General features: G+C 63.8%; 86 protein-coding genes and 8 pseudogenes (1 of these 94 running past the window's edge). 38 read left to right on the forward strand and 56 right to left on the reverse strand.

All coding sequences use genetic code 11. From position 1 onward, the window contains the following. Window positions 1-118: 118 nt before the first annotated feature. The 4 genes and pseudogenes from W823_RS46890 to W823_RS46905 form a co-directional block, all read right to left on the reverse strand. Window positions 119-1,176: pseudogene (locus W823_RS46890) on the reverse strand (ABC transporter substrate-binding protein). A 146-nt stretch (window positions 1,177-1,322) separates the two neighbouring features. Continuing rightward, the gene (locus tag W823_RS46895) at window positions 1,323-2,198 is read right to left on the reverse strand and encodes an ABC transporter permease (protein ID WP_023959791.1); all 876 of its coding nucleotides are present in this window, start codon (window positions 2,196-2,198) and stop codon (window positions 1,323-1,325) included. After that, a complete protein-coding gene (locus W823_RS46900; protein WP_051406585.1) occupies window positions 2,195-2,992 on the reverse strand; it encodes an ABC transporter permease in 798 nt (265 codons plus the stop codon). The genes W823_RS46895 and W823_RS46900 overlap by 4 nt, the downstream gene beginning before the upstream one ends. Before the next feature lie 23 nt (window positions 2,993-3,015). After that, window positions 3,016-3,855, reverse strand: a complete 840-nt coding sequence (locus W823_RS46905; RefSeq protein ID WP_031332642.1) for an ABC transporter ATP-binding protein — start codon at window positions 3,853-3,855, stop codon at window positions 3,016-3,018. A gap of 147 nt (window positions 3,856-4,002) precedes the next feature. Between W823_RS46905 and W823_RS46910 the strand changes: the two genes are divergently transcribed. Further along, window positions 4,003-5,256 (forward strand): glycosyltransferase, encoded by a 1,254-nt coding sequence (locus tag W823_RS46910; protein WP_051406581.1) that lies wholly within the window; start codon window positions 4,003-4,005, stop codon window positions 5,254-5,256. Between the two features lie 59 nt (window positions 5,257-5,315). Here W823_RS46910 and W823_RS46915 read toward each other — a convergent pair whose 3' ends face one another. The 6 genes from W823_RS46915 to W823_RS46940 all read right to left on the reverse strand — a co-directional run bounded on the left by W823_RS46915 (window position 5,316) and on the right by W823_RS46940 (window position 10,751). After that, window positions 5,316-6,548, reverse strand: a complete 1,233-nt coding sequence (locus W823_RS46915; protein ID WP_023959797.1) for an ABC transporter permease — start codon at window positions 6,546-6,548, stop codon at window positions 5,316-5,318. Then, complete coding sequence (locus tag W823_RS46920; RefSeq protein ID WP_023959799.1) at window positions 6,545-7,441, reverse strand: ABC transporter ATP-binding protein; 897 nt, start codon at window positions 7,439-7,441, stop codon at window positions 6,545-6,547. The genes W823_RS46915 and W823_RS46920 overlap by 4 nt, the downstream gene beginning before the upstream one ends. Beyond that, entirely contained in the window at window positions 7,438-8,067 is a 630-nt protein-coding gene (locus W823_RS46925) for a hypothetical protein (RefSeq protein ID WP_023959802.1), read from the reverse strand. Before W823_RS46925 ends, W823_RS46920 begins: the two co-directional genes overlap by 4 nt. Then, the gene (locus tag W823_RS46930; RefSeq protein ID WP_023959804.1) at window positions 8,064-8,339 is read right to left on the reverse strand and encodes a helix-turn-helix transcriptional regulator; all 276 of its coding nucleotides are present in this window, start codon (window positions 8,337-8,339) and stop codon (window positions 8,064-8,066) included. The genes W823_RS46925 and W823_RS46930 overlap by 4 nt, the downstream gene beginning before the upstream one ends. Before the next feature lie 75 nt (window positions 8,340-8,414). Further along, window positions 8,415-9,482 (reverse strand): triacylglycerol lipase, encoded by a 1,068-nt coding sequence (locus W823_RS46935; protein ID WP_031332643.1) that lies wholly within the window; start codon window positions 9,480-9,482, stop codon window positions 8,415-8,417. A 144-nt stretch (window positions 9,483-9,626) separates the two neighbouring features. Beyond that, window positions 9,627-10,751, reverse strand: a complete 1,125-nt coding sequence (locus W823_RS46940; protein ID WP_023959807.1) for an NAD(P)-binding domain-containing protein — start codon at window positions 10,749-10,751, stop codon at window positions 9,627-9,629. A gap of 30 nt (window positions 10,752-10,781) precedes the next feature. On the opposite strand from W823_RS46940, the gene W823_RS46945 reads away from it, so the two are divergent. The 3 genes from W823_RS46945 to W823_RS46955 all read left to right on the forward strand — a co-directional run bounded on the left by W823_RS46945 (window position 10,782) and on the right by W823_RS46955 (window position 14,329). Continuing rightward, window positions 10,782-11,513, forward strand: coding sequence for an enoyl-CoA hydratase (locus W823_RS46945; protein WP_023959810.1), 732 nt, complete (start codon window positions 10,782-10,784; stop codon window positions 11,511-11,513). Between the two features lie 183 nt (window positions 11,514-11,696). Next, window positions 11,697-13,376: a cytosine permease gene (locus tag W823_RS46950; protein WP_023959812.1), complete on the forward strand. Its 1,680-nt coding sequence runs from the start codon at window positions 11,697-11,699 to the stop codon at window positions 13,374-13,376. A gap of 296 nt (window positions 13,377-13,672) precedes the next feature. After that, window positions 13,673-14,329: an SDR family oxidoreductase gene (locus tag W823_RS46955; RefSeq protein WP_023959814.1), complete on the forward strand. Its 657-nt coding sequence runs from the start codon at window positions 13,673-13,675 to the stop codon at window positions 14,327-14,329. A 20-nt stretch (window positions 14,330-14,349) separates the two neighbouring features. Here W823_RS46955 and W823_RS46960 read toward each other — a convergent pair whose 3' ends face one another. The 3 genes from W823_RS46960 to W823_RS46970 all read right to left on the reverse strand — a co-directional run bounded on the left by W823_RS46960 (window position 14,350) and on the right by W823_RS46970 (window position 17,361). Beyond that, window positions 14,350-15,264 (reverse strand): carbohydrate kinase family protein, encoded by a 915-nt coding sequence (locus W823_RS46960; RefSeq protein WP_023959816.1) that lies wholly within the window; start codon window positions 15,262-15,264, stop codon window positions 14,350-14,352. 59 nt (window positions 15,265-15,323) lie between these two features. Next, window positions 15,324-15,917, reverse strand: coding sequence for a class II aldolase/adducin family protein (locus W823_RS46965; RefSeq protein WP_235189586.1), 594 nt, complete (start codon window positions 15,915-15,917; stop codon window positions 15,324-15,326). Between the two features lie 70 nt (window positions 15,918-15,987). Further along, complete coding sequence (locus W823_RS46970) at window positions 15,988-17,361, reverse strand: styrene monooxygenase/indole monooxygenase family protein (RefSeq protein WP_023959818.1); 1,374 nt, start codon at window positions 17,359-17,361, stop codon at window positions 15,988-15,990. 343 nt (window positions 17,362-17,704) lie between these two features. On the opposite strand from W823_RS46970, the gene W823_RS46975 reads away from it, so the two are divergent. Together W823_RS46975 and W823_RS46980 are read left to right on the forward strand one after the other, a co-directional pair. Further along, window positions 17,705-18,517 (forward strand): mycofactocin-coupled SDR family oxidoreductase, encoded by an 813-nt coding sequence (locus tag W823_RS46975; protein ID WP_031332646.1) that lies wholly within the window; start codon window positions 17,705-17,707, stop codon window positions 18,515-18,517. Between the two features lie 63 nt (window positions 18,518-18,580). Beyond that, window positions 18,581-20,113, forward strand: a complete 1,533-nt coding sequence (locus W823_RS46980; RefSeq protein WP_023959821.1) for a carboxyl transferase domain-containing protein — start codon at window positions 18,581-18,583, stop codon at window positions 20,111-20,113. A 28-nt stretch (window positions 20,114-20,141) separates the two neighbouring features. Here W823_RS46980 and W823_RS0129780 read toward each other — a convergent pair whose 3' ends face one another. The 3 genes from W823_RS0129780 to W823_RS46990 form a co-directional block, all read right to left on the reverse strand. After that, entirely contained in the window at window positions 20,142-21,755 is a 1,614-nt protein-coding gene (locus tag W823_RS0129780) for an HNH endonuclease signature motif containing protein (protein WP_023959823.1), read from the reverse strand. 97 nt (window positions 21,756-21,852) lie between these two features. Then, window positions 21,853-22,821, reverse strand: coding sequence for a hypothetical protein (locus W823_RS46985; protein WP_023959825.1), 969 nt, complete (start codon window positions 22,819-22,821; stop codon window positions 21,853-21,855). 90 nt (window positions 22,822-22,911) lie between these two features. Further along, window positions 22,912-23,508, reverse strand: a complete 597-nt coding sequence (locus W823_RS46990) for a pyridoxamine 5'-phosphate oxidase family protein (RefSeq protein ID WP_023959827.1) — start codon at window positions 23,506-23,508, stop codon at window positions 22,912-22,914. Window positions 23,509-23,632: 124 nt separating this feature from the next. Between W823_RS46990 and W823_RS46995 the strand changes: the two genes are divergently transcribed. Both W823_RS46995 and W823_RS47000 read left to right on the forward strand, forming a co-directional pair. Continuing rightward, window positions 23,633-26,968: an SNF2-related protein gene (locus W823_RS46995; RefSeq protein WP_023959829.1), complete on the forward strand. Its 3,336-nt coding sequence runs from the start codon at window positions 23,633-23,635 to the stop codon at window positions 26,966-26,968. Window positions 26,969-26,995: 27 nt separating this feature from the next. Then, entirely contained in the window at window positions 26,996-27,415 is a 420-nt protein-coding gene (locus W823_RS47000; protein WP_023959831.1) for a nitroreductase family deazaflavin-dependent oxidoreductase, read from the forward strand. Window positions 27,416-27,439: 24 nt separating this feature from the next. Here W823_RS47000 and W823_RS47005 read toward each other — a convergent pair whose 3' ends face one another. The 7 genes from W823_RS47005 to W823_RS47035 form a co-directional block, all read right to left on the reverse strand. After that, window positions 27,440-28,186 carry a DUF1684 domain-containing protein gene (locus tag W823_RS47005; RefSeq protein ID WP_023959833.1) on the reverse strand — a complete coding sequence of 249 codons (747 nt, stop codon included), beginning with the start codon at window positions 28,184-28,186 and terminating at the stop codon, window positions 27,440-27,442. Window positions 28,187-28,237: 51 nt separating this feature from the next. Then, on the reverse strand, window positions 28,238-29,911 hold the full coding sequence (locus W823_RS47010; RefSeq protein ID WP_023959835.1) for an ABC transporter ATP-binding protein: 1,674 nt from the start codon (window positions 29,909-29,911) through the stop codon (window positions 28,238-28,240). Then, window positions 29,908-30,873 (reverse strand): ABC transporter permease, encoded by a 966-nt coding sequence (locus W823_RS47015; RefSeq protein ID WP_023959837.1) that lies wholly within the window; start codon window positions 30,871-30,873, stop codon window positions 29,908-29,910. The genes W823_RS47010 and W823_RS47015 overlap by 4 nt, the downstream gene beginning before the upstream one ends. Before the next feature lies 1 nt (window position 30,874). Continuing rightward, window positions 30,875-31,843: an ABC transporter permease gene (locus W823_RS47020; protein ID WP_023959839.1), complete on the reverse strand. Its 969-nt coding sequence runs from the start codon at window positions 31,841-31,843 to the stop codon at window positions 30,875-30,877. An 83-nt stretch (window positions 31,844-31,926) separates the two neighbouring features. Continuing rightward, entirely contained in the window at window positions 31,927-33,609 is a 1,683-nt protein-coding gene (locus W823_RS47025) for an ABC transporter substrate-binding protein (RefSeq protein WP_023959841.1), read from the reverse strand. A 47-nt stretch (window positions 33,610-33,656) separates the two neighbouring features. After that, a complete protein-coding gene (locus W823_RS47030; protein ID WP_235189587.1) occupies window positions 33,657-34,805 on the reverse strand; it encodes an acyl-CoA dehydrogenase family protein in 1,149 nt (382 codons plus the stop codon). A gap of 20 nt (window positions 34,806-34,825) precedes the next feature. Next, entirely contained in the window at window positions 34,826-36,022 is a 1,197-nt protein-coding gene (locus tag W823_RS47035) for an LLM class flavin-dependent oxidoreductase (protein ID WP_023959845.1), read from the reverse strand. A gap of 332 nt (window positions 36,023-36,354) precedes the next feature. On the opposite strand from W823_RS47035, the gene W823_RS47040 reads away from it, so the two are divergent. Then, on the forward strand, window positions 36,355-37,251 hold the full coding sequence (locus W823_RS47040) for a LysR family transcriptional regulator (RefSeq protein WP_023959847.1): 897 nt from the start codon (window positions 36,355-36,357) through the stop codon (window positions 37,249-37,251). Then, complete coding sequence (locus W823_RS47045) at window positions 37,251-38,111, forward strand: sulfurtransferase (RefSeq protein WP_023959849.1); 861 nt, start codon at window positions 37,251-37,253, stop codon at window positions 38,109-38,111. Before W823_RS47040 ends, W823_RS47045 begins: the two co-directional genes overlap by 1 nt. Window positions 38,112-38,194: 83 nt before the next feature. Here W823_RS47045 and W823_RS47050 read toward each other — a convergent pair whose 3' ends face one another. Both W823_RS47050 and W823_RS47055 read right to left on the reverse strand, forming a co-directional pair. Beyond that, the gene (locus W823_RS47050; protein ID WP_081729826.1) at window positions 38,195-39,517 is read right to left on the reverse strand and encodes an HNH endonuclease signature motif containing protein; all 1,323 of its coding nucleotides are present in this window, start codon (window positions 39,515-39,517) and stop codon (window positions 38,195-38,197) included. Between the two features lie 270 nt (window positions 39,518-39,787). Next, window positions 39,788-41,139: pseudogene (locus tag W823_RS47055) on the reverse strand (FAD-binding oxidoreductase). Window positions 41,140-41,279: 140 nt separating this feature from the next. Between W823_RS47055 and W823_RS47060 the strand changes: the two are divergent. The 4 genes from W823_RS47060 (at window position 41,280) to W823_RS47075 (ending at window position 45,357) form a co-directional block, all read left to right on the forward strand. Beyond that, a complete protein-coding gene (locus tag W823_RS47060; protein ID WP_023959853.1) occupies window positions 41,280-42,299 on the forward strand; it encodes a ketopantoate reductase family protein in 1,020 nt (339 codons plus the stop codon). 33 nt (window positions 42,300-42,332) lie between these two features. Continuing rightward, on the forward strand, window positions 42,333-43,430 hold the full coding sequence (locus W823_RS47065; protein ID WP_031332656.1) for an FAD-binding oxidoreductase: 1,098 nt from the start codon (window positions 42,333-42,335) through the stop codon (window positions 43,428-43,430). A 39-nt stretch (window positions 43,431-43,469) separates the two neighbouring features. After that, a complete protein-coding gene (locus W823_RS47070) occupies window positions 43,470-44,870 on the forward strand; it encodes an acyl-CoA synthetase (RefSeq protein WP_023959857.1) in 1,401 nt (466 codons plus the stop codon). A gap of 106 nt (window positions 44,871-44,976) precedes the next feature. Then, the gene (locus W823_RS47075; RefSeq protein ID WP_023959858.1) at window positions 44,977-45,357 is read left to right on the forward strand and encodes a nuclear transport factor 2 family protein; all 381 of its coding nucleotides are present in this window, start codon (window positions 44,977-44,979) and stop codon (window positions 45,355-45,357) included. Here the strand turns inward: W823_RS47075 and W823_RS47080 are convergent, their stop codons facing one another. The 7 genes and pseudogenes from W823_RS47080 to W823_RS47105 all read right to left on the reverse strand — a co-directional run bounded on the left by W823_RS47080 (window position 45,358) and on the right by W823_RS47105 (window position 52,142). Beyond that, the gene (locus W823_RS47080) at window positions 45,358-46,449 is read right to left on the reverse strand and encodes an NADH:flavin oxidoreductase/NADH oxidase (RefSeq protein WP_023959861.1); all 1,092 of its coding nucleotides are present in this window, start codon (window positions 46,447-46,449) and stop codon (window positions 45,358-45,360) included. It abuts the gene before it with no gap. A gap of 13 nt (window positions 46,450-46,462) precedes the next feature. Continuing rightward, on the reverse strand, window positions 46,463-46,888 hold the full coding sequence (locus tag W823_RS59325) for an amidohydrolase family protein (RefSeq protein WP_369792638.1): 426 nt from the start codon (window positions 46,886-46,888) through the stop codon (window positions 46,463-46,465). Further along, a pseudogene (locus W823_RS59330) lies at window positions 46,849-47,433 on the reverse strand (amidohydrolase family protein); the annotation flags it as partial. The pseudogene W823_RS59330 and the gene W823_RS59325, both read right to left, overlap by 40 nt. A gap of 4 nt (window positions 47,434-47,437) precedes the next feature. Next, complete coding sequence (locus tag W823_RS47090; protein WP_023959863.1) at window positions 47,438-47,890, reverse strand: hypothetical protein; 453 nt, start codon at window positions 47,888-47,890, stop codon at window positions 47,438-47,440. 44 nt (window positions 47,891-47,934) lie between these two features. Further along, a complete protein-coding gene (locus tag W823_RS47095; RefSeq protein ID WP_023959865.1) occupies window positions 47,935-49,125 on the reverse strand; it encodes an FAD-dependent monooxygenase in 1,191 nt (396 codons plus the stop codon). Then, a complete protein-coding gene (locus W823_RS47100; protein ID WP_081729827.1) occupies window positions 49,122-50,531 on the reverse strand; it encodes an MFS transporter in 1,410 nt (469 codons plus the stop codon). The genes W823_RS47095 and W823_RS47100 overlap by 4 nt, the downstream gene beginning before the upstream one ends. A gap of 111 nt (window positions 50,532-50,642) precedes the next feature. Further along, on the reverse strand, window positions 50,643-52,142 hold the full coding sequence (locus W823_RS47105) for an aldehyde dehydrogenase (RefSeq protein WP_023959869.1): 1,500 nt from the start codon (window positions 52,140-52,142) through the stop codon (window positions 50,643-50,645). Window positions 52,143-52,322: 180 nt separating this feature from the next. On the opposite strand from W823_RS47105, the gene W823_RS47110 reads away from it, so the two are divergent. From W823_RS47110 to W823_RS47135, 6 genes are all read left to right on the forward strand, one after another. Next, on the forward strand, window positions 52,323-54,164 hold the full coding sequence (locus tag W823_RS47110) for a GAF domain-containing protein (RefSeq protein ID WP_031332659.1): 1,842 nt from the start codon (window positions 52,323-52,325) through the stop codon (window positions 54,162-54,164). A 59-nt stretch (window positions 54,165-54,223) separates the two neighbouring features. Continuing rightward, a complete protein-coding gene (locus W823_RS47115) occupies window positions 54,224-55,207 on the forward strand; it encodes an NAD-dependent epimerase/dehydratase family protein (protein WP_023959873.1) in 984 nt (327 codons plus the stop codon). A gap of 87 nt (window positions 55,208-55,294) precedes the next feature. After that, window positions 55,295-56,134, forward strand: a complete 840-nt coding sequence (locus W823_RS47120; RefSeq protein WP_023959875.1) for an enoyl-CoA hydratase-related protein — start codon at window positions 55,295-55,297, stop codon at window positions 56,132-56,134. Window positions 56,135-56,398: 264 nt separating this feature from the next. Next, window positions 56,399-57,388 carry a hypothetical protein gene (locus tag W823_RS47125; protein WP_023959877.1) on the forward strand — a complete coding sequence of 330 codons (990 nt, stop codon included), beginning with the start codon at window positions 56,399-56,401 and terminating at the stop codon, window positions 57,386-57,388. 566 nt (window positions 57,389-57,954) lie between these two features. Further along, a complete protein-coding gene (locus W823_RS47130) occupies window positions 57,955-60,276 on the forward strand; it encodes a PQQ-binding-like beta-propeller repeat protein (RefSeq protein ID WP_161634026.1) in 2,322 nt (773 codons plus the stop codon). Between the two features lie 320 nt (window positions 60,277-60,596). Beyond that, the gene (locus tag W823_RS47135; protein ID WP_152538099.1) at window positions 60,597-60,854 is read left to right on the forward strand and encodes a hypothetical protein; all 258 of its coding nucleotides are present in this window, start codon (window positions 60,597-60,599) and stop codon (window positions 60,852-60,854) included. 455 nt (window positions 60,855-61,309) lie between these two features. Here the strand turns inward: W823_RS47135 and W823_RS59665 are convergent, their stop codons facing one another. Further along, the gene (locus W823_RS59665; RefSeq protein WP_081729820.1) at window positions 61,310-61,645 is read right to left on the reverse strand and encodes a hypothetical protein; all 336 of its coding nucleotides are present in this window, start codon (window positions 61,643-61,645) and stop codon (window positions 61,310-61,312) included. Window positions 61,646-62,109: 464 nt separating this feature from the next. Between W823_RS59665 and W823_RS59670 the strand changes: the two genes are divergently transcribed. Together W823_RS59670 and W823_RS47140 are read left to right on the forward strand one after the other, a co-directional pair. After that, entirely contained in the window at window positions 62,110-62,628 is a 519-nt protein-coding gene (locus W823_RS59670) for an alpha/beta hydrolase (RefSeq protein WP_081729821.1), read from the forward strand. A 103-nt stretch (window positions 62,629-62,731) separates the two neighbouring features. Further along, complete coding sequence (locus W823_RS47140; RefSeq protein WP_031332664.1) at window positions 62,732-63,262, forward strand: hypothetical protein; 531 nt, start codon at window positions 62,732-62,734, stop codon at window positions 63,260-63,262. Between the two features lie 9 nt (window positions 63,263-63,271). Here the strand turns inward: W823_RS47140 and W823_RS47145 are convergent, their stop codons facing one another. From W823_RS47145 to W823_RS47165, 5 genes and pseudogenes are all read right to left on the reverse strand, one after another. Further along, complete coding sequence (locus tag W823_RS47145; protein WP_023959885.1) at window positions 63,272-64,009, reverse strand: TetR/AcrR family transcriptional regulator; 738 nt, start codon at window positions 64,007-64,009, stop codon at window positions 63,272-63,274. Between the two features lie 19 nt (window positions 64,010-64,028). Further along, window positions 64,029-65,606 (reverse strand): FAD-dependent monooxygenase, encoded by a 1,578-nt coding sequence (locus W823_RS47150; protein WP_023959887.1) that lies wholly within the window; start codon window positions 65,604-65,606, stop codon window positions 64,029-64,031. A gap of 18 nt (window positions 65,607-65,624) precedes the next feature. Then, window positions 65,625-67,317, reverse strand: a pseudogene (locus tag W823_RS47155) ((2,3-dihydroxybenzoyl)adenylate synthase). Beyond that, window positions 67,314-69,634: pseudogene (locus W823_RS47160) on the reverse strand (hydantoinase B/oxoprolinase family protein). The pseudogenes W823_RS47155 and W823_RS47160 overlap by 4 nt, the downstream one beginning before the upstream one ends. A gap of 18 nt (window positions 69,635-69,652) precedes the next feature. Beyond that, window positions 69,653-71,760 (reverse strand): annotated as a pseudogene (locus tag W823_RS47165) (hydantoinase/oxoprolinase family protein). Between the two features lie 255 nt (window positions 71,761-72,015). Here W823_RS47165 and W823_RS47170 point away from each other — a divergent pair. Genes W823_RS47170 through W823_RS47185 form a run of 4 tightly spaced genes read left to right on the forward strand, consistent with a single transcriptional unit; the run spans window position 72,016 to window position 74,944 of the window. Continuing rightward, on the forward strand, window positions 72,016-72,771 hold the full coding sequence (locus tag W823_RS47170) for a maleate cis-trans isomerase (protein WP_023959889.1): 756 nt from the start codon (window positions 72,016-72,018) through the stop codon (window positions 72,769-72,771). Between the two features lie 30 nt (window positions 72,772-72,801). Then, entirely contained in the window at window positions 72,802-73,461 is a 660-nt protein-coding gene (locus W823_RS47175) for a VOC family protein (RefSeq protein ID WP_023959891.1), read from the forward strand. Continuing rightward, a complete protein-coding gene (locus tag W823_RS47180) occupies window positions 73,458-73,703 on the forward strand; it encodes a hypothetical protein (RefSeq protein WP_023959893.1) in 246 nt (81 codons plus the stop codon). The genes W823_RS47175 and W823_RS47180 overlap by 4 nt, the downstream gene beginning before the upstream one ends. Then, entirely contained in the window at window positions 73,700-74,944 is a 1,245-nt protein-coding gene (locus W823_RS47185; protein ID WP_023959895.1) for a hypothetical protein, read from the forward strand. The genes W823_RS47180 and W823_RS47185 overlap by 4 nt, the downstream gene beginning before the upstream one ends. A 33-nt stretch (window positions 74,945-74,977) precedes the next feature. Here the strand turns inward: W823_RS47185 and W823_RS47190 are convergent, their stop codons facing one another. From W823_RS47190 to W823_RS57365, 3 genes are all read right to left on the reverse strand, one after another. Then, window positions 74,978-75,496 carry an SRPBCC family protein gene (locus W823_RS47190; RefSeq protein ID WP_023959897.1) on the reverse strand — a complete coding sequence of 173 codons (519 nt, stop codon included), beginning with the start codon at window positions 75,494-75,496 and terminating at the stop codon, window positions 74,978-74,980. Further along, window positions 75,493-75,915: a helix-turn-helix transcriptional regulator gene (locus tag W823_RS47195; protein ID WP_023959899.1), complete on the reverse strand. Its 423-nt coding sequence runs from the start codon at window positions 75,913-75,915 to the stop codon at window positions 75,493-75,495. Before W823_RS47195 ends, W823_RS47190 begins: the two co-directional genes overlap by 4 nt. Before the next feature lie 386 nt (window positions 75,916-76,301). Further along, window positions 76,302-77,276: a GTP pyrophosphokinase family protein gene (locus W823_RS57365; RefSeq protein WP_031332669.1), complete on the reverse strand. Its 975-nt coding sequence runs from the start codon at window positions 77,274-77,276 to the stop codon at window positions 76,302-76,304. Window positions 77,277-78,542: 1,266 nt separating this feature from the next. Between W823_RS57365 and W823_RS59675 the strand changes: the two are divergent. The 5 genes and pseudogenes from W823_RS59675 to W823_RS47225 form a co-directional block, all read left to right on the forward strand. Then, window positions 78,543-78,959: pseudogene (locus W823_RS59675) on the forward strand (exonuclease domain-containing protein); the annotation flags it as partial. A 316-nt stretch (window positions 78,960-79,275) separates the two neighbouring features. Next, the gene (locus tag W823_RS59680) at window positions 79,276-80,253 is read left to right on the forward strand and encodes a TerD family protein (RefSeq protein WP_369792636.1); all 978 of its coding nucleotides are present in this window, start codon (window positions 79,276-79,278) and stop codon (window positions 80,251-80,253) included. Between the two features lie 238 nt (window positions 80,254-80,491). Continuing rightward, on the forward strand, window positions 80,492-80,809 hold the full coding sequence (locus W823_RS47215; protein ID WP_152538100.1) for a WXG100 family type VII secretion target: 318 nt from the start codon (window positions 80,492-80,494) through the stop codon (window positions 80,807-80,809). Between the two features lie 6 nt (window positions 80,810-80,815). Beyond that, window positions 80,816-82,240 carry a hypothetical protein gene (locus tag W823_RS56700; protein ID WP_023959911.1) on the forward strand — a complete coding sequence of 475 codons (1,425 nt, stop codon included), beginning with the start codon at window positions 80,816-80,818 and terminating at the stop codon, window positions 82,238-82,240. Beyond that, a complete protein-coding gene (locus tag W823_RS47225; RefSeq protein WP_023959912.1) occupies window positions 82,237-82,551 on the forward strand; it encodes a hypothetical protein in 315 nt (104 codons plus the stop codon). The genes W823_RS56700 and W823_RS47225 overlap by 4 nt, the downstream gene beginning before the upstream one ends. Window positions 82,552-82,652: 101 nt before the next feature. On the opposite strand, the gene W823_RS47230 is transcribed toward W823_RS47225, so the two are convergent. Then, complete coding sequence (locus W823_RS47230) at window positions 82,653-83,357, reverse strand: SIMPL domain-containing protein (RefSeq protein WP_023959914.1); 705 nt, start codon at window positions 83,355-83,357, stop codon at window positions 82,653-82,655. A gap of 181 nt (window positions 83,358-83,538) precedes the next feature. Between W823_RS47230 and W823_RS47235 the strand changes: the two genes are divergently transcribed. From W823_RS47235 to W823_RS47250, 4 genes are all read left to right on the forward strand, one after another. Beyond that, window positions 83,539-83,988: a hypothetical protein gene (locus W823_RS47235; protein ID WP_023959916.1), complete on the forward strand. Its 450-nt coding sequence runs from the start codon at window positions 83,539-83,541 to the stop codon at window positions 83,986-83,988. A gap of 91 nt (window positions 83,989-84,079) precedes the next feature. Further along, window positions 84,080-84,532 (forward strand): hypothetical protein, encoded by a 453-nt coding sequence (locus W823_RS47240; protein ID WP_023959919.1) that lies wholly within the window; start codon window positions 84,080-84,082, stop codon window positions 84,530-84,532. After that, window positions 84,508-85,146 carry a hypothetical protein gene (locus W823_RS47245; RefSeq protein ID WP_023959921.1) on the forward strand — a complete coding sequence of 213 codons (639 nt, stop codon included), beginning with the start codon at window positions 84,508-84,510 and terminating at the stop codon, window positions 85,144-85,146. Before W823_RS47240 ends, W823_RS47245 begins: the two co-directional genes overlap by 25 nt. Beyond that, window positions 85,130-85,624: an HD domain-containing protein gene (locus tag W823_RS47250; protein ID WP_023959923.1), complete on the forward strand. Its 495-nt coding sequence runs from the start codon at window positions 85,130-85,132 to the stop codon at window positions 85,622-85,624. The genes W823_RS47245 and W823_RS47250 overlap by 17 nt, the downstream gene beginning before the upstream one ends. Before the next feature lie 31 nt (window positions 85,625-85,655). Here the strand turns inward: W823_RS47250 and W823_RS47255 are convergent, their stop codons facing one another. The 4 genes from W823_RS47255 to W823_RS58940 form a co-directional block, all read right to left on the reverse strand. Continuing rightward, the gene (locus tag W823_RS47255) at window positions 85,656-86,726 is read right to left on the reverse strand and encodes an HNH endonuclease (RefSeq protein WP_023959925.1); all 1,071 of its coding nucleotides are present in this window, start codon (window positions 86,724-86,726) and stop codon (window positions 85,656-85,658) included. Between the two features lie 94 nt (window positions 86,727-86,820). Beyond that, complete coding sequence (locus W823_RS56705; RefSeq protein ID WP_031332673.1) at window positions 86,821-87,696, reverse strand: hypothetical protein; 876 nt, start codon at window positions 87,694-87,696, stop codon at window positions 86,821-86,823. Between the two features lie 65 nt (window positions 87,697-87,761). Next, window positions 87,762-88,106, reverse strand: coding sequence for a hypothetical protein (locus W823_RS57820; RefSeq protein ID WP_152538101.1), 345 nt, complete (start codon window positions 88,104-88,106; stop codon window positions 87,762-87,764). Between the two features lie 766 nt (window positions 88,107-88,872). After that, window positions 88,873-89,040 (reverse strand): hypothetical protein, encoded by a 168-nt coding sequence (locus W823_RS58940; RefSeq protein WP_235189588.1) that lies wholly within the window; start codon window positions 89,038-89,040, stop codon window positions 88,873-88,875. Between the two features lie 564 nt (window positions 89,041-89,604). Between W823_RS58940 and W823_RS47275 the strand changes: the two genes are divergently transcribed. Further along, window positions 89,605-90,516 (forward strand): helicase-related protein, encoded by a 912-nt coding sequence (locus W823_RS47275; protein WP_235189589.1) that lies wholly within the window; start codon window positions 89,605-89,607, stop codon window positions 90,514-90,516. Window positions 90,517-90,577: 61 nt separating this feature from the next. Here W823_RS47275 and W823_RS47280 read toward each other — a convergent pair whose 3' ends face one another. The 10 genes and pseudogenes from W823_RS47280 to W823_RS47320 form a co-directional block, all read right to left on the reverse strand. Beyond that, window positions 90,578-91,795: an McrC family protein gene (locus W823_RS47280; protein ID WP_023959933.1), complete on the reverse strand. Its 1,218-nt coding sequence runs from the start codon at window positions 91,793-91,795 to the stop codon at window positions 90,578-90,580. After that, window positions 91,792-94,038 (reverse strand): McrB family protein, encoded by a 2,247-nt coding sequence (locus W823_RS47285; protein ID WP_023959935.1) that lies wholly within the window; start codon window positions 94,036-94,038, stop codon window positions 91,792-91,794. Before W823_RS47285 ends, W823_RS47280 begins: the two co-directional genes overlap by 4 nt. A 139-nt stretch (window positions 94,039-94,177) precedes the next feature. Continuing rightward, window positions 94,178-95,245, reverse strand: a complete 1,068-nt coding sequence (locus W823_RS47290) for a macro domain-containing protein (RefSeq protein ID WP_023959937.1) — start codon at window positions 95,243-95,245, stop codon at window positions 94,178-94,180. A gap of 3 nt (window positions 95,246-95,248) precedes the next feature. After that, window positions 95,249-95,890: a DUF4433 domain-containing protein gene (locus W823_RS58165; protein ID WP_023959939.1), complete on the reverse strand. Its 642-nt coding sequence runs from the start codon at window positions 95,888-95,890 to the stop codon at window positions 95,249-95,251. Window positions 95,891-95,892: 2 nt separating this feature from the next. Then, window positions 95,893-96,765: a hypothetical protein gene (locus W823_RS58170; protein ID WP_023959941.1), complete on the reverse strand. Its 873-nt coding sequence runs from the start codon at window positions 96,763-96,765 to the stop codon at window positions 95,893-95,895. Then, window positions 96,762-97,589, reverse strand: a complete 828-nt coding sequence (locus tag W823_RS58945; protein ID WP_235189590.1) for a hypothetical protein — start codon at window positions 97,587-97,589, stop codon at window positions 96,762-96,764. Before W823_RS58945 ends, W823_RS58170 begins: the two co-directional genes overlap by 4 nt. After that, window positions 97,573-100,773: a DNA methyltransferase gene (locus tag W823_RS47305; RefSeq protein ID WP_235189591.1), complete on the reverse strand. Its 3,201-nt coding sequence runs from the start codon at window positions 100,771-100,773 to the stop codon at window positions 97,573-97,575. Before W823_RS47305 ends, W823_RS58945 begins: the two co-directional genes overlap by 17 nt. Further along, on the reverse strand, window positions 100,770-103,571 hold the full coding sequence (locus W823_RS47310) for a helicase-related protein (RefSeq protein WP_023959943.1): 2,802 nt from the start codon (window positions 103,569-103,571) through the stop codon (window positions 100,770-100,772). Before W823_RS47310 ends, W823_RS47305 begins: the two co-directional genes overlap by 4 nt. Before the next feature lie 67 nt (window positions 103,572-103,638). Further along, entirely contained in the window at window positions 103,639-108,828 is a 5,190-nt protein-coding gene (locus W823_RS47315; protein ID WP_023959945.1) for a DEAD/DEAH box helicase, read from the reverse strand. 221 nt (window positions 108,829-109,049) lie between these two features. Further along, window positions 109,050-112,120: pseudogene (locus W823_RS47320) on the reverse strand (DUF3427 domain-containing protein). 119 nt (window positions 112,121-112,239) lie between these two features. On the opposite strand from W823_RS47320, the gene W823_RS47325 reads away from it, so the two are divergent. Both W823_RS47325 and W823_RS47335 read left to right on the forward strand, forming a co-directional pair. Continuing rightward, window positions 112,240-114,693, forward strand: a complete 2,454-nt coding sequence (locus W823_RS47325; protein ID WP_023959947.1) for an AAA family ATPase — start codon at window positions 112,240-112,242, stop codon at window positions 114,691-114,693. 377 nt (window positions 114,694-115,070) lie between these two features. After that, window positions 115,071-115,343, forward strand: partial view of a restriction endonuclease gene (locus tag W823_RS47335; RefSeq protein WP_023959951.1) — the start only. It continues 762 nt past the right edge of the window; 273 of the gene's 1,035 nt are visible here — the first part of the coding sequence; its start codon is at window positions 115,071-115,073; its stop codon lies off the right edge, out of view.

Here is a 115,343-nt window from a genome sequence, read left to right on the forward strand (position 1 = left end):
GTCGACCGGGCCGTTATCCCGAGACTGGCCCACCATTGGTAACCCAAGGGCACGTTCAGTGCGAACAAGGGCCCGCTCGACGGGGCTAACGGCCCGCTCGACGGGGTGAGTTGGAGGGTCAGATCGGCTTCTTCAGCTCCGGGTTCTCCGCGTAGATCTCGTTGACGATCGACATGTCGAAGATGTCGGCCGGCTTGATGTCGTAACCCGCTTTGGCGAGCGCTTCGATGTTCAAGGCGATGAGCTCATCTGACATCGTCAGCAGGCCATTGGCCTTGGTCTCGTCCGACACCACCAGGGTGTTCTGGGCTTCCGCTTCCTTGATCTGCTCGCCGAGTTCGAGGCCGAGATCCTTGCCGTACTTGGTGACGGCCAGCTCGGCCGACTTGGCCGGGTCGGCCACTGCGTCGTACCAGCCTGGATGTCGGCCTTGATGAAGGCTTTGAGCTTGTCGCGCTCGTTGTCGATGGTCTCCTGCCGGACCACAAGGGTCTCGGCGACGAGGGGGAGATTGAAGTCGGCGAACAGGAAGTTCGCGTTGGGGAAACCGCCCTCTGCCAACGTGATCGGCTCATTGGTGACATACGAGACCCAGCCGTCGACCTCACCTTTGGTCAGTGGGGTCGGGTCGTACTGCACGGTGATCTTCTGAATGTCCGAGTCGGTCATGCCATTTGCGGTGAGCAGTGCCTTGAAGACGTTCTCGTTCGACGCCTGGACGCCGATCTTCTTGCCTTTCATCTCCTCGGGACTCAGGATGGGGCTACCCGCCGACGACACGATGCAGAAGGGGTTCTTCTGGAACGTCGCGGCTACGGTCTTGAGTTTGGCGCCCTGCAGGATCACGGGGGCGGTCAGCTGCGGGGCGGTCATACCGATCCACACCTTGTTCGACGTCAGGCCCGTCTCCACGCCGGTGCCCGGTCCGCCGCCGGTGATCAGTTCAGGGGTGCCGAGTCCGGCGGCTTCGTAGTAGCCGTTCTCGATGGCGAAGTACTCGCCGGCGAACTCGATGTTCTTCTGCCACGACAACTGCACCTTGGGATTGGTGGTGCTGTTCCCACCGCTGTCGCTGCTGCCGGAGCTGCACGCAGCGAGAACGCTGGCGCTTCCGACAGCGCCACCGGCGATCAGGGAGTACCGAAGGAAGGATCGGCGGTCGAACGTGTAAGCCATGTGCAGACTCCTGTTTTCAGTGAACGTCGGCGGTACTTCAGATCGAGATCCGCCTTCGGCAGAACTTAAGGTGGCGCGGTTTCGGCCACATTGCGCATGTGCGTTTGTTTGTAACGAGTTGTGAATCTGCCCCACCGGCAGCTGATCTACGTCGGTGTGGTTCCCACCTGAGCCAGCACGAGCTTCTCGGCGACACCGACAAACGCATAGAGCACGATGGACGCGACCGTGATGACCAGCACCGACGCCCACAGCTCGTTGTAGGCCGCCGCGGGCAACGCCTGCTGAAGGGTGGCGCCCAAACCCTTGTTGGTGCCGAGCCATTCGGCAACGGTGGCCCCGATCATGGCGCCGGGCACCGAGACCTTGGCTGCGGCGAACAGCGCTGGCACGGCCGAGGGCAGCGCAGCCATTCTCATTGCCGTCAGGCGGGTTCCGCCGTAGGCCACGATCACGTCGTTGATCTGCCGCGGCGCATTCGCCAGGCCGGTCATGATCATCACCAACGCGGGGAAGAACACCACGATCCCGCCCATCACCGCGACGACGGCCACACCGCGTCCCACCACAAGCGTGATCAGCGGGGTCATCGCCACCAGCGGTACCGACCGCAGCAACATGGCGATCGGCATGAACGTCTGTGCAACCGGGCGGAACATCACGAACAGCGCGGCGGCGACCACTGCTGCGCCCATGCCGCACACGAACCCGATCCCGGCGTCCTTCAGCGTGATCCACAGATTGTCGAGGATCGCGCTGCGGTCGGCCGAGGCCGTCGGGTCGGTGAACAGGTAGTGGAACACATCCACCGGGGTCTTGCCGATAATCGGGCCGATGTCCGGGTACGCCAGCAGGAACAACCACCAGATGGCCAGGATCAGGAAGAACGAGATCACGAGCGAGCCGATGAACTTGGCGATCTCCCAGGCGATCGCCTTGCCGTTGCCTGCGTTCGCGCGGGCTGCTGCGGCCGCGGGAACCGGTGCGGTCGGTGGAGCTTGGGACGTGGTGGTGGCGGTCATTTACTGCCTGCCATTCCGGTGCTGTAGCGGGTGACAAAGACCGAGAAGAACGCGACGATGCCGTAGCCGATACCGGCGACTGCTCCCGCGACGAGAGCGATCGCCCACACGGCCGGGATGTCGCCGCTTTGCTGGGCGATGATGAGCGCCGGCCCCGCACCCTTTTCCGGCATCGCCAGGAACTCGCCGAGCACGGCGCCGAGAACCGCTGCCGGTGCGGCGATCTTCAACGCCCCGAAGGTACTCGGCAGCGCTGAGATGATGCGTACCCGCACCAGCTGCGAAAAGGTGCCTCCGCCATACACTTTGACGAGGTCGAGGCTGGCCTGATGTGGCGAGCGCAGGCCCGACAACGTTCCGATCATTGTGGTGAAGAACACCGAGATCGCCGCGAGGAACACGATCATGGTCTGTACCTCGGCGAACGCCACCTGCACGATGGGCGCCACCGCGATGATCGGCGTGCAGTAGCTGATGATGGCCAGCTGTGTGGCCACGCCCTCGATCAACGGGATGATCACCACCAGCAGCGCCAGGACGATGGCGAGTACGTTGCCCCACAGAAACCCTCGTAGGGACAGTTCGATGGTGGGTGTGAAGTTGTTGATGTAGTAGTCCCAACCCTTGTCGCCGATGGCGTCGATGACGGCCAGCGGGGTGGGGATGGTGCCTTTGAACCACTCGAAGTACCCGGCCATCGTCCAGATGATGAGGACCGCGACAATGCCGATCGCCCCTGCACCCCAGCGCTTCCCGGCCAGTTGTGCCCGGCCGGTGATCTGCGTACCGCCCATCCCTTTGCCTGCGGTCAGGGTGGTCACGCGACGCCCGCCGATCCCTTGTTGCCGAACAGCAGGCCGCTGAGGTGGTCGTGCAGGGCGTGGAACTCGGGCGTCCGCATCATGTCGGGTACCCGCGGGCGGGGCAGGTCGATGGTGACCGTCTCCAGGACCCGTCCTGGCCGGGGACTCATCACTGCGACGACATCGGAGAGGAACACCGCCTCGGCGATGCCGTGGGTGACCATGAGCGTGGTGGCCGGCTTCTCGGTCCAGATGCGCAGCAGCTCGATGTTCAAGCGCTGGCGGGTCATGTCGTCGAGGGCACCGAACGGTTCGTCGAGCAACAGTGCTGTGGGCTTGACGACCAGTGCGCGGGCGATGGACACGCGCTGACGCATACCTCCGGACAGGGTGGCCGGTTTGGCCTTCTCGAAGCCCTTGAGGCCGACCAGGTCGATCAGCTCGTCGATGAAACCCTTGTCGACGGAGATTCCCGCGACCTGCAACGGCAGCTTGATGTTCGATTCGACACTGCGCCACGGCAGCAGCGCGGAGTCCTGGAAGGCGATGCCCAGCCCGTGTTGCGACTGGAGTTCTTTCGGTGATCGCCCGTTCATCAGCGCCGTGCCGGCGGTGGCATCCTCGAGACCCGCCAGGATGCGCAGGACCGTGGACTTTCCGCATCCGGACGGCCCGAGAAGCGACAGGAACGCGCCTTCCGAGGTCTGCAGGTCGACGTTGTCGAGCGCGGTCACCGACGACCCGCCCCGCAGTCCCGCGGACTTGAACTCCTTGGTCAGCCCGGAGATGTTGATACCGGTGCCCAGCGGCCGGGCAGCCCTGGGCGCGGTGGGCGATTCGTCCGTAACACTCATCGACGGAGAGTCAGCGTGGGTCATATCGGGCGACGCTAGGCGCCTGGAGTTTCTTCGGGGTTACACCCGCGTTACCGCGCTCGTCCGGACCTCACCGTGGCCTCATTCCGCGCAGCGACAACGCTTTTCGTTGTCTATCGTGCGGGCATGAGATTGGTGTTGATGTTCTACGGAAGCCGCGGCGACATCCAGCCCGGTCTGGCCTTCGGGCTCGAACTGCAGCGCCGAGGCCACGACGTCAGGATGGTCGTGCCGCCGAACTACGTCCGCCTCGCCGGGGATCTCGGCCTGATCGCGTATCCGGTGGGCTCGGACACCGCTTCGGTCTGGGACAGCCCGCGAGGGCGGGAGATCCTGCGGACCAAGAACCCGTACACCAAGCTGCGGCTGGCCGGCGCGGCGATCAAGGAGGGTTTCGCGGCGTTCGACGCCGATGCGGTGGATCTGCTCACCGGACCCGACGCCGAAGTCACCGGCGTGGACGGTGTGGTGAGCGGACCCCTGTGTCAGGAACGGATGTACTCGATCGCCGAGAAGCTGGGCGTGCCGTTCTCGGTGCTGCGTTTCGGACCGTTCTCAGAGAACGGGGTGGTCGGCGCCGTTCCCGGAGTCGCGCTGCCAGGTCCGGCTGCGATCAACCGTGCGTCGTGGCGACTGACCGACGCGCTGGGGTTCATAGTCGGGCGAGGTGCGGAGAACTCGTTCCGCGAGAGACTCGGATTACCTGCAGTGCAGCAGTCACTTCACCAGAGGTTGACGGCAGGCGGAGTTCTTCAGATCCAGGCCTACGATCCGGTCTTGTTTCCCGGTCTGGTCGAGGAATGGGGCAATCGAAAGCCGATCGTCGGCTACCTCGATCTGCCCGCCGACGCGCGCGGTGAAGCCGCCGGAGATGCCGCGACAACCCAGGCGGCCACCCGGGCTCTGGATCAATGGCTGGCAGCAGGTGATGCACCTGTCTTCGTGACGGTGGGCAGTGTGCCGGTTCTTGATCCGGACGCACTCACCCGGGTGATCACCGAAGCCTGTGCGGCAGTCGGTGTCCGCGCGCTGATCACGATGAAAGAGCGGGCCACCGGACCCGACCTGTCGGATGAGGGAGTGTTCTTCGCCGAATCCCTCGATCACGCGGCCGTGCTGCCACGGTGCCGCGCCGCGGTGCATCACGGTGGCGCCGGAACCACGGCCGCGGGACTGCGGGCCGGGCTGCCCACCATGATTTGCCACGGTGGCGCCGACCAGGCGTACTGGGGCAGGCAGGTGAAAACCCTTGGCCTCGGGACGTTTTTGCCGATTGAAGGGTTTGACCACCGAGCGTTTGGCGGCCGGGCTCGAGGTGATCCTGGATCCTGCTGTCAGTACACGAGTGGCGGCGGTCGCCGGTGCGCTGATCGCGCCTGACGCCGCCGCCACACATGCTGCCCAACTCGTCGAAGACCGTTTCCGGGCAAGCCGATCCGTCAGCCCTTGATGGCTTCCTTCCACTTCACGCGGGCCCCTGTGCGCAGGATGTTGCGCTGGTAGATGCGGGCTGCGAGCCAGGCGGCCACCGCGCAGGCGATCATCATCAGGACGATGGTGACGATGACCTGAACCACCGTCGCGTCGCCGGTTGCTATCCGCACCGGCATGATCGACGCCGAGAACGGCGGTATCCACGCCAGGGTCTGCATCAACGTGCTGTCGAGGGAGCCGATGCCGAAGTAGGCCGAGTACACCACCGCCATCGCGAGGATGGTGAGCGGGGCCGAACTCGAGCCGAGCTCCTCCTGTCTCGACACCACTGCACCCGTTGCGGCATACAGGGTTGCGAAGAAGACGAATCCCAGCACGAACCAGATGACAACCGCGGCGAACATCGAGCCTGCCGCCGTGGGCACGTCGAGAATGCCGGTGGCAAGGGCGGCTATGAGAGCGGTACCGCCCAACAGGACCACCTGCGCAAAGGCCATCAATCCGATGCCGACGATCTTGCCCCACAACAGATGCAGCGGTTTGATCGTTGCGAGCAACAACTCGACCACCCGGGATGTCTTCTCTTCGACAACTCCGGCCGCAACCATGGAACCGCCTTGCAGTACAGCGAACATCAGCAATGAGACACCCACGAGCGCCACGGCAATACGTTGCCCTTCATTGGGTTTGGCGGGGTCTGTCTCGCTGACGGTGAGTGTGGAGTCGGCGCTGATGGCCGAGAGGTCCACGTTCTCCGCGGCGAGGGCCTTGGTCAACCCGTCCTGACTCACAGCCGTTCGCAACACACCTTCGAGGCTGCCGTCGAGGTCGTCTTTGGTGACGGCTTCGTAGTTGTTGGTTCCGGCGGCGCCGGGGACCAACGCCACCTTCACGTCGCCTTCCTTCGCCTGGTCGCGTGCCTCGTCGGCGTTGCCGATGGGCACGATCTCGATGTTCTCCCCGGATGCGTCGCCGACTGCGACGATCGTCTCGGACAACTGCGAGTTGTCGCCCACCAGACCGACTTTCGTCGGCTTGTCGTCGCCGGTGAAGATGGACAGAACGATGATGCCCGCGACGATGACCACCAGCAGGATCACGTTGGTGATGATGAACGACTTGGTGGCCGCGCGGGTGGTGATCTCGCGCCGAGCAACCAGGTTGATGGCCCGCCACGCGCTCATCCGGCCCGCGCCGGATTTCGTGTGCTTGTTCGGATCGGAAGCGTTCACACTCATGCGGATACAACCTCTCGGAAGAGTTCGGTCAGGTCGGGTCGGGACTGGGCGAAGTGCGTGACCGGCCCCGTGGCGAGGGCAGCGGTCAAAATTGCCTGCTCGTCGGTCCCCGGCGTCATGCTCACCGTGGTGATCGACCCGTTCTGGATGGTGCCGAGCACCCCGGGCAGATGATCGGCCCAGCCGGGCGGGGCCTGCGGTGCGCCGACGTCGAGCCGGATCTCGCCGGCCGACCGTAGTTCGTCCACGGTGCCCAGTGCCCGCATGGTGCCGGAGGAGATGATGCCGACCCGGTCGCACAGGCGCTGCACGAGTTCCAGTTGATGGCTGGAGAAGATGACCGGAACACCCTGCGCGGCCTTTTCTTTCAGCACGTCGCTCATCACGTCGACGGCAACGGGGTCCAGGCCTGAGAACGGCTCGTCGAGCACCAGCACATCGGGACTGTGAACCAGGGCGGCCGCCAACTGCACGCGCTGCTGATTGCCGAGGCTCAGGCTGTTCACGTCGTCGTTGATCCGCTCGAACACACCCAGCCGCCGTACCCAGGTCTCCACCTGATCATCGGCTTCGGCGCGCGACAGGCCGTGCAACTGTGCGAGGAACGAGAGCTGTTTGCCCACCTTCATCTTGGGATACAGGCCGCGTTCTTCGGGCATGTATCCGATGCGACGTCGGGTGTCGAGGTCGATGGGCGAGTCGCCCAGCAGTACTCGACCCGAATCTGCCGACAGCACACCGAGGATGATGCGCATCGTGGTGGATTTTCCGGCGCCGTTGGAACCGACGAATCCGAAGATCTCGCCGGGGGCGACGGTGAAGGACATGTTGTCGAGGGCCTTGAGGGACCCGTATCTCTTACTCAGACCGTCGACGATGAGGGGAGCGGTCACTGTTCGAATCCTCCTGATTGGCTGACGTTTTCATTGGCCACCACCTGGGGATAGGTGGCGAAGTCTTCTGGATCGGGGTCGGGTAACCACCATCCGATCAGGCAGGTGGGAATGCAGGTGGCCCCGGCGACCAGCACGATGAGGAGCACCGCGCTGCCGTAGATCACCTGGCCGCCGACGCTGTTGTCGCCTCCGCCCGACAAGATGATGAGCACGAGGTACGGGATGAACATCGAGACCCACAGCGCGGTGTACGCGATCGATCGGGCTGCGTTGCGGCTGGCCAGTTCGATCTCGTCGAGGGCCGAAGCCGGTGCATCGCTGACATTGCGCGTCACCGCCCGCAGCACGTAGATGAGCGGGAGCATGACAAACGAGATGAGGCCGATGAACGCCGGGGCCGCCCACATGGTGAAGAACATGATGATTGCACTGGCGATCACGAGGATCACCGAAATGACAAGCGCGACCACGAGCTTGCGGGCACTGCGCCGATTCCTCAGACGGGGGAACCGGTGGCCATAACGACGCAGGAACTTCTCGTGCCTACGTACCTGCCACTCTTCGTATCCACGCCACCACGCCGGTTTCGCGGACTCGGGGATCACGCTGTTCGGATCGTTCACGACGGCCCTCCATTCGTGCGATACAACTGCGTCGACATCGCCCCGAACTCGCGGCGACTGAAGACGGCCTCCACCGGGAGCCCGAACACATCGCAGATGCGAAAGGCCAGGTCGAGGCTGGGATAGTTGTCACCCCGTTCGAGCGAGCCGATCGACTGGACGTTCACGCCCACCAGCTCGGCAAGTTGTGCGCGTGACATCCGGCGCTCGGCGCGTAGTACGCCGATGCGGTTGTAGATCGGCAGGTGGCCTGCCTTCTTGACCGGACTCACAGAGTTAATTGTTGGGAAAACACAACAGAATGTCAATGTTTGCCATACATGGAAGGCGCTTTGTGATCGCCAGCCTCACGAATTTTCTGCGATCACCATCTCGAGGATGTCTGTGCCCAGCGCGACCGGGCTGCAGGTGGGTGCCGCCGAGGCCGGATCGAGGGCACCCAGTACAAGCCCGACGGCGTAGTCGTCGTAAGGCAGGCGGAAATGGCCGCTCAGATCGGCCGGGCAGCGATCCTGAATGAACAGATTTGTTGCGCCGGCACCTTTGAGTGCAACGGTCGCCGCCGGCTGGATCACTTCGTCCACCTGAGTGCCGATGGTGGTGTACTCGACGCCGGGGACCGTGTCGTTGCCACCGTTGTTGAGTTCGGCGAGCAGCGGTGACCCCTGAACTTGCTGCCACAGTGCGGTGGAGACCAGCTCAGGTGGGATCACGGTGGCGGCGACGTCGAGGGCGCCTGGGATCCGGGCGGCAATCGGGACCAGGCCGTACAGGGAGCTGCCGTACGACGGGGATGCCAGACCCACCCAATGCCCGACCATCGTCGACCCACCCAGCCTGTTGACGAAATACCGGCCGACCGTTGCGCCCTGCGAATACCCGACGATGTCCAGCCTGGTGGCTCCGGTCTCCTCCAGTACCTCAGCCGCGAAGCCGCCGACCTGCCGAGCGCTCTCCACGATGTCTTCGGTGCCGAAGTTGTCGCCGCCTGCCCGCCCGCCGAAATTAACGGCGAACACGCAGAAGCCCTCGGCAGCGAGCCTCGGCCCGATCTTTGCGAAGTCGGAGTACGCGCTCGAATCCGTGCCGTGGAGCAAGAGGACCGGCCGAGGGTGTGTCGGTGATGGGGTGCAGGTGAAGTCGTTGACGCCGGGCGGCACCGAACCCGGGTGGTCGCCGACATGGCGGGAGGCCTCATGATGCGTGTTCTGCGCCGGACCGGGGACGGTGGGTACTTCCCACAGCGACGCCGTTGGCCCTTGCGCGCTGCCTGTTCCCTGAGCGCTGTCCGACCCCGGGACGCTGTCGGCAGCCGCTGGGGAAACCGAGATGAAGGCGAGAAGCGCGGAAATTGTTGCCGCGGCGCACAAACTCCGGCGTCGGCCCGGGCCACGTCTGTTGTCCGTGTATCGCATCGCACACCTCACCTCGGCCCGACCCGCTGTAGATCGATTTGACCATCTCAGCTGATGAGTAACCGTACTTCGGGCGGAATGTGGTCTGAACGTTGCAGTGCACTGCCACTGCGCTGCGGCCGCGGCACCAGCTGGCAGAGCGCGTCAGGCGAGAATGTCCTGCACCACCCGGGCTGCTTCGCGGCCCGCGCGGTTGGCGCCGATGGTGGACGCTGACGGGCCGTAGCCCAGTAGTTGCAGACGAGGAACAGATGCCACAACGGTCGCCAGCCGGCCGGTCATCACGATACCGCCGCCCGGAGCCCGCAACTTCAGTGGCGCCAGATGGTCCAGGGCGCTCCGAAAGCCGGTGCACCACAGGATGACGTCGACGTCGAGGTGATCTTGTCCGCCCTCGGGTGTCCCACAGTCCCAGCAGACTCCGGTGGGGGTGATGCGGGTGAACATCGGTCGCCACGCGAGGATGCCGTCCGCGCGGGCGGCGCGTATCGCGTCGTTTTCGGGCAACCCGGTCACCGACACCACCGACCCGGGCGGTAGCCCTGTACGCACCCGTTCCTCGACGCGCGCCACTGCGGCCCGGCCGTTTTCGGGGGTGAACGGGCCACTGCTGAAATGGGGTTCGGTGCGACTGCACCAGAAGGTCTGTGCGCCTTCGGCATTGCGTGCGATCTCGATCAGCAACTGGATGGCCGAGATGCCGGCCCCCACCACGAGAACACGCTTACCGTCGAAATCGGTCGGCCTGTTGTAGTCATGGGTGTGCAGTTGTGTCCCGGTGAACGTCTCGATACCCGGCACATACGGGATGAATGGTCGATCCCAGGTTCCGGTTGCGTTGATCACGGTGCGCGCCATCAGCTGTGAGCCGTCAGAGGCCGAGATCACGAAATCGTTGTCGTCGTCGCCGCCGGCGAGCGACACCGAGCGGACGTCGACAGGTCGACGCACGTCGAGCCCGAACCGCTGTTCGTACTGATCGAAGTAGTCGGGCACCGCCGTGGACGCCGGCCACTGGTCGCATTCGACGCCGAGCGCTTCCGACAGCCCGAAGCCGGGAAGGTCGTGCACGTTGTTGGCCCCAGCCAAAGTCAATGTCGGCCAACGGAACTGCCACGCACCTCCGGGTCCGGGGGAGTGGTCGACCATCATGGTTCGATCACCGAGGCCGTATTTGCCCAGGTAATACCCGGCCGACAGGCCCGCCTGCCCGGCACCGATGACGAGTACATCGGTACGCGCCCGGTCTCCGAAGGCGTTGGAGTTCACCTGTCGAACAATAGCGGTACGCTGACGCCCATGATTGGGACCAGCCGGGATGGCGATGTGCTGACCATCGAACTGCAGCGAGAGCGGCAGCGGAACGCACTCAATTACGAACTGGTGGAAGCGCTGTCGGTGGCGATGACCGACGCGGCAGGATCGGGTGTGCGAGCCATCGTCCTCACCGGTCAGGGAACCGTTTTCTGTGCGGGCGCGGATCTGTCGGGCCCGGTCTACGAACAGACCTTCCTCGACGAACTGCTGGCGATGCTCCGGGTTGTCGAGAGCATCCCGGTGCCGGTGATCGCCGCGCTGAACGGCGCCGCGTTGGGGGCCGGACTCCAGCTCGCGATGGCCGCTGATCTGCGGGTGATGTCGCCGTCGGCGTGGTGCGGCATCCCCGCTGCAAAGATCGGTGTGACAGTTGACGAATGGACCATCAAGCGTCTCGTCTCGCTGGTCGGTGCGGGTGATGCGGCGGGCATCCTGATCGGTTGTGACTCGCTCAGTGCCGACCGGGCTGCTGCCGTCGGTTTCGCCAATCGGATCGGCGATCTTGCCGAGGCGCAGCAGTGGGCCGCGAGCATCGCCGCGCTGGCCCCACTGACCCTGCAGCACTACAAGCTCGTTCTCGGCGACGACGGTGCCCGTGACGAGGCCGCACCCGACCACGTCGCAGCGATGGTCAGGGCCTGGCAGAGCCAGGACATGGCCGAAGGGCGCGCGGCTCGGGCCGAGCGACGTCAGCCGAACTTCATCGGGAAGTAGAACCTTCCCGGGCCTACCCCAACCCGTCGCCAACCGGTCCTCGGCACGACCCCTCGACGATACCTGCGCTCAAGTGGGTTTTCGTGGTGGTAACACGGCTGCAGCCTCCCAGATACACGGCGGCCTTACGTTCCTCGCAGTCTCTGGTTCAGAGGAAACGTGGGCATGACGCGAGGGAGAGATATGTCTGCAGACAAAACGGTGGATCCGATAGCCGCGGGGGAATTGCCGACCAACATCAACGCGATGAGCGAGACGTTGGAGGACTACACCCTTCGTTTCGCGCCCCGCAGCTATCGCAAGTGGGGCCCCGCGGTGGTCGCCACCTCGGCTCTGGGTGGCATCGCCTACCTGGCCGACTTCGCCATCGGCGCCAACATCGGCATCGCCAACGGCACGGGAAACGCGTTGTGGGGCATCCTCATCTTCGCGGTGGTCATCGTCCTCACCGGCTACCCGCTGGCGTACTACGCCGCCCGGTACAACATCGACCTCGACCTGATCACCCGTGGCAGCGGCTTCGGCTACTACGGCTCGGTGGTCACCAACGTCATCTTCGCGTCGTTCACGTTCATCTTCTTTGCCCTCGAGGGCTCGATCATGGCGCAGGGCCTCAAACTAGGTCTCCACATCCCGCTGTGGCTGGGCTACCTCATCTCATCGGTGATGGTGATCCCGCTGGTCATCTACGGCATGAACACACTGGCGAAACTGCAGGTGTGGACCACGCCGCTGTGGCTGGTGATGATGGTGCTGCCTTTTGTCTACCTCGTGATCAAGCACCCTGACGCGATCGGAGACTTCCTCGCATTCAGTGGTGGCACCGACGCCCAGGGCGGACACGGCGTCAACTTCGCCGGCATTATGCTCGCCGCCGGTGTGTGTCTGTCGCTGATCGCCCAGATCGCCGAGCAGATCGACTACTTGCGGTTCATGCCTCCCAAGACACCGGAGAACTCGCGCCGCTGGTGGATCGCGGTGATCACCGCAGGACCGGGCTGGGTGTTCTTCGGTGCGATCAAGCAGATCGTGGGCTTGTTCCTGGCCGTCTACCTGATCATGAACTTCGCCGATCAGGCCGGCGTCGCCAACGAACCCGTGGAGCAGTTCCTCGCGGTCTACGAGGAGTTCATGCCGCACTGGCTGGCGATGACCCTCGCCGTCATCCTGGTGGTCATCTCGCAGATCAAGATCAACGTGACCAACGCGTACTCGGGATCGCTGGCCTGGACCAACAGCTTCACGCGCATCACCAAGACCTATCCGGGTCGACTGTTCTTCGTCTTCTTCAACGTCGCGATCGCTCTGGTGTTGATGGAAGCCAACATGTTCAGCTTCTTGAACAACATCCTCAACTTCTACGCGAACATCGCCATCGCATGGATCGTCGTGGTGGCCTCGGACATCGTGTTCAACAAGTACGTCCTGAAGCTCTCGCCCAAGGTGCCCGAGTTCCGCAGGGGCATGCTGTACAACTTCAACCCGGTCGGGTTCATCAGCGTGATCCTCGCCGGCGGACTGTCGGTGCTGGTGTACTTCCACGCTTTCGGTGACGCCATCCAGCCGTACTCGCCGATCGTCGCAACCATCCTCGCGCTGGTGTTGCCGCCGATCATCGCGGTGATCACCAAGGGCAAGTACTACCTGCGACGCACCGACGACGGAATCGACCTGCCGATGTTCGACGAATACGGCAACCCTTCCGACGCCAAGTTGCTGTGCTCGGTCACCGGTATCGAGTTCGAGCGACCCGACATGCTCGCCTCGAACAAACCGGGCCCGAACGGTGAGAAGCAGTACATCAGCTCGCTGGCACTGTCCTGCGACAAGACCGGTGAGCACGTGTTGCCTGCCCAGAAGTAACGCGCCTGCTCTGACTCGTCAGCTCCACCCGTTCCGAAAGGGGCGGGTGGAGCTGTCTTGTCCGCCCCCCCCCCGCCGACCGGGCCGTAACTCCCGCCGAGCGGGCCGTAACTGCCGCCGAGCGGGCCGAAACTGCCCGCCGACCGGGCCGTTACTCCCGCCGACCGGGCCCTTGTTGCCGTCGACCGGGCTGTAACTCCCGCCGACCGTGCCCTCGGAATGTCGCGACGGCCGGCCTTGTTGTGCTCGTCAGTGCTCCAACACGCAGGGCCCATCAACGACGAAGGGAACGATGCATGTCACGAATCGCCATCATCGGAGGCCACGGCAAGATCGCGCTCAAGCTGGCCAAGATCTTGACCGGCCAGGGACATCAGGTCAGCTCCCTGATCCGCAATCCAGACCAGTCGGACGACATCACGCAGACCGGGGCCACCCCGGTCATCGCAGATGTGGAAAACCTCTCGACCGACGAGATCGCCCAGGCCATCAAGGGCCATGACGCCGTGGTGTTCTCTGCAGGTGCCGGCGGCGGCAGCCCTGAACGCACGTACGCCGTCGACCGTGACGCCGCCATCCGCAGCATCGACGCGGCCCAGCAGGCCGGTGTCACCCGCTACGTCCAGGTGTCGTACTTCGGTGCCGGACCGGATCATGGTGTTCCCGAGGACAATTCGTTCCACGCCTACGCCGAGGCCAAGGCGGCGGCCGACGAGCATCTCCGTAAGACCACACTCCTCTGGACGATCGTGGGACCGAGCTCTCTCACCGATGATCCAGGCACAGGCCGTATCGCCACCAAAGAACGCGGCGCCGAAGCCGGCACCAGCGTGTCCCGTGACGATGTGGCGGAGGTCCTGGCTGCTGTCCTCGAGACACAGTCCAGCGTCGGGACCACGGTCGAGTTCACCGGTGGCCAGACGCCCATCGCCGACGCCGTGAAAGGCGTCTGACAGACCTGACGGGGGCAGCCTCAGGCCGGTAGGCCGGCGGTTGCCGATTCCCAGTCGAAGTCGCCGTGATCGCTGCCGAGCCCGGTGGCGACCACTCCGGCCACCGCGCAACCGAGTTGCGCTGACCGCAGCAGGCTGAAGTCGTGGAGACGACCCGCGATGAACCCGGCCGAGAATGCATCCCCGCAGCCACTGGTGTCGACAACCTGGACGTCGGTGGCTGCGGCGTGTTCGGCACCGTCGCCGGTGACAACCCAGGCGCCGTCCGCGCCGGCAGTGGCCGCGACGCAGGCAACACCCCGGTCGATGAGGGCGCGACAACCGTCGACCAGGTCGGTGGCCCCCGTGAAGCCCAGCACCTGCTCGTCGTTCGGCAGCAGGTAATCCAGTTGTGGCAGAACGGGTTCGATCCACGCCAACACTCCAGGATCACCGGGCGCCAGGATGTCGGCCGAGACGCGGACGCCCGCAGCTCGGATCCGTTCGAGGACGCCCGCCAGTTCCGATGGGTTGAGCAGCTCGGGCGCGCCGATGTGCACGTGATCCGCGGACGTGAGAAGGTCCAGCGGCACACGATCGAGCGGGTAGGCCAGATTGGCGCCGGGCATGTGCAGTGCGGGTCGATCGCCGTTGCTGCGGATGGGCAACACGCTCATCGACGTTGGTTGATCATCCACTCGCAGAAGGTGTTCGGTGACCACACCGTGACGCTGCAGCATGGTGGTGAGCAGGTCGGCGGAGTCGTCGCGACCCACGGCGCCGACCGTCGATACCACCGCCCCGAGTTTGGCCAGTGTGATGGCGGTGCCGCCGGCAGGACCCGCGGGTACCAGCCGGATGTGGGGGACGAGGGCCGCGCCCTGGCCGTCGGGTATCGAATCAACCGGGTGGACAACCACATCGAGTACATGGGCACCGAAAGTCACGACCTGCATGCATCATCTCCTGGGTAGCGGTGAGTAGCCGCGGTTCGCCGCGGCGACGGCCACCGCGATCAGCTGGTCTCGGCTGAGCACGGCGCCATCGCCGACGGCGCTGTCCGTAGGTAGATCTCGGCCAGCCATTCCACCAATTCGATGCGCTCACAAGCTGCTTCGACTGTAGGGCCGTAGGCGACCGAACCGTGGTTGCGCATCAGGGCCGCAGTCCGCTCGGTCAGCGCCGCGGCCACCGCGTCGGTGAGTTCCTGGGTGCCGAAGATCTCGTGTGGCGCCACTCGCACGGCGCCACCGACCAACGCCGCGGTGTAATGCACCGCAGGCAGTTCATCGACTAGGTTGGCCACCGCGATGGAGGCGACCGGATGAGCGTGCGCCACCGCGGCCGCGTCAGTGGAGCGGTAGATCTCCAGGTGCAGGAGAAGCTCGGACGTCGGGACGTGATCGGTATCCTCGACCACGCGTCCGTCGAGGTCGGTCACCACCAATTGGTCGGCGCTGAGTGATTCGAGAACAGCGCCACTGGCTGTGACGACCACCCGATCGCCGACCCTCGTCGACAGGTTGCCACCCGTGCCGATCACCAGTCGGCGTGCGGCGAGGCGGTGCGCGGCGTCGACCAGATCCGCGCGCCGCTCTTCGACAGTCATGGTGCTGACAATAACGGGCGATGGCGGCGATCCATCACGGATCGCCGCCATCGCCCGTTGGTTCAGGTGTTCAGCCGACCGGCGTCAGCGAACGGTACGTCGACCGCGAGAACTTCCCTGCCGGTTCGAACTTCGCGAGGATGGAGTCGGCGTCCTCGCCGGTCACCTGGGTGATCAGCGACTTGGCGTCGTCTACGGAGTTGATGGAGAGCACCGGCGACGGATCCGAGAGCAGGCCGAACAGCGCTGAGCCGAACTTGGGATTGGTTGCCGCGGCAGGAAACAGCACCGCGGCGTATTCCTGGAACACCGGGTCGCGCAGGAAGATCCGGGTGGCGAGGTTGGCAGCGTCCACACGGCTGGTCAGGAAGTTGTTGTAGGTGGCGGTGATCCAGGCGTCGTCGAACTCGCCCTCGTGGTCCTTGGCGGCGGCCACGAACTGTGCGGCCTGGATGAACCCGCTCTGCGCCCCCTGGCCCGTGATGGGGTCGTAGGCCACGGCCGTGTCGCCCAGAGCAACAACCCGGTGTCCGCTTGCTGTGTGCCCGAGCGCGTTTCGCACGGTGGGCGTGACCGCGCCCTGGAGCCAGGAGTGCGGGTCCTCCTCGATGACCTGGGTGCTGAGCACCTCGGGCAGGTCCCAATCGAAGTATTCGCGATGCAAGTCGATCACTACTTTGTGGGCAGAATGCGCGTCGGTGACCGACTGGAACCGGCGTTCCCATTCACTGCCGGGTTGCGCCCACCCGAGGAACGACCATGACGGTCCGGCGTCCTTGTGCAGGTAGGGGCCCCACCAGCCCTCGCCCTGGTCGGCGAAGTTGAACGCCTGGTGCTTCGGGCCCGCGGGGCTGCGGTGCGCAAACACGTCTGGGTCGTGACCCAACCCGGCCACGGTGAGCAGAAGGACGCTGCGTTGTGGTCTCTTGTAGGGCGATCGTGATTCGTCGACGGTGAACAGGCTGGACAGTCCGGCCTTGCCGGTGGCGACGAAGGTCAGGTCGTTCTCGGCTGCGATGGAGTCGAGTCGGCCCGGATCGACGTTCTCGACCACGAACCGACCACCCTTTTCGAGGAACAAGGTGAGACGCTCGTCGACCTTGAGCCTGGTGTCGACACCGATCGCCTCGAATCCGGGGAATTCGGCATCGAAGTCGAGGAGCTCGGTGTAGTCGTGCCCGCTGCCCGTGATGGTGCGAGCGCTGATCCCGGTGACCTGCGGCGCCCGGCCGGCGAAGTTGTCGACGCCCAAGGCGGTCTCGGATTGCTGCGACAGGCCGAACGTCACCGCGGTACCGGTGGCGGACACGTCGTGCAGCAGACTCCGCTGATCACGCTCGCTGTAGACGGTCACGTCGAATCCTGCGTTGAGGAAGCCGACGGCCGCCGAGACGCCAGTTTGGCCTGCGCCGATGATGGCGACGGAACGGTTGGTGTTGCTCATGCAACGATCTCCTGTGTTTGTGCGAATGATGTTGTTCGAGAATCGAATACGGAGTGATTACGAAGCGGCGCCGTCATGACTGTCCGGCAGTCGCGCCGGTACATCGCGGTGTTCCGGCCCCCCAGGGGGCCTCGGTGGAAATAGTCATGCCGTCGAATCTCATGCCGGTGAGCATTCGCTGATTCGCGATACCGCGGAAGGATTCGACTCAGGCCGAAGTTAAGTGCATCTGAGCGAAAAGGGCATCTCAGCGAACACTGCGGCTCAGCTGATGCCGGCCAATTACAGTCGGGTCGAGCACTCGCGACGCGACGTGCCGCGGGAACAACGATTGGTGGGCGTAGTGACACGGCTGGCGAACAGGGTCGCATTCATCACGGGAGTGGCCCGCGGACAGGGTCGCGCGCATGCGGTGCGGCTGGCACGTGAAGGCGCCGACATCGTGGGTGTTGACCTTGCCGGGCCGTTGCCGGGTGTTCCGTACGACTCGGCGACGCCGGCCGAACTCGCCGAGACTGCGGGCCTCGTCGAGGCCGAGGGTCGCAAAGCACTCCTTCGTCAGGGCGATGTTCGCGACCTCGAGGGGCTACGGTCCCTCGCCGCCGATGCGGTGACCCAGTTGGGTGGACTCGACATCGTCGTGGCCAACGCAGGCATCTGTATTCCGGCCACCTGGAACGAGGCGACCCCGGCGATGTTTCGCGATCACATGGACATCAACGTCACCGGCGTGTGGAACACCGTGATGGCGACGGCGCCTCACCTCGTCGAGCGCGGACGCGGGTCGATCATCCTGATCAGCTCGTACGCCGGAAAGAAGGTGCAGCCGTTCATGGTGCACTACACCACCAGCAAGCATGCCGTCACCGGCATGACCCGGGCGTTCGCTGCCGAATTGGGTGCGCACAATGTGAGGGTCAACAGCGTGCATCCCGGCGCGGTCGCCACTCCGATGGGGTCGGGCGACATGGTGGCCCGCATCGAAGAGACCAATGCAGCCAATCCGCGACTGGCACCCATGGGTACACCCTTTCTCAACCAGTACGCAGCAGACCCAGATGAGGTGTCCAACGTGGTCGCGTTCTTGGCGTCGGACGAGTCGTCGTTCATGACTGCCGAACACATCTCGGTCGATGGTGGTGCTCAGTACTTCTGACCGTGGGTCGGGGAATCTGCCATCTGCCCTGGCAACCGCGGGCAAGGGTTCTACGGTTGATGGGTGACTGATCGGACGGATCGACCCGAGCGCATCTCGGCGACACAATTGCTGGCCAAGCTCGCTGACGAGGGCAGTTGGCACCCGTGGGACTCGCAGATCACCGCGCTTCCCGACGATGCCGGGTACGCCGAGGACATTGGACGAGCCCGCGAGAAGACCGGACTCGACGAGTCGATCATCTGCGGTGAAGCGGACGTCAACGGGGTGCGAGCGGCCGTTGTTGTCAGTGAGTTCGGTTTTCTGGGCGGGTCGATCGGCCGGGACGCGGGACGTCGCGTGGTCACGGCGATCCGCCGAGCGACTGCTGAAGGTCTGCCGTTGCTCGCCCTCCCGGCGTCGGGCGGGACGCGGATGCAGGAGGGGACTGCGGCTTTTCTGCAGATGGTCAACATCACGGCGGCGGTCGTGGATCACAAGGCCGCGCACCTTCCATACGTGGTGTATTTGCGTCATCCGACCACCGGTGGGGTGTTCGCGTCGTGGGGCTCGCTGGGACATGTGACGTTGGCCGAGCCGGGCGCCCTTGTCGGTTTTCTCGGCCCGCGAGTGTACGAGGGCTTGTACGGCGAGGCATTTCCCGAGGGCATCCAGGTGTCGGAGAACCTGCGTTCACACGGTCTGGTGGATCTTGTTGTGGCGGTGGATGAATTGGGATCAACGGCATCACGCATCATCAGGCTTCTGGTCGACCCGCTGGTGGACGCCGAGCACTCGCGACGTGAGCCGGCCGTGCCGTCTTCCACACCGGGACTGTCCGGGGCGACGGTGGTTGAGTCGTCGGCCTGGGATGTGGTGGAGCAGTCGAGGGTTCCCGGCCGGCCAGGCGTGAGTCAGTTGCTGCGCGAGTCGGCCGACGAGGCGGTGGAATTGGCCGGTGGGGGCGAACTGGATTCGCGCAGCGGCATCATTCTCGCGTTGGCACGCTTTGGTGGGCATTCGGTTGTGGTCGTCGGGCAGGACCGCAACCGTCAGGTGCCCGGATCGCTGGTGGGACCTGCCGACCTGCGGTTGGCCCGCCGGGGTATGAGGTTGGCGCAGAATCTGCATCTGCCGCTGGTGACGGTGATCGACACTCCGGGCGCCGATCTGTCTGCCGAAGCCGAAGAGTCGGGTCTGGCCAACGAGATCGCTCACTGCATTGCGGAGCTGACTGCGTTGACGGTGCCGACTGTGGCGGTGCTGCTGGGTCAGGGAGCTGGGGGAGCCGCGCTGGCGCTGTTCCCCGCGGATCGGGTGGTGGCCATGGAGAACTCGTGGCTGTCTCCGCTGCCGCCGGAGGGCGCCAGCCTGATCGTCTATCGGGACACCGACCATGCAGCCGACATGGCACGGAGCCAGGGAATCCGTGCGACCGATCTGCACGCCGCCGGCATCGTAGATGTGGTGGTCTCCGAGGCCGCGTTGGGCGGCTTTCTGCCAGAGCTGGGTGACCGGCTCGCCGCCGAGATCGATGCGTTGGACGACAGCACGGTTGAAGCCCGCGCTGGGTGGCGGACCGAACGCCTCCGGCGCATCGGTGGTGTCGAGATCTGAACTGGCTGACCCAGTTCCGGCCAGCCGTCTATGCGACATCCTCGTACCAACTTTCCGGAGGTGGGCAGGGGTCGGGTAGCTGTGCCACCTCGTCGAGCCAGCGTTGTGCTTCTTGATGCCAGATCGGGTGTTCGATTCGCCATTGTTGCTCGGCGAGTTCATCTTTGGCTCGCCGGCGAAACCATGCGGCGTGAGCTTCTTCTTTTTCGCGCCGTTCGTCCACCATTCGCTGGTATCGCTGGTCGGGGAAATGCGTGTCGTTCGGAGTCAGCGCGTCGTCGGTGCCGCGTTGCCTCCACCCGACGCGACCGACCCATTCTGGTGGTCCGGTTTCGGAAGTGATGATCTCGGTGATCCAGCCGCCGTCGCCGTCGTGGACCTGAGCGTGGTCGCCGTCGCATACGAGGGTCAGGACGGTGATGTCGGTCCGTCCACCGTCTTTCCATTCGTGCATGTGATGCACTGCGGTGCGGGTGGCGGGCTGATCGCAGCCGGGTCGCGAACATCCGCGTTCAGCCGCGATCAGAGCGATTCGCTGGATCGCCGATGCCAGACGTTTTTCACGGCCGAGGAACAGCGGCCGGTGTGCGTTGTCGAGCAGTGCAAGAAACTTCCGGTTGCTACCTGCCAGCGCGAGTGCGTCCCGGACGGGGAGAGTGCCTCCCGATGCGGTGGTGGCAATACCGGTCTCGGTCTCCAGCTCGCTCAGCGTCATGGTTGCCACAACGATGGCCGGCTGTCCGCGGTGCTTTCCGAGGGTGCCCGACCCGACAACTGTCTCAAGCATCTTCTTGAACGCGTCATGGTTGCGCTGACCCTGTGTGCGGTTGTCTCGTTCGGCCGCAGCGGCGAGAAGCGTACTGTCGACGAGATCGGCGTCACCCATGGGTGATTCGGGGTCGTCGGGGTTGTTCATGCCTGGCTGTGCCCATTTCGCGGCGACGACGTCCCAGAGTGCACGCGTCGCCGGATCAAGGGTTCCGGAGATCCCGCTCATATGGTCGATGTCTTGGCGCCCGAGCGTCAGGTCACGACGGCGGGCCCGGTCGGCGTCGTCGGTGAACTCGCCATCGGGGTTGAGGTAGGCGAGCAACCGCTGCGCAACGCTTTCCAGCTGATCTGGCGAGAGCGCGCAGGCCTGGTTTGCCAGATCCGATTCGATGGTCGACCAGTGTTCTGGCGTACGTAGAGATGTGGGCAACTTGGTCAGCGAGCGATGGATCACCCGGTAGTGCGCAAACTCCATGTCACCGGCGTCCATCGCCGCCGCGGCGGCCGGATACGCGGCGGGTCGCAGTTCGCCGTTGAGTTCGTGCCAATACCCCAACCGCTCAGCGGCTTTGCTGCGCGCGCTGGCTTCGGAGGGGGTGAGCCGCAGCAGTGTCGACAGAAACCTGGCCGGCTTGAGTCCTCGCTTTGCCGCGACACCACGCTCACGCAGTTCCACCGCCCACCGAATCTTCACGGCATCATCTCGGCGCGCGCCCGTCTCGACCATGGCGGTGGCCGCGACCACCTCGTCGTCGGTCATCGACGACAACGGCACCGCCAGCAGTTGCTGCGAGACGGCCTCGCGGACGGCCACCAACTCGCCGGCATCCAGCTGCTGGATGGCGGCGATCAGATCGGCCGTTTCGCTCATGTGTTCGATTGTAGAAGAGGGGTCTGACAATCACCCGAGCTCGACCCGAGCCTTGATCGCGACTCATTGCGCCAGGGGCGGTGTTGCCACCACGGGCTCATCGGGATGCAACAGCTGTTGAAGCCCGCTCAACGAGTCCGAGTTCAAGTCGCCCAGCAAAAGGGCTGGCCCAATCGAAGTCCGCGGTGGTCCATGCATGCGAGACGGGTACGTCCCACCCGAGTGTCCACACCTCAGTCGATCGTGGGCGTCTGGCCAATCGGCCCAGCGGCCATGCGCCGATGGCAGCGTCGAATGACCCGTCTTCGTGCTGGGTGCGCAGTAGGTGGACGTTGAGATCGAGAGTGACCGGGACCGACAGGTCTTGCGCGCTGACATGCTCGCGGAACCAACGATGCTGCTCGTCAAGGCGTCTCGCCGCGCTCGGCGTCTGCGCAGAGTGGAAACCGGATCCTCCGATGCGCTCAGGGGTTCTGATGTCGCCATGCCACACGAAATTGGTGGGTTCGATCGGTATGCCTGCAGTGAATTCGACGAGTCCGATGGACGTCCCCGCGGCGTCAACGCGCTGTTGCAGCACTGCGCCAGTGCGCTGATCCACTGTTAGTTGCCTGGAGTAGGGCTCTTTGTCTCGAGGCGGGGCGAGTTCCACGAACCAACACGGACGACCGAGGTACTCGATCTCTCGAATTGGGCCAGTCGGTGTCGTCCATCGGTTGCCAACCCATTCACCCGCTTTTCTCGTGACGAGCAGTTCTTTGCCCGGCCCGATGAAAGACATCTCGTGAGCGTCAGCGCGCAGCGGGAGCGGTTCTCCGCGAGCGAAGCGCCACACCGTCTGCCCGTCGGTGATCACAACGGGGTTTCCATCCATAGTCTCGACACGGATTCGGGGCCCGTCTCGCCACACTTGGAGGTCGTCGACGCCGGAAACGTACACCGGAGCGATGTCGCCGACGTGACTGTACAGGCCACCCTCCACGGTTCCTTCTCGACGGATGATGCCCTGGACGGGCGCGTGGGGGCCGTCGACCATCGTTTTGAGGACCTCTATCCACGCAGTCACCTGTCAAAGGTGACACATGTACCGCGGCGGTAGGAGCTCTCTTCAGAACTCACCGACCCCCGGCTCGACCCGCCGAATTTGGCCGCCTCGTCACCCCAACCGCCGCACCGACTCGGGAACATCACCGGCGGTATGGGTGACCGGCTCGCCGTAGACCACTCGCATCGGCACCTCGCCGGTCCAGCCGGCAGCATCGTCGTCACCGGGGCCGCCCTTGCGCGCCTTCGTGATCCATTGCCCATCGATGATGGGAAGTGACAGCACCAGTGTCGCGGCCAGTTGTTTGCTCGTGTGCGGTGGCACCTCGGCGCTGCGGCCCGGGAGAATGCTGTCGCTGAGGGCGGTCAGGGCCTGCGCCGGGTCGAGCGACGACTTCTCTATGACACCGCGAACAACTGCCGACCGGTAGTTCATGGAGTGATCGAAGAGCGTGTCGGCCACCACGAGTCCATCGGCGATGAACGCTGACAGCGCCACCGGGGCACCTGCCGCGATGTGTCGCAGAGCGCCCGCTCCCGTGGAACCGTGCAGGAGGATCTCGTCACCGTGCCGAGCGAAGAGCATGGGAACAGACCACGGCAGGCCGTCGACCACTGTGGTCACGGTGGCCACCTTGGCTTCGTCGAGAATCTGATCGAGCAGAGCGCGGTCGCCCTGACGTTCCTTGCGGCGATTGAGTTGGTCCACGGTGAGTCCCTTTGTCGTCGGTGCACGCACAACGTCCCAAGAGCGCCCCGCCGCGTCAAGCCGATTTGCAGGTCTGACCCCGGCCGGCCTGGTCGTGTCTGCGTGCGGCGATAACCTGCAACCAATGACCACCGAGTGGGCGCACACCATCACCCCGGACGCGTTGAAGGGCGACTTCGACACCGGGGCGATCCAGCGTGGGTCGGTGTATGCGCGACAACACCGTGTCGCCGCCGTGCAATGGGACGATGACAAACGCAGACTCACCGGCCGCTGTCAGGGCACGGGCGTCGCCACGTATTCGGTGCGTGTCGCCTTCAGCCACCTCGGTCCCGGCTGGAAGCTCGCCGATGCCGGATGCACGTGTCCTGTTGGCTATTTCTGCAAGCATGCCGTCGCACTTCTGCTGACCTTCGCGGATGAGGCCGCCACCGCAGCCGCTCCGCCAGTCGAGCGTTCGCCGCAATGGGAGCGCATGCTGCAGGTGCTCTATTCCGAAAACCACCCGAAACCTCCGGAGAAGCTTGCGCTGCAGGCGTTCCTCAGCTCCCCTTCGCTGTTCGCATCGCGAGCTCGCCGGGCCCAACTCGCGTTGCGGCCGATGCGACCGGGCACCCGGAGCGCCTGGATCAAGTCAGGTGTCGACTGGCCGGCCATCGTCGATCTAAAGCCTGGAACATTTGCGGCACAGCAGCTCTCGGTGTTGCAGTCGATGGCGCGCGACTCCATGCGCACCACCCCGTACGGACTTCCGCACGGGCTGATCCTGGCGGACGCGCCTGCCACCATCTGGCAACAACTCGACGCGGCAGCAGCAGCGGGTATCCCTCTGCTCGGCGACCCGGCCTCGGGGATCAACACCGTGCAGGTCGCCAAACGGGCTGGGCTCACCGTCTCGGTCAGCGGAGAGGTCGGAGCCGATGCCCACGTCTCGGTCGAGGTGACCATCGACGGAAACGTGGTGCCGACGTCTGAGGTGACCATTCTCGGAAAGGGCGATCCGCACGGAATCGGTTATCTCGATGCTGATGGCGTCCTGACCCTCGCCCCCTTCGACTCGGTCGACGCGCCCGCCGCGGCGTTGCTGCACGGTGACCAACCGATTGTCATCCCCGCCGCGGACGTCTCCAGATTCGCCGATGTGGTGTTGCCTCGGCTTCGCGAGTCGGTACCGATCCGGGTCGACGACTCGGTGTTCGTGGCGCCCACCATCTCTGGCCCGACGCCGGTGGTGACCGTCCGTTTCACCGGTGATATCGCCCATACCCATTGGGCGATGCGCTATCTGGTCAACAGCACACCGCGCGACCTCGACGACGCCATCGGCACACAGCCGTCGTGGCGAGACCGCGTAGTCGAGGAGCAGATCTGGGAGTCGATTCGCGAGGCGCTGGCTGCGGTTGCCCTCACCTCGGGCGCGGCGGGCCGGCGACTGATCGCGGCCTTCGACGCACAGCAAGGCTCTGGCCGAGTCCGGCAGGCACACAGAGTGGAACCTGCCGACTACGAGGAGGCGGTCAACGGTGTCACCACGCACTTCTTGCGTCACGACGTACACCTGAACCCCCTTGAAACGGCGCGGCTGTGCGCCGAGGTGCTACCAGCACTCGCCCGCCGCGACGACTTGATCGTCGAGGTCGCCGAGGTGGCGCAGCGGTACCGGCAGATCACCGAACGAGCGCGCGTGCATATCGCCGGCTCACAGCCTGCCGGCAGCGACTGGCTTGATCTCGACATCACCATGGACGTCGACGGTGAGCAGGTGCCGATTGCGGAGGTGCTCGCCGAATTGTCCACCGGTGCAACGCACATGTTGTTGCCATCGGGCGTCTACTTCCCGCTGGACTCACCCGAACTCGTGAAGCTGCGCCAGCTGATGGACGAAGCGGAGGTCCTCGGTGAGGCCGAGTCCGGGAGGGTGCCCGCGGTACCCACAAACGTCACGCTGTGGGAGGAACTGCTCGAACTCGGTGTGGTCGATGAACAGCTGCAGGCGTGGCAGGAGCGCATCGCGACGCTCAGCGCGGCACGGCCGCCGGAACCGGTCCAACCACCGGCGATGCTTCACGCGACTCTGCGTGACTACCAGCTCGATGGGCTCAACTGGCTGTCCTTCTTGTGGGACAACGGGTTCGGAGGCGTACTGGCCGACGACATGGGGCTGGGCAAGACGCTGCAGACGCTGGCTTTGTTCGGCCGGGCCCGGGAGAACGGTGAGACCGGCCGGTTCCTTGTGGTCGCACCCACGAGTGTGGTGAACAACTGGGCGTCGGAATGCCACCGGTTCACGGATCTGCGAGCGGTCACCATCACAGCAACGCAAGCGCGTGGGCGTACACCCCTGGCCGAGATCATCGCCGACGCCGATGTTGTGATCACCACCTACGCATTGCTGCGTATCGATTTCCCGGCCTATGACGAACAGCAGTGGGCGGCACTGGTGCTCGATGAGGCCCAGTTCGTCAAGAATCGCAACTCGAAAGCGCATCTGTGTGCGCGACGTCTGACGACGCCGTTCAAACTGGCCATCACCGGTACGCCGATGGAGAACAACCTGATGGAGCTGTGGTCACTGCTCTCGATCACCGTGCCGGGACTGTTCCCTGACCCCAAGGCATTTGCAGACTATTTTCGCAAACCCATCGAAAAGGGCGAAGACCCCGAACGTCTCCCGGTGCTGCGCAAGCGGATCAAGCCGGTGATGTTGCGGCGCACCAAAGACCAAGTGGCTCGCGATCTCCCGGCCAAGCAGGAGCAGATACTGCACGTCGAGTTGTCGGCGAAGCACCGCAAGATCTACGACACCCGTCTGGTACGCGAACGCGAGATCGTCCTCGGGCTGCTGGGCGACCTGGAGAAGAACCGCTTCCAGATCTTCCGCTCGTTGACCATGCTCCGGCAGTTGAGTCTGCACGCCGGGCTCGTCGATCCGGCCGACGCCGAGGTTGCGTCGGCGAAGGTCGACTTCATCCGAGAGCAGCTTCCCGAGCTCATCGCCGAGGGGCACAGTGCCCTGATCTTCAGTTCGTTCACCGGCTTCCTGGATGTGCTGCGGCGCGGACTCGACGGTGACGGCATCACGTACAGCTACCTCGACGGCTCACTGTCGTCGCGCGAACGCGCCGAGGCGGTCAGCGCGTTCACCGAGGGCACCACCAAGGTCTTCCTGATCAGCCTCAAAGCGGGTGGTTTCGGACTCAACCTGACCGAAGCGGACTACTGCTTCGTGTGCGACCCCTGGTGGAATCCGGCAGCCGAGGCGCAGGCAGTCGACCGTACTCATCGGATCGGCCAGACCCGTCCGGTCACCGTGTACCGGCTGGTGTCGGCCGACACCATCGAAGCGAAAGTTGTTGCGCTACAGAACCGGAAACGTGAGCTGTTCAGTGCTGTGGTCGACGACGGGAACATGTTCTCATCGACCGTCAGTGCCGACGACATCAGGCACATGCTCGACTGATCACAACTTCGCTGGCACGCTGTAGTGATGGCAAATGTTGATGAACTACACGGCGAAGCGCACGTCCAGCGTTATCTCGAGACGAACGGGGAAGAAGGCTTCCACTGGAAGGGGACTGAGATCCTCATCCTGTTCACCAAGGGTCGAAAGTCCGGCGACCAGCGACGACACGCCTTGATCTTCCGCACCTGGGAAGACAATGCCTATCTGGTGGTGGCATCGAAGGGTGGGGCAGACGCGCCGCCTGCTTGGTTCCTCAATCTGCAGGACAACCCCGAAGCGGAGATCCAGGTCAAAAACGAGCGGATTACCGTTCGAGCGCGAGTGGCCAACGACGACGAGAAACCGGCGATGTGGTCCCGCATGGTCGAGGTGTGGCCGGACTACGACGACTACCAGACCAAGACGTCGCGCCCCATCCCCGTGGTTGTTCTCGAGCGCGTCTGACCCGAAAGTACCGACGCCGCCTGGTCAGCCCTTGGCGATCAGGCGGCGTTCGCCCGCTCGTACCGGAAAGTCGAACCGGTTGTTCTGCGGCGGCAGCGGACACAGGTAGTGATCGGTGAACGTGCAGGGTGGCAGGTAAGCCCGGTTGAAGTCCACCACCACGCGGCCGTCCGCATCCGCCGGTTCGACGTCAAGAAATCGGAACCGCTGTGTTTCGCTGCCGTTTGTCGAGTCGGCGAACACGAGTTGAGCGCCCCCGTCCGGCCTCGCAATGCCCGACAACGTAAGCGCCGCCCCATCCACCGTCACCCGTATGGTCGCGGTGGCCTTGGACCCGACGAACCCGTCGACGTGATCGAACGGCAATTCGTCATCGTCGAGTTCGATGGTCCCCTCCAGAACCCAGGACGGATCCGGGTCAAAAGCTTTGATGCCTGACAGTGCCAGGCGGGTGGGTGCCTGCGGGTCGAAGACCCGGACCGCCACGCGTCCTGCCCGGGCGAGCACAGCCACCGTCACGTCATCAAAATCCTGCTTCGCTCCGGGCTCGAGGGAGGCATCGGCCTCGCCGGGACGGCTGACAACGGCCGTGCCGTCGACGGCGGTCCACGAGCCGGTAAGCGGATTGATGGTCTGCGGTTGATCATCGAGCCAGTACGTGCCGGTGACCGAAGCCAGACCGTGGGGTGCGGTTGCGGCGACGTCGCGGTCGGCGCGCCAGAGATGCCACTGACCGAGCCAGTGGTCTGTTGTGGTGGCGGAAGTGGTCACCGTGATGCCTTTCGGTTCGGGTCGGTACAGCGAGAGTGGAAGTTCGGTTGATCAGTGGGTCAGCGAAGCGGTGCGCGCGGCTGCGCGTTTGCCTGGAATGGCGTCGAGCAGACGCTGGGTATACGGGTTCGCCGGGTGCTGGAATACGTCTGCAACGGAACCGGATTCGACGATCTTGCCCTTCTCGAACACGGACACTGTATGCGCCACCTGAGCGACCACGGCGAGGTCGTGGGAGATGAACAGATAGGTCAGGCCGAGACGCTCCTGCAGTTCGGCGAGCAGTTCGAGAATCTGTTCCTGCACCGAGACGTCGAGCGCCGACACCGGTTCGTCGAGGAGCACCACTTCGGGTTCGAGCACCAGGGAACGGGCAATGGCCACCCGTTGGCGTTGCCCACCCGACAACTCGACCGGCAACCGATCGAGGTGGTCGCGGGGGAGTCCCACCTGGTCGAGCAGTTCCGCGGCCCTGTGATGGCGTGAGCGGCGATCACCGATCCGGAACGACACCAGCGGCTCGATGATGCTGTCGCGCACGGTGAACCGTGGATCAAGCGACGCGAACGGATCCTGATGTACCAGCTGAAAGCGTCGGCGCAGCGGTCGGAGTTCACGCCAGGAAAGATCGGTGATGTCGGTGCCGTCGAAGCGAACCCGGCCTGATGTCGGCTTCTCCAAGCCCATGGCCACCCGCAGAGTGGTGGTTTTGCCCGATCCGGACTCTCCGACGAGGGCGTGGGTCCGTCCGGCGGCGACGCGAACGGAGATGCCGTCGAGGGCAGTGAACGGCTCGCCCCCGCTGACGTCGAATCGCTTGGTCACCGAGTCGAGTTCGATGATGGGATTGTCGACCTCGACCTGGTCGGGGGCGACCACAAAACGGGGTGTGATGACGCCGCCCTGGGCGAGCGCGGGTGCCGCGGCGATCAGCCGACGCGTGTAGGAGTTCTCGGGGTCGACGAGAATGGTTTCCGGCGAACCCTGTTCGACGATGTGCCCGTGTTGCATGACGATCACCCGGTCGGCACGGTCCGCGGCAACAGCCAGATCGTGGGTGATGATCAACAGGGCGGTGCCGGTGTCGCGGACGAGTGACTCGAGGTGGTCGAGGATGCGGGCCTGCACGGTGACGTCGAGCGCGCTGGTCGGTTCGTCGGCGATGATCAGGTCGGGTTTGCCGGCGAGGGCGATCGCTATCAGAACGCGCTGGCGTTGACCACCGGAGAGTTCGTGTGGGTAGCGGCGGATCCGCTCGGCGGGGTCGTCGAGGCCCGCCTTGGTGAGAGCGTCGATCACCTCGTCACCGATCTCGGCCCCGCGGACACCACGCAGTTTCACGGCTTCGGCAACCTGCACCCCGATGCGCTGAGTGGGGTTCAGGCCCACCATCGGGTCCTGCGGGATGAGTCCGACCACCGAACCACGCAGTCGCCGAACCACTTTCTCCTTGGCGCCGGCGATCTCCACACCGCCGACCTTGATCGATCCAGACGTCACTCGCCCGTTGGCGGGCAACAACCCGATGATCGCGTTCGCGGTGGTGGTCTTGCCGGAACCCGACTCACCGACGACCGCAACCACCTCTCCGGGATTCACCTGCAGATCCAAGTTGTGTACGGCGGGCGTCACCTGCCGGTTCCGTCGGTAGCCGATGTTCAGGCCACGGATGTCGACGATCGGGACGCGAGAATCAGATGCCGACTTGCTGAGGTTGGTGGTCATCGTTCGAGTTCCTGAAGGGTCTTGGAGATGTGGTTGAGCGACAGCACTGTGATCGCGATGAACAGACCAGGCATCAGCGAGACCCACGGGGCGGTGACAAGGAAGTTGCGTCCGGTGGAGACGAGGGTGCCCCACTCGGCCTGCGGTGGTGCGGCACCGAAGCCGAGGAAGCTCAGTGCAGCGATCGCGATGATCGCGACACCGAAGTCCAGGACTGCGAGGACGGCGACCGGGCCCCACGAGTTGGGCAAGATGTGCCGCAACAGGACACGCGTCCACGAGGCGCCACCCGCACGGGCCGCCTCCACGTAGGGGAGGGTCTTGACCCTCAGCACCTCGGCGCGGGTCGTCCGGGCGAAACCGGGGACGATGCCGATGCCCACGGCGATTGCGACGGGGACGGTCCCGAAGCCGAGCGCGGTGACGATCGCCAAGGCCAGCAGCAGACCGGGAATGGCCAGCAGCACATCGACGAACCGCATGATCACCGAATCGGTGACGCCGCTGAAGAACCCCGAGATCACGCCGAGCGTGAGTCCGGCCACGACTGCGATGGCCAGGGCGATCAGAGCTGCCTCGATCGTCAGGGTTGATCCGTACAGTGTCCGCGTCCACAGGTCGCGGCCCATCTCGTCGGTGCCGAACAGGTGAGTTGTGCTCGGCGCCAACAGTCGGTCGGCCGGGGCGGTGCGGTAGGGGTCGTAGGAAGTGAACCAGGAAGGGAAGAACGCCGACACCCCGACAAACGCGATGAACAGCACGGTCAAAACGAACAGAGGCCGCCGAACAGCTTTAGCCGTGGTTTCCCGCAACGGACCCCAGCGCCCGCCGGGCTCCGCCGCCCCGGGTGGGGTCAGCGAGTGGTCGGGTTTCGCGACAGGCCGCTCCACCGGCAGATCGATCCCCAGTGCACTGGCACTCGAGCTGGATGTGTCGATGCGGTCTTTCAGCGTCTCGGTCATGTCAGCTCACCTTCGTCTTCGTGCGGACTTTCGTCGTGTGGGCGATGCGAGGATCGAGCAGCGGATAGAGGAGATCGACGATCAGGTTGACCAGGACAAACGCGGCGGCGGCTAACGTCACGATGGCGAGTACCACCGGGATGTCCTGGGCGAGAACCGCTTCCTGCGCCAGCTTGCCGATCCCGTTGCGGTTGAACACGGTCTCGGTCACGATGGCGCTCGTCACCGTCACTCCGACGAGCAGGCCGAAGATGGTCAGCGCCGGTAGGGCGGCGTTGCGGAACGCATGCCTGCGCTGGACGGCACCGCGGGACAGGCCCTTGGCCCGGGCCGTCGCGATGTACTGCTCGCTCAGCGTTTCGTTGAAACTCCGGGTCAGCACCTGCGCCAACGCCGCTGTGGTGGGGATGGCCATCGTGATCACCGGCAAGATGAGGTACTCGGCACCACCCGATCCCTGCGAGGGCAACCAGCCGAGGTTGAATGCGAAGACCTGGATGAGGATCAGGGCGATCAGGAAGGACGGAACCGCAACGCCGAACGCGGGCAAGCGGTCCAGCAAAATCCGGACGGGCTTGAACTGGACGAACGCGGCGAGGTACGCGAGGACGGTCCCGGCGATGACTGCGAGTAGCCCGGCCAGCACACTGAGGGTCAGTGTGCCGCCGAGGCGTTCGGCGATCAGGTCGGATACCGGTGCCTGCTTGGAGATCGACAGCCCCCATTCTCCGCGGACGGCGCCGCTCAGCAGTGAGAAGTATTGATCGATCATGGATTTGTCGAGTCCGTACCTGGACTTGACCGCCATCAACTCTTCAGGCGACATGGTGTCCGGATCGAGTCCGGCCGCGCCCAGCTGGATGCCGACGGCATCGCTCGGCAAGAGATAGAGGATCACGAACGTCAACGTGAATGCTGCCCACAACACCACAACCGCCTGGGCGATTCGGCCTGCTATGTACCTGCGCATGGCTGCGGTTCCTTCCTGTGGCGGTTGGCCCCGGTGGTCTTCACCCGGGGCCAACCGGTCGAGCTCGGTTGATGCGTGGTCGATTACGGCTGCAGGAACGTGTCATTGAGAGCCAGGAAGCTCTCGGACGTGAATCGGAAGCCGTTGACCTTGTTGCTGACGCCGGCCAGCTGCTGGCGTTCGAACAGCGGGAAGCTGACACCCTGATCGATCAGCAGGTTCTGCAGATCGTCATAGGCCTGTTTGGTCTGGGCCTCATCGGTGGTCTGCACGGCCTTCGTGAACAACTGCTGGATCTGCGCCGCCACCTCGGGGGTGGCCGCATTCTTGGCGATTGCCTTCTGGTTGGCGAGCGCTTCGACCAGGATGAACTGCAGCGCACCGGGATCGGCGCGGGTGAAGTAGGTTCCGATCAGATCGTAGCCACCACTCTTGAGGAGACCGATCGACTCGGCCTGAGTGACCACCTTCAGCTGCAGGTCGATACCGACCTGACGCCACTGATCCTGCAGGAGCTCGTTACCGGCGGCGAACTGTCCGACGACGGGCAGGGTGAGGGTCAGCTGCTGACCGTTTTTGGACCGGTACTCACTGCCGGCGGGCTTGGTCCAGCCGGCGGCGTCGAGCAGCTTGCCGGCACCTTCGGGATCGAAGCCCAGCTTGCTTGCCTGCGACTGGAAGAACGGCGTGGTGAGGTCGAATGCACCTTCGACGACGGGGTAGTCGGGGCCGTAGACGGTGGCGGCGTTGGTCTTGAGGTCGGTGGCCTTGTACAGCGCCTGACGGACCTGCGGATCGGACAGGGGCTTGCCGGCACTGACGTTGGGGAACAATGTGTTCGAGACACCCGGCAGCGACCGGGATTCGATGTAGCCGCCAGAGTTCTTGATCAGTTCCTGATCTTCGACGGTGAGGGGGTTACGGGGCCAGGTGATGTCGACGGCGCCGCTGACCAGGTTGCCGGTTCGGACGCTGTCCTCGGCGACGTAGCTGTACTTGACCGAATCGAGGTACGCCTCGCCGGTGTTCTTGTTGAGGCTCGATCCCCAGGTGTATCCGGCCCGCCTGCTGAGCGAGATGCCCTGGCCGGGGGTGTAGTTGTCGAGCTTGAACAGTCCGGAACCGCTGAACTGGCCGAGGCACCGCTCTTCCGGGGTCTTCTGGAATGACGCCGGCGAGATGAGGGCGAGGTTTGTGGTGGACGTCGCTTGCAGGAAGGACGAGTTCGGCTGGGTGAAGTGGAACTTCACCGTCGAGGGGTCGACCACAGCGGTGGACTCGAGGCCCAGGATGTAGCTGGCGCCGAAGGCGGTGCCGCCGCTCGACTTTGCCAGTGCAACAAAGGCGTCGAAGTTGGCCTTGACGGCCTCGGCGTTCAGCGGTGCTCCATCGGAGAAGGTCACGCCGTCACGCAGGGTGAAGGTGTAATCGAGGCCGTCGGAGCTGATCTCCCACTTGGTGGCCAACCACGGCACGATCTCGCCGGTGTCGGGGTTCTGGTCGGTCAGGGAGTCGGCGATGTTGCGGATGACGCCCCGATGCTCGATCCAGTAGGTCTGGAACGGGTCAACACACGTGAAGGTGGGATTGTCCGGGAAGTAGGCAATGTCGAGGGTGCCGCCGCGCACGGGATTGGCGGCGTCGCCGCTGGGGCCGGATTCGGCGTTTCCGCCGGAGCTGCACGCGGTCGCGACCAGGGTCGACATCAGGGCGAGCGCGCCTGCGACCTTCCAACGGCCGAATCTCGTGCGGGTGTGTTGACGCATTGTCGTGGTTCTTCTTTCGGGTGAGTTGATGAAGCGGTCGAGCGGGATCAGCCGCGCAGGAGTGCGCGACCGGCGGCCAGCAGAGCGGTGTCTTCCTGGGGCGGATGCACGCGAACGCAGAGCACATCGCGCAGGTGTCGTTCGAGCGGATTGTGCCGGGTCAGTGCGGCGTTGCCGAGTGCGGCGACCGCGGTCTGGACCGCGGCGATCACCGACCGGGCGATCTGGACCTTGACAAGTGACAGGCCTGCCGCCACGGCGGGATCGTCGGCGGCGACGCGCAGAAGTGTTCCGTAGAGCAGGGTTTCGGCCTGCACTATCTGGGCGTCGATCTCACCGGCGATGGCCTGGATGCGTTCGGTCTCGGCAATGGGACGGCCCAACGCGGTCGGTACGCGTTCACGGGCGTATGTCACGAATGCCGTACGGGCCGCCCGCGCAACTCCGACGTACAGCGCGGGATGGCCGAAACCCGTTGGGCCGGTGGCCACTGCGGGATCGCGGTAGACGCCATCGGTCTTCGGGATCTCGAGGAAGTTCTCCTCGCCGACCTCGACACTCGCGTAGCTGACGTCGTGGGTGTTGGAGGCGCGCAGTCCCAGGTGATCCCAGGTCTCGTGCCAAGTGATCCCGGCGGAGTCGGCGGGAACGATCACGTGCCCGACCCTCGGCTCCTCTTCATCGGTGATCGCCCAGACCAGGTGGTACGCCAGTGCCGTCCCGCCGGTGGCAAAGGTCTTGCGGCCGTCGAGGGTCCAACCGTTTGCGGTCCGCCGCGCGATGGTCTTGGGCAGGCCGCCGCGGGCCGGTGCACCCAGTTCCGGCTCGGCGCGGATCACGTTGACCGGGGCCGGTCCCTGCACCGACTGGCGGAGCAGGTCATCGTAGAGGTCGGCGGGCCACGAGTTCGTGGCCGCCTGCATCTGGTGGATCGCCAGATTGTTGGCGGCAATGAGTGCCACAGACGGGTCGCCTTCGCCGAGCGCGGAGAGGATCTGCACAACCTCGAACGGTCCGGCCTCGGGACCACCGAACCGTGCTGCCACGGTTGCCGTGAGGTACCCACCGCGGTGGGCGGCAGCCAGGCCGGCCACCGGGATATCTCCACTTCGGTCGTATTGCTCAGCGGTGGAGGCGACTTCGGCGGTTAGCGCCTTGAGACCCGACGGCGAGAGGTCGGGCGTTGGGAGCGTCATGCCCCGCACCGAGGTGACGGTCATGCCTGGCCGGCCGTCGCGAAGGCGCCGAGGTGATCGGCCTGCAGGGTGCCGCGCTTGCCGGTGGCCTCGCGGTGGGCGAGTTCTTGACGAACCAGCGGCACCACGTAACGGCCGTAGTCGATGGCGTCATTGAGGGTGTCGTAGCCGCGGATCGACACCAGGTCGGCGCCCAGGTCGATGTAGTCGAGGATCGCCGCGGCGACTGTCTCGGCGCTGCCGACCAGAGCCGTGGACGCGCCTGCACCGTTCACGGCTGCCGCGGTCCGGGTCCACAGCGCCCGGTCGTAGATGTCTTTACGGTTCGCGAAGTCCAGTGCACGTTGAGATCCCACGTTCTGAGGTGTGTTGCCTGCGATGGCCTTGTACACAGGGTTCTTCGAGAAGTTGGCCTCGATACGGTCGACGTAGTCGTGAGCCTTGGCCCAGGCGAGGTCGTCGGTGCGGTCGATGATGGGGCGGAACGTGACCCAGATGCGCGGCCGGTCTGTGCGGCCGGACTCAGCGGCGATGCGGTGTACGCGCTCGATCTGGCTCTTGATGTCCGCCAGCGGTTCTCCCCAGAAGCTGAAGATGTCGGCCTTACGTCCGCCGATCTCGAAGGCGGCGTCGGACTGTCCGCCGATCGAAATCGGGACCTGCGCGCCGTAGGGGGCGAACCCGGGACCGAAGTTGTCGAATTTGTAGTGGGTTCCACTGTGGGAGAACGGCTCTGTCTTGGTCCACGAATCCCGCAGGATGTCGACGAACTCGTCGGTGCGGGTGTAGCGCTGCTCCTTGGTGAGGTAATCACCCTGCCGGGCCTGCTCGGCGTCGTTGCCGCCGGAGATCAGGTGGACCAGCGCGCGACCTTCGGTCAGCTGGTCGAGGGTAGCCAGCTGCTGCGCGGCCACCGTGGGGAACACCGTGTTGGGACGCAGAGCGACGATCGGTTTGATCGTGCTGCTGAGTTGGCCTACGGCAGAGGCCATGACAAACGAATCGGCGCTGTTGGACCCGTACGGGAGCAGCGTCATGTCGAAGCCACCGTCCTCGAGGGACCGGACGTAGCGACGGAAGAACGGAAGGTCGATGCCACGTGACGGGATCGGGTTGAGCTCGGTGGACGGGTTCAGGTGCGTGAGGCTGATGAACTCGACCTTCGATGCGGCACTGGCCGGCACCGGCAACGACTCCTGGGACGGATCGGCGGTCATGTGGGGGGTCCTTCCTGACGTGTCTGTGGCGAGCAGGACCGAAAGACCGGGCCTGGTTCGGAAATGGATGCTAGGGGCGTTTGGGCCCCTGAACCAGGGTTGAGATCACCAATTCCGATTCGTATTGCCGATCGGAATCAATTGGTTGTACTGATCTCATCTGTGCAGGTCAGAGCATTCGCCGATGCCATCAGATAGCCCTTAGTCCGGCCGTTGCGCCAGGGTTTTACGCGCTGCGAATCAAACTGTGCATCGTCGGCGCCGATAGAGGATTCTGTAGTCCATACCCAGATATCTCAGGCCAGGACTTTGCGGGAACAGGTGAGTGTGTGATGGCGGATCCGTTGGACTTGGTGCATTTGCGCACCCTTGTCGCGATAGCCGAAACAGGGGGTTTTCGACGCGCGGCAGATTCTCTCCATCTGAGTCAGCCGACGGTGAGCCAGCACGTCCGCCTGCTCGAGAAGCGACTGAAGCAGTCCCTGGTGGTCAAGGACGGCCGCGGGTCCCGGTTCACCGCAGCCGGGGAGCGCCTGGTCCTGGAGGCCCGAAAGTTGCTTGCGGCGCAAGACGAGGTGCTGCAACGGTTCTCGATGGCTGTACCGGACAAGCTCACCATCGGTTCCACCGAACATGCCGCGGATGGTCTGCTGCCTGAACTGCTGACTGCGCTACGTGGCGCGTACCCGGACGTCTGGTTGCAGTTCCGCATCGAGCGGTCCACCTCGCTGGCCGAATCGGTTACCAAGGGTGCGATCGATCTCGCCGTGGTGCTAGGCGGCAACGCCGAGCCGATCGGCACAGAGGTCGGAGCGCTCGCGCTCCGGTGGGTGGCGGCGACAGGATGGGACATCACCGAGGTCGACGGCTCGATTCCGTTGGTGGCCTTCGAGGAACCGTGCGGACTGCGGCGCCGCGCGCTCGCTCAGCTAGACGACCTCGGTTACGCGGTTACGGTCAGTGCCGAGTCCGGGAATCTCGACGGGGTTCTCGCTGCTGCGCGTGCCGGTCTCGGAATCGCCCTGCTACCGTTTTCGGGCCCGGTTCCCGACGGCCTGGTGGAGGTTGAAGAGTTGCCGGACATGGGCGACATCGATGTCCGGCTCGTCGCCCGGCGCGGCATCGACACCGATGTGGAGCAGGCTGCCGTCGAAGCGGTCTCCGCGCACTACCGGACGGTTGCCGACAAGGCCGGCGACGCCGGAACACACCTACAAGGAGTTGCCTGATGACCTCGCGCGACGAAGTCCTGATCACCACAGCCGAATTGGCGTCGCTGATTGCCGGTGACGCTCCGGTGACAGTGCTCGACGTGCGTTGGCGGCTCGACCGTCCGGACGGCCGCGACGACTACGAGACCGGGCACATCCCCGGCGCGGTGTACGTCGACCTCGAGACGGAGCTGTCCGACCATTCGGTCACCGGCCGTGGCCGCCATCCCCTGCCCAGTGGTGACTCTATGCAGGCGGCGGCTCGTCGGTGGGGCCTGAACGACTGTGTGCCCGTGGTGATCTACGACGATTGGAACCGTGCCGGGTCTGCCCGCGCCTGGTGGGTTCTCACTGCCGCCGGCGTCACCGGCGCTCGCATCCTCGACGGCGGCCTGAGTGCGTGGGTGGCTGCCGGCGAGGCGCTGGCGAAGGGTGCTGAGTCACCGGCCGCCGGCGACGTCAACCTGGCGCATACCGATCTCTACAGCGGTGCCCTGGCCACGCTGACCGCCGAGGAAGTCGCCACGTTCACCGATTCGGGTGTTCTGGTTGATGCCCGCGCACCCGAACGTTTCCGCGGAGAGGTCGAGCCCGTCGATCCGGTCGCCGGACACATCCCCGGCGCGGGGAACGCACCGAGTACCGCGACCCTCGGTGAAGACGGAACCTTCCGTGACGCAGATGAATTGCGTGAGCTGTTCGCCTCGGCCGGTGCCGACGGTTCCGAGCCGGTCGGGGTCTACTGCGGCTCAGGAGTCACAGCGGCCGTCGACCTGGTCGCGCTGAAAATCATCGGCGTCGACGCTGCACTGTTCCCCGGCTCGTGGTCGCAGTGGAGTTCTGACGCCGCCAACCCGGTGGCAACCGGTCCGGCCTGACCTGAAGGCATTTCACACTGTGGAGTTGTCAAGGTGCTGGTCTGACGGTCGAGTGTCCTGCGGTCTATAGCCGAGATTGTGTTCTAGGCTGCGGTCGAAAGACCTGCCGCCGTTCGTCGGTGCGAGGATCGCGGTAGCCGTTGTCGGTCAATGTGTTCAGGTGGTGTGAACCACGGATGGCCGTCGTCACCGATATTCACGTCCCATCCCTGGTGGTGGACCATTCGGTGGTGATGGCGACACAACAGGACTGTATTGTCCAGGCTGGTCTTGCCGCCCTTGGACCAGTGTTCGATGTGATGAGCGTCTGTCCATCCCGCTGGGCGCCCGCATCCAGGGAAAGCGCAACCACAGTCCCGGGCCAACAACGCTTTACGAATCGCTGGCGTTACAGTGCGGTGCTCACGTCCGACATCAAGCGGTACGCGTTCGCCGTTGAGAATCATCGACGTCAACGTGGCATCACAGGCCAGCATGCGGGCAGCTTCACCACTGATCGGTCCCATCCACTGCAACCGGAACGGACTCGAATAACCCTTCTCGTTCAGAAAGGCGGTGTACTCATCCACCGACCCATGAAGGCCCGGCGGATGCGGGCCTTCACCGGCCAACTCGCGCGCATCGACAGTCATCGTCACATGCGGACGCACCCCACCCACCGTCGGGCGATCTTCGCCCTGCAGATACGCATCGATCAACCGCTCCAAACCCTCGGCCATCCTCTGCTCTGCCGACCGCGGATCCGGCGTCCCATCCTCGGCTGGTACCGGCCGGGTCAACGGATCCAACCCGGTCAACAGTTTCTCCCCGAACACCGCATCAACATCGAACCGGCCACGCACCCGACCATCTGATTCCTTGCCGATCGACACCTGGTTCAGTGCAGCGTTTTCCGCTCCCGGCACCACCCCGGCTTCGCACGCGAGCGCGAACGCATCGCCCCGCGCGCGTTTGGAGATCTGCGATGGTGTCGCCCCCGACCACGCCTGCCCTAGCAGCCCGTTGATACACGCCTCCCGCGCCGCGCCCGGTAAACCCGGAACCGCCCGTTCAACATGGGCGACACCCCGCACGATTGCATCGACTTGCTCCCCGGAAAAGTCACCGTCGCCGGCATGAGCAGCTACCCGCGGCAATGCCGTCAACCCGCGCCCGATCCGCACCATCCGGTGTGAACATCCCGGCGCCAGACCACCTGTCATCAACAATGCTGCAGTAGACGACTCGCCCAACCCCTTGGCAACACCCCGACAATCCAAAGCCCCCGCCCACACCGACAACACATGATCGACCAGATGACGCACCCCAAACAATGCCACCACCTGCTCAGCCAACTCCCCATCAGCCTCAGGTGGCGACCCCTGCGCAAGCACAGTCAACGCTGTGCGGATTCCCCCGATATCCATGACTTGAGCATAGGTCCGAAAGTCCATTCGCACAACTGTTCGAACAAAGAAATATGTTGCGTGACAATCACATTCGACGTTCAGCTTGCTTCCAACCCCTCAGCGTACCGCTGGAGTCTGACATCGCATGAGAATGCGAAGGTCTCCGAACCTGGGGCCCACTCGACGCGGCCTACGGCCCACTCGACGCGGCCTACGGCCCACTCGACGCGACCAACGGCCCGTTCGTCGCGTCTGACGGCCCACTCGAGGTCTGCGATGGACTCCGGATCAGACCGTTTTGCCGGGGTTGAACAGCCCCGTCGGGTCGAGTGCCCGGCGGATGGTCCGTTGCAGTTCGACACCGTCAGGCCCCAGCTCGCGTTCGAGCCATCGTCGTTTGAGTACGCCGACGCCGTGTTCGCCGGTGATGGTTCCGCCCAAAGCCAGTGCGGTCCCGAAGATCTCGTCGGCGGCGGCGACGGCGCGGTCATACGCATCCGGGTCATCGCGTCTACGACGATGATGGGGTGCAGGTTACCGTCGCCGGCGTGCCCGAACGTGTAGATGGCGGTGCGGTGGCGGGTGGCGATCTCGGAGACCGCCCGAATCGCGTCGGCAATGCGGGTGCGGGGTACCGCGATGTCTTCGATGAGCGCTCGGCCGTGGCGTTCCAGCGCAGGTAACGCTGCTCGGCGAATCGCCAGCAACTCGTCGGAGACCTGCGGGTCGTCGCCTACGCTGACTCGAGAGCTGAACTGGCCGAACACTTCTTGCACGATCCGCGCCTCGGTGTGAGCTCCGAACCCGTCGGTCTGCGCGACCACAAAAGCACCCGCGGCATCCGAGGGAAGACCGAGAAAATCCCGGCTCTGCCGCAGCGACGCCTCGTCGAGCAGTTCCATGATCGACGGACGAACGCGCGCGGCCAGAACTGCGGTGGTCGCCGCGGCCGCCTGCTCGACATCGTCGAAGTACGCAGCGATGGTGACCGTGGCGGTGGGCTTCGGCTGCAGGCGTACCGTCGCCGACACGATCACCCCGAGGGTTCCTTCCGAGCCGGTGAACAAACTGGTGAGGTCGAGGCCTGCAACACCCTTGGCAGTGCGACGGCCAGTGTGGATCAATCGACCATCGGCCAGCACAACGCTCAGACCCAGGACCGAATCGCCGGTCACGCCGTACTTGACGCATCGGAGACCACCTGCGTTGGTGGCGATGTTGCCACCAATGGTGGAGATCGAGGCGCTGGCCGGGTCGGGCGCGTAACGCAATCCGTACCGGCCCGCTTCGGTGTCCAACGCGGCCGTGATGACACCCGGTTCCACCACTGCGAGTTCGTCGGCGGGCGCGATGTCGGTGATGCGGTTCAGGCCACTCACGTCGAGGACAAGAGAGCCTGACCCGGCACTGGCGCCGCCGGCCAAACCTGTTCCAGCGCCCCGGATCACCACCGACAAATCGGTGTCCGACGCGTAGGTCACCGCGTATTGAACATCGTCGACGGTCTTTGCCTGCACTAGTACTTCTGGCGCGCCGACCGGGTTGAATCCCGAACGGTCGATGCGGTACTCGTCAGGGATCTGCGCGCCGGTGCGGACGGTACCGGTGAGCGATTGTTCCCACAGGGCAAAGGAGGTCACGCTTCATCATGTCCACTCGAGCGGTGTGATCACCAATTCCGGATGATCGCAATGTCTGATCGGTCGGCCACATGGAACCGGATTGATCCGAAAGCGCTTGTCACCTGTCGGTTGTGCGGGGGCGGCGGTAGCTTCAGCTCATGTCGAGATACGTGATCGTCGGAGCCGGGGCAGTCGGAGCCAGCTTCGCTGCCGCCCTGAGTGACCGCACCGATGTTGTGGTGGTGGCCCGAGGCACGAACCTCGACCATCTGCGCAACAAACCGCTGACCTTCCGCACCTCTGCGGGCACCCGAAGCGTTCCACTCGAGACCGTCGCGATCGAAGAGCTGCAGTTGCGCACCGGTGATGTGCTGGTTCTGGCCGTCAAGACCCAGCACGTGGGCGACGTCGCGGAAACCCTGGCGTGGAAGCCCGTTCACTCGGCGGCCGGTGACGTGGTCGGATTCGCTGCGGAGACGCTGCCGGTCGTGACCTTGCAGAACGGCCTCGACGCCGAGCGAGCCGTGGCCCGATGGTTTGCGCACATCATTGGTGCAACGGTCCTGATCGCCGCGCGCTACACCGAGGTCGGCGAAGTGAGAGTGGGCGGCAAACCCAGCCTGGGCGGCGTGCACCTGGGTCAGCCGTATCGCTCCACCGACATCGGTGCGGACGCCGTTCGCGAGTTCGCCGCAGATCTGCGGACGGTGAACATCGATGTCTCGGAGACCGCTGACATCACCAAGATCAAGGCAACCAAGATCCTCCACAGCGTGAAGAACGGCCTCGAAGTGCTGGCCGGTGACCAGTCCGATCGGGTCAAAATCGGGGCAGCGCTCGAGGCGGAGGCGCGACGGGTGCTCACCGCGGCCGGAATCGAGTACGGAGCCACCCGCGACCTGGTCATCAACCCCGAACAGACCAGCTTCGACCCCGACATCGACGTGGTCGCGGGACAGCAGTCCACCTGGCAGAGTTTTGCGCGGGGAGCAGGTTCGCACGAAGTGGGCCACCTCAACGGCGAGATCGCACTGCTGGCCCGATTGCACGGCGTGGACGCTCCCCTGAACACCAGATTGCAGGCGCTGCTGGGTACGGCATCGGAGCGAGGCGGTGGCACAGATCTGGCGGGTCTCGACTCCCTGATCGAACTCGCGGCGGCGTCGCCCGCACGCTGACTTCTCCGGACCTTCGGCACTATCGTGGGCGAGGTGCATTCGACCTCAGACGTAGCTGTCATCGGAGCGGGCATTGTGGGCCTGTCCACCGCGTACGCACTCCAGCGCAGCGGTCTGTCCGTCACCGTGTACGACAGCGGTCCCATGGGTGGTGGCCAATCGGTTGGCGCATCACGACTTTTCCGGCACGCGCATGACGATCCGCGCATGGTGGATCTTGCGATCGAGGCGCGGGTGCTGTGGGATCAGTGGTCTGATGAATTCGACACCGAGCTGATCTCGGCAGATGGGTCGATCGCGCTCGGAGAGGTCGCGGCCGGACGGGTCGACGCACTCCGGTCACGTCCGGGCATCCCGGTACGGCACCTGTCCGGGGACGAATTGCGTTCGCTGATGCCAATTCTGGCGCCGTACGACGGCCCCGCCGTGTTCGACGAGCGTGCGGGCGCCATCCGCACCCAGGCCGCCATCGGTGCACTGGCGAACAGCTTGGCCACACCGGTTGTCACAGACCACGTTCTGGCGGTGCGTCCGCTGGGTGATGCAGGGGTTGAAGTACGGGCCGGCTCGAACGCGAGTGTCCACAGTGACGTGGTGGTGTGCGCGGGCCGCGGCACGGTTCAGTTGGCAGCCGGCATCGGACTGTCGCTGCCGGTGACGGTGAAGGCGCACGCCCGGGCGTCGTTCCGGGTGCGTGACGACACCCTTGGGGCGCTACCGAATCTGCAAGACGGCAGCGGAGTGTTCGAGGAGGCTGGTATCTACGCGGCGGCGCACCCTGATCGGTCGGCGTTCGGACTGGGCATCGCCCGTGAAGTGGAAACGATCGAGCCCGGTGGCGTGGCTGATCCGGATGCCTTGGCAGAGCTGATCGACCGCGCCGCAGCCTATGTGGCGAGGGCGCTCCCGGGTCTCGACCCGAAGCCGTTGCAGCCCCTCAGTTGCTGGATCACCACCTTGCCCTGGGGTGATGACGGCGTTGCCATCTGGCAGGCCGATCACATCTTTCTCCTGGCCGGTCACAACCTCTTCAAACACGCGCCCGTGTTGGGTGAGACCCTGGCGCAGTCGGTGGCAGCCGGTTCGGTGCCCGAGTTGTTCCGCCCGGAGTCGAAGCTGGGCGGCGGCTGAGCACCGGGGCGGGCACAGCGATGTGACAAGGTGAAACCCGTGGTTCTCTTCCCGACGCTGAATCAGTCTGCTCTCGCCAATGGCGCCGACAAACCTGCGGTGGTGACCGTGGGGGATATGGTGTTGTCCCGCAGCGACCTCGTCGGTGCCGCGACGTCGGTCGCCGAGCGAATCCGTGGTGCCCGGCGCATCGCAGTACTCGCCGAACCCACCGCCCAGACGGTGGTCGCGATCGTCGGTGCGCTCATCGCGGGTGTCGCTGTGGTCCCGGTGCCGCCCGACTCAGGCACGGCCGAGCGCGAGCACATCCTCGCCGACTCCGGCGCGCAGGCGTGGCTGGGGGCCGCGCCCGCCGAACCGGGTCTGCCGGTGGTTCCGGTGCGGATGTACGCGCGGTCGTGGCACAGCCATCCAGAGCCACACCCGGACTCCACGGCGCTGATCATCTACACGTCGGGCACCACCGGCCTGCCGAAAGGCGTGCCGGTGACCCGCCGTGCCATCGCCGCCGGTCTCGACGCTCTTGCCGACGCCTGGGCCTGGACCGCCGATGACGTTCTGGTCCATGGTCTTCCGCTCTTTCACGTGCACGGCCTGGTGCTGGGTGTTCTCGGTCCGCTCCGCGTGGGGGGATCGGTGGTGCACACCGTGAAGCCGACGCCCGAGGCGTACGCGTCGGCGCGCGGATCGATGTATTTCGGGGTCCCGACGGTGTGGGCGCGTATCGCCGCGGACGAGGATTCGGCGCGCTCGCTCGCCGCGGCCCGGCTCCTGGTGTCCGGGAGTGCCCCGCTTCCCGTTCCGGTGTTCACTACCATCAGGGACCTCACCGGTCACGAGATCGTCGAGCGCTACGGCATGACCGAGACACTGATCACCGTGAGTACTCGTGCCGACGGCGAGCGACGACCGGGCTGGGTGGGCACTCCGGTGGCCGGCGTCGAGACGCGGCTGCGCGACGATCAGGGCGCGGACGTCCCGCATGACGGGGAAAGCATTGGCGCACTGCAACTCCGGGGACCGATGGTGGCAACCGGTTATCTCAACCGGCCCGATGCGACCGCTGAGTCGTGGCTCGACGACGGCTGGTTCGCCACCGGCGATGTCGCGGTGATCGACCGCGACGGCATGCACCGGATCGTCGGTCGATCATCCACCGACCTCATCAAGACCGGCGGCTACCGGGTGGGTGCCGGTGAGATCGAGACCGTGTTGCTGGGGCATCCGAGCGTGCGTGAGGCCGCGGTGATCGGCGTTCCGGACGATGACCTCGGTCAGCGGATCGTCGCCTGCGTGGTGGGGGACGACATCGTGGAACAAGACCTGATCGATCTGGTGGCCACCGAACTGTCGATTCACAAACGCCCGCGCGAGGTGCGGGTTCTTGAATCACTACCCCGCAACGCCATGGGCAAGGTGCAAAAGAAGCTGCTGCTGTGAACGATCAAGGGTGACACGACGGCGCCGCTTCGGCGTTTGCCGAAACCGTCCGCGCCCACAAGCCGCTGCCGTTAGCGTGGGTGCACGGCGACGAGGAGGTTCCGGTATGCATGCACTCCGTGCTGCGGTCGAGGCGAACAACATCGACGACATCGAGTCATTACTTGCAGAATCAGTCACCTTCCACAGCCCGGTGGCGTTCCATCCCTACGAAGGACGCGACACGGTGGCGGCCATTCTGCGAACAGCTTTCGAGACGTTCGAGGACTTCGAATACGTCCGCGAGTTGGACTCGCCGCTCGACGGCTACACCGGTCTGGTGTTCACGGCCAAGGTCGACGGCCTCGACATCCACGGGTGCGACTTCATTCACGAGAACCCCGACCACCAGATCGACGAATTCACCGTGATGTTGCGTCCGATGAAGGCAACACACAAGTTTGCGGACCTGATGGGCGAGAAGCTCGAGGCGGTACTCGGTAGCTGATCAGCGCCGAAACGCCCGCGCGTACTGCGGTGGGTGGGCCAACGGCGCGCCGAGCCGGTCGGCGGCCTGCCGGAACCACGAGGGGTTGCGGAGCAGCTCCCTGGCCAAGAACACGGCGTCGGCCTGCCCGTCGGCGATGATTCCTTCGGCCTGCTCGGCGTCGGTGATCATCCCGACCGCCGCCGTCGGCACGTCGGCCTCTTTCCGGACCCGGGATGCGAACGGCACCTGGTATCCCGGGGCCACCGGGATGGCGGCGTCGGGAACGGTGCCGCCGGTCGACACATCGATGAGATCGACGCCGAGCTCTTTGAGCTCGAGGGCCAGTTTGACGGTTTCGTCGGTCGTCCACCCCTCCCGGTGGTCGTCGGTGTCCCCGGCGAGCCAGTCGGTGGCCGATACGCGGACGAACAACGGGTACTCGGTCGGCCAAGGTCCGCGGACTGCGGCGACCACCTCGAGTGCAAACCGGATGCGGTTGTCGAATGATCCGCCATAGTGATCGGTACGAGTGTTCGAGTGCGGAGAGAGGAACTGATGGATGAGGTAACCGTGGGCCCCGTGTAGCTCGAGCACGCGGAATCCCGCGTCTGCCGCCCGACGCGCGGCCGCCGCGAAGTCGTCGATGATTCCACTGATCTCGTCCACGCCCAATTCGCGGGCTGCCGGCAGGCGACCGAACGGCACATCGCTGGCACCGACTGTGGGCCAATGATTTTCGATACGTTCCTGATCGGGCCACGGACGGCCGGTGGACCCTTTGCGGCCGGCGTGCACCAGTTGGATGCCGGGCACGGTGCCCTGCGCCGCGAGGAAACCGGTGAGCCGACGGAACGCGTCTCGTTGACGGTCGTTCCACAATCCGAGGTCGTAGTCGCTGCTGCGACCGTTGGGGGTGATGGCGGTGGCCTCGGTCATCACCAGAGCCGCCCCGCCGACCGCGCGGGCCCCGAGGTGTTGCAGATGCCAATCGGTGACGCTGCCTGTGTCGGGCCCGTCGGGTACGGCCGCGAACTGCATCATCGGCGACATCCACGCCCGATGGGCGAAGGTGACGTCTCGGAGCGTCAGGGGCTCGAAGAGATGGCTCATGGGTTTGCTCTTTCTACAGGCCGAGGAATGACCGGGCGGCCGAGGTCAGCGACGCCGACCCGGGTCCGTGCGCGGCGGCGAATCCGACAGGGTCGGACTCGGCCATGTCGAAGGGATAGTCACTGCCGCAGACGATGTGGTCGTCGGCAGCGTGTTTCATCAGCAGGCGCAGTGCACCGGCATCGTGGGTGACGGTGTCGAAGTAGAGTTCCGCAAACGCCTCGGTGGGCGGTCGGGCAGAACCTCTGCGAACATCAGGCCGGTTCCGCCAGCCGTGGGTCCACCGGCCGAGCAGGTCCGCCGAGCAACCACCACCGTGCACGAAACAGATTCGCAGACAGGTAATTCGTCCTTGACGCCTCCGAGGATGAGCGACGCGACAGCCGTCGCGGTCTCGACGGGGTTGCCGATGAGGTTGGCCAGGTAGTGGTCCGACCACTCGGGGCGGGGGAGCTGCATCGGATGCACGAGGACTGCGAGCTGCAGTTGCGCTGCGGTGGACAGCACGTGGCGGAGGGGGCCCCGGTCCAAGGAGTCGGGTCCCAGCAGCGGTGGGATGGCAACACCGGCGATGCCGGGGACCGATACGAGCTTCTTCATCTGTGCGATGGCGGTGTCGGGGTCTCCGATCGTCACCATGCCCAAGCCAACTAGTGCGCCACCGGATCCGGCGACGACGTCAGCCAGTGCGTTGTTGAAGTCGTCCACGTAGGTCTCGGTGCCGTCCGCCTGCATGGGGAAGGCGAACGGAGGTGCGGACAACACTCGTACCCCGATGTTGTTGCGCGCCATGTCGTCTAGGATCGCCGGTACGTCGCTCATCGCGGAGGCGTCGATCGAAAGGGGGGTCTGGCCGAGAAACAGCTGCCCTTCCCTGTCGTGCATGGCTCCGAACGGGGAGCCCGGCGGCAGTCCGAACAATTCTCGGGGCAGCCAGTGGGCGTGTACGTCGATCACGCCGGCGGCGATGGGTTCGGTGATCATGTCCTCAGATGCTTCCGTCGGCGGGAGCGAGAGGCAACGGCGCGTTTGCACTGTCGAGGTGTTCGACGGTGGAGAAGACCAGGTCGGTGTCGCCGATGTTCTCGATATCGTGCAGCAGGAACTCGCCCTCCCCGAAGCGGAAGTGGCGGGTTTCGCCGGCTGAGTAGGAGACTTCGCGCACGGTGCCGTCGTGGGTGTGTTGACGGCTTCGACCGGCATTGATCGCGGTCCAGAAGTAGTCCAGCACATGCCGGTGCGCGTGCCAGCGTTCGCCCGGCGCGAGCCGGATCTCCCAGACCCGCACGCGGTCGTTCTCGCTGAGAAGCCGTGAGCCCACGTTGCCGTCATGGGCGTTCTCGGCGAACTCGGCCTTGAGCCACTCGGGCCATCCCTGGAAGTCTGTGGCGACGAGGTCGCCGGCCAGCGGCAGATCGTTCAGAAAGCTGTTCTCGGTCATGGTCTTTGCTCCTTCGATAGGTGTTACGAGGTGATCGTTTGCGGTCAGCGGCCGGGTCCGTAGAGACCGAACCGGAGGTCGGGGTCGCCGGGGACCCAGCTGTTGTGGAACTGTGACCGCTCGCCCATGTCGACGACTCGTCGCAGTAGTGATTCGCTGAGCTCGAGCTGACCGGGTTCCCACTTGCGCAGTGCTGTTGCGATGTCGCCGTCGGCGGCTTCGAGTGCAGCGGCCAGTGCCCAGGCGTCGGCAGCAGCTTTGGCAGTGCCCGCCGCGGCGTGTGGCCTGGCGCTGCACGCGGCGTCGCCGACCAGGGCCACGCGGCCCTGTGCCATCCGTGCCGAACGGGCGTCCGACACCACCTGCAGGTACGGCTGTTCGGTGGAGGTGACCACCTCGGCCGCGGCCGGTGCCAGCATTCGGGCAGCTGTATCGCGCATCTCGGCGACGTAGCGGTCTTGGACCTGGCCGGGATGGATGGAGACCGATCCGCTGAAACCTCGCTTGTCGACGAGCATTTCACTCAGTTCGGGTCCGGGTGCGACGTTGCGGTACCAGACGTAGTTCATCAACCGGTGCTGCCGCTCGACGCCCTCCTCACCGGGGATCGGGTAGAGGGTGATGTGTGAATTGGGGATCACGCAGTAGCTGATTGCGTCGTGCATCAGGTCTTGGGTGGGTCCCGACAGCGACGCCAGCGGAACGGTGCCCCGCCAGCCTACGTAGCCCGAATAGTGCAGTGAGGACTCGGGATCGAAGCGCTCTCGGGCCAACGAGGTGATGCCGTCGGCGAAGACCACCAGGTCAGCGGTCTCGACTCGCCCGCTGACGAAGCGAACCGTGACACTGGTGTCGGATTGGTCGAAGCCGCAGGCCAATTCGCCGAGGTGGTAGTGGTCAGCGCCGAAGTCGGCGAGCAGCGCCCGGTAGAACGTGCCCCACGAGGTGTAGGTCCACGTGCGGTCCTCGCTGTAGATCACCTCGTTGCCGTCGCCGAGGTACTGGACCTTGGACGTGGACGTACTCAACGCGGTGGGTTGCTGGTTGCTCCGTTCGGTGAACCAGCGCATGGTGTCGGGTTGCAACACGATTCCGCTGCCGCGTCCGTCGAGAGCCGATGCGGTGCGCTCGTAGACGTCGACGCTGAAGCCGAGGTCGCGCAGGAGCAGGGCGGTGGTGAGGCCACCGATAGAACCTCCGATGACGATGGCGGTGGCGTTGTTGTAGGTACTCATGAGTGGCTGTCCTCTCGGGTCAGGGCCGGCCGGGGTGGATCGGTGTGGGGTGGTTCGGTGGTGGCCGAAGAATCGGTGGGCATTGCCGTGCCACGGGTCTCGGGGGCGAAGAGCAAACCGATGACCGCGATGAGTCCGACGGCGGCGATGGTCGCGGTTGCCAGTCCCAGGTTGCCGCTGAACCAGGAGGTGGCGATGACTCCTGCGATGAGGGGTCCCGAGGCCGTGACGAGGCGGCCGACGCTGTTACTCAGTGCCAGGGCAGTGGCGCGGACGCTGGGCGGGAACAGCTCGGGGCCGTAGATGAACGTTCCGGACAGGGCGCCGAAGAGGCCGAAGCCCAGGATCGGCATCGCGACAACGTATTCGGTGTAGCTGTGACCGAAGGGGAACACGTAGACGATCGCTGCGGCCGAGACGATGAAACTCAACGCGAACGTCTTGCGGCGGCCCAGTGCGTCGGCGAGAAAACCCCACGACGCGTAGCCGATGATGCCGCCGGCGTTGAAGAGCATCGAGGCGATGGCGACTCGGTGGTCGGCAAGCGAATCGGGAAGCGCACTGTCCTCGGTCATGTTCCGGATGATCTGGGGGTACCACGTGGACACGCTCCAGAAGGCGATCAATGATCCGGTGGCCAGCGCGGTGCACACCAGCGTGGGTCGAAGAAGCGGAGGTGCGAACAGTCGGCGGAGGACAAAGCTGTCTTCTTCGGTGGCTTGGCCGCGCGCCTTCCGGTCTTTGCGTGCCCGGATGCTGGCCTCGATCTCGGGGGGTTCGGGAACGTAGCGGCGGATGAACCAGACCAACAGCGCGGGAATGACGGCCAGTCCCATCATGAACCGCCAGCCCAGGCTGCCCCAGAGCGCGTAGACCGCAGAGGCGATGAAGAAGCCGCCGGCGTAACCGGACATCATCACGCCGCCGGCGCGAGCCCTGTGTCGGTTACGCCAGGTCTCGGCGATGAGTGCTGCGCCGACCGGTGCCTCGACACCGGAGCCCAGGCCCGCGATGAACCGAAGTATGCCCAGTTGCCACCAGGTGTCGGCGAAGGCGGCCGCGGCGGTGAACACCGCGTAGGTGAGGATGCCGAGCGAGAGCACCCGCGTGCGGCCGAAGTAGTCGGCAAGTATGCCGAACAAGATGGCACCGAGCGCCCATCCGACCAGGAACAGCGCGACGGTCAAGCCGCCGTAGAAGCCGATGGCGCTCGAATCGGCGGTTATGTCGCTGTGCGGAAGCAGTTCTCGCATCGCCGGCCCCAGGACCAGGACGTACAGACTGCCGGCGAAGCCGTCGAGTCCCCATCCCAGTGTGGTTCCGACGAGCACGAGCCATTGCATTCGGCTGATCTCGGTGCGCCAGCTCGGGCGGACCGGGCCAGGGGTGGTGTGTGGCGTCGACATCGACGCTCCTTTCGGGTTCGGGTGGACAGCGTTCAGCGCTGCGGCACCCACGTGCAACAGGAGAAGTGTTGGCGCCGAGACACTTCGATCCGTCCCGGGCCGGCCGTTCGACTAGTTGAGGCGCTGTTGCTCGGTGTCGCCGTACCAGTCGACATGGTCGTCGGCGGTGCGCACGACAACCGTTTTGATCCAGGAGAAGTCGTCAAACGATTCGGTGCCCGCATCCTTGCCGGTGCCCGATTCCTTCACGCCACCCCAGGGGAGCGACGGTTCGAGTCGGTGGTGGTCGTTCACCCACACCATTCCGGCGACGATTCGGCTTGCCACCCGGTGTCCGCGAGCAATGTCTCGGGTCCAGACCCCGGCGCCGAGGCCGTAACGGTTGTTGTTGGCCATCGAGATTGCTTCGGCTTCGTCATCGAAGGGGATCACCGCCGCGACAGGTCCGAAGATCTCTTGTTGTGCCACAGTCATCTCCATCGTGGCGTCGGCCAGGACGGTGGGCTGCAGGAAGTAGCCGTGTTGTAGGTCGGCGGTGAGGTCGGGGACCGATCCGCCGGCCGCCACGCGGGCGCCCTCGTCGATTCCGGTGGCGATCAGTGCGGTGACCTTGCCGCGTTGTACCTCACTGATGAGTGGACCCATCTGCGTTGACGGGTCGGCGGGGTCGCCGATGCGGATGGCCGAGGCGCGGGCGCTCAGCGCGGCGACGAAGGCGTCGTAGATACCGCGCTGGACGAGGAAGCGTGAGCCCGCGACACAGGATTGGCCTGCAGCGACGAACGCGGAGAATGCCGCCCCTTCCGCCGCGACCACCGGGTCGACGTCATCGAACACCAGAACAGGAGTCTTGCCGCCCAATTCTGCTGTCACACGGGCGAATCGGGAGGCTGTGGCCATCGCGGCGGCGCGGCCGGCCTCGGTCCCACCGGTGAGGGTGATCTTGGCGACGTCGGGGTGGTTGGTGAGCCGGATGCCCGCTTCGCGGCCGCCGGTGACCACGGTGACCACCCCGTCCGGCACGCCGGCGTCGGCGAGGATCCGGACCAGGGCCAACGTGGTCAGCGGTGTGAGTTCAGAGGGCTTGACCACCACTGTGTTCCCGTTGGCCAGTGCCGCGGACAGGCTGCGCGCCAGGATCAGCATGGGATGGTTGAACGGGGTGATGATGCCGCACACGCCGAGCGGGGTCCGTTCCTGGTAGGTGAGATAGGGGCCGTCGCTGGGCAACACGGCATTGCGCTGGGCGCTGAGCAGACCGGCGTTGTAGCGGAACCACTCCGGTACCCGCGACAGCTGGGCGCGGGTCTCGGTGACCGGACGGCCGTTGTTCACGGTCTCGAGCCGGAAGAGATCCTCGGACGCCGCCTCGATCGCGTCGGCGCATCGCAGCAGCAACCGGGCACGTTCGCTGCGCACCATCGTGGCCCACGGACCCGACTCGAACGCCGCCAGCGCCGAGCGGACCGCGGCATCGACCTCGGCGGCACCTTGCTCCGGCAGGATCTCGATCACCTGGCCGGTGGCCGGGTTGATGATCTCGCGTGTGGCCGTTTCCCCGGTGGGCGCCGACGCCGCACCGGCGGGTGAGGTGGTGGCTGTGTCCGTCATCCCTGATCCTTTGTCTCGACTGGTCGTCCAATCACCGGTTGGTTGCGCCTTGTGGCGGGTTGGTCGGTGATCTGAACTGAGTCTGTCCGTCGAGTGTGATCTGGATCAATGTCGCTACCGACACCATTAGTTTGCGGGTATGTCCCCTCAGGACACAGCAGGTAGTGGCAGTCTGGAGTGGTGACCCGCGCACCCGGCAAACCGTCCACCGAGTTGGTGATGTGGCTGCGCGGACTGCGGCAGCTGAGTTCAGCGGCGACGTCGGCGGCTGACCTGCAGGAAGTGCTGGGGTTGGTGGCCTCGAGTGCTCGCGCGTTGTTGGGCTTCGACTTCTGCGGGGTGCTCACTCCCAACGATGCGGTGACCGAACTCGCGATCACCGGGTGGTCGGGGTTGTCGGAGGAGTACGTCAACCGGGTCAACGCCGACCATCCCATCGGTCTCGACAGCACCGCGCCGTCGGCGCGGGCTTTTCACACCGGAGAGCCCGTGTACATCCGAGACATCATGGCCGAGCCCGGCTTCACTCCCTGGGGGTGGCCTGCGCGCGAGCAGGGGTACCGCGCGATAGTCGCTGTCCCGCTCATCGCTCAGGACGAGGTGATCGGCACTCTGAACGGCTACTACCAGCCCATCCACACCTTCACCACCGCGGAGGTGGAGCGGCTCGGGCTACTCGCCAACCACGCTGCCATCGCCGTTACTTCGGCCCGTCGTCTCGACGAACTGCGCAACCTCAACGAGTCGTTGCGCGCGCAACGTGACCTGCTCACCCGCTCCGAGCAGATTCATGAGCAGTTGTTCGCGGTGACGCTGCGATCTGGTGGAATCGACGGTGTTGCACAGGTTCTCACGGGTTTGATCGCCAGGCCCGTGTTGGTGGAGGATGCGCAGGGCAATGTCTTGGCAACAGCCGGTGAGGTCTCTGGACTTCCCGATGCCCAACGCCGGGCAGCGACCCCCGTTGACGACACCCAGTCCGCGAAGCCGATACAGGTCCGTTCCGACGATGGGGCGGGGCGACACTGCTGGGTGTCGACCGTCCTGCTCGCAGGTGAGGTGGTGGCGCGTATCTGGTTTCCCGGTATTCCGGGACCCCTGGACCCCACGGGGGAGCGGGCGATCGAGCACGCGTCGTTGGTCATCTCCCTCGAGATGTTCCGGTTCCGGACCGGCATCGAGGTGGAACACCGGCTGCGCGGCGAGTTGCTCGCCGATGTGCTGGCAGCCGGGACGAGTGTGCCGGCACAGGTTACCGCTCGGGCCGCCAGACTCGGCCATGACCTCACCCGGACACACGTGGCCATCGTGGCGTCGATCGCCGTGGACGACGACGCGCAACGAACGCGGATCTACCGCCGAGCGTTGACGGCGGTGGCCGATGTGGCGCGCTCACATCAACCGCGCCCGCTGGCGGCGATGTACCGGGGAATGATCGTGGTGCTGTGGCCCATGCCGGACTCTGATGTTGTGAGCAGTGCGAATCACTCTGATGGGCAGGGTGATTCGCTCGCCGAGGCGGCTGCCGCCGTCCACCGGGCGGTGGCGCGTGTCGCGGGGAGCGCCGAGGCGACGGTAGCGGTGTCCGGTGCAGGGCATCGAACCCACCAGCAGGGCTACCGCGCGGCTCGCGGTGCGCTGGACATTGCGGTGCATGCCGGTCGCGTCGGTGGTGTGGTGACGTTGCCCGCCCTGGGGATCAGCGGCCTGTTGCTGCAGCTGGACGACGCCGACCAATTGCTTGCCTTTGCCGACCGCACTCTGGGTGCGTTGCTGCGCTATGACCAAGCCCACGGCACCGAGCTGGTCTCGACCCTACGAGTGTTGCTGCGTCGCAAAATGAATCGGGCTCAGGCCGCCGGCGAACTGCACGTCCACCCGAACACACTCAAGCAGCGTGTCCGCCGGATCGAACATCTGGCCGGGGCCGATCTCGGCGACCCGGCAGCGCTGGTGGAGTTTAGTACTGCACTTGTGGTTCGCGATGTTGCGACACAGCAGGTGTCCCGCCTGCACGAGTGAGTTCTGCATCTGTGGACACTCACGCATATTCCAGGTGGCGCCGGGGTACCTCCCCGGTCATGGGACTCACAGTTGCGGTCACAGGGCCGACAGGGGAAATCGGGATTTCGGCAGTCACGGCCCTCGAGGCCGATCCGGGGGTTGATCGAATACTCGGGATGGCGCGGCGCGAGTTCGACCCGTCGTCGCACGGCTGGACCAAAACCGAGTACCGCCAGGGTGACATCCTCGATCGCGACGCGGTCGACTCCCTGGTCAGCGATGCCGACGTGGTTGTCCATCTCGCGTTCCTCGTGCTCGGATCGCGAACCGAGGGACAACGCATCAATCTTGCGGGCACCCGCAACGTGTTCGAGGCGACCATTGCGGCCGAACGCCCCAAGCGCATCGTGTACACATCGTCGGTCGCGGCCTACGGATATCACTCCGACAACCCTGTGCCGCTGACCGAGGACGTGCCCACCCGAGGTTCGAGTGAGCACTACTACTCCGAGCAGAAGGCCGAGGTCGAAAAGGTCATCGCGGAGATCACCAAAGACGCGACGATCGAGCTCTTCATGCTCCGCCCGTGCATCGTCGCCGGGCCCAAGGCGACAGCCCTGGCAGACGCGATGCCGTGGAACTACATTCCCGAACCCGTACGTAAAGTGGCCGGCTCGATCCCTTTTGCAAAGGTGCCGTTCCCGGACACCGGGGTGCCCGTGCAACTGGTCCACCACGACGACGTCGCCCGTGCCATCGCCTTGTGCGCGACCACCGATGCGCCTGCCGGTGCCTACAACATCGCCGGTTCCGGAACCGTCTCGCTCTCGGACATCGGAAGGGTCCTCGGTGCCCAGCCGGTCAAGGTTCCGTCGTCGTCGATCAATGTGGTCGCCGAGGTGGTCAATCGCCTTCCGGTGAAGCCCTCGGACGCCGAGTGGGTGAACATTCTGAAGACGTCGGTGGTGATGGACACCTCCAAGGCGCGTGACGTGCTCGGCTGGGAGCCCAAGTACTCCGCAGCCGAGACGCTCGCCGATTTGGCGACCGTTCTCGACTGACCGTTACGGCGGGTCGATCCGCCATCGCGTGCTGACTCTGCTTGTCTGATTCGCAAGTGGTGTGTTGAGGCGATCAGAGGAGTTGTTGTGTCGGATACGAAGTCGGAATCCGTGGTCGAGCTGGAGCGCAGGGGCAGCATGGGGATCATCTGGCTGAACCGACCCGACCGGCTCAATGCCTTCACCAGCGAGATGCACCGTCGGATGATCGAGGTGCTCGACGAGTGCGATGCCGACGACTCGATCCGTGCCGTGGTGATCACCGGGCGGGGCCGAGCATTTTGTGCTGGCGCCGACCTCGGCGGCGGTGGCGACACCTTTGTTCTCGACGACGGCGGTACCGGCGAAGCCCCGCCGGATGAGGGTGGACGGGTGAGCCTGCGCATCTACCGGTCCACCAAGCCGGTGGTCGCAGCAATCAATGGCCCGGCCGCCGGTGTCGGTGTGACGATGAGTTTGCCCGCCGACATCCGAATCGCCTCGGAGACAGCCAAATTCGGCTTTGTGTTCGTGCGCCGCGGCTTGGTGCCCGAAGCCTGCTCGAACTGGTTCCTGCCCCGCATCGTCGGTATCTCCACGGCGCTGGAGTGGGCGATGGGGGGCAAGATGGTGCCGGTGGCCGAGGCGCTCGAACGGGGGCTCGTGCGCGAGGTGGTCCCCGCCGATCAGGTCCTCGACCGCGCAATCGAGGTCGCGACCGAACTGACCGCGGGGACCGCACCCGTGTCGGTGGCGCTCACCCGGCAGTTGATGTGGAAAATGCTCGGTGCTGACAGCCCCGAGGTTGCGCACCACGCGGAGTCGAAGGCAATTTTCATTCGCGGGACGTCAGATGATGTGCGTGAAGGTGTGAACTCGTTCTTGGAGAAGCGGGCTCCCGAGTTTCCGTTGCGGGTGTCGGACGGGTTGCCAGATCTGTTTGACTGACCACCGTTTAGCGGCGTCGCTCACGTTTTCGTTGATACTCGGTCCGCACGCCGAGCGCTGCCTGGCTCTGTGAGCGGGGTAGCGCTCTCCGTTGCAATTAGTACTCGGTTTGCTTTGGTCGCTCGTCGAGAATTGCCACTCGGACCGGTAATGGCATTCATATGTTCGAACCAAATTGCCCCCGAAGTGGCACACACCGATCGATTCCCCCTGACTATTGGCTTAGGTCGGTATACATCGCAGGTGTAGGCAAAGGGGACTGCCGTGGAATGGGCGCTCGTTGTTCTCTTCATCATCGCTGCCGTCGTCGGAGTCTGGTTGTGGGAGAAGACGGTGGATGGCGCCACCAATATGCTTCTGCGGGCCATCATCTGGCCATTCGAGAAGCTCTTCGGATTCGCAATGAACTCGGAAGCGTTGCGTACCTTTCAGACACCGCAGCGCTTTCAGCTCGCGGCCACGCCTGACCAGGTCCGCGAGAGGCTGGCCCAACTGCCGCGGGTGACCGCGGAACCAGGCAACGGACGAATTGCCCCGTACTACCTCGATCGCCAGCCGCAGAGGATTCGCATCGGCGTGGGCAACCATGTCGCGACGCCATACGAGTTGGACATCGAGTTCACCGCGGGCTGGCCCGGAACATGCGGCGAACTGCACTACCTGCGCTGGGATGACGATCCGTCCGACGACATGGACATCCACCGAGATCTACTGCAGGACGTCTTCGGCGCGCTGCGTGCCCTCGACTCCATGCTTTACGTGACCACCGATCCGATCACAATCAATACAGAAACCCCACCGCCCGATCCTGCGACACGAGAGCAGCCGTCGTCGACACCCCCACTGCAACCAGGTGCTGGTGCGCCGATTCTGCCCGTTGTCGGACCAGTGGCGGCAGCATCCGCCGTGCGACGCTTGCCGGCGATACCGGCTATCGCAGTCGGGTTGTTCGCAATGGCGCTGGTGGTCGGAAGCTGTTCCGCCATGGGCATTTTCTCGCCGACCTCCACACCCGAACTCTGCTCAGCTTACTCAAAGGCAAAAGGCGGGTTCTCATATGAAGCCAGCGACAGTGTCGTCGACTTCATGGACAAGCAAAATCTCGGTGAGGAGATCTCAGAGCTCGAGGACCGTGCGAGTTCCTACGACGACGACGGGGTAGAAGACGACGCAGACGAGATCGGCGACCTTGGCGAAACCATCTCTGAATCCGAATTCGACTCGGCTACAACACATATTGCCAGCGTCTGTTAGGTGAAATGATGAGCGCACACACGTTCGGCGGTGGAGGACCAGTTCCCCCACGCCGGTTCGGACCCATCCTGGTAGGCGGCATGATGGCAGTAGCCGCAGTCATCTGCTTTTTTCTGCCATTCGGCTGGGTCTTCGGGACCCCACTCCTGCTCCTCGCGGTCGCCTACATTTGTTGCGTAGCAACAGGTATGGACCCCAGGGCAGATGCGCGAACCACCCTTGGACATCTGCAGATCGCGGCGTCCACCATCACGGGGGCTGTTCCGCGACAGCCTGAAGTGCCTGGGCCGTCTGAGACGTGTCCGGCAGCGCCCGGGCAGCCGCCGATTTACACGCCCACACCTCACTCGCCTGTGGACCCTCAGCCCGCACCGCCGGTAGCAGAACCCGGTCATGCGGCTGAGCAGATTCGTGGTGACGTAGCAGTTCCACCCGCAAGTTTGTCAGCGGAACCACCTACCGAGCCGGCTGCACCACAGCAGCCGACACCGGCCCCGCCCTCGGCGTCGACCTATGGACTTTCTGCTGCGACGCCGTATGCCAGGCAAGAACAACACGCTGAATCGGTGCCTCCCTGGGTGGGCGGCGGTTCGCAAGGTGGCGCGTTCGCGACCGGCGCCGCGCCGTATCCGCCCTACGGACCCCCTCCCGAGCACGTGCCGCCACGTCGCATCGGGCGCAGCATCATGTGGGGTCTGGTGGCAGCAGCGGTGGTCGTGGTTCTGGCGGTCGCGACCGTGACGGTTGTGCTCGCCACCCGAGACGACGGTAAGGAGCCAGTAGCGAAGAGTCTGCCAGACAACGCTTTGCAGTCCGCATACCCTGATGCGCCCAGCCGGACCTTCCAGATCGCCGGTGATGATGTCAACGCTTCTGGCACGTTCCGTCGACCCAACTACCCGGTCGGCGGCGAGGAGAACACCGGCTATTTACGGTCGGATAAGTATGCCATCACAGGCATCTCAGGTGGCCTCATCGCAGTCGACCCCGCCACCGGTGATGTGGCCTGGGTTCAAGACACGCTCGGTGCAGTCGGCTGCTCAGACGTGTTCGATGATCAGACGATGGCCTGCATCACGGAGGGTGGCCTCGTGCTGCTCTCCGCCGAGACAGGGCAAGTGAACCGGTGGCTGCCAAAGTCGGGATATACCCGAATGGAGAAGTTCGGCGACAAGTATGCGTATGCCCAGTCGGACGGGAGTACCGCAACGGTCTCGCTGGGAACACTAGATAATCCTGAGGCCTACTGGAAGCGCGAAGAGGCGATCAGCGGCGGAACGCGTACCAGTTTGGCTGTCTCCGACAACATCATCATGTGGCGAGATGGCAGCGTCACCGGGGGATGGACGCTGGCGTACAACGTGTCTGGTGAATCGCTCAATCCCGTGACCAGTACTTACGGCAATTTGGTGGATGACCTGGTCGTTGCAGCGGACAGCTCAGCAAAGGTGTACAACGCGGCAGGTGAGCTGCAGTACGAAGCAGGTTGGTTTGTCGATCAGCCGACCCTGTACGCGCCGGCACCAGGGGTTGACCTGGCCTTCACTGGCGGTGACGTGATCAACCCCGATACCGGTCGCCACGCATGGGACTTTCCTCAAGGCATTCCGCCCACCGACGGTCTTCACGCCGATGTGAGAGCTGTCGTCGGGTCCGTGGTGTTGGCAAACACGTGGCCGCGTGGTGGGTTGCTGGCAGCTGATGCACGTACCGGCGCGCTGCTGTGGCGAATCGACAGTGGTGTCCCGTCCACTGAGTTGGTCACCGACGGCCAACGGGTGATGGCGGTAGATGAGTACGGCACCGTGAGTGCGTACGACCTCGCGACCGGGAGCGTTGCCTGGACGGTCGAAGCTGGTGATCTGGGGGAGTATCCAAAGCTGTTCGCCGTCGGCGGCCATCTCGTGGCCTATGGATCCGATGCCATGGTTGGTTTCACCGGGAGTGGTGAACCTGCGGTGCTCTACGACTCCGCCGGTGCCTCCCCAGGGACGGCAAAGAACAGTTCAGGCGGGGCGGTGACGAAGTGCGGCAGCGCTCCCAAGGTGGTGCCGGAGACATTTAGGGCTACCGACGGCGCTTTGGTGGTGCGTTTGAAGTTCACGGCGACGTGTCCCGGAGGCGACATCATCTCCAACTCCGGTTACCGCGTCACCATCCGGGACCAGAGCAGCCTCATCGCCTCCGCGCAATTCAACCTCGGCGGGACCTCAGTGTTGGCACTGCCGCGTGATGGCGGATCGGTCGCCCGGGACTTTGCTTTCCCGCCAGGCACGTTCTGGCGGTTGCCGTCATCGCTCAGTGGCGGGGGTGGATCAAATACGTCGGTCGGCGGCAGCGGCCAGACGATCGAGTGTTCGGCGCAAGGTACGGACACGGTGCCGCAAGGCGAGGAGATGTCGCCGTCGACGTCTTCGACGAGTAGCCCATTGGCCGGTTCGCAGGCGTCTGCTGGAGGTGCCACCGTGAACCCGACCCAAAATGCACTGGATGCTCTGCGCGCCCAAGCCAACGCGGACTACCCTCTGGTGCAACGAGATCTGGCTGAGCGCTGGCTCGCCCAGATTTCAGCAAAACAAGTCCGCACACCGCCCCTGATGGCTGTGGACATCGATGATCGGACCATGGTTGCGTGGACCCCAGAAGAGATTCTTCGCCAACACCTCGCGTTGCGGTCGCAGTATCCGGAAGTTCGGCTGGTGTATTCCAACGACTGGAGCACCTTTGATCTCCGCGACTGGTGGATCACGGTCGCTCAACCGAACGTCGCCGATCCGGTGAGTGCTAACGCTTGGTGCGACTCCAAAGCCCTTGCACCCAATCAATGTTTCGCCAAGCTCATCAGTAACACGCGGGGGTCGGCAGGAACGACGGTGTATCGACGGTAGCCAGCATTCTGCGATTGCGGAGCGCTTCCCCGCCGCAGCCGAAGTCGCAAAAGACTCAGAGTGGTCAGTTCCGCGTATTGGACCGGTAGTGACACGACGTCCTGCTCGCGCGGAAAGGACGTGGTGACGTTGCTGACCGCCGCCAGTTCGGTGCGTGGTGCCATTTCGGTATGTACCATTTCCGACCGGGGGAGTCGTTCGGTCATCCGCTTTTCGTGAAGACCGAACGTAAGTAAACGCGCTCGGCGCGGATAAGTCTGGGGGTAGGGGTGGCTCCGAACGATGTCAGCGAGACGTTCAGTATCAGTCCGGCGGAGGTCATGGCGACCGCAAGCACGTGGCAGCAACAAGGCGTCGTTGTAAACGGCCTCGATTTCTCTGGCATGGCGTGTGCCAGTGGCGGGGGATCACGAACCTTCGCTGCGGTTGTGGCGTGCAGTGTTGCCGCGACCAACGCAACCGAGTCGATCGGCGGCAGACTGACGACGCTTGGTGAGAATTTGCGGACCTTCACGGTGACATCCAGTGAGAACGACCGCACCGCTGCCGATTCCTTCACCAGGTTGATGCCGCGCTGATGCGTCCGACAATCTCCCAGCTACGCCGCTGGAATCCTGGCGAGCTGACCGATGCCGGCACCACGGCCCAGGACAACGCAACTGTGCTCGACGGGGCTGTGGACGCGGTTGTTCGTGCCATGTACGCCAACACACAGTGGTCAGGTAAGACCAGGTTCGCCGCCCAAGACAAGGTCAAGGAAGAGCAAGACCACGCCAACGAAGTGCGTAATGTGCTGCAGCAGATCGCGGATGAGACGAAAGACGCCGCACACGATTTGGCGCACTCCCGCACATTCGTCCTCGGGCAAGTCGACGGTGCGTTGCACGACGGTTGTGCCGTCTCTGACGCAGGTGAGGTCACACATCCCGACAAAGCCAAGAAGGAAATCGCGGATGGCTATGAAAGCCACATCCAGCGCGGGTTGACTACGATCGACACTCTCGACGAAGACTACGGAACCCGAATCGAAGGGCTACAGGGCGATCTCGCCGCGATGGTCAATGGCCAACCCGACGTGGTTCTGCCGGACGGCACCAGGATGGACGGCGACGCGGTGATCGCCAGACTTCGGGACATGTCTGAAGCTGAGCGGCGTGCGTTCCTCGCTGGCATGAGCGAACAGGATGTCCGGCGACTTGTACAGGCCGACCCAGTCTTCATGGGCAATACGAATGGTGTTCCGTTCGCGGTACGGGGAGTTGCAAACGAGATCAACATTCGCAACGCCATAAGCAACGAGGTTCAGGCTGGCAACGATGTGGCCGGTAAGAACAAGCGCGCTGAGAAGCTGCGCGATTTGCTCCGGCAACAGAATGACCCTAGCTTGACCACAGATAAGGACGAGAACACAGAGAGTACCCCAGAAGATCGTAAGGTCGAGCGACAGTTCATCTCTTTCGAGAACACGGAGAATGGCCGATACGTCGAGATGATCGGGAGCCTTACATCGGGAACCAAAAATGCCACTGTATACGTACCCGGAACGGGGTCAAATCTTAACGGCAGCAACACCAATACATCCGCTGCCTGGAATCTGGCCCAGGAAACAAGCGGCCCGGTGATTGTCTACATGGACGGCGATCTGCCGCAGAGTATGGGCTACGAAGGACTGGTCGATGCAGGTAAGGGCGGTCTGACAGGCGCAATCCCTTCACTGGTGGCCGGCGGCCCGCTTGGCCTTCCCGGCGCGGTGGGTGGCTTCATCGCCGGCGGCATCCAGGTATTTCAGACTCGATCGAAGGTTCGGCCGCAGATCCTCAGTTTGCCCGAGACATGGCACCTCGCTTGGTGGGTTTCGGACGGGAGCTCGACGCTGAGATTGCTGTGCACGCACCGGACGCGAAAACCACATTCATCGGGCACTCGTACGGCGGGTCAGTGGTCGGGAGCGCGGAACAGCTCGGCCTCAATGCAGACCGGGTCATCTACGCGTCATCGGCAGGAACTGGAGTCTTCGACGGAGAATGGCAGAACGCCAACCCCAATGTCGAACGGTTCTCGTTGACTGCCCCAGGTGACCCGATTCAGTACATTCAGTCGATGCCGGGGAGTCCTCACGGGGGCGACCCGGACAGCATGCCGGGCGTTACTCGGCTCGACACTGGTAGCTATAGCGGATCAAATTTGGAGTACCCGATAGGACCTGTAGAGGGTGGGCGGGGGCACGGCGGGTACTGGGATGACCGGCAGTCCGGGGGCTTCCAAAACATGGTCGAAGTAGTTACAGGTGGGGAGCCGACCCTATATGTCGAGCGGGGACCCGACAGACCAACGGACCGGCCTGGGAGGTAGCTGAGGAAGTGTTTGGCGTGACGCCAATCGGGCCGTTGCTAGATCCGCTCGACGGGGATGTCGACCTCCCCGGACCCCTTCCCGACGTTCAGCTGAAGTTGCCGTGGTGATCACGAAGCCTCTTGTAATCTCGGTGTCGACCTTGCTCTTCTCTAGTCTCCTTGCCGGTTGTTACGACTACAACGACGCTGATCCAACCGTTCGCGAAATTCCCCGTGATGAGGCCTGGCGAACCATCAACGTCAACATGCAGTACGTTCTGCCAAAATGGGATCCTGAAATCCCATTCCCCGAAGAACCACTGGACCCGCCCCCCAGCATGTCTGGGTGTGCGACAGGCAAGAACAGCCTGGCGACCGGGCCTCCGTGGAGTTTGCGTGTTGAGGGGCGGCTCATTGAGCCCGACCGTCTCGAGATCGATGCGATCGACGCCGGTTTCACCGCCCTCGAGAGCCGTGGCTACGCGCCTGTCGCGACTTCTCCGGACGGTAGTCCAGAGAACAGACGGGTTCAGAACGATGCTGGCTATGTTGTTTCGCTGTGGATCGATGACGAAGCAGACGGCAGACGCTCCTATGAGCTGATATCGGTTTCGTCATGCATACGGTTCGATGGAGATGACCAGTACAACTGAATGCTCTGACTACTCCTCCACCCGCAACGACTGTTCGAGATAATCCAGGTTCTGCCGCATCCGCGCGATGATGCGATCGGGCCCCGGCTCCGTGGAATCGGCGTCGGGTTCGAGGACCGAGCTGACGGCCATGTCGGCGAGTTGCTGCGCGACGTCGCGGTCGCTGTCGGCGTCCCCGGGGTGATGCCACCAGGCGATCCAGTTCAGCATTCCGATGATGCCGAGCGCCGCAACACGGGGATCGGCCGCACGGAACACTCCGGCTGCGATTCCCTCGTTCATCGCGGTGGTTATCTCCCGCAACACCCGGCGCCGGCTCTGGCGATAGGTCTCGGCCAGCGCCGGCGGTAGCTCGGCTTCGGAGCGGATGAGCAGACGGAAGCGGTCCTGTGTCTGCATCTGGTGGAGGGCAATCGACAGGGCCATTTCGCGAACCTTGGCCGCCGGGTCGAGGTCGGTGCGCTGGTTGATCTCGTGCAGCAACACCGCCGGCTCCTCGGCGATCTCGCTGACCAGCCGGGCGAACAGCTCGTCCTTGTTCTTGACGTAGTGGTACATCGCCGGGCGGGTCAGGCCCGTGGCGTCGGCGATGTCCTGCAGCGTGGTGCTGGCCAGCCCCTTTTCGGCGAACAGCCGCGTGGCCTGCTCCATGATCTCGCGCTCCACCAACTCGCGCCGCGAGTTGCTGCGTACGCCCGGCTTACCGGTGGCGGTCGACGGTGTCCCGTCCGGCGTCGACTTGGTCATGAGCGAACAATAGTGCGCCTCACACCGTCGCCGCGTGAACGTCGTCGAGTGCGCCGCCGATCACCGCGCCATCAACGATGTGGACCAAGTCGGTCCGCAGGCTCACCAGTCCCGCACTCAAGTCGCTTCGACACGCGTCCGGCGCCTCCACCACCACTATGTGCCCGGCCTGCCGCAGCCGCTCGCCCACATCGAGACGGGTGAGCACAGCGTCTCGCTGGGGTGGCCCGGTCAGCCACACCATGGACGCGGTGGGGACACCGTCAATGAGTCCATCTGCTGCCGTGCCCCAAGCCGAATCGACGTGGACCTCGACGACCGCAGTGCCCGCATCCGATCGCAGCGATCCGTCAGCCACCCGAGTCGGTGCTGTAAATCCGTTGCGACGCAACGGACGTCGCAACACCCACTCGCCGACCTCGCTATCGGGAACCTCGTCCGGCCGCACGTCACCGTAATCGGCGAGCCCACGCCTGGCGACATCGGGCGCCGACTGCGCAAAACGCTCCAGACTGACCTTTCCGGCACGGGTCATGTACGCGACCATCAGCTGATCGACCGGCATGTCGATGCGCCCCGGAAAAGACTCCCACCACAGTTCGCTGCGCGCTGCGATCGACTGCAGGTATTCGACGCCGGGCCGGCGTGCGGTTTCGTAGGCCGCCAACGCGTCCTCGAGCGACGACGCCTCCCGCACCCCGCGGTCCAGTGCGATGGCATCTTCCATCGCCAACTTGGTGCCCGACCCGATCGAATAGTGCGCTGTGTGCGCGGCATCGCCGAGCAACACCACGTTGCCCGCATGCCAGCGCTCGCACGTCACAGTGCGGAACTTCAGCCACCGCGTGCGATTGCCGATGAGGGGATGCCCGCCAAGGGTCGCAGCGAAGGCGTCTTGCAGGTATTTCAGCGACTGGGTGTCGCTGTCGAGGGGGCCGACGTTCTCGGTCGTCACGTCGAAACCGGCATTGCGCCAGGTGGTCTCATCCGTCTCGATCAGAAACGTGCTGCGGTCGGGTGCATAGGGATAGGCGTGGGCAACAAAGGTGCCGTGCTCGGTGGTCACCGGAGTGAAAATGGCACTCGGCAGTGCGAAATCCGTTCCACACCAGAGGTAGAGACCCTTGCCGGTGGTGATCTGCGGGCGGAACTGATCTGCGAGCTCGGTGCGGGTGACGCTACCCACGCCGTCGGCGGCGATGATCAGATCCGCATCCACATCACCGACCCCACGGCGCTGCCCGAACTCCAGACGCACCCCTGCCGCGACCGCGTGATGCTGCAGCACCTCCAACAGTTTCGTGCGGGCGATGGCCAGCAACTCACCGTGCGACAGTCTCGAGACGGCGTCGCCAACCTGCATCGACATCTCGTGCGAGTAGGCGACGTCGACTATGGCTTCGAGTGAGGCTGGGTCAGCCTCGCGGAGATTGCGTTGGGTCCGCGAGGCCAACCCGACGCCGAAGCCGAATGTGGTGTCAGGCGAGCCCTGTTCGTAGACGGTCACGTCGGCGTCGGGGTGGCTGCGTTTGAGAAGCCGGGCGGCGTAGAGACCGCCGGGGCCTCCGCCGAGCACAGCGATGCGCTGTAGTTTCATCGGATTGTCCTCACTGGTTCACAGGGTGTCGGCAGCAGCGAGCTTGGCGACCACATCGGCGCGGAGCTGCTTCTTGTCGATCTTTCCCACGTTGGTCTGCGGTAGGGCGGTGAGCCATTCGAGTCGCTCGGGCCATTTGAACTTGGCCACGCCCAGGGCATCGAGATGACGTTGCACCTCTTCCATCGACACCGTGTCTCCCTGAGCGGCAACGAGATAGGCGCATGTTCGCTCGCCGAGTCGAGGATCAGGCATGGCCACCACCGCTGCGTTAGCAATGGCGGGGTGTTTGACGAGCAGGAGCTCGATCTCCTCGGCGTTGATCTTCTCGCCGCCGCGGTTGATCAGGTCTTTGATCCTGCCCTCGATGGACACGTAGCGGACGCCGTCGATCATCGTGAAGCTTGCCAGATCACCGGTGCGGTAGAAACCGTCGGACGTGAACGCGGCCCGATTGTGTTCGGGCGCATCGAAATAACCGGGAATCGTGTAGGGGCCGCGACAACACAATTCGCCCACTTCGCCATCGGCGAGAACAGCCTCTGACCCGGGCTCGAGAATCAACACCTCGTCGTCAACTGCGACAGGGGTGCCCACCGTGGCCGACCGTGCCGCTTGCGGCGCGTCAAGAGGTGTCACCAGGAACAACCCCTCCGACATCCCGAACAGCTGACCGGCCCGCTGTCCGTCGTCGCCATCAGCGCGAGCGAAGAGGTCTGGACTTGGCTTGGCGCCGGAGAGGACAACAGTGCGCAGATGCGACCGTGGCTCGTCGAACGCCACGCTCGTCACCGCCTGGTAGTGGCCGTGCCCGATGAGGACGTCGGTGGCCTGCTCACGCGCCATCAACCGGAATGCGCTCGGCGCATCGGGGGTGGCCAGAACGAGGCATGCTCCGACCGCATGTGCGGCGTGCAGTGCGCAGGTGATGCCCGCGTTGTGGATCAACGGGATCAGATGCGCGACGCGGGTCTTTTTCGGTCCACCCGAGCCGCTCGGCATAGAGACGCGCGTTGTCCCAGTACTCCACGTGCCGACGCGGGATGACCTTCGGCACACCTGTTGTGCCGCCAGATAATTGGAACGCGCACACATCAAGCGGGTCGATCGCGGCCTGGATGCGTTCGACTCGTTCGCGTGCGACGTTGTCGGCGATATCCGAACCCAAGTTCTCCATCGCATACGTTCCGTCTGCCGCGTCATCGGCCCCGACCGTCAGCACCGTCCGCATCGTCGGATGCCCGTCGGCTTGCTCTTGTGCGAACGACACGAGATCGAACCAGAGACCAGCCTCGACCACGTGTGCCACCGCGCCGACCGCCCGGCTGATGTGTCCGATCTCGTGACCCCGATGGGCGGCGAGTGTTGCCACTGGCACCAACCCGGCCTTGAGGCATCCGTACCAGGCGAGGACGGTTTCGATGCGGTTGGTCACCTGGAACAGCACGGGGTCACCCGGCTCGAGGCCCAAATCAGCCAGCCCAGCGGCGATCTGATCGGTACGACGTCCCATCTCGTTGTACGTCAGAGAGCCGGTCTCGGTGACCACGGCAACCCGGTCGGGATACCGCAGCTCCGTGCGGTGCAGCCGGTCGGCCACCGGCTGGTCGGTCCACGACCCTGACCGCCGGTACTGTTCGGCCCGGTCGGGTGGATAGTCGACCAGTCGGGCTCCCCAGCGGGAGCGACCGGTCGGCGTGGTGACGGTCATTTACCGGCCACCGCCGGTAGCAGCTGGGTCAGTTCGGCCACGTGGTCAGGGTGGTCGGCCGGAACGATCCCCGAGTACACCGCGGTCCAGCATCCCGGGCAGCACTGCTGTCGGAAAACCACTGGGGTGTCTACGTATTCGGTGGGATCGGAGGTGACCTGCGGACCTGCAGCACTGGACGGACCCTCGTACAGGGCCAGCGACAGCTTGCCGGTCTTGGTATCGCCGAGGAGGCGTCCGCAGTGCGCACATCCCACCACGCGGGCGTCACCGATGGTGACCTCCACGAGGTTGTCGTCCAGTCGCCGAGCCCGCGTCAGGTCGAGCGTCGCCTCTTGGCCGGTGGGAATCTCGGATCGTTCTCGCCGTTCGTCCTTCAGAGCAGAGCGATGCTCATCGGTGGCCGCCACGTCGACCTCGCCGTCGGTGACCACCACTCCGTAGTTGATGGCAGCACCGTCGGTGGTGACTTTGCCGTTGCGGACGTCAACGGCAACGGATTCCGGGTCGCGGCGTAGGGGATCGCCGTAACCGCCGCCGCCCTGCCAGTGCATGTACAGCACCTCACCGGGAGCAAGATAGCTCTCGGCGTAGCAAGCGCCGATCTCCTTGTTCTCGCCGAGATCATCGAGCGAGCCGGGAATGGTGCCCTGCGCCAACAGTTCATCGATCCCGGAGTTACGTGCCAGGATCTCCAGCCCCGTGTTACCCGGCTGGCCACCCGCGAGACCCGAGTTCTGCGCCACGGCCTTACCTGCAGACGCGAACACCAGCCCCATCGGCAGGCTCGTGCCGTACGGGGTGACGGCCAGCGATGCGCTGACGCCGCCGCGATGGCGTCCGGGACCACCCGAGTCGGGTTCTTCCTTGCGCCACAACGTCAGTAGTGGGTAGAGGAACTCGGTCATCTCGGTGTCGGGGATGCGGCCCATCGGGATACAGAACAGTCCGCCGGTGTCCATGCCGTCGGCCACCGGGCGTCCGCCGTAGCCGCCGCTCATCGGCTCCATCAAGATGTTGAGGAAGGGGACCGGTTGCTCGCCGCGTTCGTCGAGCCCAGCGACAACGGCTGTGTCCCAAGTTCCACAGCATGATGCCATGACGTTCTTGCCGAGTTCGATGTGGCGGTCGAGCATCTGCGCCAGACATTCGGCAACGAGGTTGCCGGTCAACCAGGCCGGGCCGATCGGGCCGCGACTGACCGCGGCCGGGAAGGTGGCGTTGTTGATCGTCCCTTCCTCGGCGATCAGGTCGAAGCATCGCATCAGACCACCTGCAGACCAGGGGATATCGCCCGCGAGGATCGGCAGTAGCGCCAGCATCACCCCGCCGCGCATGCCGGCGTACGTGCAGTTGATGACGCCGGTTTGCGGGTCGGTGCCGGTGAAGTCGAACGAGAGGTGGTTGTCCTTCTTGGTCATTGCGAGGGTGATCTTGTGGACCTCACGGTCGCCGACGCTCGACTGGTCCTGGTAGCCGGTGGCGTGCCACGTGCCGTCGGGCAAGTCGGTCAGCTTGGCCCGCAGTCGGCTCTCGGCGTCGGCCATCATCCGCTTCATCACGGCTTTGACGGTGTCGGGACCGTACTGTTCGATGACGGCCAGCAGACGGTCGCGGCCCACACTGTTGGCGCCGACCTTGGCGCGCAGGTCGAGCCCCACCAGCATCGGGACGCGGGAGCGTCGGACCCACACGTCGGCGACGTCGCGCTGTAGCTGGAAGTCGCGGACCACCTTGATCGGTGGTGTCGGAAGTGATTCGGAGAACACGTCTTTGGCGGCGGGATCGAACGAGCCGAGCCCGGAGCCGCCGAGGTCGGGTTCGTGGCAGATGGCGCTGGTCCAGCCGAACAGCTTGCCGTCGTAGAAGACCGGTTGGTAGACCATCACGTCGCTTTGGTGCAGTCCGCCGCCGACCCACGGGTCGTTGCAGAGGAACATGTCACCCTCGGTGATGCCGGGGTTGCTCGACCGGTGCTGCAGCGTCCAATAGATCGCCAGGTCAACGGCGCCCACCAGCATGGTGTTGTAGAGGCCCACCTGCACCTCTTGCCCGAGTTCGTCGCTGACAGCGAAGTCGAAGTCGTTGGCGTCGGTGACGATCGGCGAACCCGACATCCGCTTGAGGGCATCACCCATCTCGTCGTGACCGACCACAATCGGTGTCGGATCACCTCGTAGGTGAGGGGGTCGAGCTCATCGATCTGCTGTTGGGTGACGGTGTGGATGGGCAGCGTCGGTGGCAACGACCTGGCGAGGGCGTCGACGTCGACGGGTCGGCTGGAGAAGACTTCCGAGCCGGGGATCGGTGCGGTCATGAGTGATACTCCTGGATCTCAGGTCGGGTCGACGGTGATGGTGAGGTTGCCGAGGCGATCGATCTCGCCCGTGGTGTTGTGCGGCACCACCACAGTGGTGGTGGGCACTTCGATGACGGCGGGTCCGCGCAGGACGTGCCCGGCCCGTAGGCCTGCGTAGTCGTAGATATCGGTGTCGACGTATCCCTGGCGTCCGTCGAGGCACACCTTGCGGACGCGACGTGCGCGGCGCTTGCATCCGGTGATTCGGCCACTTCGAGTTCGGGCAGTTCGGGGGTGAAGGGGAGAACGCCCGTGCCGCGGACGCGGTAGGTGATGGCCTGGATCCCCGCTTCGCGGAAGCCGCTGTCTTTGCCGTACAGCTCGGCGTAGCGGTTCTCGAATGCCTCTGCAGCTCCGGTGATCTCGGTGGAGGTCAACGATCCGCCAGGGATCGGGGTCGCCACCTCGGCCAGCTGCATCGCGTAGCGCATGTCGATCTCGCGCTCGATCAGAACCGACTTGAACTGAAGGCCCTGCCGATCGAGCTGTTCGCGAACTTGCTCTTCCAGGACTTTGAAGTTCTGTTCCACCCGCGCCGGGTCCAGCGGGAGCGCGGCGGGATCCGAGAGTTCCTTGGCCAGAACGATGTCGGACGAGGCGAGACCGTAGGCCGAGAACGCCGAGGCCACCTGCCCGAGGGGCACCACCACCTGCGAGACCCCGATCTCCTGCGCGTAGAGGCCGCAGTGCGCTGGGCCCGAACCGCCAAAGGCGTAGACGATGAAGTTGCGGGGGTCGTGTCCTGCCTCCACCACCGTCTTGCGCAGCAGGTCTCCGGTCTGGGCGTTCTGCACCGCGTAGATCGCGGCAGCGGCTTCCTCCACCGACAGTCCGAGTGGTTCGGCGATGCGGGTGCGGATGGCCTCGCGGGCGAGCTGGAGGTTGAGTGCTTTGCGGCCACCGAGCAGGCCGCGCTCAGGGAGGATGCCGAGAACCAGGTTGGCATCGGTGTTGGTGGGCTCGGTGCCACCCTGTCCGTAACAGGCCGGGCCCGGAACCGCTTGCGCGCTATGGGGACCGATCTGCAGGTTGCCACCCGCGTCGATCCAGGCGATGGCGCCGCCGCCGGCGCCGATGGCGTGCACCTCGAGAGTCGGGACGTTGATGGGGTGGTGGTTGATGATGGTGCTCGAGGAGCGGACAGGTTCGCCGTCGACGATCATGCCGACGAGGAACGTGGTGCCGCCGGCGTCGGTGGCGATGATGTTGCTGTGCCCCAGTTGACGCCCCAGGGACACCGACCCGACCACGCCGCCGGTGAGCACCGAGCCCACGGTGGAGATCGCGTTGCCGGGAGCCTCGGACGCGGCGACCGCGCCGCCGTTGCTCTGCATGACGAGCAGGGGACCGGCGAGCTTGTGGTCGCGCAACTTGCCTTCGAGTTCGCCGAGGTAGTCGCGCAGGCCCGGGCCGATCTGGGTGCTCATGATTGTTGTTGCGTTGCGGGCGAATTCGCGGATGCGGGGACTGACCTCGCTGGAGAGTGAGACGAAGACGGCTGGGTCGATCTCGTGCACGATGTCGCGGATGCGTTGTTCGTGGGCGGGATTGCGGAATGACCACAGCAGCGAGACGGCAATGGCGGTGATGCCATCGGCCAGCAGGGTGGTGACGGCGGCGCGTACCTCGTTCTCGTCGAGGGCGACCACCACGCGGCCGTCGCGGTCGACCCGCTCGGTGACCTCCAGCGCGTGGCGCTTGTGCACCAGACCGTGAGACTTGCTCTGCGCCATCACGTTCTGCAGCTGTTCGGGGGAGCGTCCGAGGTAGCGGCCCTCCACGTTCATGATGTAGATCGAGTCGCGATGGCCCTTGGTGGTCAAGAACCCCACGTCGGGCACGTTGCCCATCACCAGGGCATTGAGCGACGACGTGGTGCCGTGCGCGATGTGGTGGGTGTTCGCCAACATCTCCTCGAGCGGCTGGCCCAGTTGTTCTGCCAACACCTCCAGGACGTCCATCACGCCCTGCGAGTAGTCGGGTGGTGTCGAGGGCGATTTGCCGCCGATCAGCAGGCCGGACCCATCATCGAGGACGGCATCGGTGAACGTCCCGCCGACGTCCACTCCGATCACGTATGCCATGGCCAGGTTCTCCTTCAGTTGCCGCGCATGTGTTCATTTACGTCGACGTTGAGTATTCGACGCCGATGAACACATGTCAAGCAGATTTTGTGAGCCGCCTCACCCATCTTGCCGCGTCTGCACCGATTTGCGCAGTTCAGCGCGCTGGAGGCGGGGGCTTGACGAATTGTCATCTGCGTCGAATAATTGTCGTAGACGTCAACTTGGCGTTCGTCGGTGCTCCTTCGGGACACCCGAACTGGAAAGGACGGCCAGATGAGCGTTCACCGAATCGGTCTTGTGGTGCCGAGCTCCAACGTCACCGTCGAGACGGAGATGCCGGCGTTGCTGCGCCGGCATCCCACCTCGGAGTTCTCGTTCCACTCCACGCGGATGCGGATGCACCGGGTGTCGCCCGAGGAGCTCGCCGCGATGAATGCCCAGCGTGAGCGGTGCGTGATGGAGATTGCCGACGCGTCGCCGGAGGTGATTCTGTACGCGTGCCTGGTGGCCCTGATGGTTGGTGGGCCGGGGGAGCACCAGCGGGTGGAAGGTGCCGTCGCCGAGCAGTTGGCGACGGGCGGTTCCGAGGCCATCGTCCGGTCCAGCGCCGGGGCGCTCGTCGAAGGGCTGCGTGCACTCGATGCCAAACGCATCGCCATCGTGACGCCGTACCTGCGGCCACTGGCGGAGAAGGTGGTCGAGTATCTCGAGGCCGAGGACTTCGACGTTGTGGACTGGCGCGCCCTCGAAGTGGCCGACAACGCCGAGGTCGGCTGCATTCCCGGTGACCGGGTGATGGAGGCTGCCCGGTCGCTCGACCTCACCGGCGTCGATGCCGTGGTGCTCTCGTGCTGTGTGCAGATGCCGTCACTGGCTTTGATCGATCACGCCGAGCGTGAGTTCGGCATTCCCGTGTTGTCGGCGGCGACCGCCGGTGCGTACAGCCTGCTGCGCGGCCTCGGTCTGCCCGTGGCCATCGATGGCGCCGGCAGTCTGCTGCGCGCAGACGTGGCATCCGTTCCGGCCTGACTACCCCCAGCTCAACCGAAGGAAGTACTGATGAGCGAGCTCGACCACAAGGTGCGCGGCGTAGACCACGTCGCCTACCCGACATTCGACCCGGCGGGCACCGTCCGCTTCTACCGAGATGTACTCGGTTTCCCTGTGGTGCATTCGATTTGTGCCGCTGGCTGGGGTCCGGACAAGCATCCCGACTTCATCCACTTCTTCTTCGACATCGGCAACGACGACCGGCTGGCGTTCTTCTACTACTTCGGTCTCGAACCGTTCGAGGGTGGACCGCAGGGCGATTCGTATTCGCGGTTCGCCGAGGATGTTCCGATCTTCTTCATCCGCTCGCGGCACCTCGCGATCCATGTCGATAACGAAGAAGATCTGCTCGAGTACCGCAAGCGCCTCGACGGCAGCGACTGGCCGGTGGAGATGCAGATCCAGCACGAGACCATCGAGTCGATCTACACCCACGACCCGAACGGCTACATGATCGAGATCACCCGCGCGATGCGTCCGGTGACGCCGCAGGAGGATCTTGATGCGAACCTGACGATCGATGCGTTGATCGATGTTGTGTCTGAGCCGAATCCGAGCATGGCGGGGCTGCTGACCCGCAAGGCCGAGCTGATTGTTCAGCGTGCCGCGCAGTGGCAAGAGGAGCACGACGCCCAGTCGGCGCTCGACGTGGTGGAGGCCGGCCGATGACCACCTTCTTCATCTTGGATGTGCCCGAGAACAAGCCGGTCGCGGCAGTGGCTGGTGAGGACCCCGATGTCACCGTGGATCACGTGGGGCCGTACTACCGGGTGTCGGCTGACGCGGAGATTGTGGTCGATCGGCGAGCGACCGGGTGTCGTCACGCGGTCTGGTACAGCTGTGTCTCTGGACTCAGCGAGTCACGAATTACGCAGTGGGACAGAGACGCACTGAAAGTGGAACCGCTGTGAGTGTTGCTGACGCGGGGGAGCGGCTGGGCGCAGGCCGATACATCGAGTCTGCGGAGCAACCGTCGAACACGGTGACGTCGGTGAATGAGCTGACCACTTCTGATGGTGCCAAGGTGTCTGGGGTGTTGCGCACCGTACCGTCGGCGCGGACGGTGGTCGCGCTGATGCACCCACGGCAGGATCTCACCCATCACGTGCTGGTACCTGAGCTGTTGGCCCGTGGTTTTGCGGTGTGGACGCAGGGCACGCGGTCGGTGAACAACGACCTGAATCTGATCCATGAGCAGGCGCTGCTTGATGTCGCGGCGGGTCAGGTGTTTCTGCGGGACAACGGCTTCGAGTCCGTGGTGTCGCTGGGGCACTCTGGTGGTGGGACCTTGTTTGCGTTCTATCACCAGCAGGCAGGGCTGACTCCTGGTGAGCGGTTGTCGCGGACCCCGGCTGGTCGGCCGATTGATCTTGCATCGGCGGAGATGCCGGTGCCCGACGGTGCGTTGTTCATGGCGCCGCACCCTGGCCAGGGGGAGCTGCTCCTGCGGCTCATCGATCCGTCGGTGGTGGATGAGAGCGATCCGTTGAGTGTGGATCCGGAGTCGAATGCGTTTGATCCGGCGAATGGCTTTGTGGAGGCTCCCGGCGCGTCGTCGTATGCACCGGAGTTTGTTGAGCGATACCGGGCGGCGCAGCGTGCGCGGGTGGAGCGGTTGGATGCTGTTGCTCGACGATATGTCGCTGAGAGTGCTGATTCTCGTGCACGTTTCAAGGCGTCGGGTGATCCGGTGGATCGTCGGGCTGCGTTGGCCCCGCGGTTGATGACGGTGTACCGGACGGACGCGGATCTGCGGTTCGTCGACCCGTCACTGAGTCCGAATGACCGGCCGTATGGTTCGTTGTTCGGTCGTCGGCCTGACCTGACGAACTACGGGCTCGTTGGGTTTGGTCGGCTGTCTACTGCGGATGCGTGGTTGTCGACGTGGTCGGGGTTGTCGAGCAACGCCGCGTTTGTACGTTGTGCGCCGGGGGTCAGGGTTCCGACTTTGTTTGTCGAATTGACCGGGGATCAAGCATGTTTCCCGGAGGACGCTGTTGAGATGGTCGGTGCCTTGGGGTCGGATAACGTGACGCATGTGCGGGTGGAAGGGACCCACTTCGGTGGGCCCATTCGAGATGGGGCTCCTACAGGGGCGAGTTTGGCTGCTGCTGAGATCGGTGGGTGGTTGGCGGAGCGGTTTGAGTCCTGACGTCCGCCCCGCCAGGCGATACGGGCGTGAGTGCTATTTCTCGCTGGCCACCTGTCGCTGGATCCCTCGGTAGTACTCCTGCTGGGCGGGGTAGTAGTCGTCGAAGTCGATGGCACTTGGGTCTGCGCCGCTCTGTGTGGCGACCAATCGGTCGAGGTAGTACTCCCAGCCTGGCCCGGTGTTCTCGATTGTTGTTGGGTCGTCGATGATTTGGCTCAGCTTCAGTGTCGTGACCCCGTCGGCCTCTGTGAGTTCGACGATGAGGTCCCACGTCCCGAAGTCGTCAGTGGTGCGCACCCGCAGCACTCGTGGTGGCTCGCAGCGTTCGATGTTGTAGCGCGCGGGCGTGACATCGTCGCCTTCGGCGTTCATAGTGAACTCGACGTAGCCCTGTTCAGGGTCGCCTGTGAAGAAGCCGATCCACCGTGCGAGCCGGTCGGATTCGGTAACGGCTGCCCACACGTCCTCTATCGGGGCACGAAAGGTACGAACGAACGCGACTGCGTCGCCCTCCTCGCGCGGGGTGAATGATCCAGTCGGTGTGATGGTCATGCGGTCTCCTCGTCGTGGGTGGTGGATCGGGATTGGCGCCGTGTGCTGCGACGTTGCTTGACGGTGCGGCGCACCTCGGTGTCGAGAGCGTCGAGGGCTGATTCGGGGACCGGCAGGTGGCGGTCAGGACTGCCGACCGTCGACTCGATGCTGCCCGTCGGCGTCAGTTCAGCAATGAACTGTCGGACTTCGTCGATGGGCCGTGCGTCCAGTCGGTAGTGCCGTTCACGTCCTCTGTCTTCGGCGACCACCAACCCGGCGTCGGTGAGCACCCGCAGGTGACGGCTCACGGCTGGGCGCGAGATTGGATGTGCGTCAGACAGATTCGAACAGAGATCAACCACTCGCGTGGGGCCATCGACCAGGGTGAGCAGGATGCTACGCCGCACGGGGTCGGCTAGTGCCTCGAACACGCTCACGAGGAGAATGGTAACTGATCGGTTACCTATCTGCCAGGGTGAGTCGTGAGATCGACGGGATGATGCTCTGGTCTATTGCGCCGGCTCGTCCCGCCTGAGACCTCTCGCGCGGCGTCTCTGGACGAAGCGGCAACCAATCGACAGAAGCAACCAGGTTGCGGGTATCCAGAGGTAACAACTCACTACGTACGTGATACTGAAATAATATATGCCGTCGGAAACGTCGAAAATGGTGCGCTCGACAATCATGAGCAAGATGTTGAAACCGAATACAAACGAGACGTAACTGACGGGCACTGCCAGAACAAACAGATAAATGGAGTATGGCCGTACCAGCCTATTCATGAGCTACGGCACCTCGGGTGGGGTGGTGGTTGCGCTCGTGATCACTGTTTTCCTGCGGCTGGCAACGCGGCCGGATGGAAGATCAGCGCGTCGTCGGCCTCGACAACAGCAACATCGAGCTCGTCACCAACGGCCAGGTAGTCGTCCACATCGATGAAGTCGCCGGCTTCGATGCGTCCTTCTTTGACCAGGAGGTCGCGAACCACAAGCGCTGGTATCAGCCCGCGTTGGCCGTTGGTGTCGGCTGCCAACGCGTAATTGGGGAGACTGCGAACGACCTTGACCTGGGCTACCGCCTGCTCGTTACCTCGTTCTGACTCTCGTGGCTCGTCCACGGTCGTGGACCCACTGGCCATGAGGGTCTCCAACTCGAGAGCAAGGTCGCCAGCCAACTCATCGACGGCGCTGAGCATGTCAGCCATGACCTTGGCCAGTTTCTTGTGGAACGCGCTCGGTTTGAGAGCTTCGCCTGGTTTGTACATGTCTTCGTGAGTCAACTCGCCCCAGGCATCTTGAAGTCGAGTCTTTACCTGTATTTCAACTTTGACTTGATGTGTCTTTATCCCAAGTGTTGTTGGCGCGTCTATAACTGCGTGGAACGCTCGATACCCACTTTCCTTGGGGCTCGACGTGTAGTCGACGGGTTTCTCTGCAAACCCGAATCGATCGCTTTCTGCGCAGGCCGCTACTAAATGATTCTTGAAAGCTCCCAGGTCCCTCATGCTTTTGCAGAGAACCTTTATGCCAAGTATGTCGGATATTGCCGCCTCGACCTCCTCCGCGGAGGTTGGCTCACTCGCCAGCTTGCCCTCGGACAACTTTCTCTTGATTTTGTCCGCGGCACGGGTTGGATCTTTGATGCGCGACTTCGAGCAGTCCAAGCGTGACGAGTCCGCCCCTGGGCCGAGCGCCTGTTTGGCTACCTCGTCGACAAAGTGCTGAGCGCTGGTGATTGCGGCCCTCCAAGCGCCGGCCCGCTCCGCCCAGACTTCCTTGGTCAGTTCGTCGATTGACATTTCCCCCACGCGTCCTCCCAGACTCCAGTTGAGTATCCCCGCCGTACACCCTAGCTGGATGCCCACACGAATGACCGGATGGCCTGCGATGCAGCAAGTTAGCAGAACGCTGACGGTTGTGGCACTTGTTCAGCGATTCGATTTAGTGAACGACGAACGGCTATAGCAAAGGTTGGTTCACTTCGGCACCAGCCGGCCGCCTGTTGGCACCCATCCGACCGCTCTCACCCTCGCCGTGGCACGTCGACCGAGTGTGCGAAGACGTCGACCGCGGTTAGGATCAGCTGTCGGGGAAGTCGGCTTCGTCTGCCGGGGGCATAGTGCGTGTAGATCCGGAGTCTGTGCTGGAGTTTGGCCGAAGTGTGTGGCGAGCATCAGACGGGGCTGCCGAGATACGCGGGGATACGACACTGAGCGCCGCCGCATCCGGGATGAGTGGATCCGACCTATCCCATGTGCTGCGGCTGTATCCAGATTGGCAGCAGCGATTTGTCGGCAACCTGGCGTTTGGTCTGAATGACGATCTACAACGCGCGGGGTGGGCTGAGACTGCAAAGTCGCGGGGACTTGTGACACATTCGCGTTCGGGTATTCCTGGTGAGCAGTAACGCCGCTCGTGTGCTGCGTGCGGCTTGACGTTGGTACACAGGCAAGTTCGGTGCTTCGCTGACTTGCTTCCTGCTGGTACTCGTCGCAGCAGTGTGGTGGCTCCTCAGTCCGGGCGATAACGACGCAGCGGGCATCACGGAGAAACTTCGCATCGACATCCCCTCGAATGCGTCCAAGTCCGCGTCGACGACCCCGCTATTGCGTTGCAGGGTACTTGTTCAGGCGTGGAGTTCTTAATGCCGACGATTGGATGGCGAGAGTATGTCGGCCGATACTTCGATATTGCGGCCCTGGAACCGACATACAGCGCTGCTACCTCGTGCGGGAGCACTCTGATCGAGTGTGAACAGACATACAACACACAACCGGGCAGTGACTCTGGCTACCAAACGTCCGATCGCGTTGATGACAAATACCGAGGAGTGGTCGCTCTGCCGGATTGCATCAACGGCAGGACCAAGATCGCCTGGTCGATCGCCGAATAGCTGCCCTCCGCATAACTTTCGGTGTAGTCGATTCGTAGGAATCGCGTAGTCGAGATGACGGTTAGAGAGCATTCGCAACGTTGGCCGCTACGATCTAGGCCTACGCCCGACGACTCCGGTTGTCCGCGACAGACAGGACGAATCAGTGCCTCTTTCGGCGAGCAAATGGGCAGTGGTCGACGTAGAAACGTCGGGCCTAAGCCCCAACCATCATCGAGTACTGAGTTTGGCGGTGATCACGCTTGACGGCGAAGGCCGGGTGGAGGACGAGTTCACGACGTTGTTCAACCCGGGGTGCGATCCCGGTCCGGTGCATATCCACGGCCTGACTCTGGATCACCTGGCGGGCGCACCGACGTTCGACCAGATCACTCCGAGACTGACCGCGATGCTGACAGGCCGGACTTTGGTAGCGCACAACGCGACCTTCGATCATGGTTTCCTGGCGTCCGAGCTCATCCGAGCGAACACGTCGTCCTCGATCAATCATCGGTTGTGCACGATGGCTCTGAGCCGACGGCTTCAACTCGACGTACCGAACCACAAGCTGTCAACATTGGCGCGGCACTGGAAGATTCAGCAGCAACGCGCACACGACGCCCTCGACGACGCGCGGGTTACATCGCAGGTCTTCGCGCACAGCGCTGCGCTCGCCAGGTCTCTCGGGATGCCGTTGCCGGTGGTCAATTGCGGTCTCGCGAGCCGCGCCTATCCGGACATGGTGATGCGGGTGCCGTGCCCATGGGTCAACCCCGGCGGGTTCAACGCCCACGGTGTATTGGTGCAGGGCATGAGGGTCGCGATCACCGGCGCCACCCGAACCCCGCGGCTCGACCTTGCCGCCCGGCTGACGGCCGCCGGACTCGACGTCATGAAACTCGGTCAGCGGGCGTACAGGAGTCGTCGTGTGCGACGAGCCGTACACCGGAACCCGCAAGCTGGAACGCGCCCTGGCCGCAGGCGTCGCCGTCGTCACCGAGGATCAGATCCTGCAGCTGTTACGAGACGTTCGCGTCGGCGTGCTGAAGAGTGATGCGCCGCAGCCGGTCCGCAAGCGAGGGCCCCGACCGACGGCATCGGAACCGCATCTCCCGTGGTCCGGTCGGCGAGTGCTGGTGCTGGGCGGAGGACACGATGAGGCTGCCGCCGTTCGTACTCGGCTGGTCGACTGGGGTGCTCGGCCCTCGGTGAATTTTAGCGCTGGTGTCACCCACGTAGTAATTCTCGATGGTGGTGACAAAGATCCGCGGATGAAGCGTATTCGTGACCGCGGCCTGCCGATCGTGCCCGGCTCCAACATCATGGGCGATGCCGCGTCCGTGGATGTGCCCAACCACTCGGCTGAGGTACGTGAGGAAGCCATGACGCTAGGTCGTGGGGCTGTCGTCGACATGCCGGATTGGGCATCGACATTCGGCTTGAACGTCAGCTGGAGTGCGGCAACTGTCCGCGACTTCGAGGTCGACGTCGTTGCATTCGAACTGGATGCCGCTGATCGTGTCGGCTCCGACGATAACTTCGTTTTTTATAACCAACCGGCGAGTGCCGATGGGGGAGTGCGTCTGTCGGTGGATGGAGACTGCGAGCAAGGTGTGCGGATCGACCTGACCCAGATCGACGACGACGTGCAGCGAATTGCCATTGCCGCCGCGATCGACGGCGACGGAACGTTCGGCGACGTCGGTGCGCTCGCAGTCGATGTTTCGACAGACGAACGGGCGATCTCCTCGTCGGTGCTCGATGCGGGGACGACGGAACGGACCATGCTCATCGCCGAGGTGTACCGCCGCCACGGCGTGTGGCGCCTGCGTGCAGTGGGTCAGGGGTACGACCACGGTCTCGCTGAACTGGCTGCCGGATACGGCGTCGACGTCGATTCGTAGATAGCCAAGGACCTCTCACCGGTGAGTCGCGTGCTACCAGCATCTAGACGATGTCGGGTAATGGCTCCCCGGACCCGGCTGCGGCTGAAATCGGAGGGCGGTTGGAGGGATTTTGAAGCCCATCACAGAATCTCCACGGTGTTTACCGAGAAGGCCCTCGAGCTCTGGGAACCGGCTTCTGTATAGTGACGTGCAGCTTTGGAAGACTGCTTCCGACCGGCGCTGGGGGGTGCTGAGAATGACGGATCTCAACTTGGATACCGAGCAGATGCTTGCGGCCGCTGCGAAGCTGGCCGCGATGTACGCGGACAGCGATGAGCAGTTCAGGAGTGGTCACCAGCAACTGAGCGGGGCTTTGGCCGAAGGTTGGGTTGGAAAGTCGGCTCAAACGATGGCTGAAGTAATGGGTCGATGGCAGCCGACAGTCGGCGCTATGGTGGCTCGCGTCAACAGTCACTCGGGAGGCGTTGCGAAGGCCAACGGCCGGCTAGTGGAGCGCGATGACGCTGCCGCTGATTCGATCGTGATGGGTTCTACTGCAGCGCTAAACCTTTAGACACCTGTGGCGATCACAATCGAAGACATCGAACGGTGGAACCCCGCCGATATCGAGCGCGTGTTTGCGACTTGCGCAGCACTCGCAACGCATTGTGGGGAAACATCAGTGGGTCTGACGAACTTGGACGTCTTCGCAACATGGGCCGGCGATGCTGCGGCTGCCGCCAGGACATCTTTCGGGAAGACCCGCCTCAGCTACGACCAGCACGCGTTAGAAGTCCTTGGAATCGCTTACGCTGCAAAGTCTGCTGCCGGTGAGATCGAACAAGTCAAGGCCACCCTCAAGGCGATCCGTGCTGATGCCGACCGACTGGGCTTTCAGATTGATCCGACCACCGGAAAGGTAAGTGACCCGACCCCGCCATCAATGCAGGGTTGGTCGCAGGCCGATAAGGACGTATACCGAGATTCCGTTCGAGCCCTGCAGGTCAGGATCAATGATCTTCTGCTCGCCGCTGATCGCGCAGACGACAACCTGGCGGCAGCAATCAACGCGGCGAGCGGCGAGTTGCCAGTAACAGACATTCGCGACACTCCGAACGCCATCGGCGAGAGTAGCGTCAACCGTCATCAAAACCAGGTGAGCGCCTTTACTGAGGTTTACGGCCGCGCGCCGCGGACAGCGAACGAGTGGCGTATGGCGGAAGCGTTGGATTCGGAGACGTACGACCCAAAGAACAACGGTGCCAACGCAACCGTGGTGGTAGGAACTATCGAGCCGCGACCTGGTCACGGCGTCGTGCGAGCAAACCTCTATATCCCAGGCGGGGAAGCTCAGAACCTGACAGTAAATCCGGGCGACGTATTCGGGGGCCGCGCGTTTCCGAACAATTACGGTGACAACCGCGGGCCGAACCCAAGCGCGACCGCTGAACAGTCGCGAGTGTCGATTTACGTTGACTACGAGAACGGCGTAGTGGTTGCCCGACAGAATCCTACCGTGGTGACGAGCGGCCCAAACCCGCCGAAAGCAGATGTACCCGAAGTGAGGGTCGCGCAGGCGCCGGACGGGTCTGTGAGAGTCAACTACTTTGGAACTGACACTTACCAGCCCGAGATTGGTAAGCGGCTGGGGGTCGGAGTCGAGGGTGACATCACGATGCGGCCGAACGTGGATGGAAGTGTCGATGTTGGCGGAACAGTGGGAAGCTTCCCGTCGGCCGAGGTCTACCAGTATCACCAGGACGGAACGACCAGCACACTCGCGAACTACGAGGCGACAACTTCGGAGTGGGGTCCGCTCACCAATCTCCCCATGGGCCCGAACCGCGAGATCGGTGTGGACGTCCCGCAAGTGGGCGAACCGCCCAAAGCGCCTCCACAAATGGGCTACCCAGGGACGCAGCAGGGTAGCGCTCCGCAAGTAGGTACCGAATTGGGATCCGCTGATGACCCGCCTCGCGTGAAGATCGTCGGGATCGAAGAATGAGTGCGTCGCGCAAGCGCATGTTCTGGCGGCTGTGGACATCGTCTCTGCTATGGGCGATCCCGGCCGCCTACGTACTCTCCGCGCTCGGTGTTGCTACTGCGTTTGTGCTCGGATTGATATACGACGGCCACCCAGACGCATTGGGCGACTACGCCCGCGCGGCTCTCGTGGGTTTTTTTTTCTGGGGCACAATCATATTCATCGGAACTTGCTACATCACCATCCCGCTGCTCAGTTTGATCCTCGCCGTCGTTCGTTACGCAGTCCGGGTCCGTCAGTCACACAGGCTGGCGGAGTCGCCGTCAACGTGAGCGGTGGTCCGTAGCGTGCCGGTGCAGTCGTTGGCGGGCGGTCAGGCGGATGGTTCGGTGCGCCTACGCATCGTTGTACGGCGGTAGTTGTCTCGTGCGTCTTAGTCGTGCATCGACGCTTCGAACCGAGCCTCAACCGACGCCGAGATACTGATGCGCTCAGGACGTAGGGACGGGGAAGGTTGATCCTCGCTTCCCATGTCGGCCGGCAGTCCCATTGCTGCGGGTGGCGCTGCCATAATTCTCTCGTGGTGGGGCTCGGCCGCCACGATGCCCAGCATCCCGGGATCCGCGATGGCGACTGCATGGAATGTGTTGTAACCCAGGCTTGCTGTGTAACCCTTGGCCTTTGCCAGCGCGTCGAGTACCGCCTGATCGCGGACTCGAGCAGTGCGTTTGAGCGTCGCCTTCCGCGTCAGCCACCAGTCCAGGTATCCGACGGTGACCGACTCGACGTCCGCAACTTGCGCAATGAAGGGCGCAATTGCCTCGAAGTCGGTGAACGTCACGGTGATCGCGGCGGACGAGAAATAACGCCATGCCCGCTTCTTGCCGTCTCGATCATACGGCCGGTGCCTGCTGTGCTCGACCTGGTCGAATGTCCACCGAGAGACAGGACTGGCCGGCCGATCGTGCAAGGGGGTGACGATGTCGGTCACTTCCCTGACCGCCGCATCCGCGCGGTCAGCAGCCGATGCGCGGCTCGAACCGTCTGCACCCACACGCACGCGAACCGTGCAGCGATTCGGTGCGAACTGGCGACTGGCGTGTCCGCGAACGGTGATGGTGACTGGGGGAGTGCTCATGGATCGAGTGTGCCAACGGGGTCGGACATGTTTCCGCGACTCGGTTCAGGGCGTGGGCCGGTGCGGGCGTCGGCTCGACATTTCACGCCGCGAGACTTGAGAGCAGCGGTGGGTTTGTCGCCGATCGTGTCGGTACCCAGCGCTATGTTGTCACCAGAGAGCGCATCGAGAGGAGGCCACCATGGATGAACCGGACAAGACATCAGACGTCCATGAGTGGTCTGACATGGCGACATGGCTCGCCGAGTCGCTCGTCGACAAACCGGTCGGCTTCATCGTCGAGATGGGTCCGAGTGGGTACGTCGACTATGACGATGCGGACCGCGAAGACGATGTCGTATGCGTCCAGATCCAGGCGCTCGCAGACGGCGTGATGATGCTACGGCGATCACGGACGGTGCTCGGGCACTTACTCATCGCCGACTATTCCTCCGACAAGCTGCCGCTGAACACCTGGCTGTTCAACGACAACTTCGACGACTGCACCGACGGTTACATCTTCACTCGCGACGTGCAGCTGCTCGCCGACATCTGCGTCACCTGGTTCCGCGACAACGGCGGTGCTAGTTCCACCGACGACCTCGGTATGGAATACCGCTACCCCGACGAGCTTCTCCCGCCGACCGACTGACGTCGGGCCACCTGCAGGGTGCCGACTCGACAGTTGTTCGTCTACGGCGTTTGGCTCCACGCCGTCCGATCCATGTTCGTGAGGAGTGCCCATGGAAGAGTTGATGCACGCACTGTGCAGAGCGACAACCACTTTGCCGAAACCAGTGATCGAATGGATGGTTCGCACGGCCAGTCCGTTGCTTCAGCCGTGGTGTGATCTAGTGCGTCGGCCTGAACTCACCGACCAGCAAGCGTGGGACTGCCTGTGGCGCGACGACGCCTTGATCAAGTCGGCGATGAAGATCCCCGGCAAGTGGACAGCGAACGCGAGCTCGGAGCAGTTGGCAGGGTCAGTGGCCCTCTACCTGTCGCGGCCGGATGTGCCAGCGGATCGGATCACGTTGCTGCGCACCCGCCTCGACGCCGACCAGCTTCGTCGAATCGATCTGTTGCGCGCGGTGACTCAGCTTGGTGGCAGCGACCTGGTGTGCCAAGAGATCGTTGCTGAGCCGCCACCGGGTTCGACACGGAAGAGCATGTGGGTCCGCGGGAACTCGCATTGAACGAGCGCTACCGGACGGCGGCCCGAGAAGCTGTCGCCGATCGTGAAGGCAAGACCCGGCGGGCCGTCGCCCGAATCGTCCGAGAGGACGGATTGGTCGCCCGAGCGACAGCAGCCCGCATGATGGAGCCGACCGACCAGCTCCACACGCTTCGTGCCTGCTTGTTCGGTCGTGGCTCGGTGGCGGCTCGTCCCGAGGACGCGGACTGGGTGACGGTGCAGTACCTGTTGGTGCTCGGACGGGGTGCGTCGACGTACCAACACAGCGACGAGGGACTGGGGGAGACGTTGTCGGTGCTGCGTCCGATACTCCGGGCATACATCGACCAGGTGTACTCGCGGCCGCGTAGTTGGGTGACCGATCGTCTGTTGACCTTCGGCGAGGCGGGTGTTGTGCCACTGGGTTATTCGATCTACGCCGACGAGGGGGACTACCTTGACCGGCGGTTCGGTCCGAGTGTGAACAAGTATCAGACGCTGAGCAAAGTCTTTAAAGACAATCGCAACGTGCCACTGCGAGAGCTGTGTGAGCGGGCGGAAGCAGCCGAACTGGCACGATCTCGAAGGATAGTCGAACAATCACAACGAGGAGGTACGGGTGAGTACGAAGGATAACGGGGTAGGCGCAGACCTCATCGCGATCGCGGATACCATTGCGGTGCAAGCACATAAGGGTCAGACCGACAAGCTTGGGAATGACTACATCCACCATCCGCGGTCGGTCGCGCGGCGTGTGGACCAGACCAACACGGCCGCGGTCGCCGCGGCTCTTTTGCACGACGTGGTCGAGGACTCGCAGACGACGCCGGTGGATTTGGCGGATCGCGGCATACCCGCCGATGTGATCGCAGCTGTCGAGCTGCTCACGCGGCGCGACGACGTATCGAGCGATGGGTATTACGCAGCGATCGTAAAAGATCCTGTTGCGCTGGAAGTGAAGCTGGCGGATCTTGCCGACAACACCGACCCAGCTCGGCTTCGACTGTTGGATGAGGCGACGCAGCGCAAGCTGATCGTGAAGTACACCAAGGCGTACCGTGCGTTGGGTCGGGAGGATCTCGCGACACACTTGGCGCTGCGTCCGCGGGCGTAGATCCAGGAGTCTAGGAATCGTTGAGGGTTCTTCAGGACCAGACGATGTCTGTCCGTGAGAAACTACTAATTTGGTTGCGACCTAACCAAACTGGCGTTGCTTCCGGTTGTGTCGAATACAACCCGTGAGCAGTCGCGACGACTCGATCAAACTGACACGGCCAGTTGATACTTGCAGATATTTCGTCGAGCATGGGACGGCCTCTCGCAAGCGCCCGTTGTACGTGCGTTGGCGAGGGCAGGCGGTCGGACTTGTTCGAGTTGCAGTCAGGGCATGCCAACACCAGGTTGGCCAACCCGTCGATGGCGACCTTGGACCACGGCAGCACGTGATCGACGTGCGCTCCGCCAGCCGTAGTGCTTGCGCAATAAAAGCATGCGGAACCGAATGCGTCGGATAGGGCGGCGGCGGGGAGGGTCAATGCAACGCGGTCGACGCCGAAGAGGTGCTCCGCGAGGTCCGGACCTTCCTTGAGGAACGGCTTGTTCATCCGACGTACGTCGTTGACCCACTCGAGCTGGAAGACAGGTCTGAGGAGCGGCGCCAGGCGCGCAAGGGTGAAGCACACCCCAGGGAAGAGCACGACCTGGTTTCCGTGGTCGCAGATGGTGCGTAGTGACCCAGTGCCCAACCAGGAGTCGTCGTACAGGAACCGGTCGGAGCCTGAGCCGGACGCGTTCTGCAGCAGCTTGAGTGGATACCGAACCAGGGTCGTCTTCACGAGTTGGTGGGTGCGCCGATAGAGGTCTGGCGAAGACGTCATCACCATCGCCAGCGGCGGCAGTCGGTCACTGCTGATGGCCGATTGGCGAAGATGGGCAACCGCATCGAATATTACGCCGCGGCCGCTATCCGACTGCTTGAGCAGCGTGCCGTCGAGCGGCCGCATCTGGCGCCAGTACAACTCGACGACTTGGTCAGTGAGGCGATCGAGATCCACTGCGACGGCGGCCTGGGGGTCGTCGGGTACCAATTCGACCGCAGTGTCGAGCAGTGCAATGAGAACAGCGAGCTTGTACGTCGAGACCCGGCGGCCACCTTCCAAAATCGTCACCAACTTCTGTCCCAGAGTCAGGGGGTCTGTGGTAGGCGAGGGCACCATCGCTCGATGTTAGACGGCATCCTCCAACGGTGGACCAGACCGTGCTCAGAAGTGCGTCGGGGTCAGTTAGTCGCCATGCCGTGGCCGGCATTGATCAGATCCGCGCACCGGAGCGCGATCGGCCAGAACTCGCTGATGTCGATCTCGGACAGCGGACGCCCCTGTGCACGCGAAGAGTGGTCCTGGCCGAGAACTGAGCCAGTTCGGAAAACCCGGAGTCGTGGAGGATCGCGTTGTAGTTGGTCCATAATCCGGAGCACATGACGGTGCCAGTGATATTGATCCACAGGTAAAACGGTGCGTAGCGATGTCCGTACGGATGGAAGAAGACACCGCCGCTGGGGCGCAGGCCAAAATAGTAGTCATCCTTCGTCCCACGCCGGTCGTCGACTGCCTCTTGCAGATCAAAGAGGGTTGTCGCACGTGCGCGGGCATCCGGAGTGCCAATGGCGTCCAAGAATGCCGCCTTCGTCCATCGACTGCCGGTACCCGTGGCACGGCCCTTGGCGGTTGCTAGCTCACCACCGTAGGTAGACGGTACGAGGATCTCTAGATCCCCGTGGCGCGCATACGTAAGTTGGACTGCGGTCACCCGGATGTTACCGCGAGTGATTCGATTGAGGTGTTCGACGAGGCGCCGTAGGTCGGAGTCGATCTGGTCGACAGCCAAGCACATGTGGACTCGCCCGCCCGCAATGTTGTTCTCTAGACGCTCTCGCCCGCCATCGCCTAGCGAAGCCAGATCGGGTCCACCTGCGCGAAGCCACTGTCCGTGAAAGTTGCCTTCGCCGCCGAGGCTGATGGCGGATGCGTAGTCCAGGACCTGGCCGATCACCATCCGACGCTTTTCAGAACTGGACGCCAACTTGCATTCGACAACTGTGATGGTGCCATCGGTGTCGACGATGCAGACGTCTGCCGGACCGGCCGACGTATACAACTCGCGAGCAGTGAGGGCATCGTCTGACACGCCGGCTACGTGCCCGGGTCATTCCGCGATGACCTGTTGCAGGTGACTTTCGTCGGTGTACGCCGTCAGTTCTGGGGCCTCCCACCTGCCGTACGAGCCGTACTGGCGGACGAGAAACCCTGCGTCGCTGCCGTTGTCCATGGAGCCTCCCTTGTTGGGATCGATTCACATACTGCGCCGAGATCTTCCCGAACGTCGATGTTCTCGTGGATCCAGGTGTTCCCGTCCTCACGATGGTGATCCTGCGTGACGAACCAGTTGGCAATGAAAACACCTCGACCGGGAACCAGCGTCCAGACCTTGTGCTGGTCGATGACCGCACGTGCACCGGGCCTGGTGACGGCGAGCCACTCGACACGTTCGTCATCCACGCGCGTGAGTTTCCAGAACTCCCAGCCAGCGTTCGCCATTGCGGTCTCCTTTTCGTTGCAGATCTACAGGGTGGCACGGCCGGAGATGACCCCAAGGGTTCCTGCAATGTCTGTGTTCGGCGGACCGCCCACTTCTAACGCAAGTTCGTTGAACCAGTCCCTGGAGTGGCACACACGAACGCTGACAATTGGCCATGCGTTGGCCACGAAGTGGACCGCTTTTGCGGACTCGCCGGCCGACACCAAAGACCCTTCGGGGTAGTAACCCTGGTAATTGAGGACGACCTGGCCGCGTCCGAGTGGGCTGCGTCACAGCGCATTGGGGTGGTGATGAAATAGTCCCCGCTGCATCACTTCACGTTCCGCTTCTGAAAAGCTGCCAGGCGAGTCGAGAAGTTCGATCACTGTGACTGTATCCAGCGGACCGATAAGTCTTATGAGCATCTCGGAGTTGGCGGCCTCTGCCGGGTAGTAGTCCTTAGTCCTTCGCGCTCCGCGGTCCGATCGTGCTGGTCGAGCGCTGCTTGTGCGTGCCAAAAGTCGGTACGCGAGATGAATCCGCCGACGACCGGAAAGCCGCCCTCTGCGAGTCGCTCGGCCCTCGGCTTCCGTTCCCGGCTGCATCCATTCCCAACCAGGCATGGAAAGGTCACTCGGATTCTATTGAGTCGGGACGGGTAGAACGTGAGTGGCCGCTTGCCTGAGGTCTTCCGAATCTCGTCTTCGAACTTCGCGAGATGCTGCCAGGGGAAGTCGATGTCGACACCAGCGGTTGTTCCAGGGTCGAAAGCCGTTCGCCGATCGCTCACCCGGACAATCCTGCTTTGTCGAGGAGGTAACTGGTCACGGCCGGCCAGTCAGGGAACTTGACAAAGCCGATGTGGACGTGCACCTCGTTGAAGTTCTTGACACCGTCATTGTCTCGGTCATCGACGGTGTAATCACCGTGGTTGAGGCTTTTATGGTGGGACAAGAGCAACCGCTTCCAGGCCGGGGTCCCTCGTCCTTGCCGAAGTACTTCTGAACCCACTCAAGCTTGTCTGATCAGGCACTGGGGTTGTTCCAGGGTGCTGTCGACGGGATGTAAGTGTCATCGACCGTCGACAGCGTCGTGGACGCATCGATGGCGCCGTCGAGCGGGATCACGGTCCCGAAGATCCCAGGTGCATCGTCGTACGCATCTCTGTACGTGTCGGCATCCTCCTCGCTGAGGAGGGATATCGCGTGCTTAAGTCGACGAGGGTGTTGTCCATGTTGACGTACGTGATGACGACCCCGAGGTACCCCATCGACATCATCTACATATCGCTGGGCGCGGTGCGACCGACGGCACCGAGAGCAACGACGATCGCGCCGACCAGTCGTTGCGATCGATCAGTACATTTTTGCCGCAATTGATGCACACCGTCACCGGGACTCGTTGGATCTGTCGCGCATCCCCGCGGGGTTGACGGAACAAACTGCGCGACTTGCCATGCATTCGCCGGCGAACTGTGCGTGGCGCGCGCTTGGACGCCTGTCGGTGGACACGTCGGCAGTGACGACTGGTGGTCGATGGCGCGCGGCGGCGATCGTCGCATCTGGCCTGCGGTCTCTGTTCAACCGCTGGGAATCTGCACTGATCCTGGACAACCTGTACGGAGTGGATCCACCGTATTGGCAGAAGGTGCTCAGCTACTGTGCCGACGGAAACCTGCAGGCGGTGCTCGACGAGTACCTTTTCCACCTGGTTCAGGTGGAAGGCAACAGCGAGTTCGATGACGAGGCGCTGATCAAGTTTGCCTGGCACGCGGCGGGTGCCCTCAAGCTAAAGCCCGCTGTCTATCGTGCGAAGGATCCACTGCAGGAGGGCAACGACATCGATTTCTCCAGCCGATTTGCTCTGCGGTATGGAGTCGGTACGCAGAACGACGACTCGGCGAGGCCAGGAGAGATCCGGGAGGCCTTCAACTCCCCGTTCTGGCCGTTCGTTCTCGTGTCGACGAGCGTGGGGCAGGAAGGAATCGATTTTCACCCGTGGTGTTCCAATCTCGTTCATTGGAACGTCCCGGGTAACCCGGTCGATTTCGAGCAGCGCGATGGGCGAGTCAATCGCTACCGCGGACATGCAGTTCGGCGCAACATCGCCGACAAGCATGCCCCGCAGATACTCGCCGCGGAGAACCCTTGGCTGGAGGCCTACCGTCTTGCCGAGCAGGACGCGCCCCACACCGACATCCCCGGACTCGCGCCCGATTGGATCTACCCCGGACCGCACAGGGTCATCCGTGATGTGATGCCTTACCAGCTCAGCGTGGACACGGCGAGACTGAAGCGCACCCACGAGCGAGTTGCGCTGTATCGCATAGCCTTCGGCCAACCGCGCCAAGAGGACTTGCTTGAGCTGCTGCAGTCAGCTGGTGTCAGTGATGTCGAGGCGGATTCATGGCGAATCGAACTACGGCCATAGAGGCAAACGTAGCAGCGGTACCCCGTCAGTCGGAAATGGTCGGATGAATAGGGATGGTCTGTCACTCGTCGACACCCGAAAGCCATGCCGCCTCAACGAGTTGGTCGACTTGGGCGAGTAGCTCGAGGGGATGTTTTTTGAGATTGAGAGGGTACTCGACAATTGTGAAATCGGTGTTGACGATTCGGCGCGAAATTGATTGACCGATTCCTCCTGCATAGACTAGCCATGCTGTGCGCAACCGTAGTGCTGTGCAATATGCAAGCATTTGATAGTGGTCGGCATTGGGGTATCGGCCACTCGAGGATGCCACTTTGTATTTGGCGTCGAATATCAGGCGGGGTGTGCGATCGACGATGTGTACTACGTCGGTCTCTAAGCGCACCACCGATTTACCGAGGATCGGTTCATCCAAATAGCTACCGTATTGGGATTCGGTGCGGCCAGGATACCGCCCCGCGAGTGATTCCCGCAGAGCTACAGTTACAAAGTCCTCGAAGACCTTCCACATCTCGACGACGAATGCGGCGACGTTAGTGTCACCCGGGCCGGCTTCGGCCGAGCAGTTGCGTAGGACCACCTCGGCAAGCCGGAGCGCGGGCTGATAGCGGATGTTCAGGCGGGATGGCAGCCAATGGGGCAGTGGGAGGCCACGGGGGATCATCTCCACGCCGTCGAATCGGCTATCGAGGTGTGCAAGACGAGCTCGCAGTGGACCAGATAGTCCGGGTACCGCCAGCATTCGACGCAGTGCTGTTCGCAGGATCCGGTTCTCGGCAGTATCGATGGTGTATTCGTCATATGTGACTTCGAGAGGCAGCATGAGTCCGGGGCGGCGAGCAAGTTGGTCGCCAATTCGGATGCGGCCACGCACGGTCCGCGCGGCTTCGTCCACGGTTCGGTATCCCTGCAGGACGCCGTGTAGCAGTGCTCGCTCGGTGAGTCGAATGATGGACTCGGCCAGTGCTGTCCACAGGTCAGGATGTTCCTCAGCTTGGACGTCCTGGTACGTAGGGTCTAAGAAGCCGGGATCCGCGGCGTAGCCGAGCAGGAACAGAAGTCGGGTAAGCCCCACTTTGTCCTTCGGATTCACCTGTACCTGTAGATCGTCGACTCGCACTGCGCCGACTCGCTTGCGGGGCAACAGTATCCAGAGTCCGTTACCCGCGGGCCGAACCTCGACCAGTCCGGTGCTGGCCAGGGCAGCTGCCGCCGACGTATCGAGGGCGACGGTGCGGCCTGTGCTATCGAGCTCGTCGAGCACGATATGGCCGCTCACACCTCCGACTCGTCCGGCTCTGTCGCAGGAGCCGGCTCGGGTATGAGCGCGGAACTCACCGCATCCAACCCGAATCGCTCCCGGATCGCGATGCGGCTCATACGGCCGTAGTGATGCTCCTCGAGTAGCGGTAGCAGGTCGTACCGCCAAATGCGCTCGAGTCCGACGTCTGTATCGGCGTCTGGCTTCATCAAATACGACGGACCGATCCGAAGGTCGCGGTCGGTGTCATCGATTCGGGAGTTTAGTTCTGCGAGTAGTCGCGCGAGGTGGTGGCCTTTACCATTCGCTGCGAGATAGTTTTCGAGAACACCCCGTACCGGGGGTTCGTCTGGGTGCAGTTCGACGAATGCGAACCGGCGGCGAATCGCTGCGTCCACTAGAGCGATTGAGCGGTCTGAGGTGTTCATCGTTCCGATGATGAACAGGTTAGGCGGTAGTCGAAACGGCGAATCTGGGGAGTATTGCGGCCGGACGGACTCGCCGCGGTATTCAAGCAGAAAATACAGCTCACCGAAAACCTTGGCCAAGTTTGCCCGGTTCATTTCGTCGATGACGAGCACGAATGCGGCGCCGTAGTTCTCAGGGGTGGTGGCTTGACTTGCGATTCGTCGCAAAGGTCCGGCCTGCAGCGCGAACCCGGCCGTGTCAGGGTCGGGACGGAAACCTTCGAAAAAGTCCTCGTACGCGTACGAGGGGTGGAACTGCACCAGTTGGCGGCGGCTGCCGCCAGCGGTGCCGACGATGTGGTCAGCAAGTGCGCGGGCCAGGAAAGTTTTGCCGGTTCCGGGCGGGCCATACAAAACAATCTGACGGCGGGATTCGAGGAGGTCCAAGAACTCTTGCAGGTGGCCACGATCCATGTGGGTGCGGCGGACGAGATCGCCTCCTGCTGGCGGGAACCGGATCGGCGCCGGCGCAATCAGAGCGGGTTGCGGCGGGGTTGGTTCGTCGTCTTCGATGCTGGTCGCGTCGCCGAGGTATCCGGTGAGTAGTTCTACCGCGTCGGTGAGGTCGACGACGCTACCCTGCTGTTCAAGCAAGGTCGGCAGGGGAGGGATGAGGTCGGTGGCAGGGATAGGAACAGCGGACCACTGCGCGGCGCGGCGTAGGCGGGCGCCGGGTTCGCCGACAGTCTCGGGTTCACCGAGGATCGTACCCAAGTGCAGGGTGTCTTCGATCCGAGTTACCACAAGATCTCCGGGCTTCATACGGGTGAGGAATGCGTGGTAATCGGTAGTCAATTCACCGCGCCGCTGGTAGTCGGCATTCTGGTATCCGGCATCGACGGCAGCGCGAACCTGTGCGTGCGTCGATTCTGCAGGGATCGCTCTGAGATAGGTAGCGGCAAGGGACACGAAACCCTCGTCTTCCCAGCGCTTGACGAGGGGTGCACCGCCCTCGGTTCCGGGTCGGACTAGCCAGGCGCGTTGCGCGTCGTCAGAAGTGGGTTGCCACTGTTCGAGGTAGGGGCTCGCATACCAGTCGATCTGATTGGTGGGGTCGGTGTCGAGGGCGCCGCGGATCGCGTGTAGGTCTTTGTCGATCGATTCTTCGTCGTTTCCGGACGCGCCGTCGATGGCGTGGACGTAGGAGTCTCGGATTGCTCGTTTGTGGGCTTTGGCCACAATGTGCTCGTAGTAGCCAGGCCAGGCGAGGTATTGCAAGGAGCATCGGATTCCGGCGCTGTCTTTGGGAGTAAGTCGCAGAGTGCGTCCGAACTCCCATGGATCGAGGAGAGCTGCGGTCCGTGTGGCTTCGGGCAGGGCGGTCCAAGTTTCAACCAGGCGACAAAGCCAGTTGAACTGGTGCCTACGTCCTGAGGTGAAGCCCTGCGCTCCATTGAAGACGTAGCCGTGATCGAGCGCGATGTTGAGTTTATCGGGGAGAGTGGCTGGCGGGTCGGCCCAAGACAGCACTGTGTTGACAAGGTTCCGCTTGGTGTCCGCCTTTAGGTTCCACAGTGGACCGCACTGAAGGTAGAGCAACTCGGCTGCCAACAGCACCGTGCCCCGCGGTGCTCCATCGAGTTGACGTTCGAGCTTGGCGAGGAAGGTGTTGTCGCTGACGTCCGGGTTGTCCTGGACCCTCCGGAGTATCTCTGCTGCGGCATTGGCGGTCCAGGTGCGGGTGGCACTGTCGAGGGGCGAAGGATCCCCGCGCAGACCTGCTCCGAGAATCTCCCATGCGGCGGTTTCGATTTCGGGATGTCCACCGGTCCCCCGCATCAGTGCCTCGGTCATCGTGCTCGCTCTCGTGGTACTGGCAGCAGTCTTTCACTTGACCGTAGTCGGGCGAGGACGTTGAGCGGTGGAGGCATACCGATGCACTAGCGGTGGCGACGGGAATCCTTGAGGACGCGTGGTGCGAAGGTTGACAAAATCAGTCCGCGGGGAGGAGACCGTGACGGTCTAGTGCGAAGAATGCCACACGTATGTGATCTTCGGTGAACATACGCTTCTTCCTGGGAGTCCACCGGTGGACGTGCTTGACAGCACTGTGCCAATCCTTGGCAGCGTCGCGGTTCTCGGTGGTGACCCAGTGCACGGTGGCGAGGAGTTCCATGCCGTACATGGACTCGAATCCGTCGACGATCTGTTGGACCTCTTCGACCCGTGCCGCGGTATCCGGATGATCGACCAGGACCCGGTTGGCTGCCTCGGCGGCGCCGGGCAGCGTACGAATGGGCTCGGCCTCGAGCACGCGCGAGCTGCCGTCGCCGAATCCGGTGAGGTAGTGGCCTTCGACCGTGTTGAGAACGTGCCGAAGATTGTCGGCGTACGGTCCGTACCGGTTCTTCGCGTATTTTAATTGCAGGGGTTCGCCGATTACTTGCAGGAAGTACATGAGCTTCTGCACCTCGAGCGGGGTGGCCCCGAGGGCGACCTGCGAGTACCGGCCGAGGACCGTCACCAAAGCGGCTCTGCCAACCGTCATGTTGGGTGCCTTAGTGGTGTTGGTCATCGACGCAGCACCAGGCGTAGAACCGGGTGCATAAATCCGCACGTCTAAGCCGGGTACGACAGTGAGTGCGGCCAAAATCCTCGGCTCGACTTCGCTCCAGTCGAGGCCGCCGTTACCGCAACCGAGAGGAGGCAGAGCGATCGAGGTGATGCCTCGGTCGGTGATCACCTTCGTCAGGTCGCTGAGGCCCGCGTCGATGTCACTGATCTTGGAGCCTGAACGCCAGTGCCCCTTGGTGGGGAAGTTGATGATGAACCGGGGGCCGTTGAGCGCCCCGGTCTCCCAGACATGCATTTGCCCGAGCCGCACCTCGCCGGCCTTGCATGCCTTCGCGTAAGCGGCGAACATCTCCGGGTACGCCTTGCGGAACTGCAGGGCGATGCCCTTGCCCATCACGCCGACCGTGTTCACGGTGTTCACCAGGGCATCGGCATCTGCTTGCAGCAGATTGCCGGTGGCGTTGGTGATCATGGCGGTGGGCTCCATCTCTCAAAAGTACGAGTCGGGACTGACATGAATAGGTGGAATGGCTATGCCCAGCGTATCGAGATCGGTCTGGACCCGTGCCTCGCGGGTTGAATCGTGGACAACGATCCCGGTGAATGCCTCCCACGGCACCTGTTCGAGTACGAGGCACTCGGCCATACGCCGCTCTACGCGATCGGGGTCCTCGTCGGTGTTCCTCCAGATTCGAAGCTTCATGACCTCCCAGTCGACTAGGTTGTCGAGTTCGGCAATGTCCTCCGAGTATTTGGTAACGGCGAGGGCAGCGTTCCGATCGGTGAACACAGGGGAGAGTCCGTGCTCGATGAGAATTTCGACCGTTGTCAGAAGATAAACCAGGTCGTACTCGTCACCGGTGAAGGTTGCTACGTTTCCGCAGTGAATGGCGAACATCATCGGGCTGCGTGACTTGAAGTAGAACGGCACGTAGTCCGAGACGGAGCCACCTCCAGGTGTAGTGACCATCCGCTCACGCCGGCGAGCCTTGATACCCGGGTTCCCCGCTTCCGTCGTGAGGAGTCCGGTTTTCTGTGCGTGGGTATCGCACAGCAGACCGTTCGTGGCGATCGTCGGCAGGTGATCGATGTGGGTGAAATGGCCGACGGAGGTCGGGATTGGGCGTGGCACGTTCAGCGATTCCTCAGGGGATGGCGACGGCCGAGGCTCGGCGCAGGGTCGAGGACGGACTGATAAGCGACGCCGGTGTCGGTGGCACGTTGCATGGCATCGAAGACCTCGAGGATCACACGCTTGGTGCGGTATTCGCCGTGAGCTTCCTCGTCCTTGCGGCGGACGATCGGGAAGGTGTCGAGGATGTAGTCGACATCGGCGCGAACCACGCCGTAGAGGCGAAAAAAGGCGGCATCGAGCTCGGCGCGGAGCAAGAAGCGGCGCTCCGGATCCCACACGAACGGTGCGCCGGTGTCGTCGAGGTCCTCTGCGAATGGCTGCATGTCCCAGTCCGTGTAGGTGAGTTCGAGGACTCGGAGAGTGATCCATTCGTCGTGGGATGACTCGGGATCCCAGGACGTGGGTATGCTCATCGCTTCTGGCGTAGGCACGGGAAGTTGCCTCATCGTGAAGAACTTGAGGTGTGTTCCTCCAACCTTCTGCCGAGCGCAAAAGTCGAACGCCAGGCTGTTCAGTGCTGCAACCAGACAAGGAGCTGAGGCTGACCCGGATTCGGGAAGCATGAGCAAGGTACCGCCCTCCGGAGAATCTCCGGAGCCCGTGATGGCGGCAATGGTCGTCCGGACGTCGGTCGCTCTGGCGATGTCGCGCCAGCCGAGAATCCAGTCACGGTCCCAGCGTTCAGCGAGAACGCTCTCGACCTGGTCCTCGCCGACCCAGTAGCGCGGTAGTCCGAAGTGATCGGGGTCGGACTTCTCGGTCCCGGTCATGTCACGGGCACGGCCACCCTCATACGTTGCCCACCGATGGTCGAACTGGTGGATCATTTTAGCCTCGTACAGCGGCAACATCCGTTCGGGTGCCTCGGTCATACTGCAACCTCCTGTATTTCGTGACGCGGGCCGCGACCCGGAGCTGGATCGAGGACGGTCCGGTAGGGCTCGCCGGTGTCGATGGCGTGCTGCAAGGCGTCGAAGACCTCGAGGACGACGCGCTTGGTGCGGTATTCGCCGAAGCGCGCCTCGTCCTTACCTCGCAGAATCGGGAAGGTGTCGAGGATGTAGCTGACGTCGTCGCGGGTGATGCCGTAGAGGTGGAAGAATGCTGAATCGAGTTCGGAACGGAGGCGGGTGCGGCGGTCTGTGTTCCATTCGAACAGTTCTTGGCCGCAGCCCAACGCCTCTATGTCTCGTGCTGTATATCCAAGCTCGGCCGAGCGGGCACTGAGCCACGTTGCGATCGACGCGTAAGCATCCCACCGTGATTCGGACTCAAACAGTGGCCGGCCCAGTGTGGGCAACTGCTTGAGGTACGAGTAGGTGATGTGGGTGCCTCCGACCTTCTGGCGCGTCACATAGTCATAGGCAAGCGAGCTCCACATCGCGCTGAGAAGCTCCGGGTGTGTCGCGAATGCCAGTGGCGCGGTGTGACCAACAGCCGTTAAGGGAATCGGGCTGCAGGTCAGGGTTCGCTCGTCGGTCGACCTGGCGATATCGCGGAAGGCGAGGAGCCAATTACGGTGGGAGCCGGGTAGTCGCCCGGTCATCTCGGATCCCTCGACCCAGTACCGCGGGAGAACAGCGAAGCTCGGGTCGTTCTTCTCCGCGTCGGTGACATCACGAATCGAGCCACCCTCGTACGTCGCCCAACGGTGGTCGTAGTGGTGCAGCATCTTGGCCTCATACACCGGAACCATTACCTCCCTGAGATTTCGGGGGGGTCTCGCGTATGAAGACATTGCCGTCCAGCTCCCAGCCGTCGGCTTCAAGCTCTGCGCGAGTGTGGAACAGATGCGAGTCGCTCGTCATGTTGAAGAGGCCCTGCATGAATGAGACACCCCACGGGTTGCCGTTCACTGGGTCGTTCTCGTTGATCAGCACAGGAACCCTGCGGTAGATGCCGAGAGTGATATCGGCGTCACGCCGGGTGCGGAAGATCGGAACCGTCCCAGTGTTCGGGTTGAGCAGTGTGATCTCTTCTGGGGTGAGCGGAAACTCGGATGTGTTGATGGCTTGCGGATCGTGCAGGAAGAACGCGAAGGACGCGGAATCCTCATGCTCGGCACGTCCTGCGAGCGTGAGTAGGCAGAACTTTTGTCGCGAGTCGACACCTTCAAAGATCTTTCCGCCAGCGGATGACTGGTTTTCGAAGTCGTACAGGGCGGCCAGTGAACGAGTCGTGATGAGGTCCTTGAAGAAGTATTGGGTTGTCGAGTCGGTCGCGATCCCGGTCGGCACGATGATGCCGGTCCGGCCGTGTGGGGCGGTGAGACTTCGGAAGAGTTCCGCGAATACCGGGTCCGTCTTGACGCGGCCGCGGCCCGTGAACGGGTAGCGGGCGGACGCTGACGCGAAGTGGCGAATGCAGTCGACGTGTCGTTTGTCGGATTCGTACTGCTCGTGCAGCACCGGATCGACCACTGCCAGTTTGGTGATCAGCGACTTTCGCTTCGCGCCGGACGCGTTGGCGATCTCGGGGTCGCGTCCTGCGAAGTACTCCTGCTCCTTGAGTTCGATGTGCTCCCACGGCGGGTTGCCCAGCATGCACGAGAACCCGCCCGTCCAGCCCTCCACGCCGACCTCCGCCTGTGCGTCGTCATGAAGGATCTCCGGAAACTCCAGGTCCCAGTGGAAGAACTGGTATTCGCCCGCGAGCCGGTCCACCTCGGCCCGGGTGGCGGCCGGGGCCTGACCGTCCTCCATCATGCGCAGCACCAGGTTGGTCGGCGGCTCGGGTGCATCTTCGGTCAGCGGCCACACGAATGCCGCGGCCCAGGCATCGGCCCGGCGTTTCTGCGAGACGAAGGCATCGGAGGATTCCAGTTCGCGCAGGGCGGCCGTCCGGGCGCGTTCGCCGTCGACGTCGTCGAGCGCGCCGACCAGTTCGCGGCGTTCCCGGCCGAGCCTCTCGACGTCGGATTCGCCGGTGCCAATGAACAGCGCGCCCTGACCGCCGAACGCGCCGCTCTCGGACTTGTTGCGCTTCTTGACCGCGGTCGCGATCTTCTTGTCGTCACCCTCGAGCGGCTTGAACGCGTCGTCGGGCACCCCGGCGGCGAGCAGTGCCGGGGTGGTGCCGAGCAGCGCGTTGCCGACCTTGATCCGGGCGTCCAAGAACCCGAGTGGCTTGCCGGGCTCCATAGCTTCGAGCCATAGCGACACCTTCGCGAGGTCGGCGGCCATCTCGTTGATGTCGACGCCGTAGATGCACTGGCCCACCACGTCGCGCAGCGCATGCCGGATGTCGGCCGGCGTCGGCTCGTCTTCACCGGAGCGCACCGCGGCGAGCCGCCGGGCGATACGCCGAGCCGAGGCGACCAGGAAGCCGCCCGACCCGCTGGCCGGATCGCAGACGGTGACCTTCAGCAGTCGCCGCTGCGCGTCCTCGGCGCTGTCGGCGTTCTCCACCGCGTCGTCGAGCAGCGGGTCCAGCGCGGTGTCGAGCAGCGCGGACACCAGGGCCGGCGGCGTGTAGTACGAGCCGGTGGTCTTGCGCTCGTTGCCGGAGACCTGCTCGAGGCCGAACGTGTGCTCGGCCAGGTCGACCCGCGGAATCAACTCCAGCAGCGACTCGTACACGCTGCCCAGCTCCTCGGCGCCGAGGTGCCGGTAGTCCACCGGCTGGATCCGCTGGCCCTTCACCGACACCCAGCCGAGCGCGCGGATCGCGGCGAGGAAGTCGGTGTTGGCGATCTCGACACCCAGGATCAGGTCGCGGAACGGTTGAGTCGGGATTTTGGGTTCGCGGGTGGACGGGTCGAACAGCCCGCCCAGGGCCGGCACGCCGATCTGGTGGACGCCCTCGTCGCCGAGGCCGCGCAGTACCAGCCGCATGGTCTGCCACAGGTCGGGGTGAGGCCCGCCCGCCCGCGAGCGGCTCAGGCGGCGAAGCCGGGCGGTGGAGAAGTACTGCCGGTATCGGGCCTCCGCGGCCGGACCGGCGGTGGGATCGAGGAGGCTGTCGCGGTCCTCGGCGACGAAACAGAACAGCAACCGGTAGACGGTCCGCAGCAGCGCCGTGTGGAACTGCCGGTCGGTGATCTCGCCGGACCGCAGCGCATCCACCAGCCAGCGGTTGTCGCGGTGTCGCAGGACGCCGGAACCTAGTGCCCCCAATGCGGTTTCGACACCGTCGCGCAGCAGGTTCAGGGCGCGAGTGCCCGCGTCCACGGCTTCGCCACGCCACGACTCGATCCAGCAGTCGGTGGGTGGGACGTCGGGCCCGCCACGCTTCTCGAGCCGGGAGACGTGAATCAGCTGCCACATCAACAGGAACTCCGCATAGAGTTCGCCGTCGAAGATGGTCTCGAGGTCGAACGCCAGGTACGCAGAGCCGGCCAGCGCGGTGGAATCGCGGAGCACCCGGAGCTGACGGCCGTTGCTGACGATCGCCCACAGGTACTCGTCTCGGCGGTTGAGGAATTCCTGCACCATCGACTGCGGTGCCCGGGCTGCGCCGCGCACACCGGGGTTGCGGCGGTCTAGGTCCACGCCGGGGCCGAGCAGATGCACAGGGATGTGACCCCAGAGGTGTGAGATCGGGTAGTCGGTGCCGTCGACGTCGTTGTCGGCCGGCATCAGCGGGACCTGGCCGTAGTCCAGCGTCCGCAGCAACGGCAATAGCCAGCGTTCGCGCGCCGGCCCGGTGCCCGCGGTGCCCGGTGTGCGGGATTCGTCCTCGGCCCGCCACGCCGCCCACGCGCCGCGCAGGTACGTCCATGCTCGCGAGGCAGCGTCGCGGGGTGTCTCGGTGCCGACAAGATGATACGAGGACGGGGTCAGGGACTGCTGGTCCGAGACCTCGCCGGACTGGATGCGTCCGAGCAGCGCGGGCGGCACCACGCCGCCGACGATGCGGACACCCTGGAAGGTGATGCTCACAGCGAGGCTCCTGCCGGACGGAAGACGTACACGCCGAGAATGTCGACGGGCAGTTGCGGCGTGACCGTGAGGCCACGCACCCCCAGTGCGCCGGCCCGATCGCCGCGGGCGCTGCGCCGCACGGCGAGGTGTGCCTCCCGCAGTTCGTCGGCGAGCGCGGTCGCCTGTTCCCCCAGAGCCGATTGCAGCCCGGGAAGCGCGGCGAGCACGGCCCTGACCACGTTGGTTGCCACTCCGAGGTCGATGTTGCCGCTCGGCCGGGCGCCCATCAGTGTGTCTACCTCGTCGCGGGCGAGCCACGCAGGGTTTGCCGGTGCTCCGGTGAAGGCCAGCACCCGGGCCTCCTCCGCGACGGACGTCTTCTCGCCGGTGCGACCGGGCATGGTCACGTGGGTGCGGAAGCGAACCAGCAGGGTGACGGTCGGCACCGTGATGTCGCTGCTGACGATGATGCCGCAGCGCCGGGCCGGGCGGGAGGCCTCTGGGAGCTGCGGGTCCAGCGCCGAGTTCAGCACGAAGTCCGCGAGCGCGGCGACCGAGCGGTCTGTGCGCTGCAGCACCGCGGCGCCGGGCGGTGCCGGATAGTCGGGCACGAACAGCTGTGTGTCCTTTGGTCCGCGCAGTGCGTCACGCAACCCGACAGGGGTCAATGTCAGGTCGGCAGAGAATCCGCGGGCGTCCGGTGTCAGCACCGCGCCCGTATCGGCGAGTGCCGCCCGGACGAAGCTGTCCACATCGTCGGGGGAGCCGAGACTGCGTCGCGCAGCGTCGACCGCCTGCTGAACCTCGTCCGGACGGATCGTGTTCTGCGCGAATCGGGTTCGGCTGCGGCTTTCGGATGCCGCGCTGCTGCGCCATTCTTCTTCGAGTTCGGCTGCCTTGCCTTCGAGTCCGAACCCGAGCTCGAGCTGCTCGCCTTGCTGGCCTCGCATCAGTACCCCTTCGAGCAGGGCGGCGAGCACCTGGTCGCTCTGCGGCGGGACCGGGACGCTAATGCCGAGATCGCGGCGGATCGCCTCATGCTTGCGCAGCAGCACGTCCAGGACGATGCCGTCGATTCCGTTGTCTTCGCCGTAGAGCAGTAGCGCCCGCACCACGTCTGCGGGCTGACCGAATCGGTCCACCCGACCCTCGCGTTGCTCGTGGCGGGTCGGATTCCACGCGAGATCGTAGTGAACCACCGCCTGGAAGTCATCCTGAAGGTTCACGCCCTCGGACAGGCAGTCGGTGGCTACGAGCACTTTTCGTCCGCCGGCGGCGCGCTCGGCCAGTGCGTCAACCCGCTGCGCGCGTTCCTCTGACGGCAGCTCACCGGTGACGATCTCCACCTCGACCTTTTTGAGCGCTGACCGCAAGTGGGCGGCCACGTAATGTGCGGTCGGAATGAAGCGGCAGAACACGATCGGCTCGAACCTGTCCTTGAGGAGATTGCGCACCTGCTTGGTGAGCAACTCCAGCTTCGTATCCTGGGCGGGGTCGGCTTCCAATGCCGCGGCGCGGTCCCGGAACGTGCGCAGAGTGCCGCGCTCGGTGGGGCGTTCCTGATCCTCCGCGGGTAGGGCGCCCGGCGCCAGGTCGGTGCCGTCGGCGGCGTCGTCCTCAACCTGGTCGAGCACCTCGAAGGCGCCGAGGCTGTCGGCCACGGACTCAGTGTCGGCCTCGGCCGCGGCGGCGCGGGTGCTGAGCGTGGCGGCCGCGGCAGCGGGGGAGGACGCCATCGAGCGCAACAGCGAGAGCGCCGACCACCAGCGCACGCGCTGTTCGAGCTTGGTTCCACTGCGATCCTGGACCCGTCCGCGCACGTAAGTGAGGACGTCGTGGAAGAGGGCGCGGTGCGAGGCGCTGAGTTGATAAGCCAGTTCCTGGGTTTCACGATCCCTCGGGAACCGCGTCTCCTCGCCCAGATAGTCGCGAATGTCGGCTCGGCGGCGCTGCACCATGTGCTCGGCGAGCAGCTTTCGGCCGGACTCGGCCGAAAGGTCGGCGACGTGCAGGGCGGGGTCCAGCAGGCCGATCAGGTTGCGGAAGGCGCCGTCGTTGCCGCTGTGCGGGGTGGCGGTGACCAGGATCAGGTGTCGGTCGGGGGTGTCCGCGAGATCGCGCACCAGCCGGTACCGCTGAGTGCGGCCCGCGCCACCGCGTCCGGTGTCGTCGGCGGCGACCCCGTGCGCCTCGTCGATGATGACCAGATCCGGTGCGCCGCGCAGGAAGTCGTTGCGTCGCCGCTCGGCCTTGATGAAGTCGGTGGAGACGATCGTGATCGGGTATCGCTCGAACAGTGACTGCCCGTACTCGAGTCCACGTTCGAGCCGCGCCACGGTGCCGGGGAGAACAAGCTGTGGGTCCATGCCGAACTTCTCGGACAGCTCGCGGCGCCACTGTTCAGCGAGGCTCGGCGGGCACAGCACTGCCAGTCGCTGCGCGCTGCCCTGCGCCAGCAGTTCTGCGGCCACAAGTCCGGCCTCAACTGTCTTGCCGATGCCGACGTCATCGGCGATTAGGAGTCGCACGGTGTCCTGGCGTAGCGCCAGTAGCAAAGGAACCAGCTGGTAAGGACGCGGCGAGACTGCCAGTCCCGCGAGAGACCGGAAGGGCCCCCCGCTGGACCGAAATCCTATCCGCAGAGCGTCTCGCAGCAGTCGTGCGCTTCGGTCATTGCCGAGATCGTCGGCATGCGGTGGGGCGAATGTGGCAGCGCGGACCTGTTCGACCTCAGGTAGCACCCCGGCGATGTCGTCCTCGCCGCCGCCGAGTGGCCGCAGCACCAGCATTTGCGCGTCGCTGTCAGGGAGCACCACCCAATCTCGGCCGCGGGCGTGACAAGGGAACCAACCGCGAACTGCGCAGCACTGGCGGCTGATGTCATCACGTGGCCTCTCCGAAGACGGCGGGATGGGAACCGACGGCAGCCGTCAGGTCCGCATCGACTGGAATCTCGATAACGTTCCAACCGCCGAATTGCAGCGCGACGGCGTCGCGAGCAGTTTCGCCCGGCTCATCGACCAGCACGGCGGTCGGGACCCCTGGCGTCGCAAACGCCATGTCGATCCTGATTCCTTCATGCTCAATATCAACATGTTCTGGAAGGCGAAGAACGTTGTTGTGCAACAAGGTCCAGAGTTTCGCTGCCCGCGTTCCAGACGGGGCAATCGAGGCCGTCAGTACTTGCGAGGTGCTCCCGACAGCAGGTGCGGTCTCTGCTCCGGCCAGCTCACGTAGCAAAGGGATGACGGCTCGGCGGTCAATCGATTCGTGATCTAGCTGGTTGCCATATGACAGAAGGCACCTATAGCAGCCTCGTACGCACGCGCCGTCGATATCCGCGCCGGTACTGGCATCTACGTGCATGATCTCGAGCGCCTTGCTGGCCGCCCGCGCGACGGCGTCAGAATCAGACTGCAGTCGGCGTAGCACTCCGGCGCCGCCCTCGGCTGCTTCGATGAGGAGTAGTCGACCGTGGTCATCGGGGTCGGGCAGCAGTTCGCTAACTAATTCCGAGTCTTCGAGTTCGAACGTGGTCTCGATCCCGCGTTCGAGTGCGTATTGCAGAGTGACTGCCTCCGACTCGGTGACCTTTCGAGACCAGCGCAGTACTGCGATGTTGCGGCGATCCTCTACGTAAGGGGTGACCTGCGCCTTGCGTTTGACGTCGTCGAAGCCGGCTTCCATTTCTTCGTCTGGATCCCCGGCCTCGTCGGATTGGTAGTCCTTCTCTGACAGCCAGCGTCCCTTGACCAGATCGAGGTAGAAACCGTGAATGTCCTTGTGTTTGCGGTTTCGACGGCCAAGGTTGGTCACCCGCACCTCGGCGGCATCTCCGTATTGGATACCCAGCAGTGCGACCCCTGAAGTGGTGGCTACCGTCGCATCGAATCGACCGTTGCTCGACCCCCGCGGTAGGAATCGGTATGTGGTGCGCAGTTCAAAGCCCACCCGGTTTCGTTCCTCCTCGTCGGCGCTAATCCGCTCGCGACGCCGTGTGATCACAGACTGCAGTTGCAGTAGTTCCTTCCACTCACCGATCAGTGGTTCTGCGCACGACTCGCACACATCAATTCCTGCTTGCACCGGATGGTGGTAGCCGCACGACTCACACACGCGCGCTGACGTACGGAGCACCTCTGTTCCGCCGTCGTCGTTGCTGCGCGGCAAACTGACTCGAGTTACCTGATAGCGCGCACCATCGTGGTAGATCAGTGCCCCAGGGCCAAATTCGCTGATTGCGAGAAACCGGGCGCGTTGCAGCCAACTGCCGTCGCCACCGCGCTGACCTGGGATGAATGCCGCCAACGGTAGCCGCGGGAAGGAATAGCCCGGTAAGAACCCTTCCGACGCCAGATATCGATACGTGTAGAAATCAGATTGGCCGTGTCCGTCGGACTGATTGAGCAGCAACTCAATTCGTTGCCGTGCCTCTCCCGAGCGGCGATCCGACTCTTCGCGTTCCTTGCGGGTGCGGGTCGAGTCGCTGGATTGCGCATATGCCGCGTCTCGTTCGTGGGTCGCGGTCTCGTACAGGGTGCGCCACCGGTTGAACGCGTTGTCGAACTCCGCGACTGCCGCATCAATCACTCTTCCTGCCCATGTCGAGTCCCACCACGCTGCAGCGGCCAGAGCCGGTTCAAGTGGGCCGAGCAGAGCAGCCGACCGGGTTTCGGCTCGGGCTCGTGCGAGCGGGTCACGGAGCACGTCCGTCAGTTGGGGCTCGACAGGGTAACCTTCGGCCGTCAGATCGAGCACTCCGGCGATTGACGAGCCGAGTCCCTGTTTGGTTGCGGTCAGTGCCTCAGCCAGCCACACTGCATGTACATGCGAACGGATCAGGTCCTCATTCGCGATGTCAAGACGCGGCGGAATTACCTGCCCGGAAACCATCAAGTTTGATCGTTCGAAGTAGTAACTGTCGTGGCTGTTGCCCGAAGCGCAGTAAGTCACTACCACTGCTGGCTGACCTGACCGGCCTGCCCGGCCGCTGCGTTGCGCGTAGTTGGCGGGTGTCGGCGGCACGTTGCGCATCGCAACGGCGTTGAGCGACGAGATATCGACGCCTAATTCCATTGTGGGGGAGCAGAATAGCAATGGAAGCTCACCGGAGCGAAACTGCTTTTCGCGCTCCTCGCGTTCGGTGGACCGCACCTGCGCAGTGTGTTCAAGTGCTTGCAAGCCTGCCAATTCCTGGCCGACTTCGCGGTAGAGTTCTCGGAATAATGGAACGACCCGAGGGCGGGTGTCGGCTTCATAACGTCGGCGCAGTGGATCTCGAGTACCGAACTCGCCCGAGCCGGCGCGTAGGAGCATTGTCGACGCCTTGAGACGGTAGCCACTCGCTCGACCGTCGGTCACTTTTGTGATCAGCCCCTTAGCTGCGAGCAGCTCGATCAGGGACACGATTATGTCGGACGCATCAGTCGTGCTGAGCGCAACCGTGTCCTTGTAGATCTGTCTTAGCCATTTGCCGAAGTTGCCGCGCCCCGTAAGGTTCAGCACGGACCGCGGTGCGCCCTTGCTGCCGGACTGCGGGACCACCAGCCCGATGATTGGATCGGGCTCTGTGGGAGACAGCGCCCACAGACCATCAAGGTGCTCGCGGCTGCGCCGGCGCAGTCCGTTGACGAACTCGATAGTCAGCGCCTCCGCGTCGATCGCCAGAACCCGACGGAACTCGTCGAGGAGCACCTCGATGATCTCTTGGCGCTGTCCGGGATCGATCAGCCGCAACATTGGATGCGCGTCGTCCCACAATTCCGCTCGTTCCGAAAGCGTCTGAGCCAGAGGGTAACTCACTAGCATAAGGCCGCTCTGCTCCAGATTAGGCAGCGTCACCCGCCAGCCGCGCTGCAGGTCCCTCAGCGTTCGGAACTCCACTACAGACTTTAGTGCGCGTTGAACCGGTCGCTGGTCGAGCGCATCGGGAACCTGTGCATACTCGTGAAACTCGAGGGTCAGACGGTCAGTGACTGCCTTTCCGAGATCCGACGGATCTAGGCCTCCATCACCGGCAGCGACGAGTGCCTGATACAGCGCCGTGCGGATTTGCACTACAAGTACGTAGTCGTTGAGATGCCCCGCCTGCAATGCCGCGTCCTGCCGATTGTCGACGAAGGTCAGGAGTTTGCGTGCATCACTATTTAGCTCCGACTCCGGCGCTGCCCGAAGCGCTCGGACCAGACTGGAAGCGATGATAGTCATCGCGCTGCTTCGGCCCTCCCTGTCCAGGGTGACTAGCTTGGTGAATTCGCTGCTGCGTAGGGCCTCATAGGAAACCCCGCATCGCAAGCAGAATCTCAGCGACGACGGGATCCACGCCGCGAGGCTGTACCCGCTCAATTCATGATCGGGGACACGAGCCTTCACTCCGACGCCATCCGCCGCGACGAACAACCGTTGCGGAACGTCCTTGACCCGGGTCTTCGTCACTGCGCTGCCTTGTGGCGTGACCTCGAGCCACGATGCGGGCAGGCGGCCCTCTGCGACCGGTTCAGTAGGCCATGGGTGATCTACGGAGACATACAGGTAGCCATCGTCGCGATCGGTTGGACGTAACTGGTGGCGGGCAGTGAAAGTGACTGCGCGGTCTCTGATCTCACGGCGAACCATCAGGTAGTCCTGCCCACATTCGCGGCAGAATGCCAGTGGATAGAGTCGTCGCTCCCGATCCGGGTGTGTCTTACTGGGCTCCAGAACAACCTGAAACTCGGTCTCCACCGCGCGTGTCGTCTCCGGCTCAACAGTGACAAACACCGAGCCGCCCTTAGAAAGGAACTGGTGTAGCCGGAACGCGAAGAGCGGCCGGTCAGTGTCGGGGTGCCGCGTTCTTGACCCCGCGAGAAGGGTCGCTCGGATAGCGGTATCAGCGCTACGTTTGTCGCGTCCTGTTGCTTCGGCGAGGCGCTGCGCGGCAGCAGAAATCGTGGACGGCGTCCGCCGCACGAGCCGCCCTGATCCGGCTTCCGTTGTTAGTCCGAAAGTGTCTTCGATCCAAGTGGTCAGCGGATCTGTTTGTAGTGCAGCATATCCGGTCCGTAGGGACGGATCGTCGTATTCGACGTCGCCGCGGCGGTCAACCGCGGCCGTGAGAGCAGTAGAAGTGGGAGCAGTTTCGATTGTTGCGCGCACCAGCGTCTCGGTCACAACGTGCTCGGGCCGGATTTCCGTTCCGAAGATCGTCGACGCAACCGCCGCTACATCTGCCTGCTGCTCGCTGATCGTACCTCCGCTCGACATTGTTGCTGACGTCCCCACGCATTGGAGTGTGGCATCTGCGTCCGCCGCATCGCGAACTCGTCGCACCAGCATCGCCACATCCGCACCCTGGCGGCCTCTGTAGGTATGCAGTTCGTCGAGGACGAGGAACTTTAATCCGCGTGCTGCGCGTACAAGGGACATTCGTTCGTCTGGCCGCGTGAGTACGAGCTCAAGCATGACGTAGTTGGTGAGCAGGATGTCTGGAGGGTCTGCGAGGATAGCGTCGCGCTCCTCGCGGGACTCTTGACCGGTGTAGCGCTTGAAAGTGACAGGCGGCCTTCCTCCGTAACCGTGTTCGAGGAATTTTTTCAACTCTTCCACTTGGCTGTTGGCAAGGGCATTCATCGGGTACACGACAATCGCCTGTACGCCTCGCCCGGTGCCGCGTCGCAGGACCTGGTCGACGATTGGGACGATATATGCCAAGGATTTGCCAGAACCGGTGCCGGTAGTCAATACATAGGAGGCACCTGTTCTTGCGATCTCCACGGCATCCCGCTGGTGTTGGTGCAGTGTAATGGGTTCGCGCCCCGCGTCGCTGTCCCCAGCTTTGATTCGGAAGATTCGTTCGCATTCCGAATGGAGCAAACCTGCTGCCACGAGTTCATCGATACGGCCCCCTGACGCGAAGGATGGGTTCAGGGCTACCCACGGCGCCGGCCACTGCGAGCCGTTCGCGCTCTGGGCAGCGACTACTGAGGAAACGCGAGCGTCTCGAATGTCGACGAAACCTTCGGTGAACTGGCGATAGTCACTGATTAGTCGCCGATGGATTTCGAAGGCATCCACACTGATCTCCTCAACGACCACGGAATAGTGAATCCACTGTAGTTGCACCGGTCAGCGAAGAGTGACACCTGGGGACGAACGGTGGCTCGAGTGGTGGTCAGAGCGAACATTTCAACCGTTCGGCGGCGCGGCAAACGGGGTGGCAATGGTTCAAAAAGTATTCCGAGCGAAGTTCACTGTCGCCGGCGACGACCCAGGACACGTGGTCGCAAGGATGCGTGCAGAGATGGACTAAGGGCGAACTAACTGGCAATCACCGACCCACTTGCGAACACATCGGCCGGCATCGGCCGGTGAAGATTCCAGGTGATCGAGATCGGACGCTCACCTTGATGGCTGACTAGGTCAACCCGACCTACGAAGATGAACGGCTCAGCACCAATGTCTCCGTTGGGCCGGTCACGGACGAAAAGCAAGACCTTGGCGTTCTCGCCGCTGGTTCCGAGCAGGCGTCGACCAAGCTTGGAGTCGACCGTTGTGTTGTTTGGCGACTCCCAGTGGAACGTGTCACGTGAGATCGGGAAGTCGCGATACATCGTGGTGGGACTGAACTGGCCTTCGTCTTTGTGAAGATTGACGAACAGTGCTCCGGTCGAACCGTCGTCTGTCCAGACGACACCCGTTGCTTGGCCATAAGCTTTGCGCGTCAACGAAGCCCATCCGATGGCGGCCAAGACCTCTTCGCGGCGGTAGTGCACATGGGTGAACAGCGGGAGATCGTTTGCATCCATTGGTTTCGGGACGTGCTTGATCTGATCGGTCGTCACGTCGAGGATCTGACCGATCTCGTCGCAGATGGCGGGGTTGGCTTGTAGGTGTCGGAGACCGGCGTCGTAGTCCGCGTGGTCGCTGCGGTCCGGCCACAGCAGGAAGAACAACATACGGGCGTACGCCTGCTCGCGGGACGACAGCTCGTCGTATCGGGGGCCGTTGGGCTGGGCATCTTTCGATACACCTTTGCGCGCTCCAGGTCGTCGACGTGCGTGACGATCCGAATCCGGTGCAGCATTGCTTCCTCGCCAGGGCCTGGCGCGGCGGTCGCAATGTGGGCGTCGCGCGCCAGGGCGGTCCAGGACTTGCCGACTGTTCCGCCGTAGACGTCGACGAGATCGTGACCGGAGTCGGTGAGGTACTCCTGCAGCGTGCGCGGCTTGTGAGACGCGATGCTGGCAACGAGGTCGGCGCGGCGGTTCAGGCGGATCGTCTGGCGGATGTTCTCAGTGATGATTTCCTGGGCGACCCTGTCGAGGACCAGGCGACTGCCGCCAGGGAGGAATGGGAAGTCTTCGCTGATCTCGTTCAGCAGACGCCCGCGACTCGAGCCGGTGAGTGCGCGAAACTTGTTTTCGAATCGAAACTCTCGTCGCTGCTGGCCGATGAAGTCGAGCACCGTCAACACGGCCTTGGTCTTGGTACGGCGAAGTCCGCGACCGAGCTGCTGGAGGAAGACAGTGGCGCTCTGCGTCGGCCTGAGAAGCAAGATGGTGTCGACGTCGGGGATGTCGAGGCCTTCGTTGAATACGTCGACGCCGAAGAGGCACTTAACGGTGCCGGCTCGTAGTTTCGCGAATGCGTCTGCCCGGTCGGTCGGGCTGGTCTCGGCGGACACAGCCAGCGACGGCAGCCCTTGTTGGGTGAACCTGGTCGCCATGTATTCCGCGTGGGCAATGGACACGCAGAAGCCGAGTGCGCGCATCGCGGTCGGGTCGCTGACCTTATCGCGCAGGGCTTGCAGTACAAGTCGAGTGCGGGCGTCATTGCCGGTATACAGGTTTGACAGGTCGCTGGACTGATAATTGCCCCGTGACCACGTGATCGGACGCAAGTCGGTGTTGTCGGCGACCCCGTAGTAGTGGAACGGGCACAGCAGGTCCTGTTCGAGGGCATCCCAGAGCCTTAGTTCGTACGCGATCCGGCCGTCGAACCACGAGAAAACGTCGCGCCCATCGGTGCGTTCGGGCGTGGCCGTCAGACCCAGTAGCTCTGCTGGTTCGAGGTGATCCAAAAGCCGCCTGTAAGTGGATGCTTCTGCGTGGTGGAACTCGTCGACCACGACCACGTCGAATTGCGTCGGGTCGATGCCGGCGAGCGTGTTCGAGTGCAGCGACTGGATACTGGCGAACACATGCTTCCACTGCGTGGGCCGCTGCCCACCCACGAACATTTCTCCGAAGGTCGCATCCGCGAGTACCTCTCGGTACATGCGCAGTGATTGCTCGAGGATCTCCTTGCGGTGCGCGACGAACAGCAGTGGAAGACGTGTGCCTGCGCGCTCGCATAGTCCGCGGTAGTCCAGGGCGGCGACGACAGTCTTGCCTGTTCCGGTTGCCGCGACTACGAGGTTGCGGTGGCGGTCGTGGACCTGCCGCTCCACATCGAGCGCCTCAAGAATGCGCTCCTGGTGCGGGTAGGGCCGGACGTCCAGTCCTGAGACTGTGAGTGTTTGTCGTCCTTGGGAGGTGCCACCGGCCTCGGCGAGGGCGCGATCGAGTAGGTCGGCGTCGGTGGACGGGTCGTAGTCCTTAAAAGCTGGATCGTTCCAGTACGTATCGAAGGTGGCTTCAAACTTGCGGGTCAGCGAGGGGGTGCTGACCCCGGAGATGCGAACGTTCCACTCGAGGCCGTCGACCATCGCCGAGTGCGACAGGTTCGAGCTTCCTACATACCCGGTGTCAAAACCACTGCGGCGGCGAAAGAGCCAGGCTTTGGCATGCAGTCGGGTGGAGCGGGTTTCGTAGCGCACCTTGACGTGCGCGCCGTATTTCGTCACCAAGGTGTCGAGAGCGCGGCGCTCGGTGGCACCGCAGTACGTCGTGGTGAGGACTCGCGGTTGCACACCGCGTTCGCGCAGTGCGCCGAGTTGTTGACCGAGGACAGATATTCCAGCGAACTTGATGAAGGCGCACAGCAGGTCGACGCTGTCTGCGCTGGCGAGTTCGTGAGCGATCTCGCCGGCCATGTTTGGCTCACCCTTGGTGTTGGTGAGCAGCGCAACCTCCGAGAGCGGTGTAGCTGGCCGTTGCAGCTTTGGCTCGTCCGCGTTGCGGAGGGCTACGAGTAGCTCGGGTCGGAGAACCTCGTCCGTCTCATCGAGCGACCCGAGGAGTTCGTTTGCCCGAGCAACTTGATCGGCCGGCTTCAGGGCGCTGAGGTGCCGGACGAGCGCATCGGCAAGGTGCCGACTCAAGACGACCGGGGTATCCCCGTCGCCGATATCGACGAAATCGGGAGCGAGTGACTGAGCGGCCAAATCTGCGTCGACCCGCCGAGTGTGGAGCAACTCGTAAATGCCGCGGGGGAGAGGTTCGTTCACCTTTGGAGTAGATCACGAGGTGCTGACGGCCTGTGACGTACTACTCGAGAATCCGCTTCGCGTCACAATGTCGGATAAGTCTGGGAGAGTGGCAATTCCGATCACGCGAAGGAGCACCGATGACAGAACCGGCCTCGGTCGTCGAACAATCCTTGACCGAGATCGTCTGGGAACTCCTGGACGCAGACTCGACTTTGGACGAGCACGTGAAGTACGCCGTGATCGCGGCGCTCGACAGCGACCACGCTCTACAGGAGCAAATCGACGGGACGGCGGCTCCTGTTGAACGGCCGGCGAGCGAGAACGCGGAGACAGTCGAACCGCTCGGTGCGTATCTGAAGTCGATCACTGTTGCGGGTTTTCGCGGTATCGGACCGCGGGCAACCCTCGCGGTGCCCCCGTACCCAGGCATCACCGTGATCAGTGGTCGAAACGGTTCAGGAAAGTCCAGCTTTGCCGAAGGCCTCGAGTTCGCGCTGACCGGGCAGAGCTACCGGTGGCGAAGTAAGCGCGCCAAGATGTGGGCAGACAGCTGGCGGAACCTGCACGAAGGCAAGCCGTGTGAGGTGCGAGTCGAGTTCGCGGTGCCGGGGTCGAAGACCACCACGATTGGAGTCGACTGGGCCGACACCGCTGAACTGAATGGCAGCGACACCTGGACGCAGGTGGCTGGTGCCAAGAAACAAGCCGGCACCAGCAGTCTGGGCTGGTCGAACGCGATCGACATCTATCGACCCCTACTGACTTACGACGAGATCGGCGGATTGCTCGACCAAGAACCGTCGAAGCTATATGACGCTTTGGCCACTCTTCTCGGGCTCGAAGAGATCCACGATGCGGAGCAGCGACTCGCGACGCTCCTGAGTGAACGCAAGCAACCACGGACTCAGGCCGCGAACGCCCTGAAAGACCTAAAGACACTCCTCGACACCTCGGATGATCCGCGCGGGGGTGAGGCAGCAAAACTCGTCAAGAAGCGGCCTGCAGATCTTGCGGCAATCACCAATCTGGTGAGCGGGGCAGACTCACCGCAGACTTTGACTCTGGCCGCGCTCCGTAAGATCGCGGAGATTTCGGTGCCGGACCTCGATGAAGTATCTGCCGCGACATCTTCGTTACGAGAGTGCGAATCTCGTCTGCTCGAGTTGGCGGATGAAGCACTGGCCACCGCTGAACAGCGATCAGCCCTCCTCCGACTGGCATTGACACTCAGGGAGACGGACAGCGACGAAAACTGCCCAGTCTGTGGTGTTGGAACACTTGATACAGCCTGGGAGGAACACACCCGGTCGTTCCTGATGGCCGAGGACGAACGGCTCAGTGCCTACCGGGCAGCGCACGACAACGTAAATCACGCGCGACAGACAGCACTCAGTTTGGTCGGCCATTTGGCCGACGCTCGACCAGTAGACGGGGTGTCGCTGCCGTCGCTGAGCGCGTATGCGGCTGCGGTCGCCACTGCGCGAGCGGTACCGGCCAACCCTGCAGGCCTTGCTGAGCACCTTGACGACGCGATGCTGCCAGTTGTCGATACGCTCGCGGAACTTCAGGCCGAAGCGGCGGCGGCTGTAGTCACCCTCGAAGATGCCTGGGCGCCGGTCGCAGCGAAGATCAGCGGTTGGTTGAGTTTGGAGGAGGCGGCTCGCAGTAGCGACGACACCGTTGCCCAATTAGAAGCAGCGAAGAAGTGGGTCACGACCAACGCTACTGTGCTTCGCAATCAGCGGATGCAGCCCATCGGCGACCGTGCTCGCGAGATTTGGTCGCAGCTTCGTCAAGAGAGCAACGTCGACATCAGTTCAATCACATTGCAAGGGCAGCGGACTCACCGCAAGGCGGTGCTCGAGGGAAGCGTCGACGGCAAGCCAGCGGCTGCGCTGACTGTAATGAGCCAGGGGGAGTTGCACGCGCTGGCGCTCGCGCTGTTCATTCCGCGCGCAGCCGCGCAGGCAAGCCCGTTCCGCTTCATCGTTCTCGACGACCCCATCCAGGCGATGGACCCGGCCAAGATCGATGGCTTCATCACCGTCCTACGTACTTTGGCGGAGACCCGGCAGGTGATCGTGTTCTCCCACGATGACCGTCTGGCAGCTTCCATCCGACAGCTGGGCGTACCCGCTCAGTTGCTGGAAGTCACTCGTGAAGCTGGCTCGGCGATCGCAGTCAAGACGGCAGATCACCCGGCCAAGCGGTACGCCAGCGATGCGTTCGCGCTGGTTGCTGACGACAACGTCGACGACGAGATCAAGCGGCGTGCAGCTCCGGGACTGTTCCGGCTTGCGGTGGAATCGGCGGCGCAGCAGGTGTTCTACGCGAAGCGCGCAGCCGCCGGTAAGCCGCACGAAGAGTCTGAATTGGACTGGGAGACCCACAAGAAGACGAATCAGCGGGTCGCCCTTGCTGTCCACGGAGATGCGACCGCGGACATCACTGCGTGGCGCTCGTATCGTCAGCATCGGTATCCCGCTCTGACGATTTGCAACAAGGGGTCGCATGGCAACATTCCAAATCTCACGAAAGACGACGTTCGGGATCTGCACAAGACCGTCGACGACATCCTCGGCGAGCAATGACTCCGACACCGGCAGTTCAGTTGCTGTGCGAATCTGAACGCATTCTTGATGGCGCAATTGGGCCCGGCTCAGGCAACTCGGCGAGATTGGCCGCTTTCGTTGCGCGCCAGGCTGTCGAGGCACTCGTTGACGAACGGCTGAAAGTCATTGGCGCCGAATGTTCAGGCGCCTCTATGAGATCCCGGCTGGCGGTACTCAAGTCGTTGGATGATCAAGAGCGGACCACTCAGATCGAGTTCGTGTGGAACCAGCTCAGTGCGTGCTGTCATCACCATGCGTATAAACTGGCGGCGACGAGTGGCGAGGTTCGGGACGTGTGCGCAGCGGTCACCGGACTCTTGGCGGAAGATGATCGAGCCATGTGATTCGATCTTCCTATGACACAAATCTGGGGCATCCACAATGACGTGTCCAGCCTCGATCTCGTCGATGGCCAGTTCGTCAGCATCGGATGGGATGAGATCGGTGACCTCAAGCAGATCGGGCCTGACCGGGCGGGAATCAAGAGTCAGTTGGCGGCCGCATACCCGGCGTCGAAGCCGGGAGCATTCCCAGTCTGGGCTGGGGTATTGCTGCGATTCGGCTACGAAATGGAGAGCGGTGACCTCGTCGTAGCGCCGAACAAGGCGGACAGCACGATCAACTTTGGC

This window comes from Williamsia sp. D3 (genome assembly GCF_000506245.1).
In the GTDB taxonomy this organism is placed as follows: Bacteria; Actinomycetota; Actinomycetes; order Mycobacteriales; family Mycobacteriaceae; genus Williamsia; species Williamsia muralis.

What these genes read in the sequence shown, in the direction of transcription:
- W823_RS47020 (WP_023959839.1), bottom strand. Translation starts at nt 31,843, where the DNA reads ATGCGCAGGTACATAGCAGGCCGAATCGCCCAGGCGGTTGTGGTGTTG.
- W823_RS59670 (WP_081729821.1), top strand. Translation starts at nt 62,110, where the DNA reads ATGGCACCTCGCTTGGTGGGTTTCGGACGGGAGCTCGACGCTGAGATT.
- W823_RS46970 (WP_023959818.1), bottom strand. Translation starts at nt 17,361, where the DNA reads ATGAGCAACACCAACCGTTCCGTCGCCATCATCGGCGCAGGCCAAACT.
- W823_RS47040 (WP_023959847.1), top strand. Translation starts at nt 36,355, where the DNA reads ATGGCGGATCCGTTGGACTTGGTGCATTTGCGCACCCTTGTCGCGATA.
- W823_RS47075 (WP_023959858.1), top strand. Translation starts at nt 44,977, where the DNA reads ATGCATGCACTCCGTGCTGCGGTCGAGGCGAACAACATCGACGACATC.
- W823_RS47060 (WP_023959853.1), top strand. Translation starts at nt 41,280, where the DNA reads ATGTCGAGATACGTGATCGTCGGAGCCGGGGCAGTCGGAGCCAGCTTC.
- W823_RS47000 (WP_023959831.1), top strand. Translation starts at nt 26,996, where the DNA reads ATGGCAAATGTTGATGAACTACACGGCGAAGCGCACGTCCAGCGTTAT.
- W823_RS46935 (WP_031332643.1), bottom strand. Translation starts at nt 9,482, where the DNA reads ATGCGATACACGGACAACAGACGTGGCCCGGGCCGACGCCGGAGTTTG.
- W823_RS46910 (WP_051406581.1), top strand. Translation starts at nt 4,003, where the DNA reads ATGAGATTGGTGTTGATGTTCTACGGAAGCCGCGGCGACATCCAGCCC.
- W823_RS47080 (WP_023959861.1), bottom strand. Translation starts at nt 46,449, where the DNA reads ATGAGCCATCTCTTCGAGCCCCTGACGCTCCGAGACGTCACCTTCGCC.
- W823_RS47135 (WP_152538099.1), top strand. Translation starts at nt 60,597, where the DNA reads ATGGCGACCGCAAGCACGTGGCAGCAACAAGGCGTCGTTGTAAACGGC.
- W823_RS58170 (WP_023959941.1), bottom strand. Translation starts at nt 96,765, where the DNA reads ATGACCGAGGCACCCGAACGGATGTTGCCGCTGTACGAGGCTAAAATG.
- W823_RS47115 (WP_023959873.1), top strand. Translation starts at nt 54,224, where the DNA reads ATGGGACTCACAGTTGCGGTCACAGGGCCGACAGGGGAAATCGGGATT.
- W823_RS47180 (WP_023959893.1), top strand. Translation starts at nt 73,458, where the DNA reads ATGACCACCTTCTTCATCTTGGATGTGCCCGAGAACAAGCCGGTCGCG.
- W823_RS47030 (WP_235189587.1), bottom strand. Translation starts at nt 34,805, where the DNA reads ATGACGCTCCCAACGCCCGACCTCTCGCCGTCGGGTCTCAAGGCGCTA.
- W823_RS46900 (WP_051406585.1), bottom strand. Translation starts at nt 2,992, where the DNA reads ATGGGCGGTACGCAGATCACCGGCCGGGCACAACTGGCCGGGAAGCGC.
- W823_RS47095 (WP_023959865.1), bottom strand. Translation starts at nt 49,125, where the DNA reads ATGAGTACCTACAACAACGCCACCGCCATCGTCATCGGAGGTTCTATC.
- W823_RS46965 (WP_235189586.1), bottom strand. Translation starts at nt 15,917, where the DNA reads ATGACTGTCGAAGAGCGGCGCGCGGATCTGGTCGACGCCGCGCACCGC.
- W823_RS47240 (WP_023959919.1), top strand. Translation starts at nt 84,080, where the DNA reads ATGGAAGAGTTGATGCACGCACTGTGCAGAGCGACAACCACTTTGCCG.
- W823_RS47285 (WP_023959935.1), bottom strand. Translation starts at nt 94,038, where the DNA reads ATGACCGAGGCACTGATGCGGGGGACCGGTGGACATCCCGAAATCGAA.
- W823_RS47100 (WP_081729827.1), bottom strand. Translation starts at nt 50,531, where the DNA reads ATGTCGACGCCACACACCACCCCTGGCCCGGTCCGCCCGAGCTGGCGC.
- W823_RS47230 (WP_023959914.1), bottom strand. Translation starts at nt 83,357, where the DNA reads ATGAGCACTCCCCCAGTCACCATCACCGTTCGCGGACACGCCAGTCGC.
- W823_RS46945 (WP_023959810.1), top strand. Translation starts at nt 10,782, where the DNA reads ATGATTGGGACCAGCCGGGATGGCGATGTGCTGACCATCGAACTGCAG.
- W823_RS47025 (WP_023959841.1), bottom strand. Translation starts at nt 33,609, where the DNA reads ATGCGTCAACACACCCGCACGAGATTCGGCCGTTGGAAGGTCGCAGGC.
- W823_RS57365 (WP_031332669.1), bottom strand. Translation starts at nt 77,276, where the DNA reads ATGTCAATCGACGAACTGACCAAGGAAGTCTGGGCGGAGCGGGCCGGC.
- W823_RS47175 (WP_023959891.1), top strand. Translation starts at nt 72,802, where the DNA reads ATGAGCGAGCTCGACCACAAGGTGCGCGGCGTAGACCACGTCGCCTAC.
- W823_RS47105 (WP_023959869.1), bottom strand. Translation starts at nt 52,142, where the DNA reads ATGACGGACACAGCCACCACCTCACCCGCCGGTGCGGCGTCGGCGCCC.
- W823_RS47190 (WP_023959897.1), bottom strand. Translation starts at nt 75,496, where the DNA reads ATGACCATCACACCGACTGGATCATTCACCCCGCGCGAGGAGGGCGAC.
- W823_RS47010 (WP_023959835.1), bottom strand. Translation starts at nt 29,911, where the DNA reads ATGACCACCAACCTCAGCAAGTCGGCATCTGATTCTCGCGTCCCGATC.
- W823_RS46955 (WP_023959814.1), top strand. Translation starts at nt 13,673, where the DNA reads ATGTCACGAATCGCCATCATCGGAGGCCACGGCAAGATCGCGCTCAAG.
- W823_RS46995 (WP_023959829.1), top strand. Translation starts at nt 23,633, where the DNA reads ATGACCACCGAGTGGGCGCACACCATCACCCCGGACGCGTTGAAGGGC.
- W823_RS47215 (WP_152538100.1), top strand. Translation starts at nt 80,492, where the DNA reads ATGACGGATCTCAACTTGGATACCGAGCAGATGCTTGCGGCCGCTGCG.
- W823_RS47050 (WP_081729826.1), bottom strand. Translation starts at nt 39,517, where the DNA reads ATGGATATCGGGGGAATCCGCACAGCGTTGACTGTGCTTGCGCAGGGG.
- W823_RS47235 (WP_023959916.1), top strand. Translation starts at nt 83,539, where the DNA reads ATGGATGAACCGGACAAGACATCAGACGTCCATGAGTGGTCTGACATG.
- W823_RS47035 (WP_023959845.1), bottom strand. Translation starts at nt 36,022, where the DNA reads ATGACCGCCGATCCGTCCCAGGAGTCGTTGCCGGTGCCGGCCAGTGCC.
- W823_RS46950 (WP_023959812.1), top strand. Translation starts at nt 11,697, where the DNA reads ATGTCTGCAGACAAAACGGTGGATCCGATAGCCGCGGGGGAATTGCCG.
- W823_RS46895 (WP_023959791.1), bottom strand. Translation starts at nt 2,198, where the DNA reads ATGACCGCCACCACCACGTCCCAAGCTCCACCGACCGCACCGGTTCCC.
- W823_RS46960 (WP_023959816.1), bottom strand. Translation starts at nt 15,264, where the DNA reads ATGCAGGTCGTGACTTTCGGTGCCCATGTACTCGATGTGGTTGTCCAC.
- W823_RS46905 (WP_031332642.1), bottom strand. Translation starts at nt 3,855, where the DNA reads ATGAGTGTTACGGACGAATCGCCCACCGCGCCCAGGGCTGCCCGGCCG.
- W823_RS47225 (WP_023959912.1), top strand. Translation starts at nt 82,237, where the DNA reads ATGAGTGCGTCGCGCAAGCGCATGTTCTGGCGGCTGTGGACATCGTCT.
- W823_RS47090 (WP_023959863.1), bottom strand. Translation starts at nt 47,890, where the DNA reads ATGACCGAGAACAGCTTTCTGAACGATCTGCCGCTGGCCGGCGACCTC.
- W823_RS47150 (WP_023959887.1), bottom strand. Translation starts at nt 65,606, where the DNA reads ATGAAACTACAGCGCATCGCTGTGCTCGGCGGAGGCCCCGGCGGTCTC.
- W823_RS46915 (WP_023959797.1), bottom strand. Translation starts at nt 6,548, where the DNA reads ATGAGTGTGAACGCTTCCGATCCGAACAAGCACACGAAATCCGGCGCG.
- W823_RS47255 (WP_023959925.1), bottom strand. Translation starts at nt 86,726, where the DNA reads ATGGTGCCCTCGCCTACCACAGACCCCCTGACTCTGGGACAGAAGTTG.
- W823_RS47015 (WP_023959837.1), bottom strand. Translation starts at nt 30,873, where the DNA reads ATGACCGAGACGCTGAAAGACCGCATCGACACATCCAGCTCGAGTGCC.
- W823_RS47145 (WP_023959885.1), bottom strand. Translation starts at nt 64,009, where the DNA reads ATGACCAAGTCGACGCCGGACGGGACACCGTCGACCGCCACCGGTAAG.
- W823_RS47170 (WP_023959889.1), top strand. Translation starts at nt 72,016, where the DNA reads ATGAGCGTTCACCGAATCGGTCTTGTGGTGCCGAGCTCCAACGTCACC.
- W823_RS47045 (WP_023959849.1), top strand. Translation starts at nt 37,251, where the DNA reads ATGACCTCGCGCGACGAAGTCCTGATCACCACAGCCGAATTGGCGTCG.
- W823_RS0129780 (WP_023959823.1), bottom strand. Translation starts at nt 21,755, where the DNA reads ATGAGCGAAACGGCCGATCTGATCGCCGCCATCCAGCAGCTGGATGCC.
- W823_RS47290 (WP_023959937.1), bottom strand. Translation starts at nt 95,245, where the DNA reads ATGGAGCCCACCGCCATGATCACCAACGCCACCGGCAATCTGCTGCAA.
- W823_RS57820 (WP_152538101.1), bottom strand. Translation starts at nt 88,106, where the DNA reads ATGGCGAACGCTGGCTGGGAGTTCTGGAAACTCACGCGCGTGGATGAC.
- W823_RS58945 (WP_235189590.1), bottom strand. Translation starts at nt 97,589, where the DNA reads ATGGTTCCGGTGTATGAGGCCAAGATGCTGCACCACTACGACCACCGT.
- W823_RS47325 (WP_023959947.1), top strand. Translation starts at nt 112,240, where the DNA reads ATGACAGAACCGGCCTCGGTCGTCGAACAATCCTTGACCGAGATCGTC.